This is a genomic window from Pantoea sp. YR525 (genome assembly GCF_900116775.1).
Taxonomy (GTDB): domain Bacteria; phylum Pseudomonadota; class Gammaproteobacteria; order Enterobacterales; family Enterobacteriaceae; genus Pantoea; species Pantoea symbiotica.
On sequence record NZ_FPBU01000009.1, the window covers coordinates 1 to 115343 of the forward strand.

Sequence of the window (115343 nt, forward strand, 5' to 3'; positions counted from 1 at the left end):
TCATCCGGCGGGATGAATTTCTTCACTCCCTGCTGAGCCGTCTGCGTTGCCGCTTTGCCGTCTCAGTGGTGGCGCATTATAGGGAGTTATTCGGATGTGACAAGGGTTTATTGCAAATAAATTACTGTTCGACCTAAATTTCGCCACAACGCTGTATTTCACAACGATTTGCCTGGTAACTGCGCAAAATCCTGGGCAAAAAGCGCCACTTTATTCCAATCAGTGTATTCCACTTCTTTCGATGCATCGGTTTCGCCGCCGGTCATACGCATAATGAATTGAATCATGACGCGATCAAACCAGCGATAACGCGGATAACGCAACGCCCCGGCGAAAACCGCACAGCAATCGGGTTGCCACGGTGACTGCTCCAGGAACTTGCGCGTATACGCATTGGTCTCTGGTGTGCACTTATCGGCTTTGCGCGCCGTGAGATTGACACTAAAGAAGCCGCTTACGCGCTGCTGCAACTGAGCTTTATGCTGCGTAACAAACTTAAGCAAAGCCGGATTGAAATGACCGTAGCGGATCGAAGCACCAATCAGTACGCGATCGTACTGCAACCAATCAATCTGGTTTGCCTCCAGTAGATCGATCACGTCACACAGTTGATGCGGCACTAACGTCTGCGCAATGCGCGCGGCAATGTCACGGGTTTGCCCATCGCGGCTGGAATACAGAATCAACGCTTTCATTACTCAATCCTATTTTATTATTCGCGCCAGAAGGTCGGCGTGAACAGCACCAGCAGCGTGAACACTTCAAGGCGTCCAAACAGCATGGTCAAAATCAAAATCCACTTCGCGACATCATTCATTGAAGTGAAGTTGTCTGCCACGACACCCAAACCGGGCCCGAGGTTATTCAGAGTCGCGGCCACGGCAGCAAAAGCAGAGAAGTCATCCACGCCGGTGGCGATGATGGCCAGCATACTGAGCAGGAACACCAGCGCATAAGCTGAGAAGAAACCCCACACCGCTTCGAGGATACGTTCCGGCAACGCGCGGTTACCCAGTTTGATGGTGTAAACCGCATTCGGGTGTACTAAACGCTTCAGCTCACGCGAACCCTGTTTGAAAAGCAGCAGAATGCGGATCACCTTCAATCCGCCGCCAGTAGAACCCGCCATGCCGCCGATAAAGGCCGAACACAGCAGCAGCACCGGCAGGAACAGCGGCCAGCGTGCAATGCTGTCGGTGGTGAAGCCGGCCGTGGTCGCCATCGAAACCACCTGGAAAAACGCTTGATTCAATGTTTGCCAGCCGCTGGCGTACACATTGTGGAACCACAGCACGATGGTACAGATCAGCACTAAGGTCAGTTGTACACCAATAAACATGCGGAATTCGGGATCGCGCCAGTACACTTTCAGGTTGCGACCGCTTAATAAAGAGAAGTGCAGACCGTAGTTGCAGCCCGAGATCAGCAGAAATACCGCGACGATGGTGTTGATGGTTGGGCTATTAAAGTAGCCGATGCTGGCATCATGGGTTGAAAACCCGCCAATCGCGATAGTCGAGAAGCTATGGCCGATAGCATCGAACATCGGCATGCCCGCCAGCCACAGCGCCAACGCGCACGCAACGGTGAGCAACACATAGATCAGCCACAGCGTTTTCGCTGTTTCCGCAATACGCGGGCGCATCTTGTTATCTTTCAGCGGACCCGGCATTTCAGCGCGATAGAGCTGCATGCCACCCACGCCCAGAATCGGCAGAATCGCCACCGCCAGCACAATGATTCCCATCCCGCCGAGCCACTGCAGCATCTGCCGATAGAACAGAATCGCTTTCGGCAGCGTATCCAGTCCCACCAGCGTGGTGGCTCCGGTGGTTGTGAGGCCAGAGAAGGATTCAAAGAACGCATCAGTAACTGAAAGATGTGGCTGCTCGGCGAAGATAAACGGCATCGCACCAACGCTGCCCAGCACGGTCCAGAACAGCACCACGATGAGGAAACCTTCACGCGGCTTAAGTTCGCTTTTCTGCTTGCGATTAGGCCACCACAGCAGCGAACCGATAACGATCGCCATCATAAAGGTCTGACTGAACGCGCGCCCGGCTCCATCACGGTAAATCAAGGCGACGAGGCCCGGTAAAATCATGGTCACCGAGAACAGAATCACCAGCAGGCCCACGATGCGGGTAATGGCGCGAAAATGCATTCAGCCGTTTCCTTTAAACAGAAGCTTTTAGTTTGTCAGCGGGATGAGCGTCAGCGCGCCCCGGCTGTAATCAGAGAGGTTTTGGCGAAAGCCATCAATCTGCGCATGCGGCAACGCTAAACGCAGCGCAATACGATCCTGATAATGGCTCTCTTCTATAATGCCGTCAAAACGTTGCAGCAGGCGCTCGATGTCACTGAGTTGAGCGTAATCGCATTGCAGGGTAAAAGATTCCATCGGCACTTTACGTTGACGCGCCAGTTGCTTCAGCCCTTGTTGCACGCCGCCGCCATATGCTTTTACCAGTCCGCCGGTGCCCAGCATAATGCCACCATAATAACGCACCACCACCGCAGTAATCTCACCGACACCGCTGCCCATCAGTTGGGCCAGCATCGGTTTGCCGGCGGTGCCAGATGGTTCACCATCATCGGAGAAACCCAACTGTTGCGAATCATCCGGCGCGCCTGCCACCCACGCCCAGCAGTGATGCCGCGCGGTGGGATGTTCCTGTTTCACCTGCTGCACAAACGCGCGCGCCGCTTCCACGCCCGCCGTGTGCGCCAGCAAGGTGATGAAGCGGCTTTTCTTGATGGTTTCCTCGCTGAGACTCACGGCCTCAGCGGGAATGTCGTAAGCATCCATCAGGCAAGGTGCAGATCGCGCGTCATGTTTTCAATGCGATTAGTGTGGATCACCACGTTATCCTCGATACGAATACCGCCGTACGGTTTCAGTGCATCGATTGCCGCCCAGTCAAAGTATTGACTGAACTTGCCGCCGCGCAGCTTCGCCAGCAGCGAATCGATAATATAGAAGCCCGGTTCGATAGTCAGCACCATGCCAGGTTCCAGCACGCGCGTACAACGCAGATACGGATACTGCGACGGTGCCGCCAGATGCGTACCGTTGTCGTCCTGCATAAAGCCAGCCACGTCGTGCACCTGCAGGCCGAGCGGATGTCCAAGGCCGTGCGGCATAAACGGACCGGTTAAATCTTCCGCCACCAGCGTCTCTTCGGTCAGGCCTTTCACCAGTTCGAACTTCAGCAGCAGACGCGCAATGCGCTGATGCATCTGCAGATGATAATCGGTATAGCGCACGCCAGCTTTCAAAGTAGCGATCAGCGCCAGCTCTTCCTTGTTCATCGCCGCAACCATTTCGGCATAGCGCGATTTGCTCTGCGCCGCATAGCTGCGCGTCAGGTCAGCGGCGTAACCGAGATATTCCGCACCGGCGTCAATCAGGAAGCTGTGGCGTTTGGCCGGCGGTTGATGATCCAGTTTGGTGTAGTGCAGTACTGCGGCATGTTCATTCAGCGCGATGATGTTGCCGTAAGGCACATCGGTATCGCGATGGCCGGTTGCGGTCAGATAGGCGATATTGATATCGAACTCGCTCATGCCAGAGAAGAACGCCTCTTTGGCCGCGCGATGCCCCGCCACCGCCAGCTTCTGCGCTTCACGCATACACGCCAGTTCGTACTCAGTTTTGATACTGCGATGATAATGCAGGAAATCGATCACGCCTTTCGGGTTCACCTGCTCGCTGTTAATGCCGAGCTGGGAAGCGCGTGACGGCACCGGACCGATATAGGCCACGTTTTCGCGCTGTGCAGGCAGCAACTGCGCGATCTCATCGGCACTCTTCAGGCCAATCACATCGACATCGTTGGTCCAGAAGCTGTTGGGCAGCGGCTCAACGTTGTGCCAGTAATCTACCGGTGAATAGAACCACAGCTTGGGTTTATTCACGCCATCAATCCATAACCAGCAGTTTGGCACCTGCGTCACCGGCACCCACGCTTTGAACTGGGGATTCACCTTAAACGGATAGTCGTGATCGTCGAGAAAAACGGTCAATAACTCGCCGGAATGAATCAGCATGGCATCAAGCTTAAAGCGAGCCAGCACCTGCTGCGCTCGCTGCTGCAGCGTATTGATGTGCGCGTGATACAGGGTTTTCAGTGAATCCATGGACTTGTCTCCGATGTCGCGAAAGTGGCCGCAGTGTAGCACAGCCGTGTAAGCGATGCCGTGCTGCACGCGCTGTGATCGTTGTATCAAATAAGCAAACTCTCGTTTGCAAATAATTAACATCAGACTCACACTCCAACTCATCTGGTATGACCAGATCAACTTTCGCGGTTTCAGGAGACGGACATGCTCTACCAAGGCGATACCCTTTCAGTTCACTGGCTTGACGACGGCATCGCCGAGCTGGTTTTCGATGCGCCCGGTTCGGTGAACAAACTCGATACCAAAACCGTTGCCTCATTGGGCGAGGCATTAAGCGTATTAGAACAGCAACCCGCGCTGCGCGGCCTGTTGCTCTCATCGGCCAAACCGGCATTTATCGTCGGTGCTGACATCACAGAATTCCTGTCGCTGTTTGATGCGCCAGAAGAGAAGCTGAGTCAGTGGCTGGCATTTGCCAACAGCATCTTCAATCGCTTAGAAGATTTGCCGGTGCCAACCGTGGCCGCTATTGATGGCTATGCGCTGGGTGGCGGCTGTGAATGCATACTGGCAACCGACTTCCGCGTTGCCACGCCCACCGCACGCATCGGCCTGCCGGAAACCAAACTGGGCATCATGCCGGGCTTTGGCGGCAGCGTGCGTTTGCCGCGCCTGCTCGGTGCCGATAGCGCGATGGAAATCATCGCCGCCGGTAAAGATGTTGATGGCAACAGCGCCCTGAAACTCGGTTTGGTGGATGCAGTGGTCAGCAGCGACAAACTACGTGATGCGGCGCTCACCGTTTTGCAGGACGCCATTGTGCAAGGCAACTGGCAAGCACGTCGCGCGCCGAAGCTGGCACCGCTGAAACTCAGCCCGATTGAGGCCGCCATGAGCTTCACCATCGCCAAAAGCATGGTGCTGCAAACCGCAGGCAAACACTATCCGGCACCGATTACCGCCGTGAAAACCATTGAAGCCGCCGCCAGCCTCGGACGTGATGATGCGCTGAAGCTGGAAACCGCTGCTTTTGTACCGCTGGCGCAGAGCGATGTGGCGCGTGCGCTAGTCGGCATCTTCCTGAACGATCAGTACGTCAAAGGCCTGGCGAAGAAGCACAGCAGCGCGGCCGGTGCGCCGCAGCAAGCCGCAGTATTGGGCGCAGGGATTATGGGCGGCGGCATTGCTTATCAATCGGCATGGAAAGGCGTGCCGGTGATGATGAAAGATATCAATCCGCAGGCGTTAACGCTGGGCATGACCGAAGCCAGCAAGCTGCTGAACAAACAGCTGGAGCGCGGCAAAATTGACGGCGCCAAACTGGCCAGCGTACTCACCACCATTCAGCCGACGCTGGATTACGCCGGATTCGAACGTACCGATGTAGTGGTGGAAGCGGTAGTGGAAAATCCGCAGATCAAAGCCAAAGTGCTGGCAGAAACCGAACAGCATCTGCGCGAGGACGCCATTCTTGCCTCCAACACTTCAACCATTCCGATCAGCCAGCTGGCGCAAGCCTTAAAACGCCCGGAAAACTTCTGCGGCATGCACTTCTTCAATCCGGTGCCGCGTATGCCGCTGGTCGAAGTGATTCGCGGTGAGAAAACTTCAGAAGCGACCCTGAGCAAAGTGGTGGCCTGGGCGAGCAAAATGGGCAAGACGCCGATTGTGGTGAATGACTGTCCCGGCTTCTTTGTGAATCGCGTGCTGTTCCCCTACTTCGCCGCTTTCAGCCTGCTGCTGCGCGACGGCGCGGATTTCCGTCAGGTCGATAAAGTGATGGAAAAACAGTTCGGCTGGCCGATGGGCCCAGCGTGGCTGCTGGATGTGGTTGGCATTGATACCGCGCATCACGCTCAGCAAGTGATGGCGCAAGGCTTCCCGTCACGCATGCAGAAAGATTATCGCGACGCGATCGACGTGCTGTTCGAAGCCAAACGTTACGGCCAGAAAAACGGTCAGGGCTTTTACCGCTGGGAGCAGGATAAAAAAGGCAAAGCGCAGAAGAAAGCCGATGCAGCTGTCGATGCGCTGCTGGAACCTATTTGCCAGCCTAAGCGCGCGTTCAGCGATGACGAGATCGCCAACCGCATGATGCTGCCGATGCTCAACGAAGTGGTGCGCTGCCTCGAAGAGAAGATCATCGCTTCACCGGCCGAAGCCGATATGGCGCTGGTGTACGGTTTAGGCTTCCCGCCGTTCCGTGGCGGCGCGTTCCGCTACATGGATACGCTGGGCAACAGCAACGTGGTCGATCAGGCCAAACGTTATAGCGCGCTCGGCCCGCTTTACGCGCTGCCGGAGCTGCTGTTGCAAAAAGCCCATCAGCATCAGAGCTGGTATCCCGCGGTGCAACCGATTGACGAAGCGGCGCTGCAAAGTGCCTGAGGTAATGAAAATGGAAAAAGTAGTCATTGTAGATGCGGTCCGCACGCCGATGGGCCGCTCCAAAGGCGGTGCGTTTCGCCAGGTGCGCGCAGAAGATCTCTCGGCGCATTTAATGCGCGAGCTACTGAGCCGCAATCCGGCGGTCGATCCCGCCACGCTGGACGACATTATCTGGGGCTGCGTGCAGCAGACGCTGGAGCAAGGCTTCAACATTGCACGTAACGCCGCGCTGCTGGCCGAGATCCCGCATCGCGTGCCTGCCAGCACCGTCAACCGCCTGTGCGGTTCGTCGATGCAGGCGCTGCACGACGCGGCGCGTGCCATTATGGTTGGCGATGCGCACAGCTGCCTGATTGGCGGCGTCGAACATATGGGCCACGTGCCGATGAGCCACGGCGTGGATTTCCATCCCGGCCTTGGTCGCACGGTGGCGAAAGCGGCGGGCATGATGGGGTTAACCGCCGAAATGCTGGCGCGCATGCATCACATCACGCGTGAGCAGCAGGATGCTTTTGCGCTGCGTTCGCACCAGCGTGCCTGGGCGGCAACCCAGCGTGGCGATTTCAAGCGTGAGATTGTGGCGACCTACGGCCACGACGCTGACGGCGTGTTGAAGCGTTTAGAGAGCGACGAAGTGATTCGTGAAGAGACCAGCCTCGAAGGATTGGCTGCGCTGCGCCCGGCGTTCGATCCGGTCAACGGCACCGTGACTGCAGGCAGCTCCTCCGCGCTCTCCGACGGTGCAGCCGCAATGCTGATCATGAGCGAAAGCCGCGCACGCGAACTCGGTCTGACGCCGCGCGCGCGTATTCGCAGCATGGCGGTGGTCGGCTGCGATCCGTCGATTATGGGTTACGGTCCGGTTCCCGCCAGCAAGTTGGCGCTCAAGCGTGCCGGACTCAGCGTGCAGGATATCGACCTGTTCGAGTTCAACGAGGCTTTTGCCGCACAAGCGCTGCCGTGCATCAAGGACATGGGTTTGCTGGAACAGCTGGATGAGAAAGTGAATTTGAATGGCGGCGCGATTGCGCTCGGTCATCCGCTGGGATGTTCCGGTGCGCGTATCAGTACCACGCTGCTGAATCTGATGGAGCGTCGCGATGCGCAATTTGGTCTGGCGACCATGTGCATTGGCTTAGGCCAGGGCATCGCCACGGTGTTCGAACGGGTTTAATACGTTAATGTTGCACGTGTTCCCGCCCTTTCGGGCGGGTTTTTTATGGCTGATCGTCGTAGGGTCGCCATTGATGGCGACCCTCAGATAAACGCAAACGCATCGCCGAACATCTGCGCTTCCAGCGCACCGCGCTCAGCGCAGAAACGCTCACGCGCAATCTTCGCCATCTCAAAACGACCAGCAATATAGATATCGTGCTCGCTAAGCGACGCGAAATCCTGCATCACCGCCGTCAGCACCGTGCCGCTGCGTCCGGTCCAGTCATCCGCCGGTTGTTCCACCACCGGAATCACTTTCAGGTTCGGATGCTTCACCGCAAGCGCATTCAGCTCATCCAAATCGTACAGATGCATTAACTCACGGCCGCCCCAGTAAATCGCGATCTCGCGATCGGGTTTCTGTGCCAGCGCGGTCAGCAGAATAGAACGCGCATAGGAGAAGCCGGTGCCGCCCGCAATCAGAATGATCGGACGCTCACTGTCTTCACGCAGCCAGGCATCGCCGTGCGGCATATCGACGGTAATCTGGCGATCGTTCTTGATGCGGTCCATCACCGCCATCGCGTAGAGATTGAGATCCGATGCGCCGATGTGCAGCTCAATGATGTCCTTTTCCATTGGCGTAGAAGCCAGGGAAAACGGGCGCTTATCGCGCTCATCCATCACCACCATCAAATACTGTCCTGCGCGGAAGTTAAAATCCGCCGCCGGAATTAAACGAACGCGGTAAACCGTGTCCGTAATCGCTTCAACCGAAGTCACTTTGCAGCTTAACGTTGTCATGCGTTCCCTTTTTCTTCGGGTCTAATTGGTCTGCCGCCGTTAGCGCTGCGGCGGCTCGGCAAAGATAGCTAACTCATCCCAAATGGCGTCAATGCGCGCGGTCACCGCCGGATCTTTTACAATCGGCGTGCCCCACTCGCGCGTGGTTTCGCCCGGCCACTTATTGGTCGCATCAAGTCCCATCTTCGAGCCTAAGCCGGAAACCGGCGAGGCGAAGTCGAGATAATCGATCGGCGTGTTCTCAACCAGCACCGTATCGCGCGCCGGATCCATGCGCGTGGTAATCGCCCAAATCACATCATTCCAGTCGCGTGCGTTAACGTCGTCATCGCACACAATCACGAACTTGGTGTACATGAACTGACGCAGGAACGACCACACGCCGAACATCACGCGCTTAGCGTGACCGGCATACTGTTTCTTGATCGTCACTACCGCGAGGCGATAAGAGCAGCCTTCTGGCGGCAGATAGAAATCCACGATCTCCGGGAACTGCTTGATCAGAATCGGCACCAGCACTTCATTGAGCGCCACGCCCAGCACCGCCGGTTCATCCGGTGGACGTCCGGTGTAGGTTGAATGATAAATCGGGTTGCGACGTTGCGTTACGTGCGTCACGGTAAACACCGGGAAGCTGTCTACTTCATTGTAGTAGCCTGTGTGGTCGCCGTACGGACCTTCCGGCGCGACATCGCCCGGCTCGATGTATCCTTCCAACACGATTTCCGCGCTGGCCGGCACTTCGAGTTCGTTCGAAACGCACTTCACCACTTCGGTTTTATTACCGCGCAGCAAACCGGCAAAAGCGTATTCGGAGAGCGTATCCGGCACCGGCGTCACCGCGCCGAGAATGGTGGCAGGATCGGCGCCCAGCGCTACCGACACAGGGAAACGTTCGCCCGGATGCGCTTTACACCACTCCTGGAAATCCAGCGCGCCGCCGCGATGCGACAGCCAGCGCATAATCACGCGGTTCTTGCCGATCACCTGCTGGCGATAGATACCCAGATTTTGTCGCTCTTTGTGCGGGCCGCGCGTAACGGTTAATCCCCACGTAATCAGCGGTGCAGCATCGCCCGGCCAGCATTTCATCACCGGGATGCGCGACAGATCGACTTCATCGCCGCTGAAAATCTCTTCCTGGCACGGCGCATTGCGCAGGCGCTTAGTAGGCATATTCAGCACTTGCTTGAACTGCGGCATCTTATCGAACAGATCGCGGAAGCCTTTTGGCGGTTCCGGCTCTTTCAGGAACGCCAGCAGCTTGCCGACTTCACGCAGCGCACTGACCTCTTCCTGTCCCATGCCCATCGCCACGCGTTTCGGTGTGCCAAACAGATTACACAGCACCGGCATGTCGTAGCCTTTCGGGTTTTCGAACAGCAGCGCCGGGCCGCCGGCGCGCAGCGTGCGATCGGCAATTTCAGTCATCTCTAACTCAGGATCGATCTCCTGAGTGATGCGCTTTAACTCGCCACGCTGTTCCAGCAATGCGAGGAAGTCTCGTAAATCCTGATATTTCATGCGGCTTTAGCTTTCCGGCCAGAGTGAAGCGCCATTATAGGGGCGTTTCACGCTGACATGTTGAGGTTTTGCGTCAGGCAGGCTGACAGGAAAACGGCACCAGCGACTGAATCGCCAATACATCGTGATAAGCGGCAATCGGCTCGCCGTGGCGGAACACTTTGAAGTCTTCGCCGCGTGCGCTGTAGTAACGCAGGCGATTCTCGCTCACGTGCAGGAAGCTGGCTTCACGCAGCGCAATCACCGATTCATGCGGATTAACGGCACAGAACTCGGCCAGACGTTCATCACGCGTTTCGCCCATGTGGCCGCTGACGTGCGCATCAAGATAATGCGGATTGATCTGCACCGGGAACAGGCCAAGCGCAGGCAACACCACGCTGCTGCGCACCGGCATGTCGTTGGTGGTACGAATAGAAGGCGTTGCCACATTGCAACCGGCGCTCCAGCCGACGTACGGTACATCACGCTCGCGCACCGCGCGTTGGATAGCGACGATCAAGCCGTGCTCGTGCAGCATTTGATTGAGGAACCAGGTATTTCCGCCGCTCACCAGAATCAGCTCAGCTTGTTCAATCGCCGCAACGGGCGATGCAAACTCGTGCACGGTGCGCACTTCAATGCCTAACGACGCGGATAAATCCTGCGCGCGCTGCGCATGATCGCCACGAATAATCGCGTACGGCACCAGCACCGCCGAGGTGATTCCGCGCTGGGCGATCATCGCGTGCAGCTGCGGGTGGGCGTAACCTAACAGCGGCGCATCGTCAGCCACTTTGCCGTTACTCAACAGGAACAGTTCCATCAGCCACTCCTTTTCAATCGAAAGATGGGGATGGAGTCTGATACAGATGGTCGCCAGCCGTCAATTTTCTTGCAAGAAAGCGTAAATAAGCCGCATCAATCGGATAAATCGTAGTGAAATTGTTTTCAGCGCCCGGTTTCCACCCGCCGATGCGCTATAACTCTGACAACTGATTTGATATTCTTAGCGTCCATTATTTGGGAGCGGTTATGGAATCCTGGTACTTACTCTATTGCAAACGTGGACAACTGTTGCGCGCGAAAGAGCATCTTGAGCGGCAAGAGGTGAATTGCCTCAGCCCAATGATCGCTCTGGAGAAGATTGTGCGCGGTAAACGCACCACCGTGAGTGAGCCGCTGTTCCCTAACTATCTGTTTATCGAGTTCGATCCCGAAGCGATTCACACCACCACCATCAGCAGCACGCGCGGCGTCAGCCACTTCGTGCGCTTTGGCACCATGCCGGCCACCGTATCACATGATGTGATCGAAGCGCTGCAGACCGACGCGCCGCAGATCGTGCTGGATCCGGAAACCCCGCAGAGCGGTGATGAAGTGATCATCACCGATGGCACTTTCGAAGGGCTGCGCGCCATTTTTGCCGAGCCGGATGGTGAAACGCGCTCCGTTCTGCTGCTCAACATGCTGAACAAACAGGTGATGCGCAGCGTGGATAACAAGCAGTTCCGCAAACTCTAAGCGAGTTTGAACAGCTGACGCGCGTTGAGATTAACCTGCGCGCCTAGCGCTTCTGCTTCTTCGCCACGCCAGTTCGCCACCTGCTGCACAATATGCGGCAGGAAGCACGGCTCATTGCGGCGTGAAGTGGGACGCGGATGCATATCGCGCGGCAGTAAATACGGTGCGTCGGTTTCCAGTAACAGGCGCTCAGCCGGAATCAGCGGCAGCAATTCACGCAGTTCCATACCGCGACGCTCGTCGCACACCCAACCGGTAATTCCCACCGATAATCCCAGCGCCAGACACGCTTGCAGCTCGTCACGCGTACCGGTAAAGCAGTGAACGACAGCGCCGACCAACTTCGGCAGCCACGGCTCAAGCACCGCGACAAAACGATCGTGCGCTTCACGGCAATGCAAAAACACCGGCAATTGCAGCTCAGCGGCCAACGCCAGCTGCGCATCGAAGGCGTATTCCTGCTGATCGTGGGCCGAAAGATTACGATTGAAATCCAGGCCACATTCGCCAATCGCGACCACCTGCTCGCTGTCCGCCAAGCGACGTAAGGTATTCGCGGTTTCCGCCGACCATTCACTGGCATGGTGCGGATGGACGCCAGCGGTTGACCAGCAATATCCTGCATGTTGCGCTGCCAGTTGGCGTGCTTGCTGGCTCTCCAGCGCGTTGGTGCCGGTAATTAACAGGCCGGTGACGCCTGCTTCGCGCGCACGTTTTACCACCTGATCGCGATCTTTTGCGAATTGCGTGCTGGTCAGGTTTACACCGATATCAAACATGTTTTCTCCCCAATAAAAAACCGCCCAGCGGGGCGGTTTAGATGCATCTTACCGAAGACATCAGGATTCGGTGTTGTGTTCCTCATCCGAAGACTGACGTCCTTTACCCACATAGTAGCGGGAGAAGAATACGCCGACTTCAAACAGGCAGTACATCGGAATAGCGAGCAAAGTTTGCGAGAAAACATCCGGCGGTGTGAGCAGCATCCCAACCACGAACGCGCCAACCAGCATATAAGGACGTTTCTTTTTCAAATCTTCGGGTGACGTAATGCCGGTCCAGCACAGCAGCACAATCGCAATCGGCACCTCAAACGCCACGCCAAACGCCATGAAAATCGTCATGACGAAATCGAGGTAGTTGGTGATATCCGTTGCGATGGTGACGCCTTGCGGCGCGGTTTTGGCGAAGAAACCAAACGCCAGCGGGAACACGATGAAATATGCAAACGCCACGCCGACGTAAAACAGCAGCGTACTGGAGAACAACAACGGCATCACCAGTTTACGCTCGTGGCGATAGAGCGCAGGCGCCACAAACGCCCACACCTGATACAAAATCACCGGCACGGCCAGAAACACCGAAACGATAATGGTGAGCTTGATCGGCGTGAAGAAAGGCGATGCCACGTCGGTGGCGATCATGCTCGCACCGGCTGGCATCTGGCTAATCAGCGGTGCCGCAACCAGATGGTAGATATCATTCGCGAAATAGACCAGGCACAAAAAGATGACTAAAACAGCGATGATGCAATTCAACAAACGCTTGCGCAGCTCAATCAAATGGCTAATGAGCGGTTGGGTATCTTCAACGGCCATGTTTATCGTTCATCTTTTACGAGAGAAATCTTCGCGGTGCTTTCAGGAGCACTGGCGACGGGATGGGTTTCTGCTTCTGAAGCGACGTTGTCTGGCTGCGGAGCCTGTGCGGGTGCACTGGTTTGATGTTCCGCTGCAGCAGGCGTGACCGCGGGTGAAGTCACGGGCTGCGCTGCTGCTGGCTGAGTCTGATGAATGGTGTTGGCTTCATCTTCCTCTTTTTCGACATCGATACTCTGCTGCACCGAACGCTTCATCGAGTCGGCGGTTTTACGCAGTTCTTCCATCGACTCTTTCAGCTCAGGTGACAGCGTGCCACGGCCCGCTTCTTCCACCTTTTTCAGGCTGTCCTGCAATTCCTGCAGTTTCAGCTCTTGCGCCAGTTCGTTTTGTACATTCGCGGCCAGCGAGCGAATGGCTCTGATCCAGCCGACGACGGTTTTCACCGCAACCGGTAATCGTTGCGGGCCAAGCACAATCAGCCCGATCACGAACACCAATACCAGTTCACTAAAACCAATGTCGAACACAGTTATACCTGCTTGTCGTTCCGGGCGTCGTCTTTAGTCGCCGTGGTTTGCTGTTTGTCTGCCAGAGTTTTGGCGTTGAAGTCAGCGTCCTGCTCTTTCGGTTGATCCTTTTTATCGTCTTCATCGCCCATGGCTTTTTTGAAGCCGCGAATGGAAGATCCTAAATCCGAACCCAGGTTGCGAAGCTTGTTGGTACCGAACAGAAGAACAACAATGACGGCAATGATTAACAATTGCCAAATACTGATACCGCCCATGAGATATGCCTCTAATATTCTGTGAAAAACTGTTGACTGTAACGCACAGAAAGCCCGTATGATTTCGGGCTTTAGCTTGCGACATTACGCGATTTGTACCAGGCAGACAATCAGTTTGTCTTGCGCCAGCCAATAAGCCAGGTGACGATGCCAGCGGCCATTAATAGCGCCGGGAAGAAATCCCAATCCGGTCGACTTAACAGCACGGCGGTGCCACTTAATAACAGTGTAGCGCCTACACCAAACAGATAGCGCGCCTGATGATTACGTGTTCGCTGTACGTTTAAATCGGTGACGAGTTTATCGACGCTGTGCTTCAATAATTTGTGCTGGCGCATGCTGTCGTAAAATAGCTCCGGCAACTCCGGCAGTTTTTCCGCCCAGTACGGCGCTTTCTCTTTCACCGCCCGCATAATCGCCGGGATACCAATCTGATCTTTGATCCAATCTTCGAGGAACGGCTTGGCAGTTTTCCACAGGTCGAGCTGCGGATAGAGCTGGCGACCAATCCCTTCGATATAAAGTAGCGTCTTCTGCAGCAGCACCAATTGCGGCTGCACTTCCATATTGAAGCGACGCGCGGTGTTGAACAGGTTCAGCAGCACGTGACCAAACGAAATCTCAGCCAGCGGCTTTTCGAAAATCGGCTCACACACGGTACGAATGGCAAACTCAAAGTCTTCGACGTTGGTGTCCGGCGGCACCCAGCCCGAATCCACATGCAGCTCGGCCACTTTGCGGTAATCGCGGTTGAAGAAAGCGATAAAATTCTCGGCCAGATAGCGCTTATCTTCTTTGTTCAGCGAACCGACGATACCGCAGTCGATGCCGATGTATTGCGGATCTTCCGGGTGATCGTAGCTGACGAAGATGTTGCCGGGATGCATATCGGCATGGAAGAAGCTGTCGCGGAACACCTGAGTGAAGAACACCTGCACACCGCGCTCGGCCAGCAGTTTCATATTAACGCCATGCTGCTCCAGCGTGGCGATATCCGAGATAGGAATGCCGTAAATGCGCTCCATTACCATCATCGATTCGCTGCAATAATCCGAGAACACTTCCGGCACATACAGCATGCGGCTCTGGTCAAAGTTACGACGCAGCTGAATGGCGTTCGCCGCTTCACGCAGCAGATTCAGCTCATCAATTAAGGTCTTTTCGTAATCACGTACCACTTCCACCGGACGCAGACGACGTCCATCTGGCAGCAAACGTGGCACCCAACGCGCCAGACGGTAAATCAGTCGCATATCCGCTCTGATCACCGGCAGGATGTCGGGACGAATCACTTTGATCACCACCGCGCGGCCATTGGATTTCAGCGTCGCAGTATGCACCTGCGCGATTGACGCCGACGCCAGCGGTTTGATATCGAAGTCTTCAAACCAGGTTTCCACCGGGCCGCCAATCGACTTTTCAATCTGTTCTTTAGCTTTGACGCCATCAAACGGCGCAACGCGGTCTTGCAGCACCGCTAGCTCATCGGCAATCGCCGGTGGGAACAGATCGCGGCGCGTGGAGAGCATTTGACCGAATTTGATCCACACCGGACCCAGCTGCTCCATCGCCAGGCGAATGCGCACGCCAGCTGTGGCGTCTTTATGTTTATTGGGGATCCAGAAAATGCAGCGCCGCCACAAGCGTAAAAGCAGCGTGAAGCGCATGCGGGGAATCAGTTCATCAAGGCCGTAAGTCAGAAAGATCTTGATGATGAAGTATAAGCGCCGAATTTCTCCCAGCGTCATTTCGCCTCCAGCTGTGCTAAACGCGTTTCAAACGCATTGAGCGAACGTTCCATCGCTTCCACTTCCTCGCAAAACCATGCCAGTTCCAGTGCGCCCGGCGCAACGCGCCACTCTTCCGTCAGCACCTGACCAAGATAATCCTGCCGGCGGGTAAACTGCTGCTGCACGAATTTCAGCGCCTGCTGCGCGGCCTGACTTACGCCTTGCGCGGCGATATCGCCAATCCACGGCGCGAGATATTCCGCCGGATCCAGCTCGGCGAGATCCATCAGCGCGGAGAATTGCTGTACCACCTGCAAATCGCCGTCCACCTCCAGTTCACCGCTACGAATCAAGCTGGTGAGCTGCTGGCGGTCGCGCAGTTTCGGCAAGGTACTGACACGCAAGCTCACCGTGCAGTCGCTGTTGTCTTGCCAATCACTCAGCACATCGAGTTGGGATTCGCTAAACACCAGCACCAAAGGAAAATCGAGCTCTTGCAGACGCAGCATCAATACCTTGCCCGCCAAACGCTGGCGTGCGGCTTTCAGGCTGCGATCGCGATAGAGAACACGGTTCAGGGCGGTCTCAAGACCGCCGGTGATGAGAGGAGTTAAAGTCATGATGGATTAGAATTTAAATCCGCGATGCAGCGCGACAATACCGCCAGTCATGTTGAAGTAGGTGGTATTTTCAAAGCCCGCATCGTTCATCATCGCTTTCAGGGTTTCCTGATCGGGGTGCATACGAATCGACTCCGCCAGATAGCGATAGCTTTCAGCATCTTGCGCCACCAGCTGACCAATACGCGGCAGAATATGGAATGAATAAGTATCGTAAGCTTTGCTGAGCGGCTCCAGCAGCGGCTTCGAGAACTCCAGCACCAGCAAACGTCCACCCGGCTTCAGCACGCGGAACATCGATGCCAGCGCTTTCTCTTTTTCGGTCACGTTACGCAAGCCGAAGGAGATGGTGATGCAATCGAAGTAGTTATCCGGGAACGGTAGCGCTTCGGCGTTGGCCTGCACATAGCTAACATTGCCCGACACGCCGAGATTACGCAGCTTTTCGCGGCCCATCTTCAGCATCGAGCTGTTGATGTCTGCCAGCACAACCTGGCCGGTTTCGCCCACCAGACGTGAGAATTTTGCCGTCAGATCGCCGGTACCACCCGCCAGATCCAACACGCGTTGACCGCGGCGCACGCCGCTGCTGTCAATGGTAAAACGCTTCCAGACACGATGGATGCCAAACGACATCAAATCGTTCATCAGGTCATATTTTGCCGCGACGGAGTGAAACACGTCCGCGACTTTATCGGCCTTTTCGCTTTTCGCGACGGTCTGGAAGCCAAAATGGGTAGTTTCCTGCTGTGATTCATCTGCCATCGGTTTTACCTGTTCCACAAACAATTCTTGCCGAAGTGTATCAGAGTCGCGCTACACGAGCACGCGACCACCGTGCTATTCATTGATGCGGCGCAGCGAGTCTGTTGTTGGTTCTGCAACGTTTTCATCCTCGGTGCGATCGTCTGCCCAATCTTCATCCGCCTCTTCCGGCTGCGCTTGTTCAACCAGTTGCGGATTAATTGGACGTTTGATCTCCACGCCAAGCGTTCGAAAAGCTTCACTTTGCGCGATCAGGTTGCCGCGCCCTTCAGACAGCTTTTTCATCGCCTGATGATAGCTTTGCTGCGCTTTGTCGAGATTGTGGCCGATGCCGCTCATGTCATCGACAAACAGCCGCATTTTGTCGTACAGCCGCGTTGCCCGGTCGGCGATGCGCTGTGCGTTGCGGCTTTGGTGTTCATAACGCCAGAGATTGTTGATAGTGCGCAGCGCCACCAGCAACGTGGTGGGACTGACCAGCATAATGTTCTGCTGTAACGCTTCGCTGATCAGCTCAGGCTGGCGATCGATAGCCAGCAGAAACGCCGGTTCCACCGGGATAAACATCAACACATAATCCAGAGAGCGTAAACCGGGCAATTGTTGGTAATCTTTACGGCTCAGCAGGCGGATGTGTCCGCGCATGGCGTTAACGTGCTCCTGAATCGCCTGCTCACGCGTGGCTTCATCGTCGGCGTTGAAGTAGCGCTCGTAGGCAACCAGCGTCATTTTGGCGTCAATCACCACATCTTTGCCCTGCGGCAAACGGACGATCACATCCGGTTGCATCCTGCCCTGCTGTTCCAGCTGCACGCTTACCTGCGTTTGGTATTCATAGCCTTCACGCAAGCCAGAGGCTTCCAGCACGCGGGCCAATACCACTTCGCCCCAGTTGCCCTGAATTTTGTTGTCGCCTTTCAGCGCTTTAGTAAGATTGACCGCTTCCTGCGCCATCTGCGCGTTGAGTTGCTGCAACTGGCGTATTTCGTGAGTCAGCGTATGACGCTCGCGCGCTTCCACGCCAAAGCTATCAGTCACTTGACGGCGAAAACCGTCCAGCTGTTCACGCAGCGGGCCAATCAGGCTATTCAGACTTTGACGGTTCTGTTCATCGACGCGCCGCCCGCTGTTTTCAAAGATGCGGTTGGCAAGATTTTCAAACTGCGCGCTGAGACGCTGTTCGCTGTTGGTCAGCAGTCGCTGCTTCTCTTCTGCACCGTAGCGTGTCTCTTCAAGACGAATGGTCACTTCACGCAGCTCGGCTTCCTGTGCGCTGTTTACTTCCAGCTGATTGCGCAGCTCCCGGCTGAGCTGTTCACTTTCGCCGCGCCAGTAATCAAGCTGCTGTAAACGTTCCTGCGCACCGCTGAGCGCGCCGTGTAGCTGGCGCATCTCCTGTTCGCGTTGCTGGATTTGCTGCTGTAACTGTTCGAGCTGCTGCTGTTGACGCTGCTGCGCCTCTTCCAACAGGCGACGCTCGGTGGTGAAGCTGGCGTGCTGATGGCCGGCGCGCAGTTGGGCGATGATCCAGCCAATGCCCAAACCGGCCAGCGCCAGCGCGCCGCTAATGATAAGTTGCTGATCCATAATCCCCCCGCGGATCGTCTCGCTGAGGGAAAAGGTAGAGGCGCACTGTATGAATGTCCAGATTTTTTTCCCTTCATACTTCAAGCCGCAGATGCGTTGGCTGCACGTTCTCACCCCAGTCACTTACTGATGTAAGCTCCTGGGGATTCGCTCGCTTGCCGCCTTCCTGCGCCTCGAATTATTTGGGAAAACGTTTTCTACTTATAGGGCTTTTACGGTTAGATCGCCCGCTTTCCACGCATCAATCAGGAAGAAGGGCATCGGCAACACCCATTCGGTTTCACCCTGGATTTTGGCTGGATAGGTCCAGCTTTTCCCGTCGTAGGTGATCTCAACCTGCTGCCAACCGTTATCCCCATTTTCAACTGGGCCCGCCATGCTGGCAAAACCGGCGTTGCTGCCGACGTGGAAGCTGTCGGTTTGCCAACGAATTGGCTGATGCGCCGGCCACGGTTGTGCGTGGTGGAAGCGGAAAATATCGTCATGATTCAGGATGCTTTCGCGCACCGTTGGCCACAGCGCCACTTTGAGGAAGTACTGATCGGTGAAGCGCTCGCTACCGGCATACTGAGCGATAAAGTCACGCATCTGCTGTTCAACATTGTGGAACACGCCATGGCAACCGCCCCACATGCCCGCCAGCAACAGCTCAGTATGCGAGAAGTAATCACGCATATGATGGAACCAATACGGCGAGTTCAGCCATGCTTCTACCGCCACCACTTCGCGCTCGGACAACAATGAATCCGCGTCACGCACGATATAGCGTTTGACGCTGGCATCGTCCATCACCAGGAAACGCCACAGCGTTGGGAAGATAGTTTTCTCGTGCGACATATCCACCAGTTGGGTGTTTGGCTGCTTCAGGCGCTGCCAGACGTGCTGCGGCACGCTGTCGTCAAGATAGATGCGGCATATCCAGTCGGGATAGAACTCGCGCGCCACTTCGATGTTTTTAATCAAGGTTTCGCAGTAGCGTGGCTGGCCGCCATACAGGCTAAAGGAGATGATATTTTCTGCCGGATTGTTGCGGTTGATCGGTGGCGGCACGTTAGAAGGGAATACCACTTTCGCCCCTTTACTGAAAGTCACATCAGAATTCTGCAGTGATTCGAGGCCGTAACGCGCCACCTCATCCTCTTTATTCAACCAGCCACACACTTCGGTTAATCCATCCAGCCAGGTTTCCGACGCCTGCGCGCGCTGCGCGGCCGGAGCCTGATAGATTTTCTGATAAATTTTATAGGATTTTTTGTATTCGCCCACACGCATCAGGGTGAGCGCATAGTCGCTCAGCACCTGCATATGATTGGGTAAGACGCGCAGCACTTCTTCACAGCACTGACGCGCAAGAGGATAGTTATTCGCCGCCATCGCCTGGCGAAATCTCGCTGCTGCACCTTCAACACGTGATTGTGCAGTAGCGGGATTATTCATGAAATTGGGACGTGAGACAGAAACCATTTTGCGCATAAGAAATTTCTCAGTAGCTGCTGAAATTGCGCGCATTCTAATCAGGAAATAGCTGGAATCCTTATAAGCCTGGTCTCGAATTCATCCCTGACTGGCGCACTAAATTAAGCGACGCGCGGCTTCAACCACAATTTTCACCGCATCACTTTCGGTCTGTTTCATGGTCGCGGCATCCGGGATCTCTTTTTGCGTACGGTTCACGATGACACCCGCCACCATGCCGGCACGCAGTCCCTGACTGGCGCACATGGTTAACAGTGTAGCGGATTCCATCTCATAGTTAAGGACGCCCATTTGCTGCCACTCTTCCATTGAACCCTGGAAGCGATTCACCACGCGACCCGAGAAGGTGTCGTAGCGTTCCTGGCCTGGATAGAAGGTATCAGATGAGGCGGTAATACCGATGTGGGTTTTCGCGCCGCACGCTTCTGCGGCTGCCACCAGCGCGGTGGTGCAGGTGAAATCAGCCACGGCCGGGAATTCCATCGGCGCAAAATGCAGGCTGGCGCCGTCGAGGCGCACCGATGCGGTGGTGACCAGCACATCGCCCACATTAATATGCGGCTGGATAGCGCCAGTGGTGCCAACGCGCAGGAAGGTGCGCACGCCGAGTTGTGCCAGCTCTTCAACTGCAATCGATGTTGAAGGTCCGCCGATACCGGTCGAGCACACCACAACCGGTTTGCCATCCACTTCGGCCAGGTAGGTGGTGAATTCACGGTGTGAAGCCAGATGCTGTGGATTGTCCATCAGCGCGGCGATTTTCTTCACGCGCTCAGGATCGCCAGGCACGATGGCCAACGTGGCTCCTTTCAAATCAGCTTTGGTGATGCCAAGGTGGAAAACGTCAGACTGGGCCATAACAGACTCCTGATAATTGGGGATGTGCGCGCCACTCTACGTGAGCAGGCGATATAAATATGTGACTCAATTCACCATCAATAATGAAACTTACATTATCAGAAAAACATTATGTGATTTACATCACACATTAACGTTGTGCAATTCTGAATTGCTACAAGCGGTGCTGTGTAAGTGTTGGTGGCAATGTTAATAGAGAAGCAGCACACGTGAAAAAAATCCCTCTGCACCTTACGCCAGCCTTGCTTCACTTCGCCAGGCTATAGTTACGTGATTGCGCATTTGCTAGCACGGAGAGAACAATGAAAACCGAAGACAATATGGCACAAAAAACGGCACCCGGCGGCTTTGCACCCGCCGTTCAGCCCACCGCAAGCAGCACCATTATTACCACCAGCGACGCAATTCATGCTGGCGAGACCTCGGTTCCGAGCCAGGGCGAAAATCTGCCCGCCTATTACGCCCGACCAAAAGAGTATCAAGGCACCTTGCCGGTGGTGTTGGTGGTGCAGGAGATTTTCGGCGTGCACGAACATATCCGTGATGTCTGCCGCCGTCTGGCGCTGGAAGGTTATCTGGCGATCGCTCCCGAACTCTATTTCCGTGAGGGCGATCCCAACGATTACAACGACATTCCCACGCTGTTCAAAGAGCTGGTGAGCAAAGTGCCGGATTCGCAGGTGTTGTCCGATCTCGATCATGTGGCCAACTGGGCCACGCGCCACGATGGTGATATCCGTCGTCTGGCGATTACCGGTTTCTGCTGGGGCGGACGCATTAGCTGGCTGTTTGCCGCGCACAATCCGCAGGTCCGCGCGGCGGTGGCATGGTATGGCCGTTTAGACGGTGAGAAGACGCTGAAGCAGCAGAAGCATCCGATTGATGTTGCGGTCGATTTAAATGCGCCGGTGCTGGGTCTTTACGGTGGTCAGGATGAGAGCATCCCGCTGGAGAGCATTGATAAGATGCGTCAGGCGCTGCACGCCGCCAATGCCAAAGCAGAGATCGTGGTATATCCGGATGCCGGACATGCTTTCAATGCGGATTATCGTGCCAGTTATCACGCTGATTCCGCCAAAGATGGCTGGCAACGCATGCTGGCGTGGTTCGCGCAGTATGGCGTAGCGCCAAACGCGTAATAAAAAGGGGCGCCTATGCGCCCCAACATCATTCACAGCTTCTAAGCCGTTTCACCCCGCAGGTTTTGCGCCGCTTTGACCATATTCGCCAGTGCCTGACGGGTTTCCGTCCAGCCACGGGTTTTCAGGCCACAATCCGGATTCACCCACAAACGCGCTTCCGGGATGCTCTGCGCCGCTTTGCGCAGCAACTCTTCCATCCACTCCACGCTCGGCACATTCGGCGAGTGAATGTCATACACGCCCGGACCGATTTCGTTGGGATAGTCGAATTCCTTAAAGGTATCTAGCAGATCCATATCGGAACGTGAGGTTTCGATGGTGATGACGTCCGCATCCAGCGCGGCAATCGAATCCATAATGTCATTGAACTCGCAGTAACACATGTGGGTGTGAATCTGGGTGTCATCCTGCGCTACGGCGGCATTGAGACGGAATGCATCCACTGCCCAGGTCAGATACGCGGCCCAATCGGACTGATGCAGCGGCAGGCCTTCGCGCAGTGCCGGTTCATCAATCTGAATAATGCCGATACCGGCTTTTTCCAGATCTTCCACTTCGTCACGCAATGCCAGCGCAATCTGTTTGGCGATGGTTTCGCGACTCACATCTTCACGCGGGAATGACCAGCAGAGAATCGTCACCGGACCGGTCAGCATGCCTTTCACCGGCTTGTCGGTCAGCGACTGCGCGTACTTCGCCCACTCAACGGTAATTGCTTGCGGACGACTTACGTCGCCGATGATGATCGGCGGTTTAACGCAGCGTGAACCGTAGCTCTGTACCCAGCCATTTTGGGTGAATACAAAGCCGTCGAGGTTCTCGCCGAAGTATTCCACCATGTCGTTACGCTCTGCTTCCCCGTGCACCAGCACGTCGAGACCCAAACGTTCCTGCTCAACAATCGCCTGTTTGATGTGTTCGGCGATGCCGGTGCGGTAGTTACCGCCATCAATGTTGCCTTTTTTGAAGTCGAGGCGCAGGCCGCGAATTTCGGTGGTCTGCGGGAATGAACCGATGGTGGTAGTCGGCCACGCTGGCAGGTTGAAGCGGTTACGCTGCGCTTTGGCACGTTCGGTGTAGTTGCTGTTACGTTCAACATCTTTGGCCTGGATTTTCGCCAGACGCTCGCCGACTGCGGCATTATGCACGCGCGTGGAGTTGGCACGCGCACGAATCGGTGCGCTCCACTCGACCAGCGAAGCGGCATCGTTGTTGTTCAGCGCCTGACTCAGTAGAGCAAGCTCAGCGCACTTCTGCAGGGCAAAGGCGAACCAGCTTTTCACCTCTTCATCAAGGCGCGTTTCCACACTGAGATCGATTGGGCTGTGCAGCAAAGAGCAAGATGATCCGATCCACAATTGTTGACGCTGACCCACCAGCGGCTGCAGACGTGCAAACCAGCTGCTGAGATCCGCGCGCCACACGTTACGTCCGTTGATCACGCCGACGGAAAGCAGCCAATCTGCCGGGACCTGCTCATTAAGCTGTTGGATATCGTCTTTGCCGTGCACCAGGTCAACGTGCAGACCTTGCACCGGCAGCGCTTTGATCACGTCGAGGTTCTGACCGATGCTGTCGAAATAGGTGGTGAGCAACAGTTTGCTTTCACCCTGCAGCGCGTCGTAAGCCGGTTTGAACGCATCGCGCCAGGCTTGCGGCAGTTCCAGCGCCAGTGCAGGTTCGTCGATTTGTACCCATTCAATGCCGCGTTTTTTCAGTTCCGCCAGCACCTGTTGGTAAACCGGCAGAATGTCTTTAAGCAGTGACAGGCGATCGAACGGCACACCTTTCACTTTACCCAGCCACAGATAGGTAACCGGGCCGAGTAGCACCGGTTTAATCTTGTGGCCGAGCGCCAGCGCCTCATCAACTTCATTCAGCAATTGAGTCCAGGTCAGTTTGAACTGCTGGCCTTGCGTGAATTCCGGCACCATGTAGTGATAGTTGGTGTTGAACCATTTAGTCATTTCCGCCGCCGCCGCCGGTGCACCGCTTGGGGCGCGGCCACGGCCAAGACGGAACAGCGTGTCGAGATCAACGGATCCATCTTTGTTCTGGTGGCGTGCAGGCACGTTGCCCAGCAGCAGGCTGGTTGTCAGAACGTGATCGTACCAGGCGAAATCGCCGACCGGCAGCAGATCGACGCCCGCCTCTTTCTGCTGTTGCCAGTGACGAGCGCGCAGTTCGCGCCCCACCGCTAGCAGCTCTTCCTGTGAGCTTTTACCTGCCCAGTAGCTTTCCTGTGCTTTTTTCAATTCACGACGCAATCCAACGCGAGGGAAACCGAGAGTGTGGTTCAGAATGGTCATTTTCTGTTCTCCAGATATTCTTAACTGAGTAGGGTGCAGAGATGTTTAGCCGTCCAGATGTTTACACCGCCATAATCTGCGGGTACTGTATGTTCCTCAAGCGCAATTTGTTCAATCTCGATGTGAAGGATTCTCATGATCGAACTCAAACACCTGCGGACGCTGCAGGCGTTACGGAACACCGGCTCGTTAGCCGCCGCCGCCTCACAGCTTCATCAGACGCAATCGGCGTTGTCTCACCAGTTCAGCGATCTGGAGCAGCGGCTGGGCTTTCGTCTGTTTGTGCGCAAAAGCCAGCCGCTGCGTTTTACGCCGCAGGGAGAGATTTTGCTGCAGTTGGCCGAGCAGGTTTTGCCGCAGATTCAGCAGGCTTTGCAGGCGTGTCATGAGCCGCATCAGGCCACGTTGCGTATCGCCATTGAGTGTCACAGCTGCATTCAGTGGCTGACGCCCGCGCTGAATAATTTCCGCCAGAGCTGGCCGCAGGTAGTGATGGATTTCAAATCCGGCGTGACTTTTGATCCACAACCCGCGTTGCAGCAGGGCGAGCTGGATGTGGTGTTAACCTCCGATATTCTGCCGCGCAGCGGATTGTTCTATTCACCGATGTTCGATTTTGAAGTGCGTTTGGTGATGGCACCGGATCATCCATTGGCGCAGCTTGAGCATATTTCCCCGGAAGATATGGCCGATGAAGTGTTGATGATCTATCCGGTGCAGCGTCAGCGTTTAGATGTGTGGCGCCATTTCCTGCAGCCTGCGGGCGTGAGTCCGGCCTTGAAGAGCGTGGATAACACGCTATTGCTGATTCAGATGGTGTCGGCGCGCATGGGCATCGCCGCGCTGCCGCATTGGGTAGTAGAGAATTTTGAGCAGCAGGGTTTGGTGGTGACGAAGACCTTGGGCGATGGCCTGTGGAGCCGCTTGTATGCCGCCGTACGCGAAGGCGAGCAGCGTCAGCCGGTGATGGAAGCCTTTGTGCGGTTTGCCCGTCAGCACGCCTGTGAACATCTGCCATTCGTGCGCGATGCCGCGCGCCCAGGCTCACTGCAAACCCTCTCATCCTGATGTTGTTGGGCGGCGAAGGTCGCCCGCGCTGTTATCCCTGTCCCGCCTGCTCTATAATGCGCCGCCTCAACCCGCGACCAAGAGAGATTCACCATGATGAGTAACGATGTTCTGCGCAGCGTGCGCTATATGCTTGATTTGAGCGATAGCAAAGTGGTGGAGATTTTTGCCTTAGCCGGGAGTGAAGTACCGCTGGAAGACGTGCAGGCGTGGATGAAGAAGGACGACGATGCCGCATTTCGCAAACTGCCGGATGTATTGATGGGTTATTTCCTCAACGGTCTGATTTTTTACCGTCGCGGTAAGAGTGAAGATGCGCCCGCGCCTTCGATTGAGCGCCGTATGAATAACAACATTTTCATGAAGAAATTGCGTATCGCGTTTGAGCTGAAGACCACCGATATCCCGGATGTGCTGCTGAAAGCGAACTTTAAGATTTCACAGGCTGAGGTTGGCGCGATTTTCCGCAACCCGGACCATAAGAATTTCCGCGAATGCGGTGACCAGATTCTGCGTAATTTCCTGAAAGGTTTGACGATCATTCATCGTCCGGGGCCGGCTAAGAAGGGTTAAAACGGTCGCCATAAATGGCGCCCCTACGACATACGACGATGATTTTGTAGGGTGCGCATTTATGCGCACCGAACATAAACGCGCAGATACTTTGCTCCTCTGCCGCGCTATCCCTTCCCTTTAGGCCTATGCGTTGCTTTTCTTACCTAATACCCAGCGTTTATGTACATAAAGCGAGGCAAAAATCACGGCGGCACCGGCGATAAAACTTGGCCAATGCGGTTTCTCCTGCCAGATCGCCAGATTCACCAGCAAGCCCGCTGGCACATGCATGTTGTTCATAATGCCCAACGTGCCGGCATCCACCTGCGTTGCGCCGTAGTTCCACATGAAGTAGCCCAAACCTGAAGCCGCCACGCCCAGCCACACCAGAATGCCCCACTGCAGCGACGTGGTTGGCAGTTTGTTCGGATTGCCCCACAAGCTCCAGGCGATTACCGCGATGATCACTGCGCCCAGATAGAACCACGAAAACGCGGTGTGCTGAGGCATCGGGCGAGTTTCCTGCAGACGTTTGTAGCCCACCATGCCGATGGCGAAGCAGATGTTTGCCGCCTGTACCAGCAGCAAGCCGAACCAGAAATGATCGCTGACTTTGTCGTAACGAATAATCGCCGCACCGATTACCGCCAGTAGCGCGCTGAAGGCATAGCCAATACGAAGCGGACGTCGGCTGAGCAAATCGTAGATCAGCGTGACATACAGCGGCGTCATCACGGTGAACAGCAGGAACTCGGTCACGCTCAGATAGAGATAGGCTTCAAAGCTCAGCAGATACATGATGCCGAGCTGCAGCATGCCCACCAGCATATACAGCAGGATGGTGGAAGCACGATATCCGCGCCAACGCAGGAACGGCAGGAAGACGATGGCGGCGAGCGCCAGACGCATTAACACAGAGAACCAGGAATCCACCTGACCTGCCAGGTATTCCCCGATTAAACTGAAGGAAAAAGCCCACAGAATGGTGGTAACGATCAGTAACGGCACGGTAACGATCTCAAAATGAACAGTGGCGCTAGTGTAAACAAACTGTCGTTAGCCGAGTAAACTATTTGGTTTACAAGTGAACAAAACAAGCTCAATTGGGCTGTCGTAAGGTCGCCATGAATGGCGACCACATCCCAAACTACGCGAGGAACAATTTACGCAGCGTGTGCGGTACGGCGTCATCCGCGTTGCTGCCAATCACTTCCAGCGTCGGCAAGGTATCTTTCAGGCGCTGCTGCGCATTACGCATGATGCAGCCTTTGCCTGACATGCTGAGCATCTCCACATCATTCATGCCGTCGCCGAAGGCGATGCACTCTTTCAGCGAGTGGCCGAGCTGTTTCGCTACCGCTTCCAGCGCGTGGCCTTTGGAAACGCCGCCCGCCATTACTTCCAGGCACGTTGGCAGCGAGAAGCTGACATTCACGCGATCGCCCCAGCGCGCTTCAATCGCCTGCTCCATCGGAACTAAACGCTCCGGATCTTCGCAGGTGAAGAACACTTTGCTGATGCCGTCGGTCGGCAGCATGCCCGGCTGGTAAACCTGATAGTTAAATACTGATTCGCGGAAATAGTCCTGCTCATCCGGACGATGACGGCTCATGAACCACTCATCGTCGCGATAAACGTGCGTCAGGATGTGCTCGTCATGATATTGCAGGCCATACAAATCGCTGGCGATGTCGGCGTCGAGGTTGTGGCTGAACACCAGTTCACCTTCGGCGTTGTGCACGCGCGCACCATTGGACGTGATCATATAAGCCGGGATGCCGAGCTTATCGCGCATCTGTCCGACGTCGATATAGTGACGGCCGGTGGCAAAAACAAAGTGGATGTCACGCGCCACCAGTTCCTGCAGCGTAGTGCGAGCGAACGGCGTCAGGCGGTGATCCGGAGAGAGCAGCGTGCCATCCAGGTCGGATGCGACGATGTGATACATGTAAACCTCGGGTGTTGATATCGGAAAGTAAAATTGATTAAGCGTGGTGTTCAAAAAAATCGACCACCGCGTTTAGCGCTTCGGCACGCATCGCGTCTGTTTCAAACAAGATCTCATGACGCGCTCCTTTTATCACATACGGCACGTTACCGGCGCAGGGATGTCCTGCTTCGGCCATCGCCGTACAAAATAGATTTTGTGAACGGTTATCCACCACATCATCTTCACTCGCCTGCAGCAGCAAGGTCGGCGTGGTGATGTTCGCCACCTGGTTGAAGATGTCCCGACCGGCTTGAACGCCTTCGCGCACCCAGTGATAAGTGGGCCCACCAACGCGAAGCGCCGGATCGTCAGCGTAAAAACGCAGGTTGCGGCGATAGCGTTCGCGGCTGTGCGTCAGCCGGTTGATGCCAAACGGATTGGCGCGCCAGCGGCCGGTGCCCAATGCGTAGCCTTCACGCAGCGCGGGCAGTTTTTCGGTCCAGTCGAGAATGCGGTGCGCCATCCAGTCGGGCAGCGGCAGCACAATGCCAAACATCGGCGCGGAGAACACCGCAGCGTGAAACGCCTGCGGTTGACGCGCCAGAAACAGCGCTAAAATCGCGCCGCCCATCGAGTGGGCCAGCACGTAGCGCTGCTGATAATGGTTGCTGACTATCTCTTTCAGATACAGCGTTTCCAGATCGTCAACGTAGTCACCAAAATCCACCACATGGCCGCGGTGCGAATCTTCCAGCAGACGTTCGGAACGTCCCTGACCGCGATGGTCGAGAATCACCACATCGTAGCCGCACATGAACAGGTCGTAAGCCAGTTCGGGATACTTGATGTAGCTCTCAATGCGGCCAGGCACGACCAGAATGACACGACGATGTTGCGGTGAGGTGAAACGGACGTAGCGAATCTTCAGGTTGCCGACGCCGGTGAATTCACACTCTTCACGGCGACGCCAGAAGTCGAGCAGCGGACCGGTAGCAAAGGCCGAAAAGCCTCGCTCACGTCCGAGCCAACTCTGTTTATGATGCTGCATCCATCCCCCTGAAAAAAACGTGATTCGCGCGCCTGTGCTGCGTAGCGTGCGGCGATTTTCTGTCGTATTGTGTCACACTTCGCTAACTTCAGGGAATGTCACACATGACCATTGAATGGTGGTTAACGTACCTGCTGACCACAACTATCCTCAGCCTTTCACCCGGTTCCGGCGCGATTAACACCATGAGCACCGGCATCAGCCACGGTTATCGCGGCGCGGTGGCATCGATTACCGGCTTGCAGCTCGGCCTGGCCATTCATATTGTGCTGGTCGGCGCCGGTTTGGGTGCGCTGTTTTCCCAATCGATTCTGGCGTTTGAAGTCCTGAAGTGGGCTGGCGCAGCCTATCTGGTGTGGCTGGGCATTCAGCAGTGGCGCTCAGCGGGCGGTATCGATCTTGACGCCGTTGCCAAAGCGATGCCGCGTCGCCGCCTGTTCAAGCGTGCGGTGTTGGTGAACCTCACCAACCCGAAAAGCATCGTGTTTCTCGCCGCGCTGTTCCCGCAGTTTATTCAGCCGCACCAGCCGCAGCTCATGCAATATCTGGTGCTCGGCGTTACCACCATTGTGGTCGATATCATCGTGATGATTGGTTACGCCACGCTGGCAACGCGCATTGCTGGCTGGATCAAAGGGCCGAAGCAGATGAAGCTGCTGAACCGCACCTTTGGTGGATTGTTTATGGCGGTTGGCGCGCTGTTAGCCAGCGCACGCAGAATGGCGTGATATTCAACCCGGTGGGCATAAATGCCCACCCTACGTAGGGTCGCCATTAATGGCGACCTGGCTTAACGCGAAATAATCAGGTGAATACCGAATCCGGCAAACAACACGCCCGCCATACCATCCACCCACTTCGCCATCCGCTGATACTTATCACGCATCCACGGCATAGCGAAAATCGCCGCTACCAGCGTAAACCACGCGAACGTCTCACCAATAATCAGCAGGAACAAGCCCCAGCGCTCCATCGCGCCGACGTCGTTGCCAACAAACAGTGAGAACACGCTACCGAAGTAGATGATCGCTTTTGGGTTCGACAGGTTAGTCAGGAAACCTTTCAGGAAGCTCATGCCTCTTTTCGGCAGCTCCACCACCGGCGCTTCCGATTGCGGCTGCTTGTGACGTTGACGCGCTGAACGCATTAGCTGCCAGCCCATCCACAGCAGATACAATCCGCCGCCGACCATAATGATTTCATGCAGCCAGGCCATTTTTTCCAGGATCAGATGCAGGCCCATCAGCGCCACACCGGCCCAAATCACAATGCCCAAGGTAATGCCCAGAACGCCCATCATCGCCTCTTTGCGCGAGCGGCTCGCCGCCGTTTGCGACACAAAGAAGAAGTCCGGGCCGGGACTCATCAGCGCAACCAGATGCACCAGCGCGACGGTGGCGAATAACATCAGCATGAATTTTTTCCTTTAACTTTCATCAACATGTTCTTTGATCATCACCAGGAACGGCTTACCAAAACGCTCCAGTTTGCGATGACCGACGCCGTTCACGCTGAGCATTTCTGACGCGCTAATCGGCATTTGTTCTGCCATTTCAATCAGCGTGGCATCGTTAAACACCACGTACGGCGGAATATTCTCTTCATCGGCAATCGCTTTGCGCAGCTTACGCAGCTTGGCAAACAGCTGGCGATCGTAATTGCCGCTGTGCACTTTCGGCGAACTGCTGCCGCGCGTTTTCACCGTCACGATACGCGGCACCGCCAGCATCAGCGGTACTTCCGCGCGTAACACCGGACGCGCCGCTTCGGTGAGTTGTAGCGCCGAATGCATGGCGATGTTTTGCGTCACCATCCCGAGGTGAATCAGCTGACGCAGCACGCTGATCCAGTGTTCGTGACTGTGTTCGCGGCCTAAGCCGTACACCGGCAGTTTGTCGTGGCCGTTGTCGCGAATACGCTGATTACTGGCTCCACGCAAAACTTCAACAATATAGCCCATGCCAAAGCGTTGGCCGGTACGATAGATGCTCGACAGCGCCTTTTGTGCCTCCAGCAAGCCGTCATAGCGACGTGGCGGATCGAGGCAGATATCGCAGTTATCGCACTGCTGCTGGCGACCTTCGCCGAAATAATTCAGCAGTACCAGACGACGACAGGTTTGCGCTTCGGCAAACGCGCCCATCGCGTTGAGTTTGTGGCGTTCAATATCCTGCAACGGGCCAGGCACTTTCTCTTCCAGACATTTACGCAGCCACGCCATGTCGGCCGGATCGTAAAGCATCATCGCTTCGGCAGGCAGGCCATCACGCCCGGCGCGGCCGGTTTCCTGATAATAGGATTCGATGTTGCGCGGAATATCGAAGTGCACCACGAAGCGCACGTTGGGTTTGTTGATGCCCATACCGAATGCCACGGTGGCGACCACAATTTGCAGATCGTCACGCTGGAAGGCTTCCTGCACGCTGGCACGCTGCGCGCTATCGATACCGGCGTGATAGGCGCCAACGCTCAAGCCACGGCTTTGCAGGCGCGCGGCGGTGTCTTCCACTTTGGCGCGGCTGTTACAGTAAATAATGCCGCTTTTGCCGCGCTGATCCTGCACATAACGCAGAAGCTGCTCGGTGGGTTTGAATTTCTCCACCAGCGTGTAGCGAATATTCGGGCGGTCAAAGCTGCTGATTTGAATCAGCGGATCGTCCATCTGCAGCAGATGGGCGATGTCATTACGCGTGGTTTCATCAGCGGTGGCGGTCAACGCCATGACCGGCAGATCGGGGAAGTGCTGACGCAGCTGGCCGATCGAGCCATATTCCGGACGGAAATCGTGGCCCCACTGTGAAATACAGTGCGCTTCATCCACCGCCAGCATCACCGGATTCCACTGATGCAGGCTGTCGAGGAAGTTGTCCATCATCAGGCGTTCAGGCGCGATATATAGCAGCTTGAGTTTGCCAGTACGACAGTCCGCAAACACCTGCTGCTGCTGCTCGCGCGTTTGCGTCGAGTTGAGGCACGCTGCTGCCACGCCGTTCGCCAGCAGCTGATCGACCTGATCTTTCATCAGTGAAATCAGCGGTGAAACCACCAGCGTCAGCCCTTCGCGCACCAGCGCCGGGATTTGATAGCACAGCGATTTGCCGCCGCCGGTCGGCATCACCACCAGACAATCGCGTCCTGACAGGGCGGTTTCGATGATGTTTTGCTGACCTGGGCGGAACTGCTGGTAGCCGAAGGTATCTTGTAATACCTGCTGCGCCAGCATTTCCTGATTAAGCACTGCCGATGTTGCCACGGTAATCCTGTCTTTGTTGCGGGTTAGAACAGATCGTTGAGCGTCACGCCCACGCCGAAGCGCGTCTGGCGATGGTTATAGTCGATCAATGATTCACCATAGCCGCTGAACACCTGCGTGTAAAAGCGCACATGTTCAGAGATCGGGTAGCTCCAGGCGAAGGTTGCACCGCCGAAGCCGCTGTTCCAGTTGTAGTTTCCTTCCACGCTGAAAATGTTCTCGCCCATCATGTAGCCGAGCTTGGCGCGGTAGTAACCCATGTATTTGGTGATGTCCGGGTTATCGTCATTGCTTTCACTTTCTGGCAGACGATACCAGGGTTTGATCTCCGCGAGCAGATTGCCGTTCTGCGCCATGAAACGCGCATAAACGCGGTTCCAGCTGCGCGAAGTCGGCTCGCTGCGGCCGTTCGACTGATGCACTAAGCCGGTTTCCACATCGCGTAAGGTCCAGCCTGCAAAGGTGTAATCAGTGGCCCAGCCGAGGAAAATCTGTGGCTCATAATCGGTTTCACGGAACGGTGATGACGCACCACGGTTCGAGAGTTGCCACCACGAGCGCTGAGTATAGGACGCCGCCAGCACCGAGTTATCGCCTAAAATGCCGCGCCATAGCGGAAACGCCAGGCTGAGCTGGAATTTTACTTCATCATTTTTAGCTTTGTCTGCCCAGTTGTACGAAGAGATCGCCTCTTTGTTCATGTCGGTGGTGTAGGTGTAGAGCAGATAGTTGTTTTCGTAAGGATAAAGCACGAACGGGTTATCGTGTTTCTCCAGCAGGTTAGCGATAATGCTGCCCTTCACTGCCGGTGCATCATGAACCTCTTTTATCGTGGCTTCTTCAGCCTGCGCCAGGCCAGGAAGGATCAGCGCCGCGGCCAGCAAGGCGTAATGCTTACGCATAGAATTCTCCAGAGAACTGCGTGTCGTAATCGTCAAGTGACGGTTCAAAAAGCAGGCCATTCTACACGCAAAACCTGCGGTTGATCAGCGCCGATTTCCGAAACTGGAAAGCGGCTCGAACGCGGCATAATATACACAACTCGTTAACATTTTAAGGCAGGAATTATGTCATCCCCGTTGCTGACACAGCAGGAAGCGCGCCGTCTGATTGGCGAAATTTTTGTTTATCACATGCCCTTCAATCAGGCGCTCGGATTAGAGCTGGATCGACTGGAAGCGGATTACGCCGAGCTCGGCTTCGCCAATAAAACCATGCTGGTCGGCAACGCGGCGCAGCAGATTTTGCATGGCGGCGTCATCGCCTCGGTGCTGGATGTCGCCGCCGGGCTGGTGTGTGTCAGCTATGCGCTGACGCGCCAGGAGAGCATTACCGAGGAAGAGCTACGTCAGCGCCTGTCCCGTATGGGCACCATCGATATGCGCGTGGATTATCTGCGCCCAGGCCGCGGCGAGCGCTTTATCGCCACCAGCAGCCTACTGCGCGGCGGTAATAAAGTTGCCGTGGCGCGCGTGGAGTTACATAACCAGCAAGGCGATTACATCGCTACCGCTACCGCCACCTACATGATTGGCTAATCAGTACTTTTGGAATGACATGATGGATTCGCAACAAACTCGCCAGGGTATTGGCTACGCGCTCGGCGCTTACTTCATTTGGGGCATCGCGCCCGCCTACTTCAAGCTGGTCAAAGAGGTGCCCGCCACCGAAATTATGACGCATCGCGTGATTTGGTCCGCGCTGTTTATGCTGCTACTGATCACCCTGACGCGGAGTTGGGCGCAGGTGCGCAGTGTGCTGGCGCAGCCGAAAAAGGTGCTGCTGCTGGCGCTGACCGCCGTCACCATTGGCGGCAACTGGCTGCTGTTTATCTGGGCGGTGAATAATCAGCACATGCTGGAAGCCAGCCTCGGCTACTTTATCAACCCGCTGATTAACGTGGTGTTTGGCATGCTGTTCCTGCGCGAACGCTTCCGCCGCTTGCAGTGGCTGGCGGTATTGCTGGCGACAACGGGTGTGCTGGTGCAGCTGTGGCAATTTGGATCGCTGCCGATTATCGGCCTTGGCCTGGCGCTGAGTTTTGCTTTGTACGGTTTGGTGCGCAAAAAGATTCAGGTCGATGCGCAGAGCGGCATGCTGATCGAGACTTTGTGGCTGTTTCCGCTGGCGGCGATTTACCTGTTTGGCTTTGCCGATAGCGCCACCAGCCATCTCAGCACCAACGCCATGAGCCTCAATCTCAAGCTGGTAGCGGCGGGCATCATCACCACCATTCCGCTGATGCTGTTTGCGGCCGCCTGCGCGCGTCTGCGTTTATCGACCGTCGGCTTCTTCCAGTATCTGGGCCCGACGCTGATGTTCCTGCTGGCGGTGCTGTTCTACGGCGAGAGCCTGACGCCAGATAAAATGGTGACCTTCGGCTTTATCTGGCTGGCGCTCGCCGTGTTCATTATCGATGCGGTCGCGTTCTCAGCTCGGGCGCGCATGCGCGTAGCGTGAAATAAAACGCGCCAGCGCCGGGCCGGTGAGCAAGATGGTGAACAGACGCAGCGTCTGCAGCGCCATGACAAATGCCATATCGACCCGCGTGCCGGCCGCAATAATCGCCACGGTATCCAGCCCGCCCGGGCTGGTTGCCAGATAGGCGGTCATCAGATCGACATGCAAAACGCGCGTCAGCATCCAGGCTAATCCGCCGCACAGCAGCATCAAGCCGAATATCGACAGCAGCATTTGCGGCAGCGTTCGCAGCGCAAGCTTGAAAATCGGCCGGGTGAAACGCAATCCCACGCTCCAGCCAATCAACGCATAAGCCAGCGCCAGCAACCATTCCGGTACCTGCAAGGTCGCCACATCGGTGCCGTGCAGCACCGCGCCGATCAGTGCCGGTAGCAGCAAAGCGCCGGAAGGAATGCGCAGCCTCTGGCCGAGCCACGCACCGGCGAACATCACCAGCAATGTCAGCAGAAAGCTGCTGTGCAGCGCGGGAAACCACACCAGTTCAGCCGCACCGCCGTTGGAACCCAAGCCAATGCGCGCCACCACTGCAGCAGCAGTGGCGACAAACAGCACGCGCAGATACTGCATAAACGCCACCAGCCGCACATCCGCGCCAAAATCACCGGCCATTGCCACCATCGCCGAAGCACCGCCGGGCGACGATCCCCATGCGCCGGTTGGGCCGGGCAAATTACTGAAGCGCACCAGCAGAAAACCGGACAGGCCGCTGGCCGCTAGCGTCAGCACCAGCACCGCCAGCACCACCGGCCAATCCTGAATCAGCGGCGTGAGTATGCCCGGCGATAAGCTTTGGCCGATCATGCAGCCGAGCACCGCTTGCGCCAGCACGAAGAGACGTTTATCGATGCGAACAGTGGCGCCGGACAAACCCATAACGGTGCCGACGATCATCGGGCCAAGCAGCAATGCCGCAGGAAGGTGGAACAGCTGGAGGATAATCCCCAGCACTAACGAAGCAATCAGCAGAAGTGTCCATTGCAGTCGCAATGAGAAGCGCGCCATAGGAGAGAATCAGATAGTGAGCAGAGCCAACAGGTTACGCAGAAAATTGAAGTTTATCTACCAGGTCGCCATAAATGGCGACCCTACGTTTTTCATGAGCGGTTTTGTAGGGTCGTCATTCATGACGACCTGGACTTGAGAACGGTTATAACCAATTCTTGCGTTTGAAATAGAGGTACGGCGCCAGGCCGGCGAGGATCATCAGGCTAATTGCGCCCGGATAACCAAAGCTCCATTTCAGCTCCGGCATAAACTCGAAGTTCATGCCGTAGCTTGATGCCACCAGCGTTGGTGGCAGGAATACCACCGATACCACCGAGAAGATTTTGATGATGCGGTTCTGCTCGATGTTGATGAAGCCCATCGCCGCCTGCATCAGGAAGTTAACCTTCTGGAACAGCGATTCGTTATGCGGCAGCAGCGATTCGATATCGCGCAGGATTTCACGTGCCTGCTCCAGCTGATTCCCCGGCAGACGCGCTTTGCGCACCAGGAAGTTGAGCGCACGCTGGGTATCCATCAGACACAAACGCACTTTCCAGCCGATATCTTCCAGCTCCGCCAAACGTGACAGCGCCTGGTCGTACTCTTCGCCCTGCTGGCCTTCCATGATCACGCGGCTGAGTTTCTCCAGCGCGCTATAGATGTTCTCGATCTCATCCGCCAGCTGTTCGATTTTGGTCTCAAACAGATCCAGCAGCAGCTCATAGGCGTTGCCGTCAGTCAGCATCTGGTTGCGCGCACGCATGCGATAGAGACGAAAAGCCGGCAGCTCACGTTCGCGCAGCGTATACAGGCGATCTTCGCGGATGGTGAATGCCACGGTGGAGTTACCAGCATGGTCTTCGGCATCTTCAAAGAAGAAGAAGGAGTGAATGTGCAGGCCGTCTTCGTCTTCGAAGAAACGCGCCGAGGCTTCGATGTCTTCCAGCTCCGGACGCGTTGCCAGGCTTTGGCCGAGCTCACACTGCACGCGATCGCGTTCGCTGTCGTCGGGTTCGATCAGATCGACCCAAACAGACGTGTTGAGTTTGTCGTTGTCTTCTTCCAGCTCGATGCGCGTCAGGCGATTACGATCGAGTTTAAATGCGCTCAGCATAGCAATAACTCCCCATTTTTTCGGAATGGGACAAGGCGGTGACCACTGTAGATTACGGGCACGGCGAAGCCTGAACACGGAAACTTTCGCTTCAAGGGTAAATCAGTGCTAACTCACGCGACGAGAGTAAAAAAGGGAGGTCGCTGATAACCGCTAAGGCTACCAGCTAAAAGAGGTAACCTTAGGAGTTCCTGTTAAACAGGTGATTGAGCCAGCATCGACTGGGCGCGTCCAAGGCATTGTCCTCTCATGATAATAGTGCGCGCATGTTACGCTGAGACGAAAAAGTCGTCAAGGTAGCGCAACCGCGCTACACCGTTTCCAGACGGGCGTAAGCCGCCACCAGCCACTTGATTCCCTGGCCCTGAAACGCCACCTGCAAACGGCTGTGTTCGCCGCTGCCTTCGAGGTTGATGATGGTGCCTTCGCCGAATTTGGCATGACGCACGCGCTGGCCGAGCGTGAAGCCGCTGTCGTTTTGCGCGATTGGCGTACCCATGCGCTGATGGCTCACCGGACGGCTGACGCTGGCGCGCAAACGCACCTCTTCCACGCACTCTTCCGGCAGTTCGCCGATAAAGCGTGATGGACGGTGATACACTTCCTTACCATAAAGACGACGGCTTTCGGCATAAGTGAGCGTCAGCTTGACCATCGCACGCGTTACGCCGACGTAAGCCAAACGACGCTCCTCTTCCAGACGACCGCCTTCATCCAGCGACATCTGGCTCGGGAACATGCCCTCTTCCATGCCGACGATAAATACCTGGCTGAACTCCAGCCCTTTCGCCGAGTGCATGGTCATCAACTGCACCGCATCCTGCCATTTGTCGGCCTGGCCTTCGCCCGCTTCCAGCGCCGCATGCGACAAGAACGCCTGCAGCGGCATCAGATCTTCGTCTTCGTCCTGATAGCTGAACTGGCGCGTTGCCGTGACCAGTTCCTCAAGGTTTTCAATACGCGCCTGGCCTTTCTCGCCCTTCTCCTGCTCGTACATCACCCATAAACCGGAGTCTTTAATCACGCGATCGGTTTGCACATGCAGCGGCATCTCGGATGTTTCGCTGGCCAGTGAATCGACCAGCTCGCAGAAGCGCTGCAGCGCAGATGCGGCGCGTCCGGCTAAGACTTTGTTCTGTAACAGCTCGCGCGTGGCTTGCCATAAAGTGAGTTGCTGGTCGCGCGCGGTCTGACGCACCACGTCGAGCGTACGATCGCCCACGCCGCGCACCGGCGTGTTCACCACACGCTCAAATGCCGCATCGTCATTGCGATTGGCCATCAAACGCAGATAGGCCAGCGCATCTTTGATCTCCTGACGCTCGAAGAAGCGCATGCCGCCATAAATGCGATACGGCATGCTGCCTTGCAGCAGCGCCTCTTCCAGCACACGCGATTGGGCGTTGCTGCGATAGAGAATGGCGCAATCCTGCAGCGCGTTGCCGTTTTCATGCCAGCTTTTAATACGATTGACCACAAAGCGCGCTTCATCCAGCTCGTTGAATGCGCAGTAGAGCGAGATCTTTTCGCCATCGCTGCCGTCGGTCCACAACTCTTTACCGAGGCGGCCATTGTTGTTGGCGATCAGCGTGTTCGCGGCTTTCAGAATATTGTTGGTCGAGCGATAGTTCTGCTCCAGACGAATGGTTTCTGCGCCGGGGAAATCCTGCAGGAAGCGCTGGATGTTTTCTACCTGCGCACCGCGCCAGCCGTAAATCGACTGATCGTCATCGCCGACGATAATCACGCGGCCGGTATCACCCGCCAGCATGCGAATCCATGCGTACTGAATGTTGTTGGTATCCTGGAACTCATCCACCAGCACGTTGCTGAAACGCTCGCGGTAATGGTTGAGGATATGCGGCTTGTTAAGCCACAGTTCGTGGGCGCGCAGCAGCAGCTCGGCGAAATCGACTAAACCGGCGCGATCGCAGGCTTCCTGATATGCCTGATAGATGCGCAGCCAGGTTTGCTCAACCGGATTGCCGTAGCTTTCGATGTGTTTTGGACGCAGACCTTCATCTTTTTTGCCGTTGATGTACCACATGCCCTGACGCGCAGGCCACTGTTTCTCATCAAGGTTCATGGCTTTGATCAGGCGCTTCAACAGACGCAGCTGGTCGTCGCTGTCGAGAATCTGGAAATCCTGCGGCAAACCGGCATCAAGGTGATGCGCGCGCAGTAAACGGTGCGCCAGGCCGTGGAAGGTACCAATCCACATGCCGCCCTGGCTGGTGCCGATCAGCTGATCGATACGATGGCGCATTTCTGCCGCTGCTTTGTTGGTAAAGGTCACTGCCATAATCGAATACGGCGAGCAGTTCTCTACCGACAGCAGCCAGGCGATGCGATGCACCAGCACACGGGTTTTGCCACTGCCTGCTCCGGCCAGCACCAGCAGGTTGCTGCGCGGTGCGGCGACCGCCTCGCGCTGTTTGTCATTCAAGCCGTCAAGCAGATCAGAAACGTCCATAAGCACCGTCTAAAAAAGGAGAGCATCCAGTTACTGGATAAATTTACAGCTATTATAGCAGCGAGGTCAGAGATGCCAACCGATCAATTTCAACATGCGGCAGCAAACGCGCATCGTCGATCTTCATCAGATTGCCTTCTCGCAGGTTGATCCAGCAGGCTTGCATCCCGGCACGCAGCGAACCGGCAACATCGGTGGTGAGATCGTCGCCGACGTGCAGAATGTGTTGCGGCGCGATGTCCAAACGCTCAGCGGCCAGATGATACATATCCTGCCACGGCTTGGCGCGGCCGTGCGGACCGGCACGCAGCGCGAACTGGAAGTGGTGATGGATACCGAGCTTTTCCGGACAGGCATTGCCGTTGGTAATCGCCACCAGCGGCACGCGCTCGCCCAGCCACGTCAGCGTTTGATGCGTCTCTTCCGGCATCGTCACTTCGCTGCGCCATTGATGGAACACGCTCATCACGTCGCTGGCACCGGCGCTGGCTTCTGATGCGGATAAGCCGACATTGAGCAGCGCCAGCTCCACCGAGCGGCGGCGCCATTCAGACACGTCGTGATAAATTTCCGGCTCGCGCGCCAGCAACTCATTACGCAGCGCCTGATAATCCGCCGGGGTGAATTCACGCAGCGCCGGATGATACGCCTGCAGTGCAGCATGCGATTCGGCGGTGGTTTTGCGGATCACAGGATGGTTGTCATACAAGGTGTCGTCGAGATCAAAAGTGATCGCTTTGATCGGGCCGAGCTGACGATAAAACTTCATTAAGACTTTCCTCGTTTGGCACGCGGATGGGCCGCATCATAAACCGTCGCCAGATGCTGGAAATCCAGATGGGTATAGATTTGCGTGGTCGCCAGATTGGCGTGGCCGAGCAGTTCCTGTACCGCGCGCAGATCGCCGCTCGATTCCAGCAAATGCGTGGCAAAAGAGTGGCGCAGTTTATGCGGATGAATATGGCTGGCAACGCCTTGCTTGATGCCCCATTCGGCAAAACGCTTCTGCACGTTGCGCGTCGAAATTCGGCTGCCGCGGCTGGAGACAAACACCGCATCATCCTGCGGCGCAAAGCTATCGCGCAGCGATAACCAGTGCTGAATCCAGGTGACCGCCGTGCCGCCAATCGGTACGCGGCGCTCTTTGCTGCCTTTACCCAGCACCCGCACTTCGCCCGCTTCCAAATCCATGTGGCGACAATCCATATTCACCAGCTCGGAGAGACGCAAGCCGCCGCCGTACATGGTTTCCAGCATCGCGCGGTCGCGCACCGCCAGCGGATCGTTGAAATCGATCTCCAGCAGTTGGTTAACTTCGTCGACGTCCATGTTTTTCGGCAGATGGCGCGCGTTACGCGGCGTGGAAATGCCTTTGGCGGGATTGGCACTCAACATACCCTGATGCACTTGCCAGTCGAGAAAACTGCGCAGCGCCGACATGCGCAGCGCCAGACTGCTGGCGCCTAAACCGCCACGGCGGCTGCGCGCCGCCAGGCTGCGCACCTGCGCCGGTTCCAGCTGCGACCAGCTCATCAGCTTCATCTCATCGGCCATTGCCATAATCGCCTGCAATTGCCGTTGGTAATTCTTTTGCGTCAGCGGACTGAGCTGGCGTTCGACCTTCAGATAACGCAGAAAGTCATCCACGGCCGGCAGCAGCGGACTGACGTGACTCATGCGCGTTCAATCCAGCGTGACAGCAAATCCGGCAGCATTTGCGCCAGATGCTGCAGCAGCAGCGTGCCCATGCCCGCCTGATAATGCTGATTATCGCGGCTGGTGAACATCAATACGCCCAGCTCACCACGTTCGCCCATCAGCGACATCGCCACCGAGCCAATCGCTTTGGCCTGCGGCAACAGCAGCAGCAATTCCGGGCCGTTGAGGCTGCCGAGATAGTGATGTTCATTGCCGAAGCGCTGAATGCGCAGCGGTTCGAATGCCTGACGTGACAAGCCGAGTTGGGTGAAATCCGAGGGCGCGCCGATGTGCCATTTGTCGTTGAACACACGCACATGCGCGCCGGCCAAACCCAGTTCACGCGCCCAGCGATGCAGACGCGTTAGCATTTCCTGCAAACTGTCGGCGGCGGCGAGATGGCCTTGCAATGTCAGCAGGCGATCGAACAACTGATGGTTGGCGGTGGCCTGCTCCATCAGCAGCGTGATCTCCTCTTCCAACTGCTGGATGTGGTTACGCTGACGCGCCATATGCCACTCCACCAGCGAAACGCTGCCGCGTACCGGATGCGGCACCATCATCTGTTCAACCTGGCGCGCATTGCGAATAAAGAAATCGGGGTTTTCACGCAGAAATGCGCTTACCGATTGATCGTCCAGCAAAACCTCGCTTTCGGTCTGCTCTTCGACATTTTTCATAGATGAATAAACCCATCGTAGACGTGTGTGGCAGGACCGGTCATAAACAGCGGTTGCCCTTCCCCTTTCCAGGCAATATGCAGCGTTCCGCCCGGCAAATCGACGCGGACATTCTCCGCCAAAATGCCCTGCTGAACGCCGCAGGCCACCGCCGCACAAGCGCCGCTGCCGCAAGCCTGGGTTTCGCCCGCGCCACGTTCGTACACGCGCAGACGGATGTGTTCACGATTGACCACTTCCATGAAACCGACGTTAACGCGCTCCGGGAAACGCTCGTGGCTTTCCAGCTCTGGACCGAGCGTTTCCACCGGCGCGGTTTTCACGCTTTCTACCTGAATCACGCAGTGCGGATTGCCCATCGATACCGCACCAAACATCACGGTTTGATCGGCAACACGCTGCAAATAAAGGTTCTCAGCTTTATTGGCACGCAGCGGCACGCTTTGCGGTTCGAAGTTCGGTTGTCCCATATTGACGCGCACCAGCTCATCATTGGTAACGCTGAGCACCATGCGACCGGTTTGTGTACTGACGCGAATGTCGCTTTTGTTGGTCAACCCTTTCAGACGCACAAAGCGGGCGAAACAGCGAGCGCCGTTGCCGCACTGCGCGACTTCACTGCCATCGGCGTTGAAAATGCGGTAATGGAAATCGAGATCCGGATCGTAAGGCGGTTCGACGATCAGCAGCTGATCAAAACCGATCCCCAGATTTCTGTCCGCCAGGCGGCGAATCAGTTCCGGCGAAAAAAAGACGTTTTGCGTCACAGCATCCACGACCATAAAGTCGTTGCCGAGACCGTGCATTTTTGAGAACTGCATTTTCTGCTCCGCCGGATTACTCATAGATTTTAGTTCGCCTGCGAACCAGGCTTGCTGGTGACCAAACCACCGACATCAGCATCCTGAGCGGCTTTTTGCTGCTGCTCGGTGACCTGCTGTTTCGGCTTGTTTGGCTGATCTTTCGGCGGGAAATACAGCGGTCCTTTCAGGCCACAGCCTACCAGGCTGACCAGTGCCAGCGCCATACCCAGCTGACTCATCACTCGTATCATTCTGTCTGCTCTTCTGTCCTTAAGCCATGGTTGCTTATCATCGCAGTTGACGTTGTAAAAGCAACAGGAAATAGCCGCATTTCCTGCGGCAGGTCAGAGTAACAGCGCATCCCGCCGCGCGAACGCAGGCGGGATCAATGCATTTGGTAGCGTGGCTGGAAGTCGCCGTTATCGTTGTCAGGCTGCGTGGCGCAGAGCTGCGTTAACGTTTGGCTGCGGAAAGGAATCACCTGGAAACGTTCGCCAGTATTCACAATCTGGTAGAACTGCGGCAGGTTGAAATTGATAAAGCTGGAGCCGTAGGTAAAACGGTCATGCGACGACGAATAGAATCGACTCACGTCGCGCACCAGCTCTTCTTTACTGCCTTCGCAATGGTGATAAACCTCAACGCGGTTGGTTTCATCAAGGATATAGATATTGAAGCCGCGATCGTCATTGGTATCTTCAAAGAAGAACTGAATGATGCCTTCGCTGGCGTAGCCGTTTACCACCGGCGGCAGCGGCGTCTGGTTCGATTCCACTTTGATCGACAAGCCGTGCAGCTTGTTGTTAGAAATCGCGCCATAGAATTCGACGGCGTTTTCCAGCTTCTGCACCGACACGCTCATGCGTTCGAAGAATAAGCCCCAGGTTTGGCCCGCCATGCGCAACGCTTTAAAGCGGCCCGGTTCCTGACGCGTGCTCGACAGGCGCAGCTCAATACATTCCGAAACCAACTGCTGCACGCGGGTACGAATCAAACCGCGCAGATGCTGGCTATAGCAGAACACTTCTACCGTATCCGGCGGCGCAGCATCCTGATGCATTTTGCCCAGAATGGTTTTCAGCGCTTCAATCATCGCCTGCTCGCCGTTGAAGTGCAGCGTACGCACTTCATTCCACGAGTTGCGATAGAGCAGATCGATGCTGCCAATCAGGCATTGCTGCTGCTGACCGAAGCTGAACACATCCAGCTTACGGAAATCGAAATGCACCACCTGATTACGGAATGCGGAGGTAGGATCGTGCTCAAGATTGACGATAATCGCTAAGTGACGAATTTCGCACGGGCTGTAGAGCGCTTTTGGCGTCGGTGCCGGCACGCGCAGCGGGAAGTGGCTCGACACATCGTTCACCAGCTCCTGCAAACGCGGTAGATCGCACAGATCGTTGCCTTTCATATGCAAGCGCGTTTTGCTGGTCAGCAAACCGTTGAACCACGCCCACGCCACCAGCTTGTTCAGATAGCGGTTATATTCCAGCGGCTGATGGCTGATGATGGAACTCATATCCGGCGATTGGTTATACAAATACCAACCGGCGCGATTGGCGCGGCCCGCCGGAACATGAATAAAGGTGAGATTCTCTTCCGAGAGATCGGGCGAAATCTGCGGGTTCACTAAGGTGACTTTACCCGGCAGCGCCTCGAATGCGGCATACAGTTTACGCGTCAGCACGCCGATATCCTGCGGGCTGGCGCTGACGCTTAAATTGTTGCGCCGCGCAAAGCGAATCAGGTTGCGATAGCTCTGCATCATCGCATCCAGCAGCTCATTATGCGCTTCACGTACGCGTTCGATTTTCCACTGCGCGCGGTTATCCAGTACCGCTAACTTCTCTTCATCCCAGCCCCACTCTTTAACCAGCTGCGAGAGAATCTCGCGACGCCAGCCGGTGCGCTGATGATGGTGATCTTCGCTCGAGAGCTTTTCACACACTTTTAAATAGAAACATCGACGCACTAAATCGAGGCGCGCCATGTCATCAACGCTGGTGAGATAGCGCGTCACGCGCTCCAGCATCATGCAGTAAGGATCGAGACCGAAGCAGACAATTTCGCCGTCGTGCAGGCGCTGCTTGATGTCCATCGACAGCAGCTGCGTGTTGGGATATTCCCAGCTGTAGGCTTCCAGCAGCAGGGTTTTCAGCACCGCTTTGTACGGCGAATCGATACTTTTATACAGCTGCCACAAGCTGGCACCGAAGTACTCTTCCGCTGATAACGTGCCAAGCCCGCCGAGATCCAGCCACTCATTCGGCGTCAGAACGCCTTGTGAATAGAGCGACATGACGTAATCGTCGTAATGGTGCTCCTCTTCGCCGGGCACCATATTCCACAGGATGCGTTTACCCGCCATACGCACGGCGGTACGGTAAAACTCATCCAGCAGCAAAATATGTTGGGTAGAACCGCAATCTTCACCGCCGAGGCTGCCGCTTTCATTGTGGCGGAAACGGTTCTCGTCAATCAGGAAGAAGCTAACTTCCACACCCATCGACACACACCATTTCTGCAACAGCGTACACTTACGCTGCAGATTGAGGCGCTCTTCATTATCCAGCCACGATTGGTGGCACACCCAGATATCAAGATCGGAGATGCTGTTTTGCCCAACGGACGAGGTGCTGCCCATTGAGTAAATGCCGGTAATCGGACGTTCGCCCGCGACGGCAGAGCTGAGCTCGAGCGGTTGACCGCCCGCTAAGTTCTGCAGCAGCTGAAGTTGGTTTTCATCGGGCGTGTAGAGGCAGACGCCATGCGGAACGTTACCTTCAACGTAGCCAGGCATCAGTGGATGATGGTAGTGCAATAATGTTGGCAGCAGACTGTAGACTTGCTGGAAAGCAGGTCCCATGGCAGCCAGTGCGCGATCTACACGCAGCTGGTTAATCGCATCCAGTCTCTGTTTCAGTGTCTCAATGTAGAGGTACAAGACGTTTCGCCTGATTGTCCCAGTGTTAAGCACCCTGTTTCCGAATTTTGCCGCTTAATAATAAAGATATTGGGCAAATAATTGCTGGAAACGTGATCAATCTAACACCTGGAGGATTGACCGTAAAGAAAGTTGCGCTACTTAACAGTTTAGCATGTTCCGACCGTAGCTCTGCTTTTTTCAGACTCCGACTCTAAACTGCGACCCTCAAGATCCAGGCACAGTCTGACATCGCGGCCTTTTCAATCCGTTGAAACTGACAGCATTCCCCTATCAATGATAGGATATTCGATGAACGATCAAAATGGTTAACAGCATGTTAAACAAAATTTTCAGAATTGCTACCAGACAAAGTCCCCTTGCTCTGTGGCAGGCACAATATGTCCAGCAGCGCCTGATGGCGGCTCATCCGGGTCTGCAAGTTGAGCTGCTGCCGATGGTCACCAAAGGTGATGTCATTCTTGATACGCCACTGGCAAAGGTTGGCGGCAAAGGGCTGTTCGTTAAAGAGCTTGAGCTGGCAATGCTGGAAGGACGCGCCGATCTCGCCGTGCACTCGATGAAAGATGTGCCGATCGATTTTCCAGAAGGTCTCGGTCTGGTGACCATTTGCGAGCGTGAAGATCCGCGCGATGCTTTCGTCTCCAACCGTTACAACAGTATTGATGAGCTGCCGCAAGGCGCAGTTGTCGGGACGTCCAGCCTGCGCCGCCAGTGTCAGCTTAGCGCCCGCCGTCCGGATTTAGTGATTCGCTCGCTGCGCGGCAACGTCGGCACGCGCCTCGGCAAACTCGATGCCGGTGAATATGACGCCATCATTCTGGCGGCGGCCGGTTTGAAGCGTTTAGGTCTGGAAGATCGCATTCGTCAGGCAATGCCTGCAGAGATTTCCCTGCCCGCTGTAGGTCAAGGCGCTGTTGGCATTGAATGTCGCGTGGATGATGAGCAATTAATTACGCTGCTACAGGCGTTGAATCACGACGATACCGCCGTGTGCGTGCGTGCCGAACGTGCGATGAATACGCGGCTGGAAGGCGGTTGTCAGGTGCCAATCGGCAGCTTCGCGGTGCTGGAAGACGATCAGCTGTGGCTGCGCGGATTAGTCGGCTCACCGGACGGCAGTCAAATGGTGGTGGGCGAGCGCCGTGGTCCACGCGATCACGCCGAAAAAATGGGCATTTCGCTGGCCGAAGAGCTGCTGGATGGCGGCGCGCGCGATATTCTGCGTGAAGTCTATCAAGGTCAACCGCCAGCATGACCATCCTCGTGACCCGCCCGGAACCGGCCGCCACTGAACTGGTCTCGCGTTTGCGCAGTCTGGGCAAGCTGGCATGGAGCCTTCCGCTGATTGAATTCACGCCGGGTCGCGATCTTATTCATTTACCTAAGCAACTTGCTGCGCTCCAGCCAGGCGATCTGGTGTTTTTGCTATCGCAGCAGGTCGTCACGTTCGCCGAGCCCGCTTTACAGCAGAGCGCGACTACGTGGCCTGAAGCTCTCAACTATTATGCTATTGGCCGCAGCACTGCTTTAGCCCTGCATACCGTCAGTAATCTAAAAGTAGACTATCCTCATGCGCGGGAGACCAGTGAAGAGCTGGTGCGCCTGAATCGTCTGCAGCAGGTTAGCGGCAAACGCGCGCTGATTCTGCGCGGCAGCCCAGGGCGCGAGTTGCTGGCGGAAACGCTGATTGAGCGCGGCGCTGAGGTGCAATATTGCGAGTGTTATCAGCGTTGTGAAAAGCACTACAACGGCGCGACGGAAGGCCGGCGCTGGCGCGATCGCGGCATTACAACGCTGGTGGTCACCAGCGGCGAAATGTTACAACAACTCTTTTCTCTGTTTCCGCCAATTGATCGTCGGGAATGGTTACTGCACTGTCGGCTTGTGGTCGTCAGTGAACGTTTGGCTACGCAAGCCGCTGAATTAGGCTGGCAGGACATTGATGTAGCCGATGGTGCCGATAACGACGCGCTGCTGCGCGCGTTACGCTGAACTTAACAATGGGATGAGCCATAATGACGGAACAAAAAGCCTCCTCCGCCATGGTTGAAGAAACCACCCCAGCGGACAATTCTCCCTCTCCAGCAACTAAGCCACCACGCGATAAAAAAAGCGATGGCAAAGTACTGAGTGCAGTGGCGATTGTGATTGCGCTGGCGATTGGGGCGGGACTTTACCTTAATGGGAAACACCAGGCCGATTTACAGGCTCAAACTAATCAGAATCTCAGTGAGCAGCTAAGCACCTTGCAGCAGCAACTGGGCAGCGACAAACAGCAACTGACGCAACAGCTGGCTAGCGCCAACAGCGCCTTGCAGGAGACGCGCACGCAGCAGGATAACAGCGCTAAAGAGTTGGAAACCCTGCGCGATAAAGTCGCCACTATCTCTGGAAACGACACGCGTACCTGGCTGCTGGCGCAGGCGGATTACCTCGTCAAACTGGCGGGCCGCAAACTGTGGAGCGATCAGGATGTCACCACCGCAGCAGCGTTACTGAAAAGTGCCGATACCAGCCTGGCCGACATGAACGATCCAAGCGTAATGAACGTGCGTCGCGCCTTAACGCAGGACATCAGTTCACTCTCCGCCGTCAGCCAGATTGATTATGACGGCACCATCCTCAAACTCAATCAGCTGTCGAACGGCGTAGATAATCTGCGTCTGGCCGACAACGATAGCGATGATTCACCTATGGACGCCGATGGCGGTGAGCTCTCCAGTTCGCTGCACGAGTGGCGTCAAAATCTGGTGAAAAGCTGGCACAACTTTATGGATGATTTCATCACCATTCGCCGCCGCGATAACACTGCACAGCCGCTGCTGGCGCCGAATCAGGACGTTTACCTGCGCGAAAACATTCGTTCGCGCCTGCTGATTGCCGCCCAGGCCGTACCGCGTCATCAGGATGAGATCTACAAACAGTCTATCGATGCGGTATCAACCTGGGTTCGCGCCTGGTACGACACCAACGATGCCGCCACCAAAGCCTTCCTTGCGCAGCTGGATGAACTGAGCCAGCAGAGCATTTCGATGGATGTGCCGGATACGCTGGAAAGCCAGCCGCTGCTGGAAAAACTGATGCAAACTCGCGTGCGTAATTTGCTGGCTCAGCCATCGGTTGCTGCTGATCAACAGGGAGGCTAACCATGCTGAAAGTATTGGTGCTTTTCCTGCTGCTGATTGCCGGCATTGTGGTTGGACCGATGGTCGCCGGCCATCAGGGCTACGTGCTGATCCAGACCGACAACTGGAACATTGAAACCAGCGTTACTGGCCTGGCGATCATTTTGATTCTCAGCCTGCTGGTGATCTTGTTGGTGGAATGGATTCTGCGTCGCCTGTTCCGCACCGGCGCACGTACACGCGGCTGGTTCACTGGCCGCAAGCGTCGTAGCGCACAGCGCCACACGCAAAGCGCGTTGATGAAACTGGCGGAAGGTGACTTCAAACAGGCTGAAAAACTGCTGTCGAAAAATGCAGACCACGCCGATCAGCCGGTAGCTAACTACTTGCTGGCTGCCGAAGCGGCGCAGCAACGCGGAGACGAAATTCGTGCGAATCAGCATCTGGAGCGCGCCTCTGAGTTGTCGGTAAATGACACTATTCCGGTTGAAATCACGCGCGTACGTCTGCAACTGGCGCGCAACGAAGATCACGCTGCACGTCACGGCGTTGACCGCCTGCTGGAAGTCGCGCCGCGCCATCCGGAAGTGTTACGTCTGGCAGAACAAGCCTACATTCGTACTGGCGCGTGGGGCGCATTGCTCGACATTCTGCCTGCGATGCAGAAAGTGCAGATCAATGATGAAGCACAGCGCGATGCCTTGCAGCAGCAAGCCTGGCTGGGCCTGATGAACCAGGCGATGGCCGATCAAGGCAGCGACGGTTTGAAAAAATGGTGGCAGAACCAGAGCCGCAAAACGCGTCAGGAAACCGCCTTGCAGGTGGCAATGGCAGAACATCTGATCGAGTGTGACGATCCGGACACCGCACAGAGCATCGTGCTGGAAGGTCTGAAACGTCAATATGACGATCGTCTGGTATTGCTTATGCCGCGCATCAAAAGTGGCGATCCGCAATCTCTGGAGAAAGCATTGCGTCAGCAGATTAAACAGCATGGCGCCACGCCGCTGCTGCACAGTACGCTGGGACAGATGCTGATGCGTCATGGTGAATGGCAGCAGGCGGCAGAAGCGTTCCAGCAAGCGCTGGCACAGCGTCCTGATGCGTTTGATTATGCCTGGCTGGCCGATGTTTACGACCGCCTGCATCGCCCGGAAGACGCCGCCAAAATGCGTCGCGAAGGCCTGTTACTTACGCTGAAGACCAATCCCAGCGCCTAATTTCCGATTGTTACTTTTGTGCACGCCGGGCTGGTCCCGGCTTTTTTTTGCCTGTCATAAACTGCAGACAAAAAAACACCTGCCATAAGCAGGTGTAAGATCAGGTCGTTAAGACAACTGATGGCATCCGACTCAACGTAATGTCCTTCTTACTGCAGTAAAGCGTGCGCAAATACTGCCAGGCTGGACAACGGATGCCGTAAGGGGCTCTGCATCATTCCCAGGTTTATGTAGCATCAGCAAACATAAGAGGTGGAATGAGCATCTACAGGGAGATTATTGCATAAGACGTGCCAAAGTTGCAGTTAACGCAATAAGTTATTTTATATCAACAGGATAAAACCTAACCCACGTTCCAGGTGTATGCCACTGTCTGTAAATCACGACGCATAACCCAAAAGCTGTCTCCGCAAAGCGACAAGCTATGCAAGGAATTGTCATGCCTATATAAATCAGTGAGTTATATGTATCTGAATGGCGACAATGTGCAGAATTACGCTTAACGGAAATGATGGGATGAGCGGCGAACGTGAGGAAAAGTACAAACGAAAAAAGCCTGCTTTTTCAAGCAGGCTTTTCGAATATGGTCGGCGAGAGAGGATTCGAACCTCCGACCCACTGGTCCCAAACCAGTTGCGCTACCAAGCTGCGCTACTCGCCGATTTTTTACTTCTTTAACGCTACTGCGTAATTTTGCTTGGTGCGAAGGGAGGGACTTGAACCCTCACGTCCGTAAGAACACTAACACCTGAAGCTAGCGCGTCTACCAATTCCGCCACCATCGCGTGACCGAGCAAAATCTGGGGTGGCTAATGGGACTCGAACCCACGACAACTGGAATCACAATCCAGGGCTCTACCAACTGAGCTATAGCCACCATAATTCTGGTGCGTAAGCATGTCTCGCTTACTAAAATTCACTGCATAACGCGGTCTAACCAACCACCGAAGCTCTTGCGCACAAACTAAATGGCGCGCCCGACAGGATTCGAACCTGAGACCTCTGCCTCCGGAGGGCAGCGCTCTATCCAGCTGAGCTACGGGCGCGTAGCGCCGTTGCGGATGGGCATACTACGGGCTTGACCTCATGCTGTCCAGCCCTTTTTTAGAAAAAAAACGCGTTTGATTACGCTTTGTGCATTCCATCGATAATTACAGCAGTTTGAGGCGCTTACCCTCGCATTTTTGCTGTAAAAACCAGCAATTTCAAAGATCGCCGCGCCAATGGTAACGCAAATATTTCAGTAGCTTTAATTGGCGGCGCAGACGCGAAGGCTGACGAATGAGACGATACAGCCATTCCAGCCCGGATTTTTGCCACCAAACGGGCGCGCGCTTAACGTGTCCGGTAAAAACATCGTAAGTGCCACCAACGCCCATATAGAGCGCATGCGGCCAATGTGCGCGGCAATCACGCATCAATAGCTCCTGACGCGGCGAACCTTGTGCCACCGTGACAATCTGCGCACCGCTTGCGGCGATACGTGCAAACAGCGCGTCGCGCGCTTCAGGCGCAAAGTAGCCATCCTGGCTGCCAACGATATTCACATTCCACTGCTGGCGCAGCTTGTCGCAGGTTTCCTGCAGCACGGCCTGACGCCCACCAATCAGAAACACCGGAATGCCGCTGCGTCCCGCGTTCTCCATCAGTGCTTCCCACAGATCCGCGCCCGCAATGCGATTCACCTGCAACTGGGGATACTTCTTACGCAGCGAACGGACGATGCTGATGCCATCCGGATATTTGAACTCTGCCTCAGCGATCAGTGCGCGCAGCTGCGCATCTTCTTCCAGCGTCAGCATTTTCTCGGCATTCATCGCCACCAGCGTGCCGCAGCGCGGTTTGCCCTCGGGCAGCAGAAAGCGCAGAAAGCTTGCCATATCGTTGAAGGCGTGAAGATCGACTCCGCGCAGGCTATAGCGCGGCTTATCGGTTTCCATGGTATGAATTTCCCGTTGTGCCCAGAGGTTAAGATGGGCTGTGTAAAACCGGCTCGCTGCGCGGACGAATCAATCCCGCGCGCGCCAACAGCCAGTAAAGCAATTTAGCCGCCCACATGCAGGCCGCAAAAATCAAACAAAAGAACACCACGCGCGAGCCGAAAGCATCCAGCCCTTCACGCGCCAGCACGATCATATTAAACACCGCGCCGAAGCAGAAACTCTGCAAAATCGCCCCGCTGTAACGGTTGCTGGTATCGCGGCCATAGAGATAAAGGTTATCGAATCCTTTCATCAGCAGGCCGACAGCCACCGCACCGATTGGGATAAACCACACGCCGCCCATCACTACCAGAGAACCCAACAGCGTCGGCGAGATCGCCAACCCGGAATGGTTGTTCAGCACTTCCCAGGTAAAGTAGTTGGCGCTGTTGAGAATGGCTGCTGGACGTCCCGGCCACATCCAGCTGGGAATGAACACGTAGAAATCGCGCCAAATCGGTGCCAGGCCCTGAAAATCGATCTTGTCGTAGTTTTGCAGTAATAGCGCCAGGTTTTCCCACGGCGAGAAGGTATCGCGCGTCAGATAAAGGAAGGTGTAAAACGCCTCATCGCCGACCACGTCGAGGTTATAGCGACGCAGCGCCAGCCAGAACATACCGCCGATCGCCATCACACCGGCGCCGACCAGCATCCACAGCGTGATCCAGCCGCGCGTAATACCAATGAACAGGAACAGCGCGAAAGCGATGATGATATTGGCGCGCGTGCCGCCCACCAGCGCGTAAGTCAGCAAGCCAAATGCCACCGACACCAGCAAAAACCACAGCCACTGACGTTGGGTTGGCTTGAGGAAGTAGCGAATCAGCATCGCCGGAATAAAGAAGTAGAAGAAGCGTTTGAGCGCAACGCCAGACACTTCGCTGGAGAAAATCTGGTTGTAAGCCGAAAGCCGGAACAGCAGCAGGCCGTTGTGCATAAAGAACACCGTCACGGTGCCAATCGCCACCAGCGCCAACAGCAAACAGGTCAGATTGGTTTCAACCCGATTCATCTGCAGCCAGGGCTTACGCGCAGGCGCATTGGCCGGCCGTAGCCGCACCTTGTAGCTAACGTAATAGATGGCATAAAAGCTGGTAGCGGCCAGCAGCGCCTGCAGCAGGTATTCCGGCGGCACCACGGCCACGTTAAAGCGGAACACCAGCACGCTGGTCAGCGGGAAGCCGAAATAGAAGGTCAGCAAAAAGAGAATGGTGAAGAACAGGTGGAAGTTGAAACGCACCCGTTTAAATTCCCGCCAGGTTAAGGTCAGAATGAAACCCAGCGAAAACAGATAAACCACCAGCAGACCACTAAACTGCATCAGGCTCATGTTCTCTCCCTTTCACTCAGGGTTAGCGCATCGCGCCAGCCTGCCAGATAGCCAGGGGCAAAAAAGGCAATCGATGAGTGATCACATTGCGCTAATTGTCGTTGCGCTTCGGCCACGCTGGCCGCATCCAGCGCATCTTCACTAAACAGCACCGGCAAACCTTGCTCGCTGAGATCGCGCCAGAACGGATTTTTGCGGTTCAGCACAAACGGGATATTGGCCTGAATCAGCAGGCAAAGCGTACCAATGCCTTGCTGGCGCTCGAACATAAAATAGCCGAGCTGACAGCGGCTAAGCAATGTCAGATAGGCATCAAAATCTATTTTGTCGCGCAGCAACGTCACCTGCCCCGCCGGGAACAGGCGCTGTGCGGCAGCGGCAATCTCTTCGATGTAAGCGTGATTATTTTGCGGATAACCGAGCGGCACGACGATTTTTACCTGTTCGCCAAACTGCGCGCGAATCGCCTCCAATCCGGCAATGTGGCGATTACTGCGATCGCCCGAATTGCCGAGCAGAATAGTGAAATCGGGACTTTCCACCGACGCGGGCGGCGCCACATCCGGCATACGCGTCGGGAAATAGAGTAACGAAGCGGGAACGCGCGGATGGCGCTGTTGAAAATGGTGCAAATCACCGCGCGTCGCAAACACGCGCGCCACGCGCCCTTGCGCCATTCTGCGCAGCAGATAAAACAGCTGATACTTGAGGCCTCGCCCTTCTTCATAGAGATCCGCGCCCCATACGTGCCAAAACGCCTGCTTACGGCGCAGTTTGCCGCTCAGTAAGGCTATCCAAATGCTGGGATTAAACTGGCCGTGAAAGAAGAAGCGCTGCGAGCGATCGGCGGCACGCGCTATCACCGCTTGCGCCAGCGCACGCTTGCTGGCAAAGGTTTTAATCTGCAATGAGCTATACGCTTGCAGCGTCTCGGGCGCGCTGGAAACCACCATAAACTGACGCGGCGCAGCGACAGGCAGCTCGGCGCTCATCACGTCATTAAAGAAGCGCAGCACCGTATGATTGTGATGCGGGATATCCGATCCCAATACGTGAAAAGTCGTCATTTTTTCCGGCAATAAATCATGAAGGCGCCACAACACAGGGCGAAATAGAGAACGTAGGTTGCCATGTAAGCCTGCGCGGCTCCGGCAGTCCCGTGCAGCGGAATCAACCAATGAGAAAAGCCGGTCAGCAGGGCAAACTGGCTGATTTCAGTCAGAATATAGAAGCGCAGCGACGCTTTGGCGATCACCAGATATCCGAAAACATAGGCGCCGACTTTAAACACATCTCCGCACAACTGCCAGACGAAAAGGTCACGCATCGCGCTGAACTGCGGCGAAAACAGCAGCCAGATAGCGACATCGCGCAGCATCCATACGCAGAAACTGGCCGCTGCGACGGCAGGTAATACAAAGCGCAGCGCACGCCCAATCTCACGGGCGATTTGCGGCTTCTGCTCCAGGCGTGCCAGCGTGGGCAGCAGCCAGACGCTAAAGGTGGCGGTAATAAATTGCAGATAGGCATCGGAAATGCTGGTTACGCCTTGCCATAAACCGACCTGCGCCCAGCCTTGTTGCTCAGCCAGCAGATTTCGCATCATCACCCACGCCACCGGCAAGGTGAACGAGGTGATTAGCGCCATCAGCGTAAACTTCGCCAGATTGCGCGCCAGTTCGGGATGCCAGCTTGGCATCAGCCAAATCAGCGGCAACTGATCGCGATGGCGACGCAGCATCAGCAATGCCGGAAACACCAGTAGCGCCGGTACCAGCGCCAATCCCACTAACGCACCGGCATAGCCGCCCAGCCACCAGCACAGCACATAACCCAACACGCCAACTACACTTCCGGCAATCAGCGCCAGCGCATTGCCACGCGCATCGCGAAAACCTTTCAGCAACGCCAGCGTCAGGTTGGCCCAGGCAATACCGAGTTGCAGAAAGGCGACAATGCGCACCACGTTTGCATATTCAGCATGACCAAACAGCGCCGTGCTGATCGGCGTTGCCGCCAGCAAAAACAGCAGCGCCAGCAGCGTTGAAAAACCGAGCACAATCGCCGAAGCCGTGCCGGTCACCGCGCGTAACTGCTGTGGCTGCTGCTGATGTTGCGCGACTAACGTAGTGACGCCGTTAAAGATGCCAGCGCCCGCCAGCACGCCGAGTACGGTAATCAACTGACGGAAGTTACCGGCTTGCCCGATCCCTTCCGGCCCGAAGCTCACCGCCAGCAGTTTCACCACCAGCAGGCCAGCAACAATTTTTACCAGCGTCGAAGCGGCGGTCCAGACTGAAGCTTTTGCTAATGACATCAGGCAAAGAAACTCAGCAGTGAACTGATCACCGTACGCTGGTTGTTATCCGACAAGTTGTAGAACAGCGGCAGGCGCAGCAGGCGCTCGCTTTCACGCGTGGTGAAGGCATCATCACCATGGAAGCGGCCAAAACGTTCACCCGCTGGCGACGAGTGCAGCGGGATGTAGTGGAACACCGTGAGGATTTCCGCCTCTTTCATCCAGTTGATCAGCGCCTGACGATCGTCGCTGTCGCGCAGCTTGATGTAGAACATGTGCGCATTGTGGCGGCAATTTTTTGGCACCACCGGCAGCTCAATGCGACCTGCTGCCGCCAGCGGCTGGAGTGCATCGTAGTAGCGCTGCCACAAACGCAGGCGCTGCTGATTAATCTGCTCCGCCGCTTCCAGCTGCGCCCACAAATAGGCTGCTTGCAGATCCGCCATCAAATAGCTGGAGCCGATATCGCGCCAGGTATATTTATCCACCTGACCACGGAAAAACTGGCTGCGATTAGTGCCTTTTTCACGAATAATCTCGGCCCGATCCACTAGCTTCGCGTCATTAATCAGCGTTGCGCCGCCTTCGCCGCCGGCGGTGTAGTTTTTGGTTTCATGGAAGCTAAAGCAGCCAATATGGCCAATGGTGCCCAGCGCGCGCCCTTTGTACTGCGACATCACGCCCTGAGCGGCATCCTCGATAACATAGAGTTTATGCTTCGCCGCCAGCGCCATGATGCTGTCCATCTCGCAGGCCACGCCCGCGTAATGTACTGGCACAATGGCGCGGGTTTTCGGCGTGATCGCCGCTTCAATCAGCGTTTCGTCGATATTCAACGTATCGGGACGCACGTCGACAAACACAATGGTCGCGCCGCGCAGCACAAAGGCGTTGGCGGTAGAGACGAAGGTGTAGCTCGGCATGATCACTTCATCGCCAGGCTGCAGATCAATCAGCAGCGCTGCCATCTCCAGCGACGCGGTGCAGGATGGCGTCAGCAGCACTTTTTTGCTGCCGAAATGCTGTTCCATCCACTGCTGGCAGCGGCGAGTAAAGCCGCCATCGCCGCACAGCTTGCCGCTGGCCATCGCCGACTGCATATATTCAACTTCGCTGCCGACAATCGGCGGCGCATTAAATGGGATCATGAGGCTTTCCTGTAGAACCAGTAAGCGGTGCTTTCCAGCCGCGCACCGCTGCGTAAATAGAGGCGCAACGCCGTGAGATTGCTGAGCTGGGTCGCCACGCGCAGATGCGTTAGCTGACGCACGCGGCCCCAGTCGGCGGCAGCGAGCAGCAAGCGCTGGCCGACGCCGCAGCCTTGTGCGGCTGGCAATACCGCCAGCAGACCGATGCGCATTTCGCCGTCAGTTTCGCGCATCGAGACAAAACCTTGCAGCGCACCCTGCTCATCGCAGGCCACCAGACATTGATTATCGAAAGTGCCGCGCACGGCATTTTCAATCCACTGCGCGTAAAAACGCCCGCTGTCCGCCGCCGCAAACCACGGTGCGCGGAAACGACTCTGGCTAAACGCTTGTGCGGCGGCTTCACGCAGTGCCGGGATTTGTGCTTCCCGTGCGATGCGCACGCCAACTTGCCGCTCAGTATGTTTGATGCTGAGAGAGAGATCAGCTTCGCCTTCCACCAACTGAAAACCGTGCTGGCTCAGTGCATCAATGGCATCAACACGTTCAGCGGGCACCTTCACCTGCCACAGCGCATACGGTTGCTGAAGCGCCTCGGCCAGCGGCAGATCGCCATCCAGCGACAAGCGCGCGCCGTTCTGACCGAAAAAGTCATTCTCCCACGTAAGGGGATCAATATTGACGCGGACGGGCATTGTGAACATCCAGCAGATACTGGCCGTAGCCGGTTTTGGTTAGCGCCTGAGCGGCGGCTAAAAGCTGCGCATCGCTCAGCCAGCCGTTACGCCACGCAATCTCTTCCAGGCAGGCAATTTTAAAGCCCTGCCGTTTTTCCACCGTCTGCACAAACATACTCGCCTCAATCAGGCTGTCGTGCGTGCCGGTATCCAGCCAGGCAAATCCGCGCCCCAGCAACTCTACTGAAAGCTCGCCCTGATCGAGATACATTTGGTTGATGGCGGTAATTTCCAGCTCGCCCCGCTCGGAAGGTTTCACCTGTTTGGCAAACTCCACCACGCGGTTATCGTAAAAATAGAGGCCGGTTACCGCCCAGCGCGATTTCGGCTGCTGCGGTTTCTCTTCAATGGAGAGCGCGTTGAAATCGTCATCAAACTCCACCACGCCAAAACGTTCCGGATCCATCACCTGATAGGCAAAAACGGTCGCGCCACTGCTGCGCGCGGCCACTTTCTTCAGTTTGGGGCTGAAACCCTGACCGAAATAAAGATTGTCGCCCAACACCAGACAACAGTGATCATCGCCGATAAAGGATTCACCAATAATAAACGCCTGCGCCAACCCATCCGGGCTCGGCTGCTCGGCATAGGCCAGCTGCAAACCGAATTCACTGCCGTCGCCCAGTAGGCGTTCAAAGTGGGCACGATCTTCAGGCGTGGTGATGATCAGGATTTCTCGGATCCCTGCCAGCATCAGTACCGACAGCGGATAGTAAATCATCGGCTTGTCGTACACCGGCAACAGCTGTTTCGAGATCGCGCGGGTGATCGGATGCAAACGCGTGCCCGAACCACCGGCTAAAATGATGCCTTTCATCGCTGCTCCTTCATCATGGGTTTCAGCGCGGCGTGGCTAAGCCTAAACGCTCGCCACGATAGCTGCCGTTAAGAATCGACTGCCACCATTGCGGATTGGCCAGATACCACTGCACCGTTTTGCGGATACCGCTCTCAAAGGTTTCCTGCGGCGTCCAACCCAGCTCGCGCGCGATTTTACTGGCATCAATGGCGTAGCGCTGATCGTGGCCGGGACGATCGGTAACAAAGGTAATCAGGTCACGATAACGAGCCAGATGCGGCGCACGCTGCTGCGGTGCCAGTTCATCCAGCAGATCGCACAGCGTTTCCACTACCTCAAGATTACGTCGTTCATTGTGGCCACCAATATTGTAGGTTTCCCCCACTTTGCCGCTGCTCACCACGCTATACAGCGCCCGCGCGTGATCCTCTACGTAGAGCCAGTCACGTATCTGGCTGCCATTGCCGTAAACCGGCAGCGGTTTGCCCGCCAGCGCATTGATGATGGTGAGCGGGATCAGCTTCTCCGGGAAATGATACGGACCGTAATTGTTGGAACAGTTAGTGATGATGACCGGCAAACCGTAGGTACGCAGCCAGGCGCGCACCAAGTGATCGCTGCTGGCTTTGGTCGCCGAATAGGGGCTGCTCGGCGCGTATGGCGTGGTTTCAGTAAAGAAGTCGTCGCTACCATGCAGGTCACCAAACACTTCATCGGTGGAGATATGGTGCAGAATGAAGCCTTTTTTGCGCTCATCTGCCATGCCATTCCAGTAATGACGCGCTGCTTCCAGCAGCTGATAGGTGCCGACAATATTGGTTTCGACGAAGGCGATTGGCCCATCGATCGAACGGTCAACATGGCTTTCCGCCGCCAGGTGCATAATGCAATCCGGCTGATACTGCGCCATAACGCGATCCAGCTCCTCGCGATGGCAAATATCCACCTGCTCAAAGGCAAAACGCGCATCCTGTTGCACCGGCGCCAGCGACGCCAGATTGCCGGCATAGCTCAATTTATCGACCACCACTACGCGGTGATCGGTGTTTTCAATCAGAAAGCGCACCAGCGCCGAACCGATAAAACCTGCTCCGCCGGTGACCAGAAACTGTTTCATCGCCAAACGCCTTTGGTATCAACAATCCACGGTTGGGCAATCTGTGCCGCATCAATCGCGCGGAACTGTGCGTGATCAACCAACATCACCAGAATATCCGCCTGCTGCAGCGCTACGTCAGTGGCAACCAGCGTGGCTTCGTGCGCCAGACGTTGCGGAATGTCTTTTACATGCGGTTCAACCACCCAGGTTGCGCCGCTGTGCCATTCGGCAATCCGATGCGCGACGCTCATCGCCGGGCTTTCGCGCAGGTCATCAATATTCGGTTTGAAGGCCAGACCAAAGCAGGCAATGGTGACATCGCTGGCGCGTTTACCGCTGGCGGTAAGGCACTCTGCTAACGCCTGTTTTACCTGATCCAGCACCCAGCCTGGTTTGGCGTCATTCACTTCACGCGCGGTGCGAATTAGTCGCGCCTGCTCGGGGTTTTGCGCCACGATAAACCACGGATCGACAGCGATACAGTGCCCGCCAACGCCCGGTCCGGGCTGCAGGATGTTGACGCGCGGATGGCGATTCGCCAGCGCAATCAGCTCCCACACGTTGATGCCCTGCTCGGCGCAAATCAGCGACAGCTCATTGGCAAAGGCGATGTTCACATCGCGGAAGCTGTTTTCGGTGAGTTTGCACATCTCGGCGGTGCGCGCATTGGTTTCCACACACTCGCCGCGCAGGAAAATGCGATACAGCTCGCTGGCGCGTGCGGAACAGGCTGGCGTCATGCCGCCAATCACGCGATCGTTTTCCAGCAGTTCGACCATCACTTTGCCGGGCAACACGCGCTCCGGGCAGTAAGCGATAAACACATCACACGCTTCACCGTGCTGCGGGAAACGCAGATCGGGGCGCGCCGCCGCCAGCCATTCCGCCATTTGCTCGGTGGCACCTACCGGCGACGTCGACTCTAGGATCACCAGATCGCCCGCTTTTAATACTGGCGCAATCGACAGCGCCGCAGCCTGCACATAGCTGAGGTCCGGCTGATGGTCGCCGATAAACGGCGTGGGCACGGCAATCAGGAACGCATCGGCGGCTTCGGCCTGCGTGGTGGCACGCAGATGACCGGTACGCACCGCTTCGCGCACCACATCACCCAACTCGGGTTCCACGATATGGATATCGCCGCGATTAATGGTTTCGACGGCGCGGACATTAATATCCACACCAACGACTTTCTTTCCCTTTGAGGCAAAAACGGCCGCCGTTGGCAGCCCAATGTAGCCCAGTCCGATAACGGAAATGGTTTCAAAACGCATGGTTAGACTCTGTGTTGTTTTAGGGCCTGCAAGATGCGCGCGCAGGCATGACCATCGCCATACGGATTGTGCGCGCGGCTCATTGCCTGCCAGGCTTCATCGTCCTGCAACAGCAGGCTGACTTCAGCGACAATTTTACTAATATCGGTGCCGACCAGTTTCACCGTACCTGCGTCCACTGCTTCCGGACGCTCGGTGGTATCACGCATCACCAGAACCGGTTTACCCAGCGATGGCGCTTCTTCCTGAATGCCGCCGGAATCGGTAAGAATCAGCCACGAGCGATTCATCAGCCAGACAAACGGCAGATACTCTTGCGGCTCAATCAGGATGATGTTTTCGATGCCGCTGAGAATGCGATTAACCGGCTCGCTGACGTTGGGATTGAGGTGCACAGGATAGACAATTTGCACCTGCGGATGCTGACGCGCGATTTGCGCCAGCGCACTGCAAATGCGTTCGAAGCCGTCGCCAAAGCTTTCGCGGCGATGCCCCGTGACCAGAATCAGCTTTTTGTCGGCATCGAGGAACGGATAACGCGCGGCGAGGCGGGCATTGAGATCGGCGTCGTCCAGCACGCGATCACGCACCCACAGCAGCGCATCAATCACCGTGTTGCCAGTGACGAAAATGCGCGCATCCGGTAGATTCTCACGCAGCAAGTTTTGCCGCGAATTTTGCGTCGGCGTGAAGTGATAGCTGGCGAGATGGCCGGTGAGCGTGCGATTGGCCTCTTCGGGCCACGGCGACATCAGGTTGCCGGTACGCAATCCCGCTTCCACGTGACCTACCGGAATCTGGTGATAAAACGCCGCCAGGCTCGCCGCAAACGTGGTGGTGGTATCGCCGTGCACTAACACCACATCCGGCTGGAAATCGGCCAAAACGGTTTTCATACCCTGCAGAATGCGGCTGGTGATCTCCGTCAGCCCTTGTTCCGGGCGCATGATATTCAGATCATAATCAGGCTGCAGCTGGAACAAACGTAGCACCTGATCGAGCATTTCACGATGTTGTGCGGTGACGCATAAGCGCGACTCGAACGCAGCATCCTGCGCCAGCGCCTGCACCAGCGGAGCCATTTTGATCGCTTCAGGACGCGTGCCAAATACCGTCAGAACTTTCACGTGGCTTCTCTTAATGGCTCGTTGCTAACGTTGAACGCGGACGACGCACCAGCGCCACTCCCGCACCGACCAGCGCGCCAATCACGCCCCACATGATCATCATAAACAGGCGGCGCGGACTATCGCGCGACACCGGCTCTTCCGGGGTGCGCAAGTAGCGGTAAGTCTGGAATTGTTTATCCAGACGCGGCCCGGCCTGCAGCGTACTCAGCATCGCTTTGTTTTGATCATAGCTTAAATCGTAAGCAGGTCCGCTGGCTTGTAAAGTGTCAAGTTGCGCCTGCAGCATTTGCTGCCCGAGCAAGAAACGATCGCTGTCTGGCAGCGCCTCGCCGGTTGCCGGTGCGCGGTTCTCTTTGATGCCCTGCTCGCTCGCCACTTTCAGCGCCTGCTCGATGCGCTGGCGTTGACGTTCAAATACCGACTGCGCCACTTCCTGCTGGCGATTAACCTGCGACGCCAGCTGCACGCTGCGCGCCTGCCAGGCGCCTTTCAGCTCCGCATTAAGATGACGCGCCGCACGTTCGCTGGCGTAGGCGATATATTGACGCAGCAGATTGTTGGCATCGCTGGCGGTTTCGGCAACCAGTTTGATGTTATCTAAGATATTGCGCGCCGGATCGGCAGCGGTGAACTGGATGTTGGTGATCAAATCATCAAGCAGCGCCGCATCGTTGTGCGCGTTACCGCTTTTGCGACTTTTGAAGTATTCAGTCTGCTGCCAGAAATCACGACGCGTATCCCAGGATGCCAACTGCATGGTGAACTCCTGATAAACCTCATCCATCACGGTTGGGGCTGGCGAGCTGAGATTGAGCGTATTAGTGCGCACATCCAGATTATTGAGGAATTGTTGCTGCACGAAGAAATCACCCAACATATTCACCGTTGGACGATCGGTCACCGCCGTGGTGCTCCACGCTTGCTTCATTAACATCGATGCCAGCCAGGCGACCAGCGCAAACAGCAGCGCCAGACCGATGATCCAGCGTTTACCACGCCAGAGCGTGCAGCCAAGGCCACGCATATCCAGTTCGTTCTCCACAACGACAGAGGTCATAACAAAATCCTTATCAGGGTACTTTTCTGGGTAATTTATTTTTTATCTTCGCTGCTTTGCCAGCGACGTTTAATGCGACGGATTTTGCGCGCCACGCGCCAGGCGTGTTTCAGGCAATAGCCGTAAAGGAGGAATGCCATCATGAACAGCACCAGCATCACCCATTCCGGGATGAAAGCCAGATACTCGCCGAGCACACCAATACCCGCCAGAATCGCGGCGGCAACGGTAATCAGCAGGAACGCCTGACGGGAAGTGAATCCGGCGCGCATGATCAAATGGTGAATGTGCTGGCGGTCAGCGGAAAACGGGCTCATGCCTTTACGCAAGCGGCGATACATAATCGCCACCATATCCATCAGCGGAATGGCGATCAGCCACAGCGCGGTGACGGGCGTAATTGGATGGCTGAGACCTTGGGTGGTTTCCAGCAAAATCCAGATGATGGTGAAACCAATCATGGTGCTGCCGGCGTCGCCCATAAACACTTTGTAGCGTCGACCAATCAAACCGAGATTGAGCAGGATATAAGGAATGGTGGCGGCGATCATCGCAAAGCACCACATGGCGAGGCTGGTCTGGCCGTCGAAGTAGAGAATGATGCCGATCGCAGCGAATGTGACGCTGGAGAGGCCGCCAAGCAGACCATCAATCCCATCCACCATGTTGAACGCGTTGATGGCGGCCCATACGGCGAACAGCGTCAATACGTAGCCAAAGGGACCGACAATCAACTCAACCGGCCCAATAATAAAGCCCAGACTGAGCAAATAGAGTTTTGCACCGACCATCATCACAATGGCGACCGCCGCCTGCACCAGCGCGCGGATTTTAACGCTGATATCGAAGCGATCGTCCAGTGCGCCAACCAACACCAATACGCCCGCGCAGCTCAGATAAAGCATCGCGTGCGGCAAATAATAATTTGAGATGGCAAATGCGAAGCAGATTCCCGCGTACACGGAAATACCGCCAACTAACGGAATGGCGCCATGGTGCCTTTTTCTGGAGTTTGGTGTGTCCACGAGCCCAATTTTTTTAGCTGCTTTGCGAGCAAAAAACAGGAACACTAAAGTAAAAAGAAAAACTAAACCAAGCTCAGTACTCATAGTGAGTAAATTCACGTTAATGCTCTCAGCTAAAATCGTGGACAACAATATGCAAAACACCTGCCATTGCCATATATCCCTATTCCGAATTCTGCTGCAGAAAAGCCTGATTGTTGAAAAAACACCCGCATCTCTGCCACAGTCATTTTAAAAGCTTCCTGACTGCGCTAATCCTAATGCCCATAAATAAAAAACGCCACGTTAAGACGTGGCGTTAGCAATATTTCCTGGCAAATTGTGCGAATCACCGCTTGGCTTAGCGACTCGCCGATCGCAACTTAGGAACGCTTCATCATATCGAAGAATTCGTCGTTGGTTTTGGTCATGGCCAGTTTGTTGATGAGGAACTCCATCGCGTCGATTTCACCCATTGGATGGATGATTTTGCGCAGGATCCACATCTTCTGCAGCTCTTCCTGAGTGGTGAGCAGCTCTTCTTTACGGGTACCGGAACGATTGTAATCAATCGCTGGGAATACACGCTTCTCGGCGATTTTACGCGAGAGGTGCAATTCCATGTTACCTGTACCTTTAAACTCTTCGTAAATCACTTCATCCATCTTCGAACCGGTATCAACCAGCGCGGTCGCGATGATGGTCAGGCTGCCGCCCTCTTCCACGTTACGTGCCGCACCGAAGAAACGCTTCGGACGATGCAAGGCGTTGGCATCCACACCACCGGTCAGGACTTTACCTGATGCTGGAACCACGGTGTTGTAAGCACGCGCCAGACGCGTGATGGAGTCAAGCAGGATGATCACGTCTTTCTTGTGCTCAACCAGGCGCTTAGCCTTCTCGATCACCATCTCAGCAACCTGCACGTGACGTGACGCTGGCTCATCAAAGGTCGAAGCGATAACTTCACCTTTAACCAGACGCTGCATCTCGGTCACTTCTTCCGGACGTTCGTCAATCAGCAGCACCATCAGCAGGCAATCTGGATAGTTGTAGGCGATGCTCTGCGCGATGTTCTGCAGCAGCATGGTTTTACCCGCTTTCGGCGGCGCCACAATCAGACCACGTTGACCACGACCAATCGGAGAAGCCAGATCCAGCACGCGTGCGGTCAGGTCTTCAGTCGAGCCATTACCGCGTTCCATACGCATACGCTTGCTGGCGTGCAGCGGCGTAAGGTTTTCGAACAGAATCTTGTTACGCGCGTTTTCCGGCTTGTCGTAGTTAACTTCGTTAACTTTCAACAGCGCAAAGTAGCGTTCACCTTCTTTTGGCGGGCGAATCTTGCCAGAAATGGTGTCACCAGTGCGGAGGTTGAAACGGCGGATTTGACTAGGAGAGACGTAGATATCATCGGGACCGGCGAGGTAGGAGCTATCTCCAGAACGGAGGAAACCAAATCCGTCCTGTAATATCTCCAGCACACCATCACCAAAGATGTCTTCGCCGCTTTTTGCGTGCTGTTTCAGGATAGAGAAAATAATATCCTGCTTGCGCATACGCGCCTGGTTTTCCAGCCCCATATTTTCGCCGAGGGTAATCAGCTCAGAAACCGGCGTATTCTTTAATTCGGTAAGATTCATAGTGATGGGTTCTTAAACTCGGGGTAATTCTCGAAATGATTGTCGTGAGTGGTATGGCAAAAATTCCATGCCTGTTAATGGCTCTTTTTCAACTCAGCTCGACGATTATCGTCAGATGTGGCGATAGGAAACGAGGAGACGGTCGAAAGATGATGCCGAATGTGCTAGTCATCAGATTGCCAAACCACGATAACGTTCATTGCGAGTAGGGTCTGACAAGGGAAAACTTAGATGCAAACTACAAGGTAAGAGCGTAATGCAGTGAACTCAACTTAACACGCTTAAAGTGAGACGTCCAGCAGTGGCGACAAAATTCACCACTGCCGAACAAACACCACGCTGGGCTTAGGCCAGGTTGGCGTTCAGGAACTCTTTCAACTGTCCTTTAGACAGTGCGCCAACCTTAGTTGCCGCCACTTCACCGTTCTTGAACAGCAGCAGAGTTGGGATACCGCGGATGCCGTATTTCGGCGCCGTACCCGGGTTGTCATCAATGTTCAACTTAGCGATGGTAAGTTTACCTTCGTACTCTTCTGCGACTTCGTCGAGAATTGGGGCGATCATTTTGCAAGGACCACACCATTCAGCCCAGAAATCTACCAGAGTGACACCGTCTGCTTTCAGTACGTCTGTGTCGAAACTGTCATCGGTCAAGTGAACGATCTTATCGCTGCTCATGTTTAACTCCAAAAGATTGCGCCTGGCGAATTGGCGGAAATGATACCAACGTAGGTTGACTTTATTTCATCGGATACGCTTTCGTAAAGCGCTAGTAAGCTGATATTCTACCACACTATGAGCAAAACACACTTAACTGAACAGAAGTTTTCCGACTTCGCCCTGCACCCTCAGGTGGTAGAAGCCCTTGATACTAAAGGCTTTAGCCACTGCACGCCTATTCAGGCGCTCGCGTTGCCTCTTACGCTTACAGGGCGTGATGTTGCGGGTCAGGCGCAAACCGGTACCGGCAAAACGATGGCGTTCCTTACGTCAACGTTTCATTATCTTCTTTCTCATCCTGCCGCAGAAGGTCGCCAGACTAATCAGCCACGTGCGCTGATCATGGCCCCGACGCGTGAGCTCGCCGTACAAATTCATGCCGATGCTGAACCATTAGCGAAGGTGACTGGCTTAAAGCTGGGCCTGGCTTATGGTGGCGACGGCTACGATAAACAGCTGAAAGTGCTGGCTGAGGGTGTCGATATTCTGGTGGGCACCACCGGACGTCTGATCGACTACGCCAAGCAGAACCATGTCAACCTGGGCGCGATTCAGGTTGTTGTGCTGGATGAAGCCGATCGCATGTTCGATCTCGGCTTTATTAAAGACATTCGTTGGCTGTTCCGCCGCATGCCGCCGGCCACCCAACGCCTGAGTATGCTGTTCTCTGCTACCTTGTCTTACCGCGTGCGTGAACTGGCGTTTGAGCACATGAACAACGCCGAATACGTGGAAGTTGAGCCTGAGCAGAAAACCGGCCACCGCATCAAAGAAGAGCTTTTCTATCCTTCGAATGAAGAGAAAATGCGTTTACTGCAGACGCTAGTAGAAGAAGAGTGGCCAGATCGCGCCATCATCTTCGCTAACACTAAGCACCGCTGTGAAGACATTTGGGGCCATTTGGCTGCCGATGGTCATCGCGTAGGTCTGCTGACCGGTGATGTGGCGCAGAAAAAACGTCTGCGTATTCTCGACGACTTCACCAAAGGCGATGTGGATATCCTGGTGGCCACCGACGTCGCGGCACGTGGTCTGCACATTCCTGCCGTAACGCATGTGTTCAACTACGATCTGCCTGACGATCGCGAAGACTACGTTCACCGTATTGGCCGTACTGGCCGCGCGGGCGCCAGCGGTCACTCCATCAGCCTGGCGTGCGAAGAGTACGCGCTGAACCTGCCGGCAATCGAAGAGTACATCGGTCACGGTATTCCGGTCAGCAAGTACAACAGCGATGCCTTGCTGAATGAACTGCCACCGCCGAAGCGTCTGCAACGCAGTCGTTCAGGAAACGGTCCACGCCGTGGCGGGAACAACAATAACCGTCGGAGCGGCGCGCCGCGCAATAGCAACCGTAAACGTTCGGGTTAAGCACACCATGCTAAGCGCATCGTCACTTTATGCAGCGATTGATTTAGGTTCTAACAGCTTTCATATGTTGGTGGTGCGCGAGGTGTCTGGCAGTATTCAGACCGTCGCGCGGATAAAGCGCAAAGTGCGTCTGGCGGCTGGCCTCGACAAAGCGAATCATCTCTCTGCCGAGGCGATGCAACGCGGCTGGCAGTGCCTGAAGTTGTTCTCCGAACAGCTGCAGGATATTCCTCCGGAACAAATCCGCGTGGTGGCAACCGCCACGCTGCGCCTTGCTGAAAATGCGCAGGATTTCCTCACAACGGCTGAACAGATTCTTGGCTGCGCGGTGAATGTCATCAGCGGCGAAGAAGAAGCGCGCCTGATTTATCAGGGTGTAGCGCATACCACCGGCGGTTCCGATCAGCGTTTAGTGGTCGATATCGGCGGCGGCAGCACCGAACTGGTGACCGGCGAAGGCTCGCATGCCACCACGCTGTTCAGCTTGTCGATGGGCTGCGTAACCTGGCTTGAACGCTATTTCAGCGATCGTCATCTGGCAAAAGAGAATTTTGAGCAGGCCGAACTGGCCGCGCGCGAGATGATCCGTCCGGTGGCCGCTGCGCTGCGCGAGAAAGGCTGGCAAATCTGTGTCGGCGCGTCAGGCACCGTACAAGCGTTGCAGGAAATTATGATGGCGCAGGGCATGGATGAGCGCATCACCCTGAGCAAACTGCAACAGCTGAAACAACGCGCGATTCAGTGCGGCAAACTGGAAGAGCTGGAAATTGAAGGATTGACGCTGGAGCGCGCCTTAGTGTTCCCGAGCGGTTTATCAATCCTCATCGCTATCTTCCAGGAACTGAGCATTGAAGGTATGACGCTGGCCGGTGGCGCACTGCGCGAAGGCTTGGTGTATGGCATGCTGCATCTGCCGGTTGATCGCGATATCCGCAGCCGCACATTACAGAACGTGCAGCGTCGCTTTGCCATTGATATTGATCAGGCCGGTCGCGTACGCCAGTTGGCGGAGAGCTTCTACCGTCAGGTGAGCAGCAGCTGGAAGCTGGATAACCGATGTCGCGATCTGCTACTTAGCGCCTGTTCCATCCACGAAATTGGCCTGAGCGTCGATTTCCGTCAGGCACCGCAGCACGCCGCTTACCTGATTCGCCATCTCGATCTTCCTGGCTTCACTCCCGCACAGAAAAAAATGCTGGCTTGCCTGCTGCAGAACCAAAGCGGCAGCATTGATTTGGCTTTACTGACTCAGCAAAACGCCGTGCCGCCGCGCATGGCGGAGCGTTTAAGTCGTTTGCTGCGTTTAGCGATTATTTTCTCAAGCCGTCGTCGCGATGACACCTTGCCTGCCGTGCGTTTACAGGCGGATGATGATGCGCTGCATTTGACGTTGCCAGCCGGGTGGCGCGAAGTGCATCCGCTGCGTTCTGAGTTGCTGGAGCAGGAGAGTCATTATCAGTCGTACGTGCACTGGTTATTGACTATCTCCTAATCGAACCTGCTCTGCTTGCTGATGCTGCGTTGAAAAGTTCACGTCAAATGCTCATTTACAACACGTAAACTCCGCTTTGCCGTGAACTTTTCGCCTTGCCTCCGCTGCGCTCGCAACGGTTCTCGCCTGAGGCCTGGTTTGTGGGCTGAAGGAAACAATTAACCCTTCTTCGCATTCTCCAGCATCGCCCTTAACCCTGCGACGCGCGTCTGTCCGGTCTTCACGCGCTCTTCTGCGCTCACCACTTTTTTCTCGCGCTCCCACACCACATCGTCCTGCGGCAACTCCAGCAGGAAGCGACTCGGTTCCGGGCGCATCAGCTCGCCGTACTGACGGCGTTCACGGCATAGCGTAAAGGTCAGCTCTTTCTGCGCACGGGTAATCCCCACGTAAGCCAGACGTCGCTCTTCTTCGATATTGTTCTCATCGATGCTGCTCTGGTGTGGCAATAAACCCTCTTCCATGCCGACCAGATAGACATACGGAAACTCCAGCCCTTTTGAGGCGTGCAGCGTCATCAGCTGCACCTGATCGAGCTCCTCATCGCTCTCACCACGCTCCATCATGTCGCGCAGCGTAAAGCGCGTCACCACCTGCGCCAGCGTCATTGGTTCGTTCAGCTCATCGCCTTCCAGCATCTCGGTCATCCACTGGAACAGCAGATTGACATTCTTCATGCGCATCTCAGCCGCTTTCGGGCTGGGCGAGGTTTCAAACAGCCAGCTTTCGTAGTCGATGCCGCGAATCAGGTCGCGCACTGCGTTAACCGGCTCACGTTCGGTCAGCTGGACGATTTCATTCAGCCAGTGCGTAAAGCGCTGCAGATGCTCCAGCCCGCGCCCGCTCAGCGTTTGCTCCAATCCCATATCGAAGCTGGCGTTGTACAGGCTTTTATTGCGCAGGTTGGCCCATTCGCCCAATTTTTGCAGCGTTGCCGGACCAATCTCACGGCGCGGCGTATTCACGATACGCAGGAATGCGCTGTCATCTTCCTGATTGGTTAGCACGCGCAGGTAAGCCAGCAAATCTTTGATTTCCGGACGCGAGAAGAACGACGTGCCGCCCGAGATACGATACGGAATACGGTTCTGCATCAGCTGCTTCTCAAACACCCGCGACTGATGATTGCCGCGATAGAGAATAGCGTAATCTTTGTAGGCGGTTTTGTTGATGAAGTGATGCGCAATCAATTCGCCCGCCACGCGTTCAGCCTCGTGATCTTCATTGTTGGCGCTCAGCACCTTCAGCTCGCTGCCCTGCCCCAGTTCTGAAAACAGGCGTTTCTCGAATACGTGCGGATTGTTAGCGATAAGGATGTTGGCGGATTTCAGGATGCGCTGCGTCGAGCGATAATTCTGCTCCAGCTTCACCACTTCCAGCGCCGGGAAATCCTGTTGCAGCAGCACCAGATTTTGCGGACGCGCGCCGCGCCACGAGTAAATTGACTGATCGTCATCGCCCACCACGGTAAAGCGCGCCCGCGCACCCACCAGCAACTTCACCAGCTCATATTGGCTGGTGTTGGTGTCCTGATACTCATCCACCAGCAGGTAGCGAATGCGCTGCTGCCAGCGTTCGCGCACTTCCTGATTGCGCTGCAGCAGCAGCGTCGGCAGTGCGATTAAGTCGTCGAAATCCAGCACGTTGCAGGATTTCAGGTGTTGGTCATACAGCTGATAACAGTGCGCAAAAATCTGGTCGCGCTGCGATTGCGCCAAACCGGCTGCGCCCTGCGGATCGACCAAATCGTTCTTCCAGTTGGAGATGGTGGAAATCAGCTGCTGTAACAGTGTTTTGTCCTCTTCCAGCCACTGTTTGGTCAGGTCTTTGAGCAAAGCCAGCTGATCCTGATCGTCGAACAGCGAGAAGCTGGCTTTCATTCCCAGCGCCTTGTATTCGCGTTTGATGATCTCCAGCCCCAGCGTATGAAAGGTGGAAATCATCAGGCCGCGCGCCTCTTTACGTCCCAGCGTTTGCGCCACACGCTCTTTCATCTCGCGCGAAGCTTTGTTGGTAAAGGTCACAGCGGCGATATGGCGCGCCTGATAGCCACATTCGCGGATCAGGTGGGCGATTTTGTTGGTGATCACGCGGGTTTTACCTGAGCCAGCGCCGGCCAGCACCAGACAAGGACCGGTGACAAATTCGACAGCTCGTTGTTGGCCGGGGTTTAAACGCATAACGGAATTCGCTCAGTGGGATCAAAAGAAACAGGGTTATAATGGCCGGATTATACACATTAGGACTTCATCATGGCGAAAACCGCGGCGGCTTTACATATCCTCGTGAAAGAGGAAGCGCAGGCCAAATCCCTGCTGGCGCAGCTTGAGAAAGGGGCGAACTTCCAGCAACTGGCAAAGAAACACTCTACCTGCCCATCCGGGCGCAACGGTGGTGATTTGGGTGAGTTTCGTAAAGGGCAAATGGTGCCGGCATTTGATAAGGCGGTCTTCTCCTGTCCGCTGCTACAGCCTTACGGACCGGTGAAAACCGCCTTTGGTTACCACATCATCAAAGTGCTGTGGCGTAACTGATCACTTCTGATTCTTCATCTGCTGCAGCACGTTATTGCACTGATTGTCGTCGGTATCGCTAGGCGAAATCAGTGCGATCAACGCGGCGGCCGGTGCAACTACCGCACCAAGCGCTACCGCAGCGGCACCGCGCGCAATCAGCGGCCCAGCTTTCACGCCGGCATCCGGATTTTTAAAGGTGCCGCGCACATACAGCGGCGAACGCAGCGTAATGATACGAATCCCTTTACTCTCCGGATTGATCGACAAGTCCATGCGTTCATTCGCGAAGTTAACGTTGCCCGTCACATTGATCACCGCGTTCTCGGTATCCAGCAGGAACAGTTTTGGCGTCGCTAAACCCTGACGAATATTCAGATCGGTTGCCGCGCAGTTGATCTTCACTTCGTCATCGCCGAACAGTTTGCCCACCACATAGTTACCGACGTTCAGTCCGGCAATCTCCATCAGGCTGCGGCTGATCAGGCCATCATTCATCAGTAGCTTCAGTTCGCCATCGCTGGAACCAAGTAAGTCCGCCACAGAATTGCCGGTGCCACTCAGCGAGGCATCGCCGTTAAGCTGGCCCAAACTGTTCTGCATCGCGGTGACATCCGGGAACAGCTGACGCAGGCGTAGCTTACGCGCATGCAAATCGGCGCGTCCGCGCATCGGGCTGCGATCGCCTTCCAGATGAATGGTGGAGTTGATGCTGCCGCCGGCCATCCCGAAGCGCAGCGGATCGAGCAACAGGTCGCCGTTTTTCAATTGCAGATGGGTATAGAGATCGCTGAGCGGCAGCTTGCTGCTGTGTTCAATGCGTTTGCCGCTAAACTTCACATCCGCATCCATCACGTCCCAGCTCTTGGTATCGAACTTGTCATGCGGCAACACGCGATCGGCAGGCTGTGTTGAGGCATCGCCGCGTTGCGCTTTGGCCTGCTGCGTTTTCTCGCTGCCTTTGCCGGAGTTGACGCCAATCAGCGGCCCCAAATCTTCCATCCGCAATTGGTTCGAGGTCAGTTCACCGGTCAAGGTGGGACGCGGTTTACCCTGACGATAAACAAGGGAGCCGTGAATATCGCTGTCGCCGATGTGGCCGTTAAACTTCTCGTAGCGGAACAACGGCCCTTTCTCCTCGTTGAAACGCGCAATCAAATGACCGTCGGTTTCATAAGGTGGCGTATCAGGCAGCAGCACGCCCGTCAGGCCATACAGATTCGCCAGCGTATCGCCCGCGAAGCGCAAACGCACATCCAGCCCGCCAAGATTGAGCGGATCCTGCAAGGTGCCGTCAATACGCACGCGCGTGGTGCCATTACGCACATCCACCTGCAGCGGGAACGGCGTGGTTTTACTGCGCAGCGATAGCATGCCGCCAATTTTACCGTCGCCATCCAGCTTCTGATTGTTGTAAGTGCCGCTCGCCTGCCAGCCAAAGACAAAATCACCCGCGCCTTTCTGCTGATCGTCGCCGCCCGCCACCTGCGCATACGGTACCGGTTTGCCCAGCGGATTTATGGTTACCGTGACATCGGCTTTGTTAATGGCGTCGCGATAGCGCACTTGTCCCTGATCGAACAGAATGTTGTCGAGGCGGAAGGACCAGGCAGAAGGCGCGGCGTTCGCATCGCTGTTCTGGCTGCTTGCAAGATCAAAGGTCCAGTTATTCTTTTTGTCAGCAGTTTGCACCAGCCGCGCATCCGGCTTTTGCATCTTGATCCACGGCAGGTAGATCTGCTGATGCAGCAGCGCCAGCGGCGCAATCGTCGCTTCAACGCGCTGCAGATGCACCATGGTGACATCAGGAATGGATGGTGGATTGCCGAGCATCACATCGTCGGCATGTACCTGCGGCCACGGCACCCAGCTGCGCCAGCCTGGTTCTTCGCGATTGCGAACCCAGGCCACGCCGAGATCGCCGCGAATCGCGAAAGGTCGGTTCAGTTCGGCCGAAACTTTTTGATTAATTGTAGGTTTCAGGCGGTTCCAGTCAAAGGTGGCGATGATCACCACAATCACTACAACCAATAACAAAAAAATCCCGAACACCCAGCTCAGGATCTTTCGAGTACGTGACATATTGCTTCCTCCTTGCCCTTCCACGTCTGACTAAGGATAGTCGAGACGTCGCGGAACGGGATCAGGGAAGCTCAAGTGCCATACGTTCCAGCTCACTAAACGGCACCGGACGCGAGAAGAAGTAGCCCTGCGCCGCCATGGCTGGCGAGCTGCGAACCTGTTGCCACTCCTCTTCGGTTTCCACACCTTCGACGATGACGCCGTTGCAATAACGGTTAATCAACGCCAGCAGCATTGAGAACATTGAGCGGCCTTCATCGCTGGCGCGCAGCAGCATAAACAGCTCGCGCGAGAGTTTAATGTAGTCGTAACGCAGTTCGGTCAGCGCCGAGAAGTTCGCCATGCCGGAGCCAAAATCATCCAGCCACAGCGGCCCGAGTTCCGGCATCTTCGCTACCATCTCTTCCTGCGGCAGCGCATGATGTTCCGTCAGTTCGAAGCGCACCCACGGCAGCTGCGCGATCAGCGTGCGAATCGACTCATGCTGCTCAATCTCCATCAGCGTTGGACCGTCGATATTCACCGACGCCACCAGCTGACGCTGATTGAAAAACGGTGACCATGTTATCAGCAGCTCGAGTTGTTCCTGGACGACACCGAGCCGCTGCGCGATAGTCAGTGCTTCAAAATAGTCTTCGGGCGACAGCCTTTTTTCTGGCGCGGAGGGATGAGTCACCGCCGTCAGTAATTCAATGGCCAGCAATCGGCCGGAAACCTGATAAATCGGCTGGAAAGTATAGAATCGTTGGCACTGCTGCCAGAAGAGACGCGTTTCCTGTTGTTGTTCCAGTTCATTTGAAACAGGCAGCCGATGACTCAAATTCTTCATCACCATGGTTTTTTCCTGGTTGGTGTCGAGTGCCTGCAAATAGCATCTCAGCGGCAAGTATCGGCGATCGCCGGGATAACTTTATCAATCTCGTTAGTCCCATGAATAGTTGAGTGTAACAGCGTGCGTCGCGCTTAATCGGCAAAACAAAACGCGCTTTGGCCGTTAAATCGCCGTAGCGCCGGCGGTTTACTGCCTTAAGTTAAATCAAAACATCGTTTTAAAAACCATTGACGACTGCCATACCAGACGCGAGACTAAGGCAGAATTCACTATAGGCCGAAGACCATGACGCAGAAGAAAATCGCCATTATTGGCGAATGCATGATTGAGCTGTCCGAGAAAGGTGAGAACATCAAACGCGGTTTTGGCGGTGATACGCTGAACACGGCGGTTTATCTGGCGCGCCAGTCAGATAACCAGCAGCTGGGTGTCGATTATGTCACCGCACTCGGCACCGACAGCTTCAGTGACCAGATGATCGCCGCCTGGCAGCAGGAAAAGGTAGAAACCGCGCTGATCCAGCGCCTCGACAATAAAATGCCAGGCCTGTACTTCATCGAAACCGACGAACACGGCGAGCGCACTTTCTGGTATTGGCGCAACGACGCTGCCGCCCGCTTCTGGCTGGATAGCGCGCAAGCGGACCAGATTTGCCAGCAGCTGGCGCACTACGATTATCTCTATTTGAGCGGCATCAGCCTGGCGATTCTGCCAGCGGCCAGTCGCGACAAATTAATGGCGCTGCTCAGCGCCTGTCGTCAGAACGGCGGCAAAGTGATTTTCGACAACAACTATCGGCCGCGCTTGTGGGCCGACAAAGCCAGCGCCCAGCAGGCGTATGCCGAGATGCTGCGCCATACCGACATGGCATTCCTGACGCTCGACGATGAAGATTTGCTGTGGGGCGAGCAGCCGCTGGATGCGGTGATTGCCCGCACACGCGCCGCTGGCGTGCAGGAGATTGCCATCAAACGTGGTGCGGATTCCTGTCTGGTGGCGGTCGGCGATGAGCCACTGCGCGACGTCGCCGCCATCAAGCTGGCGAAAGAGAAAGTGATCGATACCACCGCAGCAGGCGACTCCTTCAGCGCCGGTTATCTGGCGGTGCGTTTAGCTGGTGGCAGCGCCGAAGATGCCGCCGCACGCGGTCATCTCACTGCCAGCACGGTGATCCAGCATCGCGGCGCGATTATCCCGCTCAGCGCAATGCCGCGTTAATCCTGCTGCACATTTGTAGGGTCGCCATTTATGGCGACCAAACCCATAAACACCGCTAACAAACCCACCCGTAAAGTTTGCCTTAACGCAGCATTTTTTCCTGCCAATTTCCGCTAATCACCTGACTCATCCACTTCTGTAACAAAACCCGTAACGCTTCTTCAATCATGCTAATCAGATCGATTTAAATTCAATGCGTTATGGCACGAAATCTGGCCGCCAGGCATAGTCCGAAACTGGCGAAATCGGCGGTTTTCGGCTGGACGCCAGCGGCAAAAGAGACCATGTTTTAATCAATAACAGCAGGACGCTGTTACTCCGGCCGCGAAAAAAATAACGACAACATGACTCGCTCAGGACTGACTTATGCACACAGAAATCATCAATATCTGGCCACACGGTGATGCGCCAGGCGCGAGCGATTCGCGCGCTCAGCCGCAAATCGTCGATCTCGCCAAAGAGTACGAACCTTATGACCGCGCCGCCACCGGCGTGCGCTGCCCGGAGATTGCCATCTGGCATCCGGAAACCTCGAACGGCATCACGCTGCTGGTGGCACCGGGCGGCGGTTATCAGCGGGTATTGATCGACCGCGAAGGCAGCGCGCTCGCCACCTTCTTCACGTCAATGGGTTACACGCTGGCGGTGATGACGTATCGCCTGCCGTATGACGGTCACCATGAAGGTCCAGACGCGCCGCTGGCTGATGCGCAGCGTGCGGTGCGCGTGCTGCGTGAACGTGCGCAGCGCGGGTTGAACGGCAAATATATCGTGATGATGGGCTTCTCGGCGGGCGGACACGTTGCCGCCAGCCTCGGCACGCGCTTTGGCGAGAAACTCTATCCGGTGCAGGATCAGGCCGACAGCTTCACGCCGCGCCCGGATGCGATGGTGCTGCTCTATCCGGTGATCAGTATGCGCGAAGGTCTGGCGCATGAAGGTGCGCGCACCCGCTTGCTCGGCGCGTGGCCGGATCAAAGAATGATTGATGCTTACTCAATGGAAACGCGCGTGCATGCGCAAACGCCACCGACGCTGCTGATTCACGCCTCCGATGATGAGTCGGTTTCGGTGAACAACAGCATGGTGTTCTTCAGCGCGCTGCGTGAGCACAAAGTGCCGGTGGAGATTCACTTCTACCAAAAAGGCGGCCACGGATTTGGTATCCGTGGCGTGGCAGATTTGCCTTTGGCGAGCTGGCCGATGCTCGTCACCGAATGGCTCAGAGCGAAGACCTGATCATCAGGAGGATGGCGCGGTCTGTTCCGCCGCGCCTGCGCTGCTATCCGGCTTCACGTCTTCCGGGCTAGCCGGAGCCGCTGGCGGCTCCGGCAGCTTCATCACTTTATCCCAACCTTCCTGCAGCATCTTCACGTTGGTTTCGGCTTCACCCTGCGGTTGAATCAGCACCATCGTCAGCTCCTGCGACAGTTGCTGACGCAGCTCCTGATTCAACTGATCACGCGTCATCTCGCCGAGGAACGTCTGACGCAGCTTTTGATACTGCTCAGGCGCAATGTCCACGACCGAATTTTGCTGCGAGCGCAGACGCTGGCCCATCAGAATATCGGTGTCGGTGCGGGCGTAGGTGGCAAACAGCTTATTGAGCTCCAGCAGCTTCTGCGCCATCAGCGCATCAAACTCCTCCTGCGGTAAGCCTTTGTCGCGCACCGCAGCCAGCTCTTTCGCCACCTGATTCATATTCTGCGGCAAAGAGGCGTTCGGGCTGTCCATGTTGATCGAGCACTGCGCGCGCTGATAGAGCACACGGCAATCGAAACCAACCTGCACGCTTTGCGCTTTGCTGTCAGCGAGCGCGCGCTGCACATGCCAGAACAGCGCTTCACGCGCTAAATCGCTCTGCCAGTAGCGCTGCAAATTCTGCGAATCGCGAATCGGTTGCCATGCGGTGTCCCACACCAGCGACAGGCGATCCTGACTCATGCCGCCATTCACCAGATTCACCGGCTGATGCGGCAGCGGTGACAGCGTTGGTAACGCGGCAGGCGCAACACGCTTGCCTTTCAGCGGCGCAAAAGCTTTGTTGATCTGCTCCGCCATGCTGCGGCTATCGACATTTCCCACCACGTACAGCGTCATGCCGTCTGGCGTGTACCACTGCTGATAGAAGCTGTTGAGTTGGGCGATATCCACCGGCGCGCGCGGTTGTTCGCCCGGATCGTGCGCCAGCATCGCCGAGCCTTTCAGGCGATAGCGCCACCACACATCCTGGGTATTGGCGGGCCAGGTGGCAATCGGATCGGTCGCCGTTAACGCAGTAGCCACTACCTGCTCATTAATCGTCATTTTCCCGGCGGTCGCCGCCAGCCAGCTGAGCGCTTCTTTCAGCAGATCAGGGCGGTTATTCGGCAAGCTCAGGTTGTATTGGGTGTAATCGTACGACGAGATGGCGGGCGGCAGCGGACGTTGCGGATCCATGGCTTGCTGCCACAGCGCGCGTTGCTGATTGGTGTCCAGCGTGGCGTTATGCACCATCGCTAAACGCGGTAAAAGATGGCTATAGCCAGTTTGTTGCGCACTCTCCACCAGCGAACCGGTGTTAACAATCAGGCGCAGCTCAATACGATCGCTTGGACGTTGTGGTGTGGTCAGCAGCTGCCAGCTAAAACCATTGTCCAGTTTGCCTTCCTGCCAGGCGGGATCGGGTTGGAGCGTCTCGGCGTGCACGCCAAAACCGGACGCTGCCAGTAGCAATCCGCCAACCAAAAGCCGAATTCTGGTGCCCTGCATGTGAACCCCTACTCAAACAGATCAACGCTCGTTAGCGCGGCATGTTCGGCCACATCTGGGGTGACCGGTGCGGCATTTTGCCGCCACGTTTATTTAATAACAGACTCTTTGACCACGAGAAGGTCAGGATGTCGCGCAACGAGGCAAAAAATCGGGAAAAAAATCAATGGGGTTTATTATGCAAATGCCCGCTGTCAGGGCAAGCGACAGCGGGCATTTCTCGGCAAATTAACGCAAATAGCAGGTTATGCGGCGGTTTCTGGTGCGTTATTCACCTTTTTCCCTGAAGAAAGCGTCGCATTCAGTTGTTTCTCATCCAGTTGTCCGACCCACTTTGCCACCACGATGGTCGCTACGCCATTACCCACCAGATTGGTCAGCGCGCGCGCTTCGGACATAAAGCGGTCGATACCGAGAATCAGCGCCAGACCAGCCACCGGCAAGTGTCCCACCGCAGACAAGGTCGCCGCCAGCACGATAAAGCCACTGCCGGTTACGCCCGCTGCGCCTTTTGAGGAGAGCAGCAGCACCACTAACAGCGTAATTTGGTGGAACACATCCATATGCGCGTTGGTCGCCTGCGCGATAAACACCGCCGCCATGGTGAGGTAAATCGAGGTGCCATCCAGGTTGAAGGAGTAGCCGGTTGGAATCACCAAGCCCACCACCGATTTCTTACAGCCCAGCTTCTCCATCTTATCCAGCATGCGCGGCAGCGCCGATTCAGATGAGGAAGTACCGAGCACAATCAGCAGCTCTTCTTTGATGTAGGCGACAAATTTAAAGATGTTAAAGCCGGCGAAGCGTGCAATCAGCCCCAACACCACCACCACGAACAGCACACAGGTGATATAGAAGCAGATGATCAGCTGACCCAGCTGCACCAGCGAGCCGACGCCATATTTACCGATGGTAAAGGCCATTGCCCCGAAGGCACCGATTGGCGCGAGACGCATAATCATGTTGATCACGCCGAAGATCACTTTCGAGAAGCTCTCAATGACGTTGAACATCACGGTGCCAGCGCTGCCGAGGCGATGCAGAGCGAAGCCGAACAGAATAGCGAACAGCAGCACTTGCAGAATGTTGCCGCTGGCGAAGGCACCAATCACGCTATTCGGGATCACATCCAGCAGGAAGGCGACCACACCTTGCTGCTCCGCCTGCTGCGCGTAAACCGCGACCGCTTTGGCATCCAGCGTGGCCGGATCAACGTTCATGCCCGCACCTGGCTGCACCACGTTAACCACCACCAAACCGATGATCAGCGCGATGGTGCTGACCACTTCAAAGTACAGCAGTGCCACTGCGCCCGTACGTCCAACGGCTTTCATGCTCTCCATGCCGGCAATACCGGTCACCACCGTACAGAAAATCACGGGGGCGATGATCATCTTGATCAACTTAACGAAACCATCGCCAAGCGGCTTCATTTGCGCGCCTAACTCAGGATAGAAGTGGCCCAACAGGACGCCGATGCCGATGGCAACCAGTACCTGAAAATAGAGGCTTTTTAAGATTTTCATAACAGGTGTCCAGTAAGACGGTTCGCACCGCCATTGTTGTGGAGAACGCATGCGGCAAGCCGCCAGAAGCGTAAAACCTTACCGATGGCGAGGAAAATAACACCCTGTTAACAAGATTAATATCCCCTACTATTCCTTACAAAAGTTACAAAACTCTAACTATGAACTGAAACGCTTCAGCACAGCGCTTCGCTACAATTTTGTAAGGAAAATCAATAACCAAGGTGATTATTCAGGGAGTTGCGGGCTATTGAGCCAGCGTTGATTAAAGACGTGGAGCGGCAGCGCTTCAGCGTATAAGTAGCCTTGCCCTATAGTAATTCCGCGCGCCAGCAGCCAGTCGCGCTGCTCGGCGGTTTCCACACCTTCGGCGATGACGTCGAGGTGAATGATGTCGGCAATCGCCGCCACGATGCGCACCATGGTGTCGTCATCCGGCAGCGCGGCGACAAAGCTGCGATCCATTTTCAGCTTATTCACCGGCAGCGCTTTGAACTGATGCAGATAGTTGAGGTTGGAGTAGCCCATACCGAAATCGTCGAGCGCCACTGCCACGCCGGTTTGCTGCAGCAAACGCAGCAGCGCAATCGCCTGCTCGGCATCGCCAATCTGCGCGGTTTCGGTGATTTCCAGTACAAAGTTGCCCGGCGCAATGCGATGTCGCTCCAGCAAGCCCTGCAAATGGCTGACCATACTGGCATCACGCAGCTGCACCGCCGAGATATTGACGCTGAGCGGGATGTTAATGCCCTGTTTCTGCCAGCCGGCCAGAATGCGGCAGGCTTCCTCAAACACCCAGCGGCCAATGGCCGAAATCACACCAATCTCTTCGGCGCTGGCAATAAACTCTTCTGACAATCCGTAGCTGCCATCCGGCATGCGCATGCGCAGCAGCGCCTCGGCACCGGCCAGCTCGCCGGTTTCCATATTGATTTGCGGCTGCAGATAGAGGGCAAACTGCTCGTCTTGTAAACCTTGCAAGATGTCGTGCTCCTGCGTTAAACGCTTCTGCGCCCGCTCGGTGAGCGCCGGGTCGAAGAACAGAATCTGGTTTTTGCCCTGATGGCGCGCCGACATCATCGCCGAGGTAGCGCGATCGAGCTGTTCGCTGGCCGAAATGCTGTTCTCTTCGTGCAACGCCAGACCAATGCTGGCATTCGGACGCAGCTGCAGCTGTTGCAGGTTCACCGGCTGATTGATGCGAATCATCAGGTTGCGCGCTAAACGCATGGCGCGGAACGGATTGTGCGCGCGCTTCATCAGCAAGGCGAAGTCGCTGGGGCCGGTTTGCGCCAGCAGCGAGTGATCGTCGACGGTGCTGCGAATCTTTTCCACCAGCGTCAGCATCAGCGTATCGCGCTGTTCATCGCTCAGTACGCCGTTGGCTTCCTGCAGCGTTTCAATGCGAATCACCATTAAGCCCCACGCCTGACGATTGTGGCGATGGCTCATATGCTGTTCGAGTAGCGCAAGGAACAGCGCGCGATTGGGCAGGTCCGTCACGGCGAAATGGGTGGTCATGCGGCTCATTTCGTCGTGAATCGACTCCAGCACCTGCTGATTGCGGTTGTAGCTGCGGATCAGCATGCCGATTTCATCATCACGATGATTATGCGGCAGCTTCATCTTGTGGGTCAGAATCGCCTGCGGCGGCAGCTCCTGCAAATCACGCGAAATGTCGCGCAGCGGATGCACAATCAAGCGATTGATACACCAGCTGATGGCGATCGAGAGGATCAGCGCCAGCAGCAGATAAGTGGTGATCATGGTCGACAAGGTGCTGAGCAGGAACTGATAAACGCGCGAGGAGTCGGCCTGCAACACCAGATAGGCAATCGGCTTCGGCAAGCCCGATCGCTCCACCGAATAGAGCGGCAGCGTGATTTGTACCGGCAGCTCAAACAGGCGCGCGACCCAGCGCGGCACCGGTTTTTCCGGCGCGAAATCGGCGTGCAGCGCCTGGAAGGCATTCGGCAACACCACATCGGCGCGCGATAAAATACCGGCCGGTTTTAGCGTATTGAGGATGCGTTCGGCTTGCGGAATATCGGCTTTAAGTACCGCTTCGGAGAGCGGCTGACGCACGGTGTGCGCCACATTTTCCATTTGCTGGGCGTAGTCAATCCTGCGCTGCTGCACAAAGTGAAAGAGCTGGATGACAATAAAGATGCAGATGGTCACCATCGCCACGGCGGAAACCGTCGCCATCTGCTTTATCGTTAGAGAACGACTGACGCGCAACAAAACTTCTCCAGGCCACATAGGCGTGTAATGAGATGAAATTCGCAGCGAGTATATCCCAGGTCACGCTTTTTTTTCGCCGGGATAAAGGCGAAAAATAGGCAAGTTGGGTTATTTATGAAGTGATTCGGAATTATGCAGGTTTTGGCCCGCGCGAATGGAGGCCTGCGCCGTACTCGCTTATCGCTCGCCGCCCAACACCTCCGCCTGTGATTAAGATAATGGGTTTAGTTTTTCGTAGGGTGCGCATTTATGCGCACCAGGTCGCCATGAATGGCGACCCTACGGGATTTGTAGCGATGATGAGTCAGGAAAATGCACTGATGCTGCAGCGTGGGTGTTGAGGCGACATCCCAAACCGCTGAGCGAGTGAGGGATTCCAGGGCGAGCCGCATGGATGCGGCGAGAGGTGGCGCTGAGCAGGAGCGAATCGACACCGGTCCGTCAGGAATCGTGAATGAGTGAAGGTACCGCGCAGCGGCGGGTTGGGCTGGCGCAGGGCCCGGGAGTGCAGAGGGCGCGGCCAGGCGTCCTCTGCTCGGTCGCCGCACGTAGGTGCTGCAACTGCCTCAGCACATGGCGAACGAAAGTCGCTCTGCGCTTAACTGAGCGGCATTACGCCACGAATGGCAACCTACTGCGGATACGGCACCCAATCGCCGCCGTTCAGGCGGATCCACGGTTTGCCCTGATACATCATCACCACCGCATTGTCGTTCTCCGATACCACCGGCGTCTGCGGCAGATTATCGGTCAGCACCGACATATTAACGTTCGGCGCGTTAAACACCTGACCATCCACCACGCGTGAGACGATTTCCGAGATCGCCATCAGGCTGGTTGGCGTCTCCACGCTGAGCGGCTGGCCCTGATGCGGAGCTTTCATGCCGACAAACTTAATGCCGACCGGCACATGGGTGATATCCGGACTTGGGATGTCACGCAATCCTGACATCTGCATCTTATCGCCCTGCAGCGCCGCGCCGTGTTCCGGCACCACCAGCACCATCACGCGACGCCCCGATTTCTCCAGATTAGTCAGGAAAGCATCGAGCTGATCAAACAGCACTTTGGCGCGCGGCTGCCAGTCGGCGCTGCGCGTGCTGCCGAGCTCGCGCGTACCGTCGTGCAGCGGAATCAGGTTATAGAAGGTGGCGGAGCGCGCATCGCTGCTCTTGGTGCGATCGTCGAGCCAGCGCTGCATCAACTGCGCATCATTAAATACCGGCGAGCCATCAAACGACGTCACTTCCGGCGCGATACCCGCCTGCGACATCAACGGCGCCTGCAGATTGCCCTCTTCACGCAGCTCTTTGAGATAGTTACCAAACACGCCGGTGTGATCCATCATCAACTGCTGTTTAAAGCCCAGCTTGGCCAGATTATCAAACAGATAGCAGCGCTGATCGGTGGCTTTGTACAGATCGCTGTGCGAGCTCTGGCCGCAGCTGGCACGCAGCAGACGAATCCCCGCCGGGCCGCTGTAACCGGTGGCAGAGTTGTAGTTGTTGAGCAGAATATCGAAGTGCTGCCACAGCGGATGATTGCGCAGCTGCGCGACATTCAAATCCGACCATGACAGCGAACAGATATTGATCACCAGAATATCGAACGGCTGCGAATCGGCAGGCAATGCGTCCGGGAAGTGCGTTGAACGCTGGCGCTCGGCGTCGTAAAAACGGTTAAGCCACGCGGTAAGATTGGCGCTGGTTGGCGGCGCGGATTGATCGAGGCCATCTGGCGCTTTCGCCGATGGCGTATCGTTGAGCTTCACCGTCGGCGTAGCGGCGCTGCTCGGCAGTAAATTCATTGCCGGTCCGGCGATCGTCAGCACGTTGAGCCAGATCAGCATCAGCGACACCAGCACGGTGACTCGAATCCACTGCGCGACAAACAGATACAGCACCAGCAGCACAAAGCCCGCGCCAATCATCTCCCAGTTGATAAAGCGATTGGCAAGGTCGAGCAAGTAACTGGGCGAGAAGCCCGCCAGCTGACTGCCCTGGCTCATGATCGAGTTGAGTCCCGGCAGCCAGGTATCGTGCCAGAACAGCGCAATGCCAATTGGCAGCGAAATCCACTGACGCAGACGATGCAGCCGCGCGTTCGGCAGCGGGAACAGCAGCCACGCCAGAAACACCAGATTACTCAGCGCGTGGAAATTGAGGTAGCCGTACCACAGCAGCGCAAATTTAATCAGGAAGTAAAAGTTCCAGCCACCGAGGCCGCGCCACCACGAACCGTGCATCGTGAATCTGTTATTCATGTTTATCCGTTTTATTGGTTTTGCGTTGCCACTGTCCTTCTGATTTCAATGCGCGCGTTGGCAACAAACGTAGCAGCGGATTGGTGCCGCTGCGCGTGAGCCCGCGACCAAACAGTGATCTCAGGAACAGTAAAATCAGTAACAGCAGGATCGCCACCTGCACCCAATCCATCAGTGTCATTAGTGGCTTACTCCGTCGAGGTTGAGGGTAATCGGCTGCGGCGTTTGTGCTCCGCGCTCAGGCACGTCGGCCTGCGTAGCGACTGGCACAGCGGCCAGCGGCGCGGCTTGTCTGTCGCGCTGTACCACCGATGTCAGCTGACGAATTTTGTCCGCCTCCGACACGATCTGATTATCTTCAAACCAGACGATGCGATTGCTAAACAGCTCGTCATGCGGCAAGGAGAAGATTGATTTAAGCGCGATATCCAAGTCGTTGAAGCGGCACGAAGAGAGGAACAGATAGATGCGGTCGTTCACCAGCGTCACCAAATCGCCGAAGCGGCGCGGTTTGCACAGCGTCAGAATCTGTTCGGGTTTCAGCTGCGGCACCGCACGCAGCGCCACAAGCAAACCTTTGTCATTTTCCGGCAGCAACGTGTTGGCCATTAGCTGCTGCACCGCCGCGCAAAACGCGTCCAGAGGTAAATAGCCTTTCTGCTGCAATGGCTGCAGCGCCTGCATCAGGGCGTTGAGATTGGCAGGCACATGGCGCGAGAACTGTTGCCCCTGAATCCCTTCCAGCGTGGTAAGAAAACGCGACAGGCTGGCCGCCGTCGGCACGATGGCATTCACCCCGCAGGCCAGCAGCAAACGCTCATCACTGTAGCGTAGCGTGGTACTGATTTCGCGCACCACAATCTTAAGCGCGCTACCGCGTGAACGGCGCAGACTATGGACCATGGTTGCTAAAGAATTAATGTCTTGGTTATGGACCAGGCTAAAGATGACGGTTGCCGCATTTGCCTGCTGGGCACGCGAGAACACGCTTTCATTGTCACTAAATAATTGCCACTGCACAGAAAGTGGCGGTGCGCCTTCCAGCACACCTTCTTGCGCAAGGAATTGGTTTTCATCATTGCGGCTTAATGGAATATTTTGTTCTGCATCATTTTCGGCAATAAATTGATTATCACCGCAACTCAAACGGATAGCACGATCGGCCAGTAATTTATCTGCCGCATACCACCAGTTAATTCGATATTGCCAACTGTCCTGCTGAAACTCTAAATGCGCGAGACCATCAAGCTGGCGAAAATAAGCTTGCAGATGATTACGTAAGTGAATTATTGACGTGCCGGAGGTGATCATTAACAGCGTGATTTGTTTTTTAGTTATCAATCGACGCATGCGCTTAAGCCAAATGGTCAACTCATCGGGCGATAATTTTCCCCACAACGCGGCATTACTATAAAAAATCACCAGGCCGCTACGGCTATTCAGCATGCGGGAAAAATCACTCTCCAACTGCTGTAAGCTGCTTTTATTCGCCGGCAGTGAATATAACGGCATACGCGCTGGACCGCCGATGGGATCGGGCGTCAGCAGCGCCTGCGGTTTCTCGTCTGCGCTGATCAGCGTAGCCGCCTTTTGCTGGCTAACCACCTGACGTAAAAGCATTCTTGCATCTTCCTGACGCTGGCTGGTAATCCAGTAAAACCCTGGATTCTGCAGAGTATTTAATTCCTGCTGAATCTGCTGCAGGCCAAGCGCATAATGATTTTTCATATTTTATTCGCGATCGATACAATCCAGGCTAGTTTAATCCACACAGCCACAATTGGAACCGGTGAAATAAAAAAATAGCCTATTAATGCAAATCACATTGATCTGTGGATAGCATTTGTCTTTACTTCAGGTTTAAACTTTACAAAAAATAGAACCACAATTCATCCGTTGTCGATTTTTTGGTGGCAAAAAAATAATGAAAACAGAGAATGCATTTTCGCTGAATGCTGCTAGCAGCGAAGAGCACGATGACATTACCGCTTTGAGTGATGCCTTTTCCCTTAAGGCATTTCGCTACATTGATATTGCCCGCGAAGCGCGACTTAATAACATTATGACGCGCTGGCCATTGCTGCGTGAAATAAGCGCGGCACAGGAGTCAGAACGTTAATGCCAGTTATTGCATTACAAGGATTGCGTGGCGGCTGTGGCGCCAGTTCGCTGAGCGCCGCGCTCGGCTGGGCGTTTAACGCGCTGCAGCAATCGGTACTGGTTATCGACTTTTCCCCGGTAAATCAACTGGCTGCCCACTTCAATTTGCCGCTCACCCACACTCAGGGCTGGGCACCTGCGCTGCTCGAACAGCAAGCGTGGCAGCAGTGCGCACAGCGCTATCAAGCGGGGCTGGATTTTCTGCCGTTTGGCGCACTCACGCCGCAACAGAGCGCCAACATCAGCAATATCAACTCAGAATTTGCCGCACCGCTGCTAAATGCGTTACCGGCCCTGAAATCGCACTACGACTGGATTATTTTCGACATCCCAGCGGATCTGTTGCCGTGGCAGCGATCTTTTGTTGCCGCAGCCGATCGTTTGCTGCAGGTGCTGACGCTGGATGCCAACTGCCAGTTGCGTCTGCACCACGCGCGTTTTCCTGCGCACACGCTGTTCCTGATTAACCAGTTCAACGCCAACAGCCAGCTGCAGCAGGATCTGCATCAGCTGTGGATCAGCTCGCTGAAGAACCTGATTCCACAGGTCATCCACCGCGATGAAGCGCTGGCGGAAGCGCTGATGATGAAACAGCCGGTGGGCGAATATCGGCCGCATGCGCTGGCCAGTGAAGAGATCAACACGCTGGCCAACTGGCTGCTGCTTAATGTGGCGGGAGGCGTGGCGTGAATCCATTACGCTGGCTGCTGATGCCGCAAGCGTGGCAGGCACTGCAACGCCGCGCACAGCTGGCGCATCAGCATGGCGCGGGCCGCTTCACCATCGCACTGCATCTGATGTGGTGCGTGCTGGCGTGGTCGCTGTTGCGGCTGGAAACTCCCGGCTGGCAGCGCATCCTGCAACATCGTCAGCGTTACTATCCGCAAATTTCGCCGCTGCGACCGCGACCGCTTGACTCGCTGCGCTATGCACTGCAAAGCCTGTGGTTGATGCTGGTATTGCCGCTCGACAAGCGCACGCGTAAAAGTTTCAGCGTCAAGCCGCTGTTCCGCTGGCGCGAACGGCTGTATCAATGGCTCGGCGCGCTGCCAGCACGGCTGGAACACAACCGTTTTGCCCAGCGCAGCGAACAACGTATTCAGGCGCTGCCCGCGTGGTTGCGCCAGCTGCTGTTTATCGTGGCGGCTGTTGTTGCCAGCCTGCTGGCGTTACTGTGCATTTCGCAACCCTTCGGCATCACCACGCAGTTTGTCTTCGTGCTGCTGTTATGGGGATTGGCGATGCTGGTGCGGCGCGTGCCGGGGCGCTTGTCTACTATCATGTTGATCGTGTTATCGCTGACGATTTCCTGCCGTTATCTGTGGTGGCGCTATACCGAAACCCTCAACTGGGACGATCCGCTCAGCCTGACGTTTGGCCTGCTGCTGATTGGTGCCGAAACCTATGCGTGGGCGGTATTGGTGCTGGGTTATTTCCAGACGCTGTGGCCGCTCAATCGTCAGCCGGTCTCGATGCCGCCGGAAATTACCTCGTGGCCGAGCGTCGATATTCTGGTGCCGACCTACAACGAACCGCTCAGCGTGGTGAAACCGACCATCTACGCGGCGATGGGCATCGACTGGCCGCAGGACAAACTGAATATCTACCTGCTGGATGACGGCACGCGCGAAGAGTTCCGCGAGTTTGCCGCCAGCGTTGGCGTCAATTACGTGGTGCGCCCTACTCACGAACATGCCAAAGCGGGCAACATCAACCATGCTTTGAAAGCGGTGTGCCGCAGCGAATATGTGGCGATTTTCGACTGCGACCATGTGCCGACGCGCTCATTCCTGCAGCTGACCATGGGCTGGTTCCTGAAAGATCATCGGCTGGCGATGCTGCAAACACCGCACCACTTCTTCTCGCCCGATCCGTTCGAACGTAACCTCGGCCGCTTCCGCCAGACGCCTAACGAAGGTTCGCTGTTCTACGGTTTGGTGCAGGATGGCAACGATACCTGGGATGCAGCGTTCTTCTGCGGCTCCTGCGCCGTATTGCGCCGTACCGCGCTGGATCAGATCGGCGGCATTGCGGTAGAAACCGTCACCGAAGATGCGCACACCTCGCTGCGCCTGCATCGTCAGGGTTACACCTCGGCGTATATCCGTATTCCGCAGGCTGCCGGTCTGGCCACCGAGAGTTTGTCCGCGCATATTGGCCAGCGTATCCGCTGGGCGCGTGGCATGGTGCAGATTTTCCGCCTCGATAACCCGCTGTTTGGCAAAGGGTTAAAGCTGGTGCAGCGCCTGTGTTACGCCAACGCCATGCTGCACTTTCTCGCCGGGATTCCGCGCCTGATCTTCCTGCTGGCACCGCTGGCGTTTCTGCTGTTCCACGCCTACATCATTTACGCGCCCGCGCTGGCGATCGCCATCTACGTGCTGCCGCACATGCTGCACACCAGTTTGACCAACTCGCGCATTCAGGGCCGCTGGCGACATTCATTCTGGAGCGAGGTGTATGAAACCGTGCTGGCGTGGTACATCGCGCGGCCAACCACGGTGGCGCTGTTCAATCCGCACAAAGGCAAGTTCAACGTTACTGCCAAAGGCGGTTTGGTGGCTGAGCGTCATCTCGATTGGGTGATTACCAAACCGTACATGATGCTGGTGCTGCTGAATATCGCCGGTATCGGCATGGCCTTCTGGCGCATGGCGTACGGTCCGGCCAACGAAATGCTCACCATTTGGGTCAGCCTGGTATGGGTGATTTACAACATGATTATCCTCGGCGGCGCGGTGGCGGTTTCGGTTGAAGCGCGCCAAATCCGCGAAGCGCATCGTGTGGAAATTGCCATGCCCGCCGCCATCGCGCGTGAGGATGGACACATGGTGCCGTGCACATTGCGCGACTATTCCGACGGCGGCGTCGGCGTTGAGCTGCGTGAAGCCGATGCGTTGAAAGAGGACGAAACCGTGTCGCTGCTGCTGCGCCGTGGTCAGCAAGAGTTCAGTTTCCCGTGTCAGGTGCAGCGCGTGTTTGGCCGTCGCGCCGGCATTCGTTTGCATCAACTCAGCACGCGTCAACACATTGAATTTATTCAATGCACTTTCGCCCGCGCCGATACCTGGGCGCTGTGGCAGGACGGCTTCCCGGAAGACAAACCGGTGCAAAGTCTGGCCGACATTATGGTGCTGGGTTTTAAAGGCTATCTGCGTCTGGCCGAGTATGGCCCTGCACCGCTGCGCCGTTTATTCCGTGGGCTCACCGCGTTGGTGAGCTGGCTGGCGACACTGCTACCGCAGCGTATTGACCGCCAGCCCGCGACGATCAAAACCGATTTTACTTAAGTTGATGATATGACCATGACGAAAAAACTGAGTTGGTTCACCGCCCTGATGCTGGGCTGCGTAGCTGTGGTGCAGGCCGCGCCACAGACCTCTGGCGCCATCAATGCGCCGCAGCCGTTACCGGAGGTGAACGCGCTGGTCGATGCCAACGCGCCGCTGCGTGACAGTCAGCTGGTGTTTAATCAGGTCGCACCGCCGCCCGGCAGCATGACGCTGCGCGGTACCGAACCGAGCAGCCAGATTGAGTTTGGCGTGCGCAGCGATGAAGTGGTGACGCGCGCGCTGCTCAATCTGAGCTATCGTCCGTCGCCAGCGCTGATTCCCACGCTGTCGCAGCTTAAGGTCTATCTCAACGATGAACTGGTGGGGTTGGTGACCGTCACCGCCGATCAGCTTGGCAAAGAGAATCAAACGCAGATCCCTATCGATCCGCGCTTTATCAGCGACTTCAACCGCGTGCGCCTTGAACTGGTTGGTCACTACGCCAACGTGTGTGAAAACCCGGCCAACAGCACTATCTGGCTGGATATCGGCAAAGCCAGCAAACTCGATTTGACGCTGCAAAAGCTGCCGCTGAAGAACGACCTGTCGCATTTCCCGGAGCCGTTCTTTGATACGCGCGACAGCCGCCCGCTGCAGCTGCCGATGGTCTTCAACGCCCAGCCGAATCTGCTGCAACAGCGTGCGGCCGGGATTCTGGCTTCATGGTTTGGCAGCAAAGCGCAGTGGCGCGGACAATCTTTCCCGGTGCTGTATAACCAGCTGCCCAAAGAGCAGCATGCGGTGGTGTTTGCCACCAACGATCATCGTCCCGACTTCCTGAAAGACCTGCCACCGGTGGAGAAACCGACGGTGGAGATGGTGAATCAGCCGGACAATCCGTACGAGAAGATGCTGCTGATTCTGGGTCGCGACGATCAGGATCTGTTAACTGCGGTGGAAGGGATTGCACAAGGTCAGCTGCTGCTGCGCGGCGACACCTCAACCATTGACAGCGTAAAACTGCTGGCCGCGCGCCAGGCGTACGATGCACCGAACTGGGTGCGCACCGATCGCCGCACTACCTTTGCCGAGCTGACGCAGTATCAAAACCAGCTACAAGGCGATGGTTTGCAGCCGAATCCGATCAGCCTGACGCTGAATCTACCACCGGATCTGTTCCTGGTGCGCGCACGCGGTATCGATATGGATCTGCGTTATCGCTACACCTCGCCGATTCAGCAGGATGGCTCGCGCCTCGCGGTGCATCTCAACAATCAGTTCATGCAGGATTATCCGCTGACGCAGAAAGATACCGCCGGTCAGCAGCTGATGCGCATCCCGCTGATGCAGGGTTTGCAGGACAGCAATCGCCAGTTGACCATTCCGGCGCTGCGCCTCGGTGTGGTGAATCAGCTGCGCTTTAACTTTGATTACGCCAACACCTTTATTGGTGGCACCGCCGATGGCCGCTGCGAAACCGTCACCGCCGTTGGACATCACGTGGTGATCGACGATACCTCAAGCATCGATTTCTCCGGCTATCGCCATTACATCGAAATGCCGTCGCTGGGTGCGTTCGCCAACGCCGGTTTCCCGTATAGCCGCTTCGCCGATCTGGCGCAAACGCTGGTGCTGGTGCAGCCTAAACCGAGCAATGACGAAGTCAGCACGCTGCTCAATGCGCTCGGCAGCATCGGCGCGCAAACCGGTTATCCGGCGCTGCGCGTGCAGATGAGCGATGACTGGAGCAAAGCGAAATCAGCGGATGCGGATATGTTGATGATCGGCGGCATTCCGCAGGATCTGCAGGACGATACTAAGATCCCGCTGCTGGCCGATGCCGCACGCAGCTGGATCAGCATGCCCGCACGTGCCAATGCTGCGGCAAACGTGCCAATTTCTGACAGTGAACGCGCCGTGGAAAGCCAAACCACCATCAGCTCACGCGGGCCGATGGGCGCCATTGTTGGCTTCCAGTCACCGTTCAACGATCAACGCAGCGTCGTGGCGCTGCTGGCCGACAGCCCACGCGGCTGGGAATTGCTGAATAACGCGCTGCTCGACAGCGGCAAACGCGCGGCGGTGTTCGGCTCCGCCACGGTGATCCGTGAGTCAGGCGTGAATAGCATTCGCGTCGGCGAAACCTATTACGTTGGTCACCTGCCGTGGTGGGAACGTCTGTGGAATCTGCTGGCAACCCATCCGGTGTGGCTGGCGATTTGCGCGGTTGTGGTGGTAATTCTGTTTGCGCTGATGGCGTGGCGTTTAATGCGCATGGTAAGCCGTCGCCGTCTGGCCGAGCTGGATGACGATGAATAAACTGCAGCTTGGATTGCTGATTGGCAGCACGCTCGGGGTGTTAGCAGGTTCGGCGGCTGCCCCGATCGGTCCACAGGTTTCGCCGGTCGAGTGGCTGCTGATGCAGATTCGCACCGGCGAATCGACCAACAAACTCGATCTGGTTCAGCAATCGCTCTATCGGCTGGAAAAAATCGATCCTGATAATCCGCAGGTGCTGGCGGCGCAAATCCGCATGGCGCTGCGTCAGGGCGATCAGGCCAAAGCGCAAAAACTGCTGGATGAATTGAAGCGCGTGGCACCGAATGCCGCCGCTACGCGCGAATCGGCAGCCGGATTGCGTTTGGTGACCGCAGAAGGTCGTCAGCAGCTGCAGCAGGCGCGCTTGCTGGCCACCGCCGGACACGTCGCCGAAGCCAAAGCCGCGTGGGACGCGCTGTTCCACGGCGTATTCCCCGATGTGAATACCGAGCTGGAGTATTGGCGGTTGGTGGCGCGTTTACCCGGCCAGCAGCCGCAAGCGTATCAACAGTTGCAGGCGCTGGAGCAGCGCTATCCCGGCAACATCGGCGTCGAACTGCAACTGGCGCGCATGGCGTTTGATAACAATCAGCCGGGCGAAGCCTTTACGCAGCTGCGTCGTCTCGCCAACCGCAACGGCGGGCGCGATGCCGCTTCCGAGCTGTGGTTACAGCAGATCCAGAATCAGCCGGTGAGCGAAAGCAGCGTCGCCAGCCTGCAGCAATATCTGCAAACCTTCACCGAAGGCGATGCCCAGCAGCGCGGTCAGCAAGAGCTGGCGCGTCAGCAAAAACTCCTCGCCGATCCCGCGTATCGCCAGCGCATGCGTGGTTTGGCGCTGGTGGATGCCGGTGGCGGCGCAAATGCGATTGCCGCACTCAATGCCGCGTTAAAAGCCAATCCCAACGATGCTGAACTGATGGGCGCGATGGGCCAGGCGCAGGCGCGAGCCAACAATCGCGCCGCCGCCATTAGCTGGCTGGAGAAAGCGATTCAGGCCGGCCAGGCCAGCACGCAGATCGGCAAGTGGCAGTCGCTGCTGCAAACCAACCGTTACTGGCTGGCGATCAACAACGGTGATGCGGCGCTGAAAAAAGGCGACATCGCAACAGCGGAACGTTATTACCGCAGCGCACAAGCGCTGGATAATCGCGATAGCTGGGCGCTGATAGGCCTGGGAGATGCGGCGCTGGCGCGTAAGAACTCAGCGCAGGCAGAAAGTTATTGGCAGCAGGCGCTGCGGCTGGATCGCAGCAATAGCACGGCGAAAAGTCGTCTGCTACAGCTGCGTACCGATGCGCTGATGGCCGAAGCCGATACGCTGGCGCAGCAAGGCCAATGGCATCAGGCGGCGGAGAAATATCGCCAGGCGGCGCAGGCAAATCCTGATGATATCTGGCTGGCCTATCGACTGGCTGGTGCGCTGCGCAACGGCGGCGAAGAAACGCAGGGCGCGCAAGTGATGGACGCGATGGTGCGCCAGCATCCACAGGAACCCGCCGCGCTGTATGCCTCGGCGCTGTGGCTGGCTTCCGGCGACCGCGATGACGCGGCGCTGGCGACCTTGCATCGCTTGCCCACTTCGCGCTGGGACAGCAACATGCATGAGCTGGCCGATCGTCTCGAGCAGGACAAAGTGTTTACCCGCGCCAGTGATTTACGCACGCGCGGCGATGAAACGGCGGCGATTGCGCTGCTGAAACAGCAACCCGCATCCATCCGCCGCGATATCACGCTGGCCGATTGGGCGCTGGAGCGCGGCGATGCCCGCAGCGCGCTGGCGAGCTATCAAAAGGTGCTGCAGCAAGACAGTAAAAACGGCGATGCGGCGCTGGGTCGCATCGAAGCCTTGATCGCCTTAAAACGCCCTGCCGAAGCGCAACGCGCGTTACAAACCTTGCCGCCGAGCGTAGCGCAGCAAAGCGTCAACAGCGGGCGACGCGTGGCGTTGGCCTGGCAAAACAGTGGCGATGCGGATCGTGCCCAACAGATGTTTGCTGAGCTGAAAACCCGCGCGACGAAACTGGCACCGTCGCAGGAAAAAGCGCTGGTGTATCGCGATGCGGCGCGGCTGGAAACGCAGTTGCAACAGCCCACACAAGCGCAGCAGGATTATCAGCTGGCGATGGCCGCAAGCGGCATCAGCCAGGATGTGCCACAGGATAACGATAGATATACGGCGTTAACCCGCAATCAGGCGCAGGATGACTGGCTGAAACGCAGCATCCGCAGCGACGCCGCCGATCTGTATCGCCAGCAGGACACCACGTTCACGCTGGAGCAGGATTACTCGCGCAACAAAGGCAACGGCGGCACCTCCGATTTCACCGCGCATACCACCATGATGCAGGCGGAAACGCCGCTGGCCGATGGCCGCAGCTTTGTGCGTGTCGATCACGTGCTGGTTTCAGCCGGCACCTTCTCCACCATCAACGGCAGCCACAGCGAGCAATTCGGCAGCTGTAATGATGACAATTCTGGTGGATGCAGCCGCGACTTTAATCAGCGCGATGAAGGCACCGCGCTGGGCGTGGGCTGGCATAACGATCGTTGGTCGGCTGATGTCGGCACTACGCCGCTCGGCTTCGAGACCAGCAACTGGGTCGGCGGCGTCAGCTGGAAAACCGACGTCAAAGACATTGGCCTGACGTTCACCGCATCACGCCGGCCGATCTCCAGCTCGCTGCTGGCGTACGCAGGCGCACGCGATCCCTCGGCGAACGGCGGCAAAACCTGGGGCGGCGTGGTGGCAACCGGCGGCTCGCTCGGACTCAGTTACGATCAGGGCGGCGCGCATGGCGTGTGGGGCGATATCAGTGCACATCAACTCAGCGGTGATAACGTCGCGGATAATAGCCGTGAACGCCTGATGGCGGGCTATTACTACAAGCTAATCAATGAAGATAATCGCCGCGCCACCGTTGGCCTGAACAGCATGCTGTGGCATTACCAGAAGGATCTCAGCGACTACACCTTCGGCCAGGGCGGCTATTACAGCCCGCAGCAATATTTCTCGCTGTCGGTGCCGGTGACCTATCGCCAGCGCACGGAAAACTGGTCGTTTGATCTCGGCGGCTCAGTTTCCTGGTCGCAATCGCATACCGACGGGCAGCAGCGCTATCCGGTCAATCCGGGCTTTACGCTGGCGTCCAATCCCACCTCAGACAGCAGTTCGGGTACCGGTTTTGGCTACACGCTGCAGGCGCTGGTGGAGCGACGCATTACGCCGCACTGGTCGGTGGGATTGGCGATGGATATTCAGCAGGCGAAGGATTACACCCCAAGCCACGGTTTGATTTTCATGCGCTACTCCATGTCCGGCTGGAACGGCGATATGGATATGCCACCACAACCGCTGACGCCGTATGCGGATTTTAAATAGCGGCTTCGAATATCACTCACAATAATCATGATGCCTGAAAGTCTTTAACGGCACACAGTTTAGTGTACAATGTACTCCTTAAAGGCAAAGGAGATAGCCGATGAGTCACGCGATTGAGTTTATTGAAACGCCGATATTTACTCGTCAGATAAAGCAAATCGCCACGGATGACGAACTCAGGGAGTTACAAAAAACGCTTATCGAGTCACCTGATAAAGGTGATCTCATTCAACATACTGGTGGCCTGCGAAAAATCAGGATGGCAACGGGTAATCAGGGCAAAAGTGGCAGTGCAAGGGTGATTTATTTCCTGGCCACCGTTGAAGTGATTTATCTGGTAATGGCCTACCCGAAAAATACCAAAGACAGCCTCACGGATGCAGAAAAAGCCGAGTTGAAGAAGTTGACCCAACGATTAAAAGACGAGGTATAACATGAGTTTTTTTGATGAGCTGAAAGCATCGCTTGAAGAAGCTGTAGAAATTAAAAATGGTAAAAGCGAACCTGCTCGCGTAACCCGTTATGAGTTGGCTGACGTAAAAGCCATCAGGATGCAGCTTAATGTCTCGCAAAGCGAAATGGCGCAAGTCCTCGGCACCAGCCTCGATACCATTAAAAGTTGGGAAACGGGACGCCGCAATCCGACCGGACTGGCCGCAAAAGTGCTGGCAACGATTCAAGCCAATCCAAAATTCTTCCATGAGCTTGCGTCACATTAACGAACAGCTTCACCGTCGTGAGGTCGCCATAAATGGCGCCCCTACGGATGAGGTGCAGGTTTTGTAGGGTCGCCATTCATGGCGACCTGGTCAAAGATGAGACTTACCGCTTTTCCTGATACGCCATCCAGGTCAGTAGTTGCAGGCTGGCGGAGAAGTAGTTTTGATCCGGCGCTAAACGGTCATTGAGGTAACCGGTTTGATTCAGCGTCAAATCGCGAATCGCTAACAACCCCCCTTCCATGTTGTACGGCGCTGGCGTATTGCCTAACACATCATACCAGGCTGGCGTAGTCATACGCGCTGAGCCTTGCCAGACGCGCTGGAACGGCACCAGACGCAGGCTTTGTGCATCGTACCACCAGATATTCAGCGGAATACGGATCGCGTCATAGCTGAAGCGATTGGAATAGCCCACCGCAGGTGCTACCGAACCATCGGCATTGAGCGCCACCCAATCGAGCGGCAGGCCGGTTTTACCGAAGTGCATATCGCCCAGCAAATCCATGCCGTCATCAATCAGCTCATTCCAGATGCGCAAATGGCTGTGTTCAGCAAACTCGCGCCAGGCCTCAAACAGGAAATAGGAGGGATTGAGCACCACATAGCTGGTTTTGTTGAAACCCTGCGCGCCCGGCAGCATCACTTTGTGTCCGCCGTAGCTGATCACATTCAGCTTCACGATCGCACGCTGAATGCGGTCGGAAGCTTGCTGGTAATCGCCGCCCCACTTCTGCGCCGCACGCTGCAGCGCCCAGGCAATTAATACATCACCATCAGATGCGTTGTTTTTGTCGGCAATCGGATTGGCAGCACCCGGCGTATAGCGCCAGTAGAACAGATCGTTTTGCGGATTGCGCAGATGAGTGCGCGTCCACTGCCACAGCAGATCGAAGGTGGTGCGATCGTCATGCGCCACCGCCAGCAGCATGCCGTAACCCTGACCTTCGGTATGGCTGACATTGTTATTCGCCGTATCACTGATACGGCCATCGCTGCCCATAAAACGGCTTTTGTAGGTACTCCAGCCATCTGCGGCTGCCTGCGCGCTAAAAAACATCACCATGAAACACAGCATCCATTGACGCCAGAACCGCATTACTCTCATTACAGCTTCCTATTGATATCGATAGTGCAGCGTGCCGCCGTCGTTGTTCTCAAGCGTCACCGGTACCGCCGCGCTGCCGCCTTGTGCCTGCAGCCACTGCGCATACACGCCTGCCAGCACTGCGCTCAGCGCCAGCTGCCAGCGTTCAACACCGACGTTGCTGTCGCCCTGCGGCAGCGCGTGGTGCTGAATCAGAATGGCATTCTCCTGCGGCTGTAACTGCACAAAGCCCCAGTTAAAGCGCGCCAGCTGCAAATTCATTTCACGCTCCAGATCCTGCACGGTGCGCGCATCGGGTAAAGGATAGCGCGTTGCCAGCGATACGCCGACGCCGTTGAGAAAGCCTTCCGCTTCCTCGCCCGCGTTGTCCAGCATGCTCTCAATCATCGCGCTCACCAGATCAAACCAGCCCGGCTGATGCGGATGGCTGACGCGTGCGGTTACTTGCTCACTCATTAGTAATCTCCGAACATGTAACGGAAGTACAGATTGGCTGTGCTTTCGTTGTAATCGCCAAAGGTGTCGTAGCCGAGCTGACCGCCCACGGTGACATCTTTGTTGATCTTATAATCCGCACCGGCATGCAGGTTGTAGCCAATGCCGTTTTTGCTGGTGCCTTTGTAATAAGAGTCTTTGGCATACCCCAATGAAACGAGCTGATCCATGGCGTTCTGCGCATCAGGATCATTCGGGAAGTATGCGCTCTTGTCTTGACTATAAGTCTGGTAGCCCACTGAACCACCCACATTGACTTTAAGGTCATCAAACTTACGTGAGAACTCCACCGGGAATGAGATCGATGCGTAATCTTGCGGACTGAAGTATCCACCCTGCCCATAGGTGAAGTAGCTGAGGTTTTTCGAGAAGTCCATCCAGGAAAGGCTCATGCCAACTTTCAACTCACGATCGTCGTAATGGAAAGGTCGCACATAGGCACCGGCTGTCGCATTCAGACTTTTATTGCTGGCGACGTTCTCACCCAAATAGCTATAAGCTCCCGCGCCCGCATAGAAACCAGCATCGCCGTTGTCATAGCTGAGCAAGGCGTTACCGCCGTTTTTAGTCACCCGGCCCCATTTCGTTCCGGTTGCCTTATCGGTGACACCCACATACGAAAGTAAGCTGTCAGTCATGGCGCGACGTTCACCGGTCAGCACCAATGTAAGGAAATCAGTTAACTTCGGTGACCACTGCACACCCCCCACCAACGTACTCAGATCCTGGCCCAGCGGCGTGCTGCCAAGGTCAATCTTGTAGCTATCGCCTTTCAGCGCCATGTTAAGTTCAACACCAGACGCTCGCTGAGAATCCGTTGATGCACTTGGCACGTCGTCAACTTTCGCGTCACCTGAGGCGACCACGATACCTTGAATCAACGGATTCGCACCGAAGCGACGCCATGCATCACCCGAAGCGCTTCCAGCACTCAGCGAAACCGGCGTCATGGTGAAGTCGAAGCGCGCATCGCCAAACGGCACGGTGGAGAAGGTGAGCGGCGCTTTAGCTTCAGTTAACTTACTCAAACCGGATTCGCCATCGCGTCCACGCACCTGAACTGCGCCTTGCACCCAGGTGCCGGTTTTCTCTTGCAGATCGTCCATCATGCTGTCGATTTGATGCAGCGTCTGGCTTTGCTGAATCGCCGGTGTGTTGCTCGCCAGCGTTACGCCTTCGGCGCTGCTGGTGGCCGCTGGAGCCGACTGCCACGGCATCACCGCGCCATAGCTGGACGGCGAACGGCCCACCGGCGAGGTGCCGCGATTGATAAACGGATTGTCGGCCAGCGCCAAACCACCGACGCTTGGCACGCTGCCGGTTTCAGCGCCCTGCAGACCAATCAGCTGACCGCGCGCGGTGCGCAGATAGCTCATCGCCTGACTGTGTTCGCCGTTGGCTTCGGCCACGCGGGCTAACAGCAGCAAGCGATCTGGCGACTGCTCATTGCGCAGGCCGCGCGTTAAGGTATTGGCTTTGTTGACGTCATTCTGCGCCAGCGCCACGTTGATGGCGCCGGTGCGCGCGTCTTGCGTCGCGGTATCCTGCGTCATCAGGTAGTCGTACACCACGCCCGCTTCTTTGTTCATCTTGCCGGACTGATAGAGTCGCGCCATGGCGAACATCAGATCGCGGTTCTGCGGATCGTGCTGCAGCGCGCCCACCAGCTTGTCGTAAGCGGCAGCGTACTGTTTCTGCTCGCGCAGGCGATCCACTTCGTTGATCACGTAGCCGTTGCGGATGCCCGCCAGCTGAGTTGGCGTGCTGCGTGCCTGCAGTTCCGGGCTGCTGAGGAAGCTCTGCGCTTCGGTGTTCAGACCGGCCTGATTCAGCACCGCCACCTGCGCGGCGTAATCACCGGCGTTGCCCTGAATGCCGCGCTGCATGTTGCTGCGCACCACGGACACCGCAGTGGTGAGATCGCCGGCTTTCGCCAGCTTCTGCGCCAGATTACCGGCATCAACCGGATTAGCTGGCGGCGTCGATGCCAGCGCACGCAAGGTGTTGGCCGCTGCGGCGTTCGAGCCCTGCGCCAGATACTGATCGGCGGTGGCCATCTGCAGGTTGAAGTTGACGCGCTGCGCCAGCTCGCGCATATCGCTGTTTTTGCTGCTATTAGGAATGCGTGACAGCAACAAACTCGCCTGCTGCCAGGCGCTGCTTTCGCTGGCGTTTAACGCACCCGCGTAGAGTTCTGTAGTGCTGGCACCGCTGCGCATGGTCGGCTGCATGATATTTGCCGCCATCATGTTATCGCCCTGCGCGCGGTAGATACGCGCCAGATCGAGACGCAGCCAGCCATCATTGGGATAGCGCTGAATACCCGAGGTCAAGGTGGCGATAGCCGCGCTGTTATTGCCCGCCGCCACTTCACGTTTGGCCTGGGCACGAATCGGATCGGTGCTGCTGCCGCGCGGTGCCACGCTTTGACGCACGCTGTCGGGCAGCGATGCCAGCAAGGTGTTGGCTTCTGCGCCACGGTTCTGCTGACGCAGCACGTAGAACAGGCCTTCTTTGGCATTGCGGTTATTGGCATCGCTTTGCAGGATGGAACGATAGGTTTGCTCCGCCTGTTCGAGCTGATTGCTGCGACGCTGCACATCGGCGCGGAACAGTTTGGCGGAGACGCCTTTCTCACCGTCGGCCTGCGCCAGCGGTTCGCTCAGCGCCAACGCCTGCGCGCTATCACCGTTTTTCAGCGCCTGCTGCGCGGTGGCCAGCTGCGCGTAGAAGCGGGCATCGGCGGCCTGCTTCTGGCGCGTGTCGCTCTGATCGCCACCCAACTGCGCCGCGCGCGTCAGGTAATCCGCCGCTTCGGCATAACGTCCGGCACGCTGGGCCACATAGCCCATGCCGGCCAGCGCATCCGCATCTTGCGGGTTGGCTTGCAGCACTTTCTCAAAGTTGTTCTGCGCGTTGCTGACGTCGCCGCTGTTCAGCGCGGTAAAGCCCGCACCTTTCTCCGCGCCGCCGACGTTTTTACGGTAGTAATCCAGCACCGCGTTATCTTGTGGATGGCGCTGCTGCCAGGTTTGGTACAGCGACGCATCAGACGCCTGTGGACCAAGCCACAACAGCGCCTGACGCAGCGAACGATCTGCTTCTTTGTTACCGTCCGCCAGGCTGCCGAGCACATCAATACCCTGACGACGCGTCGATTCCTGATAAGTCAGCACTTTACCCAGCGCCAGTTTGGCGCCGGTATCCTGCGGATGATCGGCGGAGAACTGACGCAGCGCTTCCACCGCCTGCGGCAGCAGCGAACGATCGCCCGCCATGGTGAGATAATATTCGGCAGCTACGCTCGGCGGCGGCTCGTTGCCGCTGAAGGTGTTACGCCAGGTTTGCAGCGACGCCGCAATGTTGCCGCTGCGTGCCTGCTGGCGCGCCAGCTGCAGCTGCGCCTGCGGAATGGTTTGCAGCTGGCGCGCGTTATCCAGCTCGGTGAGATGCGGATCGTTCGGCGAGGCCGCGCTCAGGCGCGCACGCCACTGCGCCGCTTCCGCCGTGCCGCCGCTCTGCTGCGAATAGAGCGCCAGCAGATAGAGCGCCTGCGTGTTATTTGGCTCAACCATCAGCACTTTCTGCAGCGAGGCTTTCGCCAAATCGTCATGCGCTTTCTGGTGCCAGTACGCCGCCTGATCGAACAGCGCCTGTAACGCAGGATTAGTGCTCTCCGCCGCCAGCAGCGGCTGAGAGAGCGTCAGTGCCCCACCCAGAATCAGGGCATGACGAATACCGGCACTTAACAGATGTTTTTTCATTGTTTTTATCCTTACTTCTTGCCGGACTTGCTATCAACTTTTGGGTTGAGACGACGCCACGCATGACGTTTCAGCATCACCCATGCACCGCCGCCGACCAACGCTGAAAGCAGCAGCGCCGCCAGCGCCATCAGCACCGAGTGCTGGTTGGCATACCACACCACCATCATGTACCACGGCATTTCGCCGCTCGGGAATTGCGGGCCAACGCGGAAGCTGCGAATGCCGTTCTCATCAGTGATGATGGCGGTATCGCCGCGAATACCGGCGTTGATGCGCGCGGAATTCAGGTCTTCATGCAGGCGCAGCAGTTGCTGATCGCTGGTCGCCACCGTCATCACCACTAAACGATCCGGGTTCCACGGCGAGCGATAGCTGACAAAGCCGCGCCACGCTTCGTTGGACGAGAAGTAACGATCGGCATCCAGCTGCTGGCGATACCAGTCGCCGGTCAGCCAGCCGCGCAGTTTGTCCCAGGTGGTCGGCTCTTTCACGCCCAGCGTGTTGCCGCTGGTATCAAACGGCGTGTTAGCCAGCATCGCCTGGTTGAAGTCGTTGTTCTGCGTGGTGCTCACCGCCAGCAGATCGCTCTGCTGCAGACGCGTCATGTTGGTGCCGCCATTCGGCAAGCCAAACAGCACCTGGTTTTGCAGCAGCGGTACGCCGGTGGCGTTACCGGCGCGGGAAGCCATATCCAGCAGCGTGGCGATCTCCGCATCGCTCGGTTGTTCCGGCAGCAGCAGCGTGGTCTGCGAGAAGTCCGCCAGACGCGAGAACGGGAACGAGGCACCCACGAAGTAAGAGAGGTTTGGCAGCATGGTGAAGTGGCGCGTCTGGCTCAGATCGATCCACGAATCCTCTTCGATGCGGCTCTTAATGTTGTTGTTCAGCAGCACGCCGCACGGGGCATCCGCTTTCGGCTTGATGTTGAAATAGAGCGCCAGCTGGTTGTCACCGTAAATCAGGTACGGTTCGAGCTTCAAGGTGTAATGTTCCTGACGCGCGTCGCCGCCCAGGCGATGCCAGGCGCTCTCCAGCAAGCCGACTTTATTTACCGTCAGGTTGCGCAGGAAGGTGCCGTTTATCATCACGTTGAGGAACGAGTTATTCTCGTCAATCCAGCTTTCCGATGGGAAGCGATAGTGCAGCTCCACCGGAATGGTGTCGCCATCCCACAGGAACAGATCCGGCGCGGCGCGGAAGTTGACGCTCAGCGCATCGTGCCAGATGCCGGTGGTGGTCAGGCTTTGATCTTTGCGCAGCAGTTCGCTCAGACGCACCGGACGCGTGGTGTTGATCCAGCGCGGCGCATCGTACGGCTTACGCACGCCAATCGGCTGCGGCTGCACGTTCAGGCTGCTGGCATCGGTCGCCAGCGGCTGAGTGGTTAAACGGTTAGCGGCCTGACGCAGTTGATCGTCATTCGCGCCCACCACCAGCAACAACTTGTAGACCGGATTGTTGGGATTATCGATCACCTGCAGCAGCGGACCGTTGGTGGCTGGCAAGGTTACGGTGCCAATTTTGTCGCCCGGATGGCCAATCAGAATACCGTTGTGCTCGGGCAGATCGCCGCGCACCACCGGGAAACGGATGCCACGATAATCCGACTGAATGCCCATCCACGATGCCACCAGCGCGGCGGCGCTGATGCTGTCCGGCGCGGCATTGGCGGCAAAGCCAAAAGTGACGCTGGCGGGCGTCATGCGCTGCGCATCGATAAACGGACGCGGGAAGTTACGCAGGCTGGTACCGATGTTCAGCTGCTGGCCTTCAAGGCTCAGCGTGGTTTTCGGCAGAATCGATACCTGATACTGCTGCGCGCTCTCTTTCTCACACAGCAGCTTGTCGGCATCGTTAATCTTGAAGCTGAGGTTGTTGCTCGAAACCACCATCGCCGCCGGAATATCCAGCTGGTAATCGCTGACATCGCTGTCGCTGGAGCCCAGCGGCAAAGTGCCAAGCGGCTGACCATTCAGCATCAGCTGCAGCGAGGTGTTGCGTGCTGCCAGTGCCGCCGAGACGCGCAGCGACAGATTGAGGCGCGCGTTGGTGATCACTTCATCGCTGGGCAGCGTGAACACGATACCGGATTGCAGCTGGCCGCCGGTCAATGTGATGCCGCGCGGCTGGCCCATCTGCGCCACCGAAACGGTGCTGCTGATTGGCTGGTTAAGCGTGGCGGAAGATGTATCTGGAATCACCGCCGGTGCGGTTGGCGTCACCGTTGGCAGCACCATTTCTGGTGCGACTACAGGTGCAGGTTCGCTAGCGGCCGGTTCGGCGGGCGTTTCATTTACCGTTGTCGGTGCGGTTGGCGGTGCCGCTTCCGGTGCGGTTTGCGGAGCCGTTTCCGGTGCGGTTTCTACTGGCGCATAAGGTGCCGCGCCGGCCGCCTGCTGCAGCTGTTGATCGGCTGCACTTTCAATACCTTGCGGCGGCGGCACGTCAGAAAGTGCACCACTATCCTGCGTGACCGCCGGGGTTTCGGCCCACGCTGGCGCGAGCAGCAGCGCCGTTGCCAGCGAGCTTGCCAGCAACGTTTGCGTCAAATTCTTCATGCAGCGCTGTCCTCTTTTGCGGCGGGCTGGTTGTCACGCTTACGCTTCTCACGGCGATCTTTCCAGGTCAGCCAGAACAGCTCAAAGACGGTACGAATAATGGTGCCAAGCGAAACCAGTGGATTGTCTTGCTTATATTCCGGCTGAATCCACGCATCCGCACGCGCCAGCACCACGCGCACCAATTCACGACGGCGCGACAGCGGCATATCACCAAAGCGCAGACGAATGCTCTCTTCATCGCCAGAGATTTTGCTCACCGGAATGGTGATGGTGCCCGATTTCAGCAGCAGATCGATCTCTTCAATTTCATCGTGTTCGTGACGATTGTCCGGCGCATCCAGCTGCGCGCCGCCCATCGACAGATCGCTGGTTTTCGTGCGCGACGAGATGCCGCTGGCGTAGTGAATCACCGCCGGAATCTGCACTTCAATACGGATAGTTTTACGCACCTGCTTGGTTTCACGTGCCACAGCAATCGCCGCCATCAGGATAATCAGGCTGAACACCGCCCAGCCGACGTTGAGGGCGATAACGTAAGGATCGACGCCAAAGTAGTCATGCGCCGTCGCACGTACCACGCCAGCGATGATGCCAATCGACAGCAGCACCGCGACAATCACGTGTGGACGCACGATGTGGAAGTCGAAGAAGCCCTGATCGAGCAGGCCGCCTTTATCCGTAACGTTAAACTTGCCGCGCTTCGGTGCCAGCATGGTCAGCAGCGTGGGGATAACGAGGTGGAAGCACATCACGGTTTCGTAGATTTCGCCCCAGAAGGTGTAACGGAACTTGCCGTTCATTCGTGAGTTGACGTAGAGCGACATCACCAGATGCGGCAAGACGTAGGCGAAAATCAGCGATGCCGATGAGTGAATGATATTCAGGTTAAACAGCAGATACGCCAGCGGTGCCGTCAGGAACGCCACGCGCGGCAAGCCGAACTGGAAGTGCAGCATGGCGTTGAGGTAGCACAGACGTTGCTGCCACTTCAATCCACGGCCAAACAGCGGGTTATCGACGCGGAAGATCTGCGTCATGCCGCGCGCCCAGCGGTTACGCTGTACCACGTGCAGACCAAGACGTTCAGTCGCTAAACCGGCCGCCAGCGGAATCGCCAGGAAAGCCGAGCCCCAACCGAGACGCTGCATTTTCAGTGCGGTATGCGCATCTTCAGTGACGGTTTCCACCGCAAAGCCACCGATCTCTTCCAGCGCGCTACGGCGAATCACCGCACAGGAGCCGCAGAAGAAAGTGGCATTCCAATTATCGTTACCCTGCTGTACCGGGCCGTAGAACAGTGAACCTTCGTTCGGGATGCTGCGTGCCGCACGCAGGTTACGCTCGAACGGATCCGGCGAATAGAAGTAGTGCGGGGTTTGCAGCAGCGCCAGCTTCGGATCTTTCAGGAACGGACCGACCGTCGCCTGCAGGAAGGTGCGCGTAGCCACGTGATCGCAGTCGAAGATGCAAATCAGCTCACCTTTGGTGATCTTCATGGCGTGGTTGAGGTTACCGGCTTTAGCGTGATTGTTATCGTCACGGGTGATGTAACCCACGCCGACGTCAGCGGCAAATACCGCAAACTCACTGCGTTTACCGTCATCCAGCAAATAGACCTTCAGCTTGTCGCGCGGGTAATCAATACACTGCGCCGCCAGCACGGTATCACGTACTACATCGAGGCTTTCGTTGTAGGTTGGAACATAAACATCAACCGTCGGCCACAGGCTAGTATCATCCGGCAAAGGTTCGATGGTGCGTTTTAATGGCCAGGTGGTTTGCAGGAAGCCGAGAATTAAGATCAGCCAGACGTACAGTTCGGCCAGATATAAGCCGATACCGAGAATCGCTTCGATCTCAGAATTAAATTGCAGCGTCTCCGTGGTGCGCCACCAGATATATCGGGTCGACATCAGCGCGGATAGGATAACCATGACGATAGTTATTTTGCGGCTTTTGCTGAAGCCCAGTAAAAACATCATGCCGATGCTGATTAAGCCAAATATATATTGCTTCTGGCTGTCCATAGGCGTGATGACGATTACCGCCGCCACCGGTGCAAGCACCAGCAGCAGCAGGTAAAACCCGAGTTTACTCATGATTCACCCTGAAGAAGCTGTGTTGTTATTATGTGGCCGGAGACGGCCTCATTATTAATAGTGGCTGCGAATAGGTGCCTGAACTTCGCCGTTGCCCACGGTGATATTCAGGATATTGGCTACGCGTTTTGCCACTAATTCGATATCAAACGCAGCTGCAGAAGCTGGGCTGAAATCATAAACAGATTGTTGCGAGGCATTGGCTTCCGCGACACTTTCATCACGATGTACCACGCCTAATAAGTTCTCACCCAGGCGCTGCTGCATAAAAGCGGTGACTTCACGGCTAATATTGCGGCGATTGTCGCTCTGATTAAGCACAAAATAATGACCACGCTTATTATTTAGCGGCTGACCAATCATGCGGTCATTTTCAATTTGCGGCAGTAAAGAGACCGACGCGGTATCCGCTAACATCACCACTAAATGCATATCGGCAAGTGCCTGCATTGCTTTAAGCGCTGGACCCGGACCCGGCGGAAAATCGGCGATAATCACCAGCCCCGGATAATTCAGTACCGTATCCAAACCGCGTTTCAGGAAATGCGGATCTTTTACCAGGTTCTCTTCAAAACGTTCGCGCTGCTCTTCGCTGACTTCGCCATAAGGCATGACGAAAATGTTGCCGCCGGTGGTCAGAATCGATTGGCTCCAGTCGGCCTGATCTTCAAAGCGCGCGACAAAGCCGCGACCATCATTCAGCGGTACACCGAAATGCAGGCGCAAGGCGTTCTGAACATCGAAATCGATTGCCAATACCTTGCTGCCAGCGCGAGCCAGACTCCACGCAAGGTTGGCCGCCATGGTGGTTTTCCCTACTCCCCCTTTTGGCGAGCACACACAAACTAACGGCATAGCGCAATCTTCTCCAGTAGCGGTTTTAACGGTGTTTCTTTTGACAAATTAGCGGGCTCGGCGGGACGCGAGCGGAATAGCGCACCAAAGCGAGACGGTGCGGGCGCAGCCGGACGTGCCGGTTCAACCGCGGCGGCAAAGGTTGGCACAGGCGCAGGCGCAATTGGCGCTGGAGTTGCCGGTGAAGGCGCGGTAACAGCAGCAGGCTGAGTAATCGGTGCGGCGGGTGCGGCGACAGGTTTGGCCGGCGGAAACAGTGAAGTTGTCGCCTGGCGCTCTACCAGCGTGGCTTTTGGCGCTAATGGCGTAGCAGACGACACCGGTTTAGCCGACGGCGCGGGCGGGAACAGCGATGAGCCGGTCTCCGGTTGGGCAGCGGCAGGCGCGTTCAGGCTGTCGAGAATCGATCCTCGTGCCGGGCTGGCTGGTGCAGCCTGAGCAGGCTCTGGCGGTGCGCTAAATTCATCCCCGCGAATCGGATGCGGTTGCGGCATATCGACGCGCTGGCCGCTACCTAATTCAGGCTCTTGATCGGTGGTCAATTGACGCAGTAACGCCCACTGACTTTGATCGGCTTCATGCGATTGACCAGACATATCCTTAAAAGCGATATCAAGCGTCTGTGTTTTCTCTTTAAAACGCTGCAGATCGTCGTAATTCTTCATGATCAGAGCCTGTAAAAGCGGGAGGGAATTTTCCGCGAATATATCACACACATTAAAAGACGGTGAGACAAATCTGATTATTAAAACGCCGCATTCAACAAAAGAATTCTATCTTAAAGATTGAAAAAACGGGCATGCAAGAAGCATGCAGTTATTTATTGACGGGTATTAATTAGTATCAATTAACAGAAATAATTACGCAGGGGATTTTAACCTAAGCTACTGAATTTTCTCTACTGCGCTGCAAGTTATGGATTTTATTTCATTGTGATGCCGCTCACGCAATCCTGACGCAAATAAGAATTTGCCTTTACGCTTTAAGTCCTAATCAGGACCAATTGATCACAGATGCAGTGGCGTAATGCTTTTTGCGTGGCTTGGGCGATAACAGGTTTTGTCGTTAATTAATCTGATGTATTAAGGATAAAAGAAAGGCTCCCGCAGGAGCCTTCATTCATTTATAGCGGTAATTTTTTACACGCCCACCGGCTGGTTCTCATCCTGATCCACCGCGAAGCAAGCGATTTGCTGATCGCCATACTGCTTCAGCTTTGGTTGCAGCTGAACACAGGTGCCAAAGCGACGACGGCAGCGCGCGTTAAACGCACAGCCCGGCGGCGGGTTGAGCGGGCTCGGCAGTTCGCCCGTGAGCTTGATGCGCTCGCGGCGATCGTCCGGGTTAAGGCGTGGTGTCGCCGACAGCAGCGCCTGCGTGTAAGGATGGCGCGGATTGCTGAAGATCGCCTCTTTGCTGCCCTTCTCAACGCAGCGGCCGAGATACATCACCATCACCTCATCGGCGATATGTTCCACCACCGACAGGTCATGCGAGATGAAGACGTAGGACAAGCCTAAATCCTGCTGCAAATCCATCATCAGGTTGAGCACCTGCGCGCGTACGGATACGTCGAGCGCGGAGACCGGCTCATCGGCAATCAGCACATCCGGATCAAGCATTAAACCGCGCGCAATCGCGATACGCTGACGCTGGCCGCCCGAGAACATGTGCGGATAACGATCGTAATGCTCGGTTTTCAGGCCAACCTTCGCCATCATCTCCAGCGTTTTTTCTTTGCGCTCCGCTTTGGTCAGCGAGGTGTTGATTACCAGCGGCTCTTCCAGAATCTGACTGATTTTCTTACGCGGATTGAGCGAACCGTACGGGTTCTGGAACACGATCTGGATTTTCTGACGACGCAGTTTCTGCGCCTGCGGATCGTGTTTTAGCAGATCCTGACCGTGCCAGAACAGCTGGCCTTCGGTCGGGGTTTCAATCATGGTCAGCAAGCGGCCCAGCGTGGATTTACCACAGCCGGATTCACCCACCACCGCCAGCGTTTTGCCGCGTTCGAGGTTGAACGAGACGCCATCCAGCGCTTTTACCAGACGTTCCTGGCCAAACAGACCTTTCTTCACCGGGTAGTGTTTTTTCAGGTCAATCGCCTGCAGCAGGTAATCCTGCTTATCGTTATCAAGACTCATAAGTCGGTCTCCCGGCATCATCCAGTGGGAAGTGACATTTGGCCTGACGGCCCGGAATGTCGCGCAGTTCCGGCTCTTCGCGGCGGCAGCGATCGGTCACATACGGGCAGCGCGGATTTAACAGGCAGCCGGTTGGGCGATCGTATTTGCCCGGCACCACGCCAGGCAGCGAAGCCAGACGCGCTTTATCGGCGGCAAACTCCGGCAGCGCGCGCAGCAGCGCCTGCGTATACGGATGACGCGGCGCTTTGAAGATATCCACCGCTTTACCGCTTTCCACCACTTGTCCGGCATACATCACGATGATGTGCTGCGCCGCTTCGGCCACCAGCGCCAGATCGTGGGTAATCAGGATCAGCGCCATGTTCTCCTGCTTCTGCAACTCCAGCAGCAGTTCAATGATTTGCGCCTGAATGGTTACGTCGAGTGCGGTGGTCGGCTCATCGGCGATCAACAGTTTCGGTTTGCAGGCAATCGCCATCGCGATCATCACGCGCTGGCTCATACCGCCCGACAGCTGGTGCGGATAAACATCCAGACGCGATGCCGGGTCGGGAATGCCCACCTGATCGAGCAGATCAATCGCGCGCTGGCGGCGGGTTCTTTTGCTGCCGCCCTGATGCACCTTCAGCGCTTCCATAATCTGGAAACCCACGGTGTAGCACGGGTTGAGGCTGGTCATCGGGTCCTGGAAAATCATCGCTACTTCTGCGCCCACCAGCTGGCGGCGCTCTTTTTCGGAGATTTTCTGCAGGTCGCGCTGATTGAACTCCAGTTTTTCAGCCATTACGCGGCCGGGATAATCAATCAGGCCCATAATCGCCAGTGAACTCACGGATTTGCCCGAGCCAGATTCACCAACAATACCTACAACCTGGCCTTGCTCGACCTGGTAGCTGATGCGGTCAACCGCACGGAACGGTGTTTTTTCGTCGCCGAAATGCACCGATAACTTGTCTACATTTAATAACGCCATCTCGGTGCCTCTTTACTGCTTGAGTTTCGGGTCGAGTGCATCACGCAAACCATCGCCCATGAGGTTGAATGCCAGAACCGTTAGCAGAATGGTCACTCCAGGGAATGTCACCACCCACCAAGCACTTTGCGCATACTGCAACACGTCGGAGAGCATGGTGCCCCACTCCGGCGTAGGCGGCTGCGCCCCCATACCGAGAAAGCCCAACGCCGCCATATCAAGAATGGCGTTGGAGAAACCTAATGATGCCTGCACGATCAGCGGTGCCAGGCAGTTAGGCAGAATATTGATGAACATCTGGCGCAGCGTACCGGCACCCGCCACGCTTGAAGCGGTGACGTAATCGCGGTTCACTTCAACCAGCACCGCAGCACGCGTCAGACGGATATAGTGCGGCAAGGCGACGAAGGTAATCGCCAGCGAGGCGTTAACAATCGACGGACCAAAGATCGCCACCAGCACCAATGCCAGCAGCAGGCTTGGCAGCGCCAGCATGATATCGACCACACGCATGATGATGGCGTCAACCACGCCGCCGAGGTAGCCGGCCATCAGACCAAATATCACGCCGAGAATCAGCGACAGCACGACTACCATGCAGCCGACCAGCAGCGACAGGCGCGCACCGTACATCAGGCGCGACAGCACATCGCGGCCCACGTCATCGGTACCGAGGATGTAGCTCCAGCTGCCGCCTTCCTGCCAGACCGGCGGATGCAGCAAGGCATCGCGGAATTGCTCAGCCGGTGCGTGCGGTGCCAGTACATCAGCAAAGACCGCAATCAACAGCATCAGAACGATGTAAACCAGGCCGATTACCGCGCCTTTGTTACGTTTGAAGTAGTGCCAGAATTCCTGCAACGGGGTCATCGGCTTGGGTGCAGCAGTTACGCTTGCGGGATCAACAGCAGACATGATTCCCCCTTATTTCTTATGACGGATACGTGGATTGACCACGCCGTACAACAGATCAACCAGCAGGTTGACCACGATGATCAGAATCGCCACCAGCAGCACGCCGCCCTGCACCACCGGATAGTCACGGCGTTGCAGCGCTTCGATCAGCCAGCGACCAAGTCCTGGCCACGAGAAGATGGTTTCGGTCAGAATCGCACCGGCCAGCAGCGTACCGACCTGCAAACCGATTACGGTGACGACCGGCAGCATGGCGTTACGCAGCGCATGCACCACAATCACACGCATACGCGTCAGGCCTTTGGCGCGCGCAGTACGAATGTAATCTTCACCCAGCACTTCCAGCATTGAGGAGCGCGTCATACGCACAATCACCGCCAGCGGAATGGTGCCGAGCACGATGGCCGGCAAAATCATGTGCATCACCGCATCTTTGAAATCGCCCTCTTCGCCCCAGAACAGCGTATCAATCAGCATGAAGCCGGTGAGCGGATGGCTGTCGTCGAGGAAGATGGTGTCGCTGACGCGCCCGGAGACCGGCGTGAGGTTCCACTGCACCGAGACCAGCATGATCAGCATGATGCCCCACCAGAAAATCGGCATTGAGTAACCGGTGAGCGAGATGCCTACGGCGGTGTGATCGAAGATCGAGCCGCGTTTTACTGCTGCCAGCACGCCAACGGGAATGCCGACCGCCACTGCGAACAACATGGCGCAGATGCCCAGTTCCAGCGTGGCTTTGAAGCGTGGTACGAATTCGTCCCAGACCGGGATACGGCTTTTCAGCGAGATGCCGAGATCACCGTGCAAGACGCCGTTGATGTAGGTGAGATATTGCTTCCACATCGGCTGATCAAGGCCAAATTGCGCCATCAATTGCGCGTGACGTTCAGGAGAGATACCGCGTTCGCCGGCCATGATCAGTACCGGATCGCCGGGGATCAAGTGGACAAACGCGAAGGTCAATAATGTGATACCGATGAACGTTGGGATGACAAGGCCCAAACGTCGGAGTATGAATTGCAGCATAAGCCTGGTTCTCTGACATTTCCCACAGCGTTACCGCCGGGGACAACATTGCTCAACACTCGCAGCCCGCCAGGGGCAGACGCGACGCAAGAAGCGCTTCAATATTAGAATTTGCCGGAAAAAAAGAGCGGAATACGGGCGGCGAAGGTGCCGCCCGAGGGCCAGCAATGCTGGCCCTGACCGCGATAATCCGAAAGGTTATTCCTGGATATCGACGTTTTCGAAGTGATGTTTACCTAATGGATCAACCACATAACCTGTTACTTTCTTGCTCACTGGCTCGTATACGGTTGAGTGAGCGATGATCAGCGCTGGAGCCTGGTCATGCATCACTACCTGAGCCTGTTTGTACAGTTCAATACGTTTGTTGTGATCGGCTTCAGCACGGGCTGGCTGAATCAGATCTTCAAACGGCTTGTAGCACCAACGTGAGTAGTTAGAACCGTCTTTCGCCGCTGCACAGCTGAACAGCGTGGCGAAGAAGTTATCTGGATCCCCATTATCACCGGTCCAGCCCATCATAACGGTCTGATGTTCACCGGCTTTCGCACGCTTCAGGTACTCGCCCCATTCGAAGGTGACGATTTTGGCTTTCACGCCAATTTTCGCCCAGTCAGCCTGAACCATTTCCGCCATGCGGCGTGCGTTCGGGTTGTATGGACGCTGAACCGGCATTGCCCACAGGTCGATGGAGAAACCATCTGCCATGCCCGCTTCTTTCAGCAGCGCTTTCGCTTTCTCAGGATCGTAGGCGTAATCTTTGATGTCGTCGTTGTAGCCCCACATGGTTGGTGGGATCAGGTTTTTCGCGGCCTGGCCAGCGCCCTGATAAACGGCATCAATGATGGCTTGTTTGTTCACCGCCATGGTCAGTGCCTGACGCACTTTCACGTTATCCAGCGGTTTTTTCTCGGTGTTGAACGACAGGTAACCAACGTTCAGACCAGGCTGTTCCATCAGGTTAATTTTGTCGTCTTTCTTCATGCTGGCGAGATCGGCCGGGTTCGGATACGGCATTACCTGGCACTCACCCTTCTGCAGTTTCGCATAACGCACTGACGCATCTGGCGTGATGGAGAACACTAAGCGATCAATCTTCGGCTTGGTGCCCCAGAAGTCTGGGTTCGCTTTGTACAGAATGCGCGAGTCTTTCTGATACTGCTGCAGTACGAACGGACCGGTGCCCACTGGATTGAGGTCCAGCTTCTCAGGCGTGCCCGCTTTCAGCATGTTGTCGGCATATTCTTTAGAAATGATTGAGGCGAAGTCCATGCCGAGGTCAGCGATGAACGGCGCTTCTGGACGCGTCAGGGTGAAGCGTACGGTGTAATCGTCAACTTTCTCGATTTTGGCGATCAGCTTAGGCATGTCCATGCCTTCGAAATATTCGTAGCTGCCGCCAGAAACACCGTGATATTTGTTGTTTTTATCGAGCTGACGCTCGAAGGAGAACACGACGTCATCGGCATTAAAGGTGCGGGTTGGCTTGAAGTCTTTGGTAGTTTGCCATTTCACGCCCTGACGCAGGTGGAAGGTATAGGTTTTACCGTCCGCGCTGACATCCCATTTTTCTGCCAGGCCTGGCTGCAGCTCGGTAGTACCGGTTTTGAACTCAACCAAACGGTTGTAGATCGGTACGGAGCTTGCGTCGTAAGTGGTGCCCGATGTGAAGAGCTGCGGGTTGAAACCTTCCGGCGAACCTTCTGAACAATAAACGAGGGTTTTCGCCTGGACACCAGCGGCAACGGTCATAGCAATCAGGCTGAGACCGACCTTCAGCATCCTGGATTTAGCCAGGGAGTTGATCATGTTTTGCTCCATTGTGATGTGATGTTGTGTGCGTCGCCCGACCTCTGATTTTTTTATGCGGTTCGGGCAGGTCAATTAAGAGTAAGCAAAATGTGAGCGGTTATTTTTTTGTGCTGGCACCGTGGAATCTGTCAGACACGTCCTTCTCTACATTTTATTGACGCATCAATTTGTCAACAGTTGCAATGAACGTCAATACAGTGTGGGGTTATTTACACAGAGTGTGAGTAAGTGCAAGCAACGATAAAAAACACCCTTCTCAGCGTAAGCCAAAATTAAAAAAGGTGATAAAGCGCTCAATGCCGCGTGATTATCTGGCTATGTAGCCAAATGACAGTGATTATCACCGTTAAAAAACACACAAAACTTATTGGTAAATGTTGAATATCTGAACGATTCTTCGTGCGTTATGACGTTCAGGCAGCGGAATGTGCTAGTGAAATGGCATAAGAAATCAGCATGATGCATAAACCGGTCATAAGAAGAATGTTTCGCGAATTAAGCGCGCGGGTTCGATTTGGCGTGGGCTTCAAGCTTGAAAGTCGGAATAATAGTGGTCATTTTTGATTTGAGAGATGGAACGGGTGTATTTACGGGTTTTGCTGATTATTGGTGCGTTGCTCAGGAAAGGCGGCTCGAACGCAAAGTCGGCGTGAATACGTCCCTGTAGCCTCGGCCGCCGCATCCCTGCGGCGGACGCTTTGCTAACCGAGCCGCCTTCCCATCGCCTGAACGTTGGGTTTCGCTTTAAAACAGAGCGCAGCGGAATTTAATAAAGGATGGAATACAGGGCCGCGGAGTAAAGCTTCCGACGCATGGATGCGTCGGCAGAGCCCACAGGGATGTGTCCACGGCGACTTTACGGAGCGGCCCTGTATTTCAGCCTGATCGGCACAAGACCCAACAAATTACAGACGAAAAAAAACCTGCTTATAAAAGCAGGTTTCTTCAAAGATGGTCGGCGAGAGAGGATTCGAACCTCCGACCCACTGGTCCCAAACCAGTTGCGCTACCAAGCTGCGCTACTCGCCGATGGGGGCGCATATTACTGCGCTGCTAAAAAAGCGTCAATGCCTTTTACTGAAAACCCATCTGATCGCCTGGAAAGCAAGCAGAAGTCAGCAACCCCAGAAAATCACAGCGGTTTAGCAGGTGTGGCCGCTGGGGCTGAACACCAGTTATTCGCGTCTTTGATTCCGCCGTCTGGCGAGGTGTAACCGAGGCAACCCATAATGGTATCGAACAGCTCAACATGGCGATGGGTTTTACCCACGCGCTGCTGCGCCTGCAAACGTTCGAAGTTGCTGCGGTTAGTTGGATCCTCAAGATACTTATCAGAAGCCCACACCATCATCGGCACACGGAATTGCTCCGGTGGTGCCATTTCGCGCGGCGTGCCGTGCAAGTGCATATTCTCGCTAATTGATTCACCGTGATCGGAGGCATAGAACACAATCGCCTTC

Annotated in this window: 94 protein-coding genes and 5 tRNA genes (1 of these 99 running past the window's edge); 25 read left to right on the forward strand and 74 right to left on the reverse strand. The window is 56.1% G+C overall.

Features of this window, described 5'->3' with window-relative positions; genetic code table 11:
• Positions 1–158 precede the first annotated feature (158 nt).
• From hemG to pepQ, 4 genes are read right to left on the reverse strand one after another with little or no spacing between them, the layout of a single operon-like run.
• Positions 159–695 (reverse strand): menaquinone-dependent protoporphyrinogen IX dehydrogenase, encoded by a 537-nt coding sequence (gene hemG, locus BM323_RS18170; protein WP_008105837.1) that lies wholly within the window; start codon positions 693–695, stop codon positions 159–161.
• A gap of 17 nt (positions 696–712) precedes the next feature.
• Positions 713–2164 (reverse strand): Trk system potassium transporter TrkH, encoded by a 1452-nt coding sequence (gene trkH, locus BM323_RS18175; RefSeq protein ID WP_008105835.1) that lies wholly within the window; start codon positions 2162–2164, stop codon positions 713–715.
• A gap of 27 nt (positions 2165–2191) precedes the next feature.
• Complete coding sequence (locus tag BM323_RS18180; protein WP_008105833.1) at positions 2192–2809, reverse strand: IMPACT family protein; 618 nt, start codon at positions 2807–2809, stop codon at positions 2192–2194.
• Positions 2809–4140, reverse strand: coding sequence for a Xaa-Pro dipeptidase (gene pepQ, locus BM323_RS18185; RefSeq protein ID WP_036648706.1), 1332 nt, complete (start codon positions 4138–4140; stop codon positions 2809–2811). Before pepQ ends, BM323_RS18180 begins: the two co-directional genes overlap by 1 nt.
• Positions 4141–4326: 186 nt before the next feature.
• Here pepQ and fadB point away from each other — a divergent pair, with 186 nt between their 5' ends.
• Positions 4327–6510, forward strand: a complete 2184-nt coding sequence (gene fadB / locus BM323_RS18190) for a fatty acid oxidation complex subunit alpha FadB (RefSeq protein WP_008105829.1) — start codon at positions 4327–4329, stop codon at positions 6508–6510.
• A gap of 10 nt (positions 6511–6520) precedes the next feature.
• Positions 6521–7684 (forward strand): acetyl-CoA C-acyltransferase FadA, encoded by a 1164-nt coding sequence (gene fadA / locus BM323_RS18195; protein ID WP_008105827.1) that lies wholly within the window; start codon positions 6521–6523, stop codon positions 7682–7684.
• An 83-nt stretch (positions 7685–7767) separates the two neighbouring features.
• On the opposite strand, the gene fre is transcribed toward fadA, so the two are convergent.
• The 3 genes from fre to pepE form a co-directional block, all read right to left on the reverse strand.
• Positions 7768–8469 carry an NAD(P)H-flavin reductase gene (gene fre / locus BM323_RS18200; protein ID WP_008105825.1) on the reverse strand — a complete coding sequence of 234 codons (702 nt, stop codon included), beginning with the start codon at positions 8467–8469 and terminating at the stop codon, positions 7768–7770.
• 39 nt (positions 8470–8508) lie between these two features.
• Positions 8509–9993, reverse strand: coding sequence for a 4-hydroxy-3-polyprenylbenzoate decarboxylase (gene ubiD, locus BM323_RS18205; protein WP_008105823.1), 1485 nt, complete (start codon positions 9991–9993; stop codon positions 8509–8511).
• A gap of 73 nt (positions 9994–10066) precedes the next feature.
• The gene (gene pepE, locus BM323_RS18210) at positions 10067–10798 is read right to left on the reverse strand and encodes a dipeptidase PepE (protein ID WP_008105821.1); all 732 of its coding nucleotides are present in this window, start codon (positions 10796–10798) and stop codon (positions 10067–10069) included.
• A gap of 209 nt (positions 10799–11007) precedes the next feature.
• On the opposite strand from pepE, the gene rfaH reads away from it, so the two are divergent.
• The gene (gene rfaH, locus BM323_RS18215; protein ID WP_008105818.1) at positions 11008–11496 is read left to right on the forward strand and encodes a transcription/translation regulatory transformer protein RfaH; all 489 of its coding nucleotides are present in this window, start codon (positions 11008–11010) and stop codon (positions 11494–11496) included.
• Here rfaH and tatD read toward each other — a convergent pair.
• From tatD to udp, 10 genes are all read right to left on the reverse strand, one after another.
• The gene (tatD, locus tag BM323_RS18220; protein ID WP_008105816.1) at positions 11493–12275 is read right to left on the reverse strand and encodes a 3'-5' ssDNA/RNA exonuclease TatD; all 783 of its coding nucleotides are present in this window, start codon (positions 12273–12275) and stop codon (positions 11493–11495) included. The two genes, rfaH and tatD, sit on opposite strands and share 4 nt — an antisense overlap.
• 60 nt (positions 12276–12335) lie before the next feature.
• Positions 12336–13094, reverse strand: a complete 759-nt coding sequence (gene tatC, locus BM323_RS18225; protein ID WP_008105814.1) for a Sec-independent protein translocase subunit TatC — start codon at positions 13092–13094, stop codon at positions 12336–12338.
• A gap of 2 nt (positions 13095–13096) precedes the next feature.
• Positions 13097–13624, reverse strand: coding sequence for a Sec-independent protein translocase protein TatB (tatB, locus tag BM323_RS18230; RefSeq protein ID WP_008105812.1), 528 nt, complete (start codon positions 13622–13624; stop codon positions 13097–13099).
• 2 nt (positions 13625–13626) lie between these two features.
• Positions 13627–13881: a Sec-independent protein translocase subunit TatA gene (gene tatA, locus BM323_RS18235; protein ID WP_008105810.1), complete on the reverse strand. Its 255-nt coding sequence runs from the start codon at positions 13879–13881 to the stop codon at positions 13627–13629.
• A 110-nt stretch (positions 13882–13991) separates the two neighbouring features.
• Entirely contained in the window at positions 13992–15629 is a 1638-nt protein-coding gene (gene ubiB, locus BM323_RS18240) for a ubiquinone biosynthesis regulatory protein kinase UbiB (protein WP_008105809.1), read from the reverse strand.
• Positions 15626–16231, reverse strand: coding sequence for a ubiquinone biosynthesis protein UbiJ (locus BM323_RS18245; RefSeq protein ID WP_008105807.1), 606 nt, complete (start codon positions 16229–16231; stop codon positions 15626–15628). The genes ubiB and BM323_RS18245 overlap by 4 nt, the downstream gene beginning before the upstream one ends.
• Positions 16232–16237: 6 nt before the next feature.
• Complete coding sequence (ubiE, locus tag BM323_RS18250; RefSeq protein ID WP_008105805.1) at positions 16238–16996, reverse strand: bifunctional demethylmenaquinone methyltransferase/2-methoxy-6-polyprenyl-1,4-benzoquinol methylase UbiE; 759 nt, start codon at positions 16994–16996, stop codon at positions 16238–16240.
• A gap of 75 nt (positions 16997–17071) precedes the next feature.
• Complete coding sequence (gene rmuC, locus BM323_RS18255; protein ID WP_036648702.1) at positions 17072–18583, reverse strand: DNA recombination protein RmuC; 1512 nt, start codon at positions 18581–18583, stop codon at positions 17072–17074.
• 201 nt (positions 18584–18784) lie between these two features.
• Positions 18785–20056 carry a tetratricopeptide repeat protein gene (locus BM323_RS18260; protein ID WP_008105800.1) on the reverse strand — a complete coding sequence of 424 codons (1272 nt, stop codon included), beginning with the start codon at positions 20054–20056 and terminating at the stop codon, positions 18785–18787.
• Positions 20057–20155: 99 nt separating this feature from the next.
• A complete protein-coding gene (gene udp, locus BM323_RS18265) occupies positions 20156–20917 on the reverse strand; it encodes a uridine phosphorylase (RefSeq protein ID WP_008105797.1) in 762 nt (253 codons plus the stop codon).
• A gap of 302 nt (positions 20918–21219) precedes the next feature.
• Here udp and BM323_RS18270 point away from each other — a divergent pair, with 302 nt between their 5' ends.
• Complete coding sequence (locus BM323_RS18270) at positions 21220–22056, forward strand: dienelactone hydrolase family protein (protein ID WP_008105796.1); 837 nt, start codon at positions 21220–21222, stop codon at positions 22054–22056.
• 41 nt (positions 22057–22097) lie between these two features.
• Here BM323_RS18270 and metE read toward each other — a convergent pair whose 3' ends face one another.
• A complete protein-coding gene (gene metE / locus BM323_RS18275) occupies positions 22098–24368 on the reverse strand; it encodes a 5-methyltetrahydropteroyltriglutamate--homocysteine S-methyltransferase (RefSeq protein WP_008105794.1) in 2271 nt (756 codons plus the stop codon).
• Positions 24369–24503: 135 nt separating this feature from the next.
• Between metE and metR the strand changes: the two genes are divergently transcribed.
• Both metR and BM323_RS18285 read left to right on the forward strand, forming a co-directional pair.
• Positions 24504–25436 (forward strand): HTH-type transcriptional regulator MetR, encoded by a 933-nt coding sequence (gene metR, locus BM323_RS18280; RefSeq protein ID WP_008105792.1) that lies wholly within the window; start codon positions 24504–24506, stop codon positions 25434–25436.
• A 93-nt stretch (positions 25437–25529) separates the two neighbouring features.
• Positions 25530–26009: a YehS family protein gene (locus BM323_RS18285; RefSeq protein WP_008105789.1), complete on the forward strand. Its 480-nt coding sequence runs from the start codon at positions 25530–25532 to the stop codon at positions 26007–26009.
• A 126-nt stretch (positions 26010–26135) separates the two neighbouring features.
• Here BM323_RS18285 and BM323_RS18290 read toward each other — a convergent pair whose 3' ends face one another.
• The 3 genes from BM323_RS18290 to pldB form a co-directional block, all read right to left on the reverse strand.
• Entirely contained in the window at positions 26136–26999 is an 864-nt protein-coding gene (locus BM323_RS18290; protein ID WP_008105787.1) for a carboxylate/amino acid/amine transporter, read from the reverse strand.
• A 139-nt stretch (positions 27000–27138) separates the two neighbouring features.
• On the reverse strand, positions 27139–27939 hold the full coding sequence (yigL, locus tag BM323_RS18295) for a sugar/pyridoxal phosphate phosphatase YigL (RefSeq protein WP_008105786.1): 801 nt from the start codon (positions 27937–27939) through the stop codon (positions 27139–27141).
• A gap of 37 nt (positions 27940–27976) precedes the next feature.
• Positions 27977–28969 (reverse strand): lysophospholipase L2, encoded by a 993-nt coding sequence (gene pldB, locus BM323_RS18300; protein WP_008105785.1) that lies wholly within the window; start codon positions 28967–28969, stop codon positions 27977–27979.
• Between the two features lie 104 nt (positions 28970–29073).
• On the opposite strand from pldB, the gene rhtB reads away from it, so the two are divergent.
• Positions 29074–29697 (forward strand): homoserine/homoserine lactone efflux protein, encoded by a 624-nt coding sequence (rhtB, locus tag BM323_RS18305; protein ID WP_008105784.1) that lies wholly within the window; start codon positions 29074–29076, stop codon positions 29695–29697.
• Positions 29698–29759: 62 nt separating this feature from the next.
• Here the strand turns inward: rhtB and rhtC are convergent, their stop codons facing one another.
• The 3 genes from rhtC to pldA are packed head-to-tail and all read right to left on the reverse strand — an operon-like array spanning position 29760 to position 33124.
• Positions 29760–30383: a threonine export protein RhtC gene (rhtC, locus tag BM323_RS18310; RefSeq protein WP_008105783.1), complete on the reverse strand. Its 624-nt coding sequence runs from the start codon at positions 30381–30383 to the stop codon at positions 29760–29762.
• Between the two features lie 12 nt (positions 30384–30395).
• Entirely contained in the window at positions 30396–32222 is a 1827-nt protein-coding gene (recQ, locus tag BM323_RS18315) for an ATP-dependent DNA helicase RecQ (RefSeq protein WP_008105782.1), read from the reverse strand.
• Positions 32223–32245: 23 nt separating this feature from the next.
• Positions 32246–33124, reverse strand: coding sequence for a phospholipase A (gene pldA, locus BM323_RS18320; protein ID WP_008105781.1), 879 nt, complete (start codon positions 33122–33124; stop codon positions 32246–32248).
• A 165-nt stretch (positions 33125–33289) separates the two neighbouring features.
• Here pldA and BM323_RS18325 point away from each other — a divergent pair, with 165 nt between their 5' ends.
• Both BM323_RS18325 and rarD read left to right on the forward strand, forming a co-directional pair.
• Positions 33290–33760 (forward strand): thioesterase family protein, encoded by a 471-nt coding sequence (locus BM323_RS18325; RefSeq protein WP_008105780.1) that lies wholly within the window; start codon positions 33290–33292, stop codon positions 33758–33760.
• A gap of 22 nt (positions 33761–33782) precedes the next feature.
• Entirely contained in the window at positions 33783–34682 is a 900-nt protein-coding gene (gene rarD / locus BM323_RS18330; RefSeq protein WP_036648698.1) for an EamA family transporter RarD, read from the forward strand.
• Here rarD and BM323_RS18335 read toward each other — a convergent pair.
• From BM323_RS18335 to BM323_RS18375, 9 genes are all read right to left on the reverse strand, one after another.
• Positions 34653–35705 carry an AbrB family transcriptional regulator gene (locus BM323_RS18335; RefSeq protein WP_008105778.1) on the reverse strand — a complete coding sequence of 351 codons (1053 nt, stop codon included), beginning with the start codon at positions 35703–35705 and terminating at the stop codon, positions 34653–34655. The two genes, rarD and BM323_RS18335, sit on opposite strands and share 30 nt — an antisense overlap.
• A 145-nt stretch (positions 35706–35850) precedes the next feature.
• On the reverse strand, positions 35851–36804 hold the full coding sequence (gene corA / locus BM323_RS18340; RefSeq protein WP_008105777.1) for a magnesium/cobalt transporter CorA: 954 nt from the start codon (positions 36802–36804) through the stop codon (positions 35851–35853).
• Positions 36805–37114: 310 nt separating this feature from the next.
• Positions 37115–39277: a DNA helicase II gene (gene uvrD / locus BM323_RS18345; protein WP_008105776.1), complete on the reverse strand. Its 2163-nt coding sequence runs from the start codon at positions 39275–39277 to the stop codon at positions 37115–37117.
• 52 nt (positions 39278–39329) lie between these two features.
• Positions 39330–40046, reverse strand: a complete 717-nt coding sequence (gene yigB, locus BM323_RS18350; RefSeq protein WP_008105775.1) for a 5-amino-6-(5-phospho-D-ribitylamino)uracil phosphatase YigB — start codon at positions 40044–40046, stop codon at positions 39330–39332.
• Positions 40046–40954: a tyrosine recombinase XerC gene (gene xerC, locus BM323_RS18355; RefSeq protein WP_008105774.1), complete on the reverse strand. Its 909-nt coding sequence runs from the start codon at positions 40952–40954 to the stop codon at positions 40046–40048. Before xerC ends, yigB begins: the two co-directional genes overlap by 1 nt.
• Positions 40951–41655, reverse strand: coding sequence for a DUF484 domain-containing protein (locus BM323_RS18360; RefSeq protein ID WP_008105773.1), 705 nt, complete (start codon positions 41653–41655; stop codon positions 40951–40953). The genes xerC and BM323_RS18360 overlap by 4 nt, the downstream gene beginning before the upstream one ends.
• Positions 41652–42476: a diaminopimelate epimerase gene (gene dapF, locus BM323_RS18365; protein WP_008105772.1), complete on the reverse strand. Its 825-nt coding sequence runs from the start codon at positions 42474–42476 to the stop codon at positions 41652–41654. The genes BM323_RS18360 and dapF overlap by 4 nt, the downstream gene beginning before the upstream one ends.
• A 29-nt stretch (positions 42477–42505) precedes the next feature.
• Complete coding sequence (locus BM323_RS18370) at positions 42506–42709, reverse strand: LPS translocon maturation chaperone LptM (RefSeq protein ID WP_008105771.1); 204 nt, start codon at positions 42707–42709, stop codon at positions 42506–42508.
• Positions 42710–42843: 134 nt separating this feature from the next.
• Positions 42844–45405, reverse strand: coding sequence for a class I adenylate cyclase (locus BM323_RS18375; RefSeq protein WP_036648695.1), 2562 nt, complete (start codon positions 45403–45405; stop codon positions 42844–42846).
• 316 nt (positions 45406–45721) lie between these two features.
• Here BM323_RS18375 and hemC point away from each other — a divergent pair, with 316 nt between their 5' ends.
• Genes hemC through hemY form a run of 4 tightly spaced genes read left to right on the forward strand, consistent with a single transcriptional unit; the run spans position 45722 to position 49753 of the window.
• Positions 45722–46663: a hydroxymethylbilane synthase gene (gene hemC, locus BM323_RS18380; protein ID WP_036648709.1), complete on the forward strand. Its 942-nt coding sequence runs from the start codon at positions 45722–45724 to the stop codon at positions 46661–46663.
• Entirely contained in the window at positions 46660–47400 is a 741-nt protein-coding gene (hemD, locus tag BM323_RS18385) for a uroporphyrinogen-III synthase (RefSeq protein ID WP_008105768.1), read from the forward strand. Before hemC ends, hemD begins: the two co-directional genes overlap by 4 nt.
• 23 nt (positions 47401–47423) lie before the next feature.
• On the forward strand, positions 47424–48554 hold the full coding sequence (gene hemX, locus BM323_RS18390) for a uroporphyrinogen-III C-methyltransferase (RefSeq protein ID WP_008105767.1): 1131 nt from the start codon (positions 47424–47426) through the stop codon (positions 48552–48554).
• Between the two features lie 2 nt (positions 48555–48556).
• Positions 48557–49753 (forward strand): protoheme IX biogenesis protein HemY, encoded by a 1197-nt coding sequence (gene hemY / locus BM323_RS18395; protein WP_008105766.1) that lies wholly within the window; start codon positions 48557–48559, stop codon positions 49751–49753.
• Positions 49754–50337: 584 nt separating this feature from the next.
• On the opposite strand, the gene BM323_RS18400 is transcribed toward hemY, so the two are convergent.
• From BM323_RS18400 to trxA, 18 genes are all read right to left on the reverse strand, one after another.
• Positions 50338–50414, reverse strand: a tRNA-Pro gene (locus BM323_RS18400).
• Between the two features lie 37 nt (positions 50415–50451).
• Positions 50452–50538, reverse strand: a tRNA-Leu gene (locus BM323_RS18405).
• 16 nt (positions 50539–50554) lie between these two features.
• Positions 50555–50630: transfer RNA gene (locus tag BM323_RS18410), tRNA-His, on the reverse strand.
• A 92-nt stretch (positions 50631–50722) separates the two neighbouring features.
• Positions 50723–50799, reverse strand: a tRNA-Arg gene (locus BM323_RS18415).
• 159 nt (positions 50800–50958) lie between these two features.
• Positions 50959–51693, reverse strand: a complete 735-nt coding sequence (gene wecG / locus BM323_RS18420) for a lipopolysaccharide N-acetylmannosaminouronosyltransferase (protein WP_008105763.1) — start codon at positions 51691–51693, stop codon at positions 50959–50961.
• Between the two features lie 28 nt (positions 51694–51721).
• Positions 51722–53065 (reverse strand): ECA oligosaccharide polymerase, encoded by a 1344-nt coding sequence (wzyE, locus tag BM323_RS18425; RefSeq protein ID WP_008105761.1) that lies wholly within the window; start codon positions 53063–53065, stop codon positions 51722–51724.
• Positions 53062–54132, reverse strand: a complete 1071-nt coding sequence (locus BM323_RS18430; RefSeq protein ID WP_008105759.1) for a TDP-N-acetylfucosamine:lipid II N-acetylfucosaminyltransferase — start codon at positions 54130–54132, stop codon at positions 53062–53064. The genes wzyE and BM323_RS18430 overlap by 4 nt, the downstream gene beginning before the upstream one ends.
• On the reverse strand, positions 54129–55382 hold the full coding sequence (gene wzxE / locus BM323_RS18435; protein WP_008105757.1) for a lipid III flippase WzxE: 1254 nt from the start codon (positions 55380–55382) through the stop codon (positions 54129–54131). Before wzxE ends, BM323_RS18430 begins: the two co-directional genes overlap by 4 nt.
• Complete coding sequence (rffA, locus tag BM323_RS18440; protein WP_008105756.1) at positions 55382–56512, reverse strand: dTDP-4-amino-4,6-dideoxygalactose transaminase; 1131 nt, start codon at positions 56510–56512, stop codon at positions 55382–55384. The genes wzxE and rffA overlap by 1 nt, the downstream gene beginning before the upstream one ends.
• Positions 56509–57207, reverse strand: a complete 699-nt coding sequence (gene rffC / locus BM323_RS18445; RefSeq protein ID WP_008105755.1) for a dTDP-4-amino-4,6-dideoxy-D-galactose acyltransferase — start codon at positions 57205–57207, stop codon at positions 56509–56511. The genes rffA and rffC overlap by 4 nt, the downstream gene beginning before the upstream one ends.
• A complete protein-coding gene (gene rfbA / locus BM323_RS18450; protein ID WP_008105754.1) occupies positions 57185–58066 on the reverse strand; it encodes a glucose-1-phosphate thymidylyltransferase RfbA in 882 nt (293 codons plus the stop codon). Before rfbA ends, rffC begins: the two co-directional genes overlap by 23 nt.
• A 22-nt stretch (positions 58067–58088) precedes the next feature.
• Complete coding sequence (gene rfbB, locus BM323_RS18455; RefSeq protein WP_008105753.1) at positions 58089–59165, reverse strand: dTDP-glucose 4,6-dehydratase; 1077 nt, start codon at positions 59163–59165, stop codon at positions 58089–58091.
• Positions 59162–60421 carry a UDP-N-acetyl-D-mannosamine dehydrogenase gene (gene wecC, locus BM323_RS18460; protein WP_008105752.1) on the reverse strand — a complete coding sequence of 420 codons (1260 nt, stop codon included), beginning with the start codon at positions 60419–60421 and terminating at the stop codon, positions 59162–59164. The genes rfbB and wecC overlap by 4 nt, the downstream gene beginning before the upstream one ends.
• 2 nt (positions 60422–60423) lie before the next feature.
• A complete protein-coding gene (gene wecB, locus BM323_RS18465) occupies positions 60424–61548 on the reverse strand; it encodes a non-hydrolyzing UDP-N-acetylglucosamine 2-epimerase (RefSeq protein WP_008105750.1) in 1125 nt (374 codons plus the stop codon).
• 10 nt (positions 61549–61558) lie between these two features.
• Positions 61559–62608, reverse strand: a complete 1050-nt coding sequence (gene wzzE / locus BM323_RS18470) for an ECA polysaccharide chain length modulation protein (protein ID WP_008105748.1) — start codon at positions 62606–62608, stop codon at positions 61559–61561.
• Positions 62609–62643: 35 nt separating this feature from the next.
• Positions 62644–63717: a UDP-N-acetylglucosamine--undecaprenyl-phosphate N-acetylglucosaminephosphotransferase gene (gene wecA / locus BM323_RS18475; RefSeq protein ID WP_008105746.1), complete on the reverse strand. Its 1074-nt coding sequence runs from the start codon at positions 63715–63717 to the stop codon at positions 62644–62646.
• Positions 63718–63995: 278 nt separating this feature from the next.
• Positions 63996–65255 carry a transcription termination factor Rho gene (gene rho / locus BM323_RS18480; RefSeq protein ID WP_008105744.1) on the reverse strand — a complete coding sequence of 420 codons (1260 nt, stop codon included), beginning with the start codon at positions 65253–65255 and terminating at the stop codon, positions 63996–63998.
• Between the two features lie 345 nt (positions 65256–65600).
• Entirely contained in the window at positions 65601–65933 is a 333-nt protein-coding gene (gene trxA, locus BM323_RS18485) for a thioredoxin TrxA (RefSeq protein ID WP_008105741.1), read from the reverse strand.
• A gap of 117 nt (positions 65934–66050) precedes the next feature.
• Here trxA and rhlB point away from each other — a divergent pair, with 117 nt between their 5' ends.
• Positions 66051–67346 carry an ATP-dependent RNA helicase RhlB gene (gene rhlB, locus BM323_RS18490; RefSeq protein WP_008105739.1) on the forward strand — a complete coding sequence of 432 codons (1296 nt, stop codon included), beginning with the start codon at positions 66051–66053 and terminating at the stop codon, positions 67344–67346.
• A 7-nt stretch (positions 67347–67353) separates the two neighbouring features.
• Complete coding sequence (ppx, locus tag BM323_RS18495) at positions 67354–68838, forward strand: exopolyphosphatase (protein WP_008105737.1); 1485 nt, start codon at positions 67354–67356, stop codon at positions 68836–68838.
• A 158-nt stretch (positions 68839–68996) separates the two neighbouring features.
• Here ppx and rep read toward each other — a convergent pair whose 3' ends face one another.
• The gene (rep, locus tag BM323_RS18500; RefSeq protein ID WP_008105735.1) at positions 68997–71018 is read right to left on the reverse strand and encodes a DNA helicase Rep; all 2022 of its coding nucleotides are present in this window, start codon (positions 71016–71018) and stop codon (positions 68997–68999) included.
• A 72-nt stretch (positions 71019–71090) separates the two neighbouring features.
• Here rep and ppiC point away from each other — a divergent pair, with 72 nt between their 5' ends.
• Positions 71091–71372: a peptidylprolyl isomerase PpiC gene (gene ppiC, locus BM323_RS18505; protein WP_008105734.1), complete on the forward strand. Its 282-nt coding sequence runs from the start codon at positions 71091–71093 to the stop codon at positions 71370–71372.
• Here ppiC and BM323_RS18510 read toward each other — a convergent pair whose 3' ends face one another.
• Together BM323_RS18510 and pdeH are read right to left on the reverse strand one after the other, a co-directional pair.
• Positions 71373–73433: an AsmA family protein gene (locus BM323_RS18510; protein WP_091004158.1), complete on the reverse strand. Its 2061-nt coding sequence runs from the start codon at positions 73431–73433 to the stop codon at positions 71373–71375.
• Positions 73434–73494: 61 nt separating this feature from the next.
• Complete coding sequence (gene pdeH, locus BM323_RS18515) at positions 73495–74268, reverse strand: cyclic-guanylate-specific phosphodiesterase (protein ID WP_008105730.1); 774 nt, start codon at positions 74266–74268, stop codon at positions 73495–73497.
• Positions 74269–74550: 282 nt separating this feature from the next.
• Between pdeH and BM323_RS18520 the strand changes: the two genes are divergently transcribed.
• Both BM323_RS18520 and BM323_RS18525 read left to right on the forward strand, forming a co-directional pair.
• Complete coding sequence (locus tag BM323_RS18520) at positions 74551–75483, forward strand: 2-dehydro-3-deoxygluconokinase (protein WP_008105728.1); 933 nt, start codon at positions 74551–74553, stop codon at positions 75481–75483.
• A gap of 366 nt (positions 75484–75849) precedes the next feature.
• The gene (locus BM323_RS18525) at positions 75850–76722 is read left to right on the forward strand and encodes an alpha/beta hydrolase (RefSeq protein WP_008105727.1); all 873 of its coding nucleotides are present in this window, start codon (positions 75850–75852) and stop codon (positions 76720–76722) included.
• Between the two features lie 3 nt (positions 76723–76725).
• Here the strand turns inward: BM323_RS18525 and BM323_RS18530 are convergent, their stop codons facing one another.
• From BM323_RS18530 to bcsE, 6 genes are all read right to left on the reverse strand, one after another.
• Positions 76726–78234, reverse strand: coding sequence for a M16 family metallopeptidase (locus tag BM323_RS18530; protein WP_008105725.1), 1509 nt, complete (start codon positions 78232–78234; stop codon positions 76726–76728).
• A 245-nt stretch (positions 78235–78479) separates the two neighbouring features.
• Complete coding sequence (locus tag BM323_RS18540; RefSeq protein WP_008105722.1) at positions 78480–79760, reverse strand: dicarboxylate/amino acid:cation symporter; 1281 nt, start codon at positions 79758–79760, stop codon at positions 78480–78482.
• A 228-nt stretch (positions 79761–79988) separates the two neighbouring features.
• Complete coding sequence (hmsP, locus tag BM323_RS18545) at positions 79989–82001, reverse strand: biofilm formation regulator HmsP (protein ID WP_175501727.1); 2013 nt, start codon at positions 81999–82001, stop codon at positions 79989–79991.
• A gap of 634 nt (positions 82002–82635) precedes the next feature.
• Positions 82636–84267, reverse strand: coding sequence for a cellulose biosynthesis protein BcsG (bcsG, locus tag BM323_RS18550; protein WP_008105669.1), 1632 nt, complete (start codon positions 84265–84267; stop codon positions 82636–82638).
• The gene (locus tag BM323_RS18555) at positions 84260–84448 is read right to left on the reverse strand and encodes a cellulose biosynthesis protein BcsF (protein WP_008105667.1); all 189 of its coding nucleotides are present in this window, start codon (positions 84446–84448) and stop codon (positions 84260–84262) included. Before BM323_RS18555 ends, bcsG begins: the two co-directional genes overlap by 8 nt.
• The gene (gene bcsE, locus BM323_RS18560) at positions 84448–85995 is read right to left on the reverse strand and encodes a cellulose biosynthesis protein BcsE (RefSeq protein ID WP_008105665.1); all 1548 of its coding nucleotides are present in this window, start codon (positions 85993–85995) and stop codon (positions 84448–84450) included. Before bcsE ends, BM323_RS18555 begins: the two co-directional genes overlap by 1 nt.
• Before the next feature lie 196 nt (positions 85996–86191).
• Here bcsE and bcsR point away from each other — a divergent pair, with 196 nt between their 5' ends.
• The 7 genes from bcsR (at position 86192) to nadS (ending at position 96119) form a co-directional block, all read left to right on the forward strand.
• A complete protein-coding gene (gene bcsR / locus BM323_RS18565; protein WP_008105663.1) occupies positions 86192–86386 on the forward strand; it encodes a cellulose biosynthesis protein BcsR in 195 nt (64 codons plus the stop codon).
• Positions 86386–87117 (forward strand): cellulose biosynthesis protein BcsQ, encoded by a 732-nt coding sequence (gene bcsQ, locus BM323_RS18570; RefSeq protein WP_008105662.1) that lies wholly within the window; start codon positions 86386–86388, stop codon positions 87115–87117. The genes bcsR and bcsQ (BM323_RS18570) overlap by 1 nt, the downstream gene beginning before the upstream one ends.
• Entirely contained in the window at positions 87114–89717 is a 2604-nt protein-coding gene (gene bcsA / locus BM323_RS18575) for a UDP-forming cellulose synthase catalytic subunit (RefSeq protein WP_008105660.1), read from the forward strand. Before bcsQ (BM323_RS18570) ends, bcsA (BM323_RS18575) begins: the two co-directional genes overlap by 4 nt.
• 15 nt (positions 89718–89732) lie before the next feature.
• Positions 89733–92018, forward strand: coding sequence for a cellulose biosynthesis cyclic di-GMP-binding regulatory protein BcsB (bcsB, locus tag BM323_RS18580; protein WP_036648637.1), 2286 nt, complete (start codon positions 89733–89735; stop codon positions 92016–92018).
• Complete coding sequence (gene bcsC, locus BM323_RS18585; protein WP_008105656.1) at positions 92011–95400, forward strand: cellulose synthase complex outer membrane protein BcsC; 3390 nt, start codon at positions 92011–92013, stop codon at positions 95398–95400. Before bcsB (BM323_RS18580) ends, bcsC begins: the two co-directional genes overlap by 8 nt.
• 100 nt (positions 95401–95500) lie before the next feature.
• Positions 95501–95833 carry a type II toxin-antitoxin system RelE/ParE family toxin gene (locus BM323_RS18590; RefSeq protein WP_008105654.1) on the forward strand — a complete coding sequence of 111 codons (333 nt, stop codon included), beginning with the start codon at positions 95501–95503 and terminating at the stop codon, positions 95831–95833.
• A 1-nt stretch (position 95834) separates the two neighbouring features.
• Positions 95835–96119, forward strand: coding sequence for a NadS family protein (nadS, locus tag BM323_RS18595; RefSeq protein WP_008105652.1), 285 nt, complete (start codon positions 95835–95837; stop codon positions 96117–96119).
• 103 nt (positions 96120–96222) lie between these two features.
• On the opposite strand, the gene BM323_RS18600 is transcribed toward nadS, so the two are convergent.
• From BM323_RS18600 to eptB, 14 genes are all read right to left on the reverse strand, one after another.
• Entirely contained in the window at positions 96223–97227 is a 1005-nt protein-coding gene (locus BM323_RS18600) for a glycosyl hydrolase family 8 (protein WP_008104593.1), read from the reverse strand.
• A 9-nt stretch (positions 97228–97236) separates the two neighbouring features.
• Positions 97237–97683 carry a cellulose biosynthesis protein BcsD gene (bcsD, locus tag BM323_RS18605; RefSeq protein WP_008104594.1) on the reverse strand — a complete coding sequence of 149 codons (447 nt, stop codon included), beginning with the start codon at positions 97681–97683 and terminating at the stop codon, positions 97237–97239.
• Positions 97683–101486, reverse strand: coding sequence for a cellulose biosynthesis protein BcsC (locus BM323_RS18610; protein WP_008104596.1), 3804 nt, complete (start codon positions 101484–101486; stop codon positions 97683–97685). Before BM323_RS18610 ends, bcsD begins: the two co-directional genes overlap by 1 nt.
• 11 nt (positions 101487–101497) lie before the next feature.
• Positions 101498–104047 (reverse strand): cellulose biosynthesis cyclic di-GMP-binding regulatory protein BcsB, encoded by a 2550-nt coding sequence (gene bcsB / locus BM323_RS18615; RefSeq protein ID WP_008104599.1) that lies wholly within the window; start codon positions 104045–104047, stop codon positions 101498–101500.
• Entirely contained in the window at positions 104044–106149 is a 2106-nt protein-coding gene (bcsA, locus tag BM323_RS18620) for a UDP-forming cellulose synthase catalytic subunit (RefSeq protein ID WP_008104601.1), read from the reverse strand. The genes bcsB (BM323_RS18615) and bcsA (BM323_RS18620) overlap by 4 nt, the downstream gene beginning before the upstream one ends.
• A gap of 54 nt (positions 106150–106203) precedes the next feature.
• Positions 106204–107004: a cellulose biosynthesis protein BcsQ gene (gene bcsQ / locus BM323_RS18625; protein WP_008104603.1), complete on the reverse strand. Its 801-nt coding sequence runs from the start codon at positions 107002–107004 to the stop codon at positions 106204–106206.
• Positions 106995–107669, reverse strand: coding sequence for a cellulose biosynthesis protein BcsO (gene bcsO, locus BM323_RS18630; RefSeq protein ID WP_008104605.1), 675 nt, complete (start codon positions 107667–107669; stop codon positions 106995–106997). The genes bcsQ (BM323_RS18625) and bcsO overlap by 10 nt, the downstream gene beginning before the upstream one ends.
• A gap of 474 nt (positions 107670–108143) precedes the next feature.
• Entirely contained in the window at positions 108144–109151 is a 1008-nt protein-coding gene (gene dppF / locus BM323_RS18635; RefSeq protein WP_008104607.1) for a dipeptide ABC transporter ATP-binding subunit DppF, read from the reverse strand.
• The gene (dppD, locus tag BM323_RS18640; protein ID WP_008104610.1) at positions 109141–110127 is read right to left on the reverse strand and encodes a dipeptide ABC transporter ATP-binding protein; all 987 of its coding nucleotides are present in this window, start codon (positions 110125–110127) and stop codon (positions 109141–109143) included. The genes dppF and dppD overlap by 11 nt, the downstream gene beginning before the upstream one ends.
• Before the next feature lie 12 nt (positions 110128–110139).
• Positions 110140–111042 carry a dipeptide ABC transporter permease DppC gene (dppC, locus tag BM323_RS18645; protein ID WP_008104612.1) on the reverse strand — a complete coding sequence of 301 codons (903 nt, stop codon included), beginning with the start codon at positions 111040–111042 and terminating at the stop codon, positions 110140–110142.
• Positions 111043–111051: 9 nt separating this feature from the next.
• A complete protein-coding gene (gene dppB, locus BM323_RS18650) occupies positions 111052–112071 on the reverse strand; it encodes a dipeptide ABC transporter permease DppB (protein WP_008104614.1) in 1020 nt (339 codons plus the stop codon).
• A 198-nt stretch (positions 112072–112269) separates the two neighbouring features.
• On the reverse strand, positions 112270–113880 hold the full coding sequence (gene dppA / locus BM323_RS18655) for a dipeptide ABC transporter periplasmic-binding protein DppA (protein ID WP_008104616.1): 1611 nt from the start codon (positions 113878–113880) through the stop codon (positions 112270–112272).
• 955 nt (positions 113881–114835) lie between these two features.
• Positions 114836–114912: transfer RNA gene (locus tag BM323_RS18660), tRNA-Pro, on the reverse strand.
• 103 nt (positions 114913–115015) lie between these two features.
• A protein-coding gene (gene eptB / locus BM323_RS18665) for a kdo(2)-lipid A phosphoethanolamine 7''-transferase (protein WP_008104619.1) crosses the window boundary here: on the reverse strand, positions 115016–115343 show its end. It continues 1364 nt past the right edge of the window; only the last 328 of its 1692 coding nucleotides appear in the window; its start codon lies off the right edge, out of view; the stop codon is at positions 115016–115018.

What these genes read in the sequence shown, in the direction of transcription:
- hemG (WP_008105837.1), bottom strand. Translation starts at nt 695, where the DNA reads ATGAAAGCGTTGATTCTGTATTCCAGCCGCGATGGGCAAACCCGTGAC.
- trkH (WP_008105835.1), bottom strand. Translation starts at nt 2,164, where the DNA reads ATGCATTTTCGCGCCATTACCCGCATCGTGGGCCTGCTGGTGATTCTG.
- BM323_RS18180 (WP_008105833.1), bottom strand. Translation starts at nt 2,809, where the DNA reads ATGGATGCTTACGACATTCCCGCTGAGGCCGTGAGTCTCAGCGAGGAA.
- pepQ (WP_036648706.1), bottom strand. Translation starts at nt 4,140, where the DNA reads ATGGATTCACTGAAAACCCTGTATCACGCGCACATCAATACGCTGCAG.
- fadB (WP_008105829.1), top strand. Translation starts at nt 4,327, where the DNA reads ATGCTCTACCAAGGCGATACCCTTTCAGTTCACTGGCTTGACGACGGC.
- fadA (WP_008105827.1), top strand. Translation starts at nt 6,521, where the DNA reads ATGGAAAAAGTAGTCATTGTAGATGCGGTCCGCACGCCGATGGGCCGC.
- fre (WP_008105825.1), bottom strand. Translation starts at nt 8,469, where the DNA reads ATGACAACGTTAAGCTGCAAAGTGACTTCGGTTGAAGCGATTACGGAC.
- ubiD (WP_008105823.1), bottom strand. Translation starts at nt 9,993, where the DNA reads ATGAAATATCAGGATTTACGAGACTTCCTCGCATTGCTGGAACAGCGT.
- pepE (WP_008105821.1), bottom strand. Translation starts at nt 10,798, where the DNA reads ATGGAACTGTTCCTGTTGAGTAACGGCAAAGTGGCTGACGATGCGCCG.
- rfaH (WP_008105818.1), top strand. Translation starts at nt 11,008, where the DNA reads ATGGAATCCTGGTACTTACTCTATTGCAAACGTGGACAACTGTTGCGC.
- tatD (WP_008105816.1), bottom strand. Translation starts at nt 12,275, where the DNA reads ATGTTTGATATCGGTGTAAACCTGACCAGCACGCAATTCGCAAAAGAT.
- tatC (WP_008105814.1), bottom strand. Translation starts at nt 13,094, where the DNA reads ATGGCCGTTGAAGATACCCAACCGCTCATTAGCCATTTGATTGAGCTG.
- tatA (WP_008105810.1), bottom strand. Translation starts at nt 13,881, where the DNA reads ATGGGCGGTATCAGTATTTGGCAATTGTTAATCATTGCCGTCATTGTT.
- ubiB (WP_008105809.1), bottom strand. Translation starts at nt 15,629, where the DNA reads ATGACGCTGGGAGAAATTCGGCGCTTATACTTCATCATCAAGATCTTT.
- BM323_RS18245 (WP_008105807.1), bottom strand. Translation starts at nt 16,231, where the DNA reads ATGACTTTAACTCCTCTCATCACCGGCGGTCTTGAGACCGCCCTGAAC.
- ubiE (WP_008105805.1), bottom strand. Translation starts at nt 16,996, where the DNA reads ATGGCAGATGAATCACAGCAGGAAACTACCCATTTTGGCTTCCAGACC.
- rmuC (WP_036648702.1), bottom strand. Translation starts at nt 18,583, where the DNA reads ATGGATCAGCAACTTATCATTAGCGGCGCGCTGGCGCTGGCCGGTTTG.
- BM323_RS18260 (WP_008105800.1), bottom strand. Translation starts at nt 20,056, where the DNA reads ATGCGCAAAATGGTTTCTGTCTCACGTCCCAATTTCATGAATAATCCC.
- udp (WP_008105797.1), bottom strand. Translation starts at nt 20,917, where the DNA reads ATGGCCCAGTCTGACGTTTTCCACCTTGGCATCACCAAAGCTGATTTG.
- BM323_RS18270 (WP_008105796.1), top strand. Translation starts at nt 21,220, where the DNA reads ATGAAAACCGAAGACAATATGGCACAAAAAACGGCACCCGGCGGCTTT.
- metE (WP_008105794.1), bottom strand. Translation starts at nt 24,368, where the DNA reads ATGACCATTCTGAACCACACTCTCGGTTTCCCTCGCGTTGGATTGCGT.
- metR (WP_008105792.1), top strand. Translation starts at nt 24,504, where the DNA reads ATGATCGAACTCAAACACCTGCGGACGCTGCAGGCGTTACGGAACACC.
- BM323_RS18285 (WP_008105789.1), top strand. Translation starts at nt 25,530, where the DNA reads ATGATGAGTAACGATGTTCTGCGCAGCGTGCGCTATATGCTTGATTTG.
- yigL (WP_008105786.1), bottom strand. Translation starts at nt 27,939, where the DNA reads ATGTATCACATCGTCGCATCCGACCTGGATGGCACGCTGCTCTCTCCG.
- pldB (WP_008105785.1), bottom strand. Translation starts at nt 28,969, where the DNA reads ATGCAGCATCATAAACAGAGTTGGCTCGGACGTGAGCGAGGCTTTTCG.
- rhtB (WP_008105784.1), top strand. Translation starts at nt 29,074, where the DNA reads ATGACCATTGAATGGTGGTTAACGTACCTGCTGACCACAACTATCCTC.
- rhtC (WP_008105783.1), bottom strand. Translation starts at nt 30,383, where the DNA reads ATGCTGATGTTATTCGCCACCGTCGCGCTGGTGCATCTGGTTGCGCTG.
- pldA (WP_008105781.1), bottom strand. Translation starts at nt 33,124, where the DNA reads ATGCGTAAGCATTACGCCTTGCTGGCCGCGGCGCTGATCCTTCCTGGC.
- BM323_RS18325 (WP_008105780.1), top strand. Translation starts at nt 33,290, where the DNA reads ATGTCATCCCCGTTGCTGACACAGCAGGAAGCGCGCCGTCTGATTGGC.
- rarD (WP_036648698.1), top strand. Translation starts at nt 33,783, where the DNA reads ATGGATTCGCAACAAACTCGCCAGGGTATTGGCTACGCGCTCGGCGCT.
- BM323_RS18335 (WP_008105778.1), bottom strand. Translation starts at nt 35,705, where the DNA reads ATGGCGCGCTTCTCATTGCGACTGCAATGGACACTTCTGCTGATTGCT.
- corA (WP_008105777.1), bottom strand. Translation starts at nt 36,804, where the DNA reads ATGCTGAGCGCATTTAAACTCGATCGTAATCGCCTGACGCGCATCGAG.
- uvrD (WP_008105776.1), bottom strand. Translation starts at nt 39,277, where the DNA reads ATGGACGTTTCTGATCTGCTTGACGGCTTGAATGACAAACAGCGCGAG.
- yigB (WP_008105775.1), bottom strand. Translation starts at nt 40,046, where the DNA reads ATGAAGTTTTATCGTCAGCTCGGCCCGATCAAAGCGATCACTTTTGAT.
- xerC (WP_008105774.1), bottom strand. Translation starts at nt 40,954, where the DNA reads ATGAGTCACGTCAGTCCGCTGCTGCCGGCCGTGGATGACTTTCTGCGT.
- BM323_RS18360 (WP_008105773.1), bottom strand. Translation starts at nt 41,655, where the DNA reads ATGAAAAATGTCGAAGAGCAGACCGAAAGCGAGGTTTTGCTGGACGAT.
- dapF (WP_008105772.1), bottom strand. Translation starts at nt 42,476, where the DNA reads ATGCAGTTCTCAAAAATGCACGGTCTCGGCAACGACTTTATGGTCGTG.
- BM323_RS18370 (WP_008105771.1), bottom strand. Translation starts at nt 42,709, where the DNA reads ATGATACGAGTGATGAGTCAGCTGGGTATGGCGCTGGCACTGGTCAGC.
- hemC (WP_036648709.1), top strand. Translation starts at nt 45,722, where the DNA reads ATGTTAAACAAAATTTTCAGAATTGCTACCAGACAAAGTCCCCTTGCT.
- hemD (WP_008105768.1), top strand. Translation starts at nt 46,660, where the DNA reads ATGACCATCCTCGTGACCCGCCCGGAACCGGCCGCCACTGAACTGGTC.
- hemX (WP_008105767.1), top strand. Translation starts at nt 47,424, where the DNA reads ATGACGGAACAAAAAGCCTCCTCCGCCATGGTTGAAGAAACCACCCCA.
- hemY (WP_008105766.1), top strand. Translation starts at nt 48,557, where the DNA reads ATGCTGAAAGTATTGGTGCTTTTCCTGCTGCTGATTGCCGGCATTGTG.
- wecG (WP_008105763.1), bottom strand. Translation starts at nt 51,693, where the DNA reads ATGGAAACCGATAAGCCGCGCTATAGCCTGCGCGGAGTCGATCTTCAC.
- wzyE (WP_008105761.1), bottom strand. Translation starts at nt 53,065, where the DNA reads ATGAGCCTGATGCAGTTTAGTGGTCTGCTGGTGGTTTATCTGTTTTCG.
- BM323_RS18430 (WP_008105759.1), bottom strand. Translation starts at nt 54,132, where the DNA reads ATGACGACTTTTCACGTATTGGGATCGGATATCCCGCATCACAATCAT.
- wzxE (WP_008105757.1), bottom strand. Translation starts at nt 55,382, where the DNA reads ATGTCATTAGCAAAAGCTTCAGTCTGGACCGCCGCTTCGACGCTGGTA.
- rffA (WP_008105756.1), bottom strand. Translation starts at nt 56,512, where the DNA reads ATGATCCCATTTAATGCGCCGCCGATTGTCGGCAGCGAAGTTGAATAT.
- rffC (WP_008105755.1), bottom strand. Translation starts at nt 57,207, where the DNA reads ATGCCCGTCCGCGTCAATATTGATCCCCTTACGTGGGAGAATGACTTT.
- rfbA (WP_008105754.1), bottom strand. Translation starts at nt 58,066, where the DNA reads ATGAAAGGCATCATTTTAGCCGGTGGTTCGGGCACGCGTTTGCATCCG.
- rfbB (WP_008105753.1), bottom strand. Translation starts at nt 59,165, where the DNA reads ATGAAACAGTTTCTGGTCACCGGCGGAGCAGGTTTTATCGGTTCGGCG.
- wecC (WP_008105752.1), bottom strand. Translation starts at nt 60,421, where the DNA reads ATGCGTTTTGAAACCATTTCCGTTATCGGACTGGGCTACATTGGGCTG.
- wzzE (WP_008105748.1), bottom strand. Translation starts at nt 62,608, where the DNA reads ATGACCTCTGTCGTTGTGGAGAACGAACTGGATATGCGTGGCCTTGGC.
- wecA (WP_008105746.1), bottom strand. Translation starts at nt 63,717, where the DNA reads ATGAGTACTGAGCTTGGTTTAGTTTTTCTTTTTACTTTAGTGTTCCTG.
- rho (WP_008105744.1), bottom strand. Translation starts at nt 65,255, where the DNA reads ATGAATCTTACCGAATTAAAGAATACGCCGGTTTCTGAGCTGATTACC.
- trxA (WP_008105741.1), bottom strand. Translation starts at nt 65,933, where the DNA reads ATGAGCAGCGATAAGATCGTTCACTTGACCGATGACAGTTTCGACACA.
- rhlB (WP_008105739.1), top strand. Translation starts at nt 66,051, where the DNA reads ATGAGCAAAACACACTTAACTGAACAGAAGTTTTCCGACTTCGCCCTG.
- ppx (WP_008105737.1), top strand. Translation starts at nt 67,354, where the DNA reads ATGCTAAGCGCATCGTCACTTTATGCAGCGATTGATTTAGGTTCTAAC.
- rep (WP_008105735.1), bottom strand. Translation starts at nt 71,018, where the DNA reads ATGCGTTTAAACCCCGGCCAACAACGAGCTGTCGAATTTGTCACCGGT.
- ppiC (WP_008105734.1), top strand. Translation starts at nt 71,091, where the DNA reads ATGGCGAAAACCGCGGCGGCTTTACATATCCTCGTGAAAGAGGAAGCG.
- BM323_RS18510 (WP_091004158.1), bottom strand. Translation starts at nt 73,433, where the DNA reads ATGTCACGTACTCGAAAGATCCTGAGCTGGGTGTTCGGGATTTTTTTG.
- pdeH (WP_008105730.1), bottom strand. Translation starts at nt 74,268, where the DNA reads ATGGTGATGAAGAATTTGAGTCATCGGCTGCCTGTTTCAAATGAACTG.
- BM323_RS18520 (WP_008105728.1), top strand. Translation starts at nt 74,551, where the DNA reads ATGACGCAGAAGAAAATCGCCATTATTGGCGAATGCATGATTGAGCTG.
- BM323_RS18525 (WP_008105727.1), top strand. Translation starts at nt 75,850, where the DNA reads ATGCACACAGAAATCATCAATATCTGGCCACACGGTGATGCGCCAGGC.
- BM323_RS18530 (WP_008105725.1), bottom strand. Translation starts at nt 78,234, where the DNA reads ATGCAGGGCACCAGAATTCGGCTTTTGGTTGGCGGATTGCTACTGGCA.
- BM323_RS18540 (WP_008105722.1), bottom strand. Translation starts at nt 79,760, where the DNA reads ATGAAAATCTTAAAAAGCCTCTATTTTCAGGTACTGGTTGCCATCGGC.
- bcsG (WP_008105669.1), bottom strand. Translation starts at nt 84,267, where the DNA reads ATGAATAACAGATTCACGATGCACGGTTCGTGGTGGCGCGGCCTCGGT.
- BM323_RS18555 (WP_008105667.1), bottom strand. Translation starts at nt 84,448, where the DNA reads ATGACACTGATGGATTGGGTGCAGGTGGCGATCCTGCTGTTACTGATT.
- bcsE (WP_008105665.1), bottom strand. Translation starts at nt 85,995, where the DNA reads ATGAAAAATCATTATGCGCTTGGCCTGCAGCAGATTCAGCAGGAATTA.
- bcsR (WP_008105663.1), top strand. Translation starts at nt 86,192, where the DNA reads ATGAAAACAGAGAATGCATTTTCGCTGAATGCTGCTAGCAGCGAAGAG.
- bcsQ (WP_008105662.1), top strand. Translation starts at nt 86,386, where the DNA reads ATGCCAGTTATTGCATTACAAGGATTGCGTGGCGGCTGTGGCGCCAGT.
- bcsB (WP_036648637.1), top strand. Translation starts at nt 89,733, where the DNA reads ATGACGAAAAAACTGAGTTGGTTCACCGCCCTGATGCTGGGCTGCGTA.
- bcsC (WP_008105656.1), top strand. Translation starts at nt 92,011, where the DNA reads ATGAATAAACTGCAGCTTGGATTGCTGATTGGCAGCACGCTCGGGGTG.
- BM323_RS18590 (WP_008105654.1), top strand. Translation starts at nt 95,501, where the DNA reads ATGAGTCACGCGATTGAGTTTATTGAAACGCCGATATTTACTCGTCAG.
- nadS (WP_008105652.1), top strand. Translation starts at nt 95,835, where the DNA reads ATGAGTTTTTTTGATGAGCTGAAAGCATCGCTTGAAGAAGCTGTAGAA.
- BM323_RS18600 (WP_008104593.1), bottom strand. Translation starts at nt 97,227, where the DNA reads ATGAGAGTAATGCGGTTCTGGCGTCAATGGATGCTGTGTTTCATGGTG.
- bcsD (WP_008104594.1), bottom strand. Translation starts at nt 97,683, where the DNA reads ATGAGTGAGCAAGTAACCGCACGCGTCAGCCATCCGCATCAGCCGGGC.
- BM323_RS18610 (WP_008104596.1), bottom strand. Translation starts at nt 101,486, where the DNA reads ATGAAAAAACATCTGTTAAGTGCCGGTATTCGTCATGCCCTGATTCTG.
- bcsB (WP_008104599.1), bottom strand. Translation starts at nt 104,047, where the DNA reads ATGAAGAATTTGACGCAAACGTTGCTGGCAAGCTCGCTGGCAACGGCG.
- bcsA (WP_008104601.1), bottom strand. Translation starts at nt 106,149, where the DNA reads ATGAGTAAACTCGGGTTTTACCTGCTGCTGCTGGTGCTTGCACCGGTG.
- bcsQ (WP_008104603.1), bottom strand. Translation starts at nt 107,004, where the DNA reads ATGCCGTTAGTTTGTGTGTGCTCGCCAAAAGGGGGAGTAGGGAAAACC.
- bcsO (WP_008104605.1), bottom strand. Translation starts at nt 107,669, where the DNA reads ATGAAGAATTACGACGATCTGCAGCGTTTTAAAGAGAAAACACAGACG.
- dppF (WP_008104607.1), bottom strand. Translation starts at nt 109,151, where the DNA reads ATGAGTCTTGATAACGATAAGCAGGATTACCTGCTGCAGGCGATTGAC.
- dppD (WP_008104610.1), bottom strand. Translation starts at nt 110,127, where the DNA reads ATGGCGTTATTAAATGTAGACAAGTTATCGGTGCATTTCGGCGACGAA.
- dppC (WP_008104612.1), bottom strand. Translation starts at nt 111,042, where the DNA reads ATGTCTGCTGTTGATCCCGCAAGCGTAACTGCTGCACCCAAGCCGATG.
- dppB (WP_008104614.1), bottom strand. Translation starts at nt 112,071, where the DNA reads ATGCTGCAATTCATACTCCGACGTTTGGGCCTTGTCATCCCAACGTTC.
- dppA (WP_008104616.1), bottom strand. Translation starts at nt 113,880, where the DNA reads ATGATCAACTCCCTGGCTAAATCCAGGATGCTGAAGGTCGGTCTCAGC.